Source organism: Burkholderia pseudomultivorans, assembly GCF_001718415.1.
In the GTDB taxonomy this organism is placed as follows: domain Bacteria; phylum Pseudomonadota; class Gammaproteobacteria; order Burkholderiales; family Burkholderiaceae; genus Burkholderia; species Burkholderia pseudomultivorans_A.
The window spans coordinates 861945-977287 of record NZ_CP013377.1 but is presented as its reverse complement, the minus strand read 5'-3'; the positions used below and the strand labels follow the sequence as shown (position 1 = coordinate 977287).

Here is a 115343-nt window from a genome sequence, read left to right as displayed (position 1 = left end):
GGCGCGGCCGGCACTGCCGGTGCGGCCTGCTGGTCGACTGCGGCCGGCGCCGCGTCCTTCGCCGGATCGGACACGGCCGGCATGTCGGCGGCCTGGGCCGCCGGTGCGGGCGCGGGTTCGGCTGCAACCGGCGTGTCGGCAGCGGGCGGCGCGGCTTCCGGCGCCGGTGCGGCTGCGGCCTGCGCGGCAGGCTCCGCCATCGGCTGCGCGGGTTCCGCCGCCTTCGCGTCGACGACAGGCGCGGGCGCGGCGGCTTCGGCAGCCGGCGGGGCGACGTCGGCCGGCGCTTGCGCGGCTTCCGGCAGCTTCGCTTCGACGGCCGGCACGGCGACGACCGGTGCGGCCGGCATCGTGTCGGCCATTGCCGGCGCGGCCTCCGGCAGCTTCGTGTCGACGGCCGGCGCGGCAGCGGCTTGCGCGGCGGTGTCGGTCTTGGCCGGTGCGGGCTCCGGCGTCTTCGCGTCGGCGACCGGGGCGGCGGGCTCCGGCGTCTTCGCATCGGCGACCGGGGCGGCGGGCTCGGGCGTCTTCGCGTCGGCGACCGGGGCGGCAGGCTCAGGCGTCTTCGCATCGGCGACCGGGGCGGCAGGCTCCGGCGTCTTCGCATCGGCGACCGGGGCGGCAGGCTCCGGCGTCTTCGCATCGGCGACCGGTGCGGCGGGCGTCGGCGTCGCCTTGTCGATCACGGCCGGTGCGGCCACGACCGCGGCGGCGGGCAACGCGCTGACCGCGGTCTGCGCGGCGGACGGCGCGGCAGCCGCGACCGGCGCAGCAGCAGCCGGGATCGCGGCGGCAGCCTGCGCAACCTTCGCGACGGCGGCGGCCGGCGCAGGGCTGGCGGCAACCGGCGCGGCGACCGGCGCAGCGATGGGTGCGGCGACCGGCGTCGGCACCGGGACCGGGACCGGGACCGGCGCCGATATTGGCGCAGCCTGCACCGCGGTCGTCGCCACCGGGCGCGTCTGCACGGCGGCAGCCGGCGCGGCCGCGTCGAGCGGCGGCAGCCCCATGCGGCTGCGCACCAGCGGATCGCGATACTTCACGTCGTCGGCAACGGTCGCCTCGGCGGAGGGCGCCACGTTCGAACGTGCAAGCGGTGCGGTCGTGCCCGGGCACAGGTGCCCGGTCGCCTCGACCGCGCGCCGGTTCGCATCGCTCTGGCAGAGCAGCGCGAGCGCGACATCGGTCAGGCCCATCGCGCGGAATTCGCGCGCGTCGAGACGACGCACGCAGGCCTGGTCGACGAGCGTCGTGCCGCCCGTCGCGCCGAACCCCGGAAACGACACGCCGACGCTCACCGAGCCCATGCAGGTATCGGACAGCGTGGTCGTGAGGCCCGGCGCCTGGATGGCGGGGTTCGTCTTGATCGTCTGCGTGCCCGAATAATTGACGTTCTCGGCCGACTGGGTGTTGTACGGGCTGGTGCCGGGTGCGCCCGCCGCGAGCGTCCCGGTGCCTTGCGGTTGAACGTTCGAGCCACCGCTCGTGGAAGACGGCATCGTCACGTTGACCTGCACGCTCGAATTGCCGCTGCCGCGGACCCCGCTGCTGCTGGTGGCATTGCCGCCGCGCGAGCTGGTGGTGTTCGTATTCGTGTTCGAGCTCATGCTCGAGCCGCCACCCTGGCTGATTGCCGTCGACGAAGTCGACGACTGCGAGCTGGAGCTCGAGTCGGCGGTTTGCGCGTGGGCACCGATGGTGGTCATCGCGAACATCGCCGCGCACGCCACCCTGATCTTGTTGCTGTTCATTTCACTCTCCGGACGAGGTTTGACCTCCCACCCAGGCAACCGTACTAATTCCCCTGAATTCCTTCAGCTTTTCCTGCTTCCCCGAACTGCTTCCAGCCGCTGCCCAGCTGGGACCACGAGTTGTCCGACACGCCCTGCCACCACTGCAGGGAATCCGGTGCGCCGATGGCACTGCCCGAAGAAAGCGTTTGTTGTTGTGACGGTTTGGTTGTCTGGTCAGGGTTGTTTGACGTCTGCATATTCGATTGCACGTCGTCGGCAGCACGGTCAGCGCCATACGCCGTCAGGGACGCGAGCATCAGAGCGGCGGCAATCAGTTTCTGCTTCATGCCAACTCCTTACGTGACAACAATGCGGGGAAAGAGACCAGCGTCGCTGGGAAACTGGCCCCTCCCACGCCTGCTAATGACTGCTTCCGGTTGCGTTGGAACTGCTCTGGCTTGCGCCCGATGCGGACGGCGAGCCAGCGGAACCGGTACTCCATGCGGTCGACGAATTGGTGTGGTTCGAACCCGCGATTGCGCCCGAGCCGCCGCTGCCCGACCAGCCGGCCGCACCCGCATTGGCATTTCCCTGGTCGTTCGCGCTCGTGGCCGTGTAGTGGTTCGCGCCGAGTACGATCGTGGCACTTACCCCTCCCGACAAAGCATTCGCGTTCTCGCTCGTGTTGCTGTTTCCGCCGTACGAACCTGCGGCACCGATACCGCCGCCTGCTGCAAACGCGCCTCCGTTCGTGCCCGAACCGCTGGCCGTCGAAGTCGTGTTGTGAGAGGCGGACGCCGTACCGACGGAACCAGACGGTGTCACAGTGCTTCCCGCACTCGCACCCGCTGTCGAAGTCGAATTGCTCGTATAGCTGCCGGAACCGACCAGCACCGAGCCAGACACGCCTGCGGCAACAGATTGAGTCTGGTTGGTGGTCGAACCGGCTGCCCATACGACCGACGAAATGGCGGTGAGCGCTGTCGCAAAAATGATGTTGGCTTTCATAGCAATTCCTTGCTGTGAGGAAGTTCGGCGGGAGCGGGCCGGTTCCGCCCGTATCGGGCGGAACCGGCATCCGTACCCCGCCAGCCAATGACGAACGCTACGCGCCGTGGCTTAGTGGTGCGACGTCGTCCAGCCGATCGAGCCGGCATCCGCACCGCTTTCGCCACCGGCCTTCGAACCGCCGAAGCCGAAGCCACCCACCGTCGACGTGTTGGTATGGCTCGTGTACGAGACCGAGCTGCTGCTGCCCTTGCCGGCGGTTGCGCCAGCTGCGCCGAGTGCCGCGCCGGAATCGGTGGCGGTGAAGACGCCGAACCCGACGACGCCAGCCGACGTACCGCCACCGCTCGACGAGCTGCTCGACGACACCGTGCCGCTGCCGGCGAACGCTGCACCCGACACCGCCAGAACTGCTGCTGCAATCAGAAGCTTCTTCATGGTCGACTCCAAAACGGCGTGGACGGAATAAGCAGGGAAGATCGCACGCCAACAATCTTCCTGCTTCGAGCAATCCCTTTTGTTAGGATCACTACTTTAAAAAACGACATCCTGATTCTTTAAATCTGCTCATGCAATTTTGGTCAGCCGAAGTGTAGTTTTGTGTTTTTCAGTTGTCCAAATTTTCTTCCTAGGTGTTTTCTATTACTTTTATGAACATTTACCATTCCACATAAATTCCTTAATTCACGCATCTGAATCGATTCGATCAATCGCTCCGGCATCGATATACGACGCTTACCACGGCGGCATGCCAATAATCGACACCCACGCGACAGAAAGTAAAATGCGCGAATATATTGCTCACTGCGAATGCGAAACCGGAGTCAATACTCGATTCGATCCGGCGATGACGGCTCCGCATTGCAGTCAGGTGGCATGGCGTCTCCCTGAGCTATCGATGAAAGGTCTTCCAGGTAATTCCGGCGACGGGATTCGATCTACTCCGGCCGGCGCCGGCAACGGCCCGACGCGATCGAAACCGCTCTGCACTGTCGAAGACGAATCGGTGTCAGGCTGCACGGCATGAACAGCCCGACCCATCCGGGTGAACAGAATGAAAACTGGCGCAACCGGCGCCCGATTGCCGCATCGAGCGACAACCGCCCCGGGACGCGGAACCCGTGAGACCCGCAAGGAGAGACCCGCGAGGCTGGCACCGCATCGCGAGACACACCCCGATCTTTCGGACTTCCCCACCGCTGCGCAAATATCGCGCGGATCAAGCCACTGCCTTTGGTTTTCATCGCCGTTTCCCCGACTGGCTTATTGACGAGCTGGTCGCCCCACTCTTTATCGCGTCGCATCGACCGCTCGCCGGTGCGTCCAGTACCGCAAACGGCGTGCCATGCGTTATTCCACCGGGCGCTGGACGCCGTCTGCCGCCGTCGGGCCGGGCCACCTCGCCTCAAATGTTATTTTTTGTTTCAGGAATGTATCGCAATAGCGGCCGGGTCCCCGCGCCCATCGTTGAGCGCCGCGAAACAATGCCATCAAAGGCCTGAGAAATCCGGATACGGGCCTGCGCCGGCCGCTCGCTTGAACAAGTGTTTCAAACTTGAGATGCGGGCCTCGGCAGGTACGCGCCGGCGCCCGCGGTTCGATCGGCGAACCGCCCGCTGCGGCACGGGCGACGGGCGGCCGACGCCCGAACCCTTCGGTCCCGTCCGGCACGACGCCGGATTGCGGAAAGCCGCCGCGCCGGCATCGATACGTTTACGATACCCGCGCATTTCGACGGTCCGCACGCAATTGATTCATTCGTGAAAATACGACTCGATCACTCGACGATCGCTGTCGTCGTAAATGCACGAAACCGGAAAATCAACGCATCGGCCAACACGCTTTCATCCGACGCGCACCGTCCTTCCTGAACGACGACGTCGAACTTCAAGGATCCGGCGCATCGGCATTGCGATCCATCCGCGGCTCGCTGGACTCGCGTATTCGGTGCCTTTCACTGCCCGGATTCCTTGCGCATGCATCGACGCCCGATACAACGCAGAAACATTTTTCAGGCCGATAACGAAAAAATTCTCAAACCTGAAACATCCGTATTCGATGCTTTTCGCTCGCTGCATAATCCGCCCCGCCTTGAATGGCCGCGCATTGCATCGCCTCGATTCGCGCGCATTCGCGATTCGGCCGTCGGGCTCGTCTGTCCCCACGATACACGCATGAAACACCGGCCCGCATGGTCTTCTGCACATCGCATGCACGCTGTCGCGATCGCGCACGGCCGCAGCGGGACTGCGAGGTCGCTGGCATGCCGATTGCCTTATGTCCGGTTCAAGCGAACGGCAAGCCACGATGCGAAGAAGACGGGTGGCGACCGTTCGTCCATAAGCCAGTCGGGGAAGCGGCGATGAAAGCCATCAGCGATCGAGCGACGTTCGCGTCGTTCAAGCATCAACGGGGAAGTCAGCGCAACCGGAGTGCCTGTCGGGGCGCTTCGTCGACATCAGCACAGGTGGACCGGCGCGTGCCGAAACGATGCCCTTGCAGCGGGATGGCCGTCGTTCGCGCGCTCGTCGAGCAACTCGATATCGGATTCCTGACGATGTGCGACGAAGGAGAAGACCATGAATGACAGGGTTGCGATCGAGACACGCGCCGGCCAGCGCATGCTCGTGACAGGCGGTGCAGGGTTTCTCGGCAGCTACGTATGTGAACGTCTCGTGATGGAGGGCGCGCATGTCGTCTGCGTCGACAACCTGCTCACGGGCCGCAAGCTCAACGTCGCCGACCTCAAGGCGTCGGGCCGCTTCGAGTTCCTGAAGGCCGACGTATCGCTCGGGCTGCCGCAGATCCAGGTAGACGAGATCTGGAACCTGGCGTGCGCGGCCTCGCCGCCCACCTACCAGATCGATCCCGTCCACACGATGATGACCAACGTGCTCGGGATGAACCACTGCCTTGCGCTCGCGCGCAAGACCGGCGCGCGCGTGTTCCAGGCGTCGACCAGCGAGATCTACGGCGACCCGGGCGTGCATCCGCAGATGGAAACCTACCGCGGCAATGTCAGCACGATCGGCCCGCGCGCGTGCTACGACGAGGGCAAGCGCGCCGCCGAAACGCTCTGCTACGACTACTACCGCGCGCACGGCATCGACGTGCGGGTCGCGCGCATCTTCAATACCTACGGGCCGCGAATGTCGCCGCGCGACGGTCGCGTGATATCGAACTTCATCGTCGGCGCACTGAACGGCGAACCGCTCGAGGTCTACGGCGACGGCCGGCAGACGCGCTCGTTCTGCTACGTCACCGACCTGATCGACGGATTCTTCTGCCTGATGGGCGCCGCGCGCAATGTCGGCACGCCGGTCAATATCGGCAACCCGGTCGAATTCACGATGCTCGAGCTCGCGCAGAAGATCATCGCGATGACGGAATCGAAATCGGAGATCGTGTTCCGGCCGCTGCCGATCGACGATCCGCACCAGCGCCGGCCCGACATCTCGATCGCCGCGACCGAGCTCGGCTGGCGGCCGTACATCGATCTCGACGAAGGCCTGCGGCGCACCGCCGACTATTTCAGCCGCGAGCTGTGGATTGCGCCGGCACTGCAGACGACCGGAGCGAGCGCATGAAAGTATTCGTCACGGGCGGAGCCGGCTATATCGGCAGCCATACATGCAAGGCGCTCGCCGCCGCGGGGCACGAGCCGATCGCGTACGACAACCTGTCGACCGGCCACCGCGACGCGGTCCGATGGGGGCCGCTCGTCGTCGCCGACATTCTCGACGGCGACGCGCTCGCCGGTGCGCTGGCCGCGCACCGGCCCGACGTCGTGATCCATTTCGCGGCGCTCGCCTATGTGGGCGAATCGGTGCTCGTGCCGGACCGGTATTACACGGTCAACGTGACGGGCACCTGCACGCTGCTGAATGCGATGCGCGAGGCCGGCGTCGGGCGGATCGTGATGTCGTCGTCGTGCGCGACCTACGGGATTCCGGACGCGCTGCCGATCTCCGAGCGCACGCCGCAGCAGCCGATCAACCCGTACGGCTTCACGAAGTATGCGATGGAGCGGATGGCCGCGGATTTCGAGCGCGCGTACGGGCTCAAGTGGGTCGCGCTGCGCTACTTCAACGCGGCGGGCGCCGACCCGGACGGCGAGATCGGCGAGCATCACGAGCCTGAGACGCACGCGCTGCCGCTCGCGATTCGCGCAGCGCTCGGCACGGGCCACGCGTTCCAGGTGATGGGCATCGACTATCCGACGCCGGACGGCTCGGCCATTCGCGACTACGTGCACGTCAGCGATCTCGCCGACGCGCACGTGAGGGCGACCGCCTACCTGAACCGCGGCGGCAACAGCGTCGCGCTGAATCTCGGCACCGGCAACGGCACGTCGGTGCTCGAAGCGATACGCGCAGTCGAAACCGTGACCGGCCGACGCGTGCCGACCGTGACGGCGACACGTCGCCCCGGCGACCCGCCCGCGCTGTACGCGGACGCGACCAAGGCCGAGCTCGTACTCGGCTGGCAGCCGCGCTTCACCGCGATCGAGCGGATGGTCGAACACGCCGCAACATGGTTCCGGAAAGAACTGCAACTCGCATCGATTCAGTAAACGCGCAAGCGTCGTTGAAATTCGTCAAGGGGGTAACCATGAATGTGCGGATCGCCATCGTCGGCACGGGCTACGTCGGGCTGGTCAGCGGCGCGTGCTTCGCGGATCTCGGGCACGACGTCGTCTGCATCGACAATAATCGCAGCAAGATCGCTGCGTTGAACGACGGCTGCATGCCGATCTACGAGCCGGGCCTCGACCTCGTCGTCGCGCGCAACGTCAAGCGCGGCACGCTGCGCTTCAGCAGCGACCTGGCATCGAGCGTGCGCGATCGCGACGCGGTGTTCATCGCGGTCGGCACGCCGACGCTGCCGGGCACCGATCGCGCCGATCTGCAGTACGTCGAGGCGGCCGCACGGGAAATCGCATCGAACCTGAACGGCTTTACGGTCGTCGTCACCAAGTCGACGGTGCCGGTCGGCACCAACCGCATCGTCAAGCGCATCGTCGAGCGCTGCGCGCCGGCCGGCCTCGACACCGCGATCGCGTCGAATCCGGAATTCCTGCGCGAAGGCTCGGCAATCGACGATTTCATGCATCCTGACCGCGTCGTGTTCGGCGCCGAGCATCCGCGCGCGATCGAGATCATGAACGCGATCTACGCTCCGCTCGCGGCCGCAGGGCATCTCGTGCTCGCGACCGAGATCGAGACGGCGGAGCTGGTCAAGTACGCGGCCAATGCGTTCCTCGCCGTGAAGATCAGCTACATCAACGAGATCTCCGATCTGTGCGAGGCGGTCGGCGCCGACGTCGAGCTGGTCGCGAACGGCATGGGCCTCGACCGGCGCATCGGCGCGTCGTTCCTGAAAGCCGGCCCGGGCTGGGGCGGCTCGTGCTTTCCGAAGGACACGCGCGCGCTGAAGGCGACGGCTTCCGAATACGCGGTGCCGCTGCGCATCGTCAGCGCGGCGATCGAATCGAATGCGCGGCGCAAGGAGCAGATCCTCCATCGCATCGAGAATGCATGCGGCGGCTCGATCAAGGGCAAGCGCATCGCCGTGCTCGGGCTGACGTTCAAGGGGCAGACCGACGACGTGCGCGAAAGCCCGAGCATCGACGTGATCCAGCTGCTGGTGGGCGCCGGCGCGCATGTTCGCGCGTACGATCCCGCGCGCCCGCACGAGGCGACGCGCCTGCTGCCGCAGGTGTTCATGGAAGGCTCGGCGGTCGATGCGGTGCGCAGCGCGGACGCCGTGGTCGTGATGACCGAATGGAAAACCTTCGAGGCGCTCGACCTCGCCGACCTCGCGGATCACATGGCCGATCCGGTCATGCTCGACATGCGCAACCTGTTCGACGAACGGCATGCGGTCGACAGCGGCTTTCGCCGCTACGAACGCGTGGGCCGCTCGTGCGGCGAACGCGCACAAGCCCAACCCGTTTCCGACGACCTTCCGGCTGCGCCGCAGCCTGCTTCAAAGCTGATGATCGACTCGCACTGATTGTTGAGGAGAGCACCATGAAGAAGCTGGTTGCATCGCTCGCCGGCGGCCCCGAGGCCGAGACCGGCGACGCCGGGGCCGCGCCCGCCGACACGCTGCGGCGGGAAGCCCCGCTGCTGGTCCCGCTGATGGACAGCGGCACCAAGGTCATCTTTCAGATCCTGGCGCTGTGCTGGTTCGTGGCGCTGGGGATCTTCTGGCGATGGTGGCTGCGCGACGAACACTATGTCGATGCGTTCCGCTTCGGCGTCAACGGCTTTGTGCTGTTCTGGACGACCTTCATTCCCGGCTACTTCATCTTCATCATCCGCTCGGCGGTGGTCCCGAATCCCGAGATCGCCGTGCCGCGCGACTGGCGCGTCGCGATGGTCGTCACCAAGGCGCCGTCGGAGCCGTTTGCGATCGTGCGCACGACGCTGCTCGCCATGCTCGACCAGACCTACCCGCACGACACCTGGCTCGCCGACGAAGACCCGACGCCCGAAACCCTCGAATGGTGCCGGCAGCACGGCGTGCGCGTGTCGACGCGGCGCGGCGTCGCCGATTACCACCGCACGAGCTGGCCGCGCCGGACGCGATGCAAGGAAGGCAATCTCGCGTATTTCTACGACATGTACGGCTACGACAACTACGACTTCGTGTCGCAGCTCGACGCCGATCACGTGCCGACCCGCACGTATCTCGAGGAGATGCTGCGGCCGTTCGTCGATCCGGCCGTCGGCTACGTGTCGGCGCCGAGCATCTGCGACAGCAATGCCGCCGAAAGCTGGAGCGCGCGCGGCCGCGTGAACGTCGAGGGGCCGCTGCACGGCACGATGCAGGCGGGCTACGCGGGCGGGCTCGCGCCGCTGTGCATCGGCTCGCACTATGCGGTGCGCTGCCGCGCGCTGCGTGAAATCGGCGGCCTCGGCCCCGAACTCGCCGAGGATCACTCGACCACGATGATCTTCAACGCGAAGGGCTGGCGCGGCATGCACGCGCTGAATGCGATCGCGAACGGCGAAGGACCGCGCACCTTCGCCGATCTCGCGACGCAGGAATTCCAGTGGTCGAAAAGCGTGATGATCATCATGCTGCGTTACACGCGGCACTATTTCGGCGGGCTGCCGCTGAAGCTGAAGGCGCAGTTCCTGTTCTGCCAGCTCTGGTATCCGCTGTGCGCGCTCGCGATGGCCGGCAGCGTCGTGATCCCGGTCGTCGCGCTGCTGACCGGCCGCGTGTGGGCGCATGTCGACTACCTGTCGTACCTGACGTATGCGCTGCCGCTCGCCGTGCTGATCCTGTGCGTCGTCACCTGGGCGACGCACGCGACGCAGTCGTGTCGCCCGCTGAATACGAAGCTGCTGTCGTGGGAAGGACTGTCGTTCGTGTTCGCCCGCTGGCCGTGGGTCGTGCTCGGCTGCGCGTCGGCGATCGTCGACTGCCTGCGCGGCAAGGAATTCGCGTTCAAGGTCACGCCGAAAGGCGGCGCGATCGAGCAGGACGCGCCGCTGCGCGTGGTCGCGCCGTATCTGCTGATCTCGATGTTCTGCAGCGTGCCGGTGGTCGCGGTCGAGAATGCGCACAACGCTGCCGGGTTCTATCTGTTCTCGACGCTGACGAGCATCCTGTACCTGGTGATCGCGGCCGTCGTCGCGGTCAATCACGGCAAGGAGCAGGGCCTTGCCGCTTCGACGCTCGCGCAGATGTTCTTCAGCCGTCTGCCGGTACGCAATGCGCTGTTCGTGTTTGCGCTCGCGATGCTGCTCGCCGGCATCGGCCTGCGCGCGCCGCAAGGCTGGCGGGCCGTGACGTGGCGCTCCGACGTGCCCGAGCTGCTCGCGCCCGCGCCGGGACAGCGGGTCAAGCAGCCGGCGCTCGGCGCATACGATCCCGACAGCACGTTCTCGGCGGACGCGAACCTGGCCTTCGATCATGTGTTCGTGTCGTGGAATGCGCCCGACCTCGACACGCAGATCGATCGCGCGTACCGCGACGCGCAGGCCCGCCACCGCTCGCTGATGGTGACGGTCGAGCCGTGGGCGCTCGACGGCAGCCGCAAGGGTGCGCTGCTCGACGATATCGCGCAGGGCCGCTACGACGCGCGCATCGCGGCGACCTGCTCGGCGCTCGCCGCGTTGCAGGCGCCGGTGTTCGTGCGCTGGGGCCACGAGATGGAGACCGATACCGGGCGCTATCCGTGGGCGATCGGCGACGCGTCGGGCTATGTCGATGCATACCGGCGCGTCGTGACGGCCTGCCGTGCGATGACCGACAAGCTGCGCTTCGTCTGGTCGCCTGCGGGCAACCGGAACCTCGACGACTACTTCCCGGGCCGCGGCTATGCGGACGTGATCGGCCTGTCGGTGTTCGATTGCCCGCGCTGCGCGGTCTGGCCGGCCGGCGGCCGCTCGTCCGCCGCGAGCGTGCTGCGGGTCAAGTACGCGCGCGTGGCCGACTACGGGCTGCCGGTGATGGTGACGGAACTCGGCGTCGACGGCTCGGACGCGCGCAAGCGCGACGAACTCGACGAATTCCAGCGATCGCTGTGGCGCTATCCGCTGCTGAAGGCGGTGCTCTATTTCAACGCGGTCGATACGCCCGGTGCGTGGCCCGCGCACTACGTGCCGGACTGGCGGATCGAGCCGGCGTTTTTGCCGGCGGAGGTGGTCGCGAAATAGACGACGGGGCCGCAGCACGCGGCCCCTTCCGCTAGGTGTTTACACGTAAGCGTATTGTCAGAGCATTATCGATATGCTGATAATGTTCTCATGGATGTGAAAACCGCAGTGCGCGTCTTCGACGTGATCAACCTCTTTGCCGAAGTCCGGCAGCCAATGATCTACAGCGAGATTGCGCGTCGAACCGAGATCCCGCTATCGAGCTGCCATGCGCTGCTGCAGACGATGGTGGCCAAGGGCTATCTCTACGCACCGGGCGTCAAGGCCGGCTATTACCCGACCCAGCGCCTGCTGCATGTCGCGCGGGACATCTGCAGCGAGGATCCGCTGACGCTGATGTTCCAGCCGCTGCTTTGCGCGCTGCGCGACGCGACCGGCGAAACGGCCGCGCTCGCCACGCTGGCGGGCAATCGCGTCGTCTATCTCGATGTCGTGGAATCGCGCCAGAAAATCCGCTACAGCGACGAGCCAGGCGGCTTCATGTCCGTCGCGAGCGCGGCCGGCAAGGCGCTGCTCGGCGCACTTGCGCCCGCCGCGCGGCGCAGGCTGCTCGACAGCTGCGAACCGCTGACGGTTGCGCCCGGCGGCTCGTTCGTGAATCGCGAGACGTTCGAACGCGACATCGAGCAGGGCGTGATCGACGGCTGGCACCGCTCGACCGGGGAAAGCGTCGAGGATGTGGCCGGCCTCGCGCGCGGCTTCCTGATTCATGGCGAGGCCTTCGCGCTCGTCATCGGCGCGCCCAAGGCGCGCCTTCTGAAGCACGAGCAGCAAGCGGTGCAGGCGCTGCTCGACGTTTATGCACAAATCCCGCCGTCGTTGCTGGCAGCCTGACGGCGCGCGCAACGTTCGTCGGGAGCGATCCAGATCGGCACGGCGGGTACGGCAGCGGCAGCATGGCTGAACGGTAACGGGACTCATGCTGCACGTTGTCCGCGCCGGATATCGAGGGACTGCGCATGCGTTGGAAGAATCGGCCGGAAGGCTCGAACTGGGGCGACTTCGGCCCTGACGATCAGTTGGGCCGCCCGAACCTCATCGGCGCGGAACAGGTGCTCAAGGGCGCGCGCGAAATCCGTGCGGGCCTGAGCTTCACGCTGTCGCTGCCGCTCGACTTCCCCGGCGACAGCAAGCTCAACGTGCGCCGCCATCCGCCGGTGCTGCGCCCGACGATGCGCGACGGCCTGCCCTATGTGAACTTCCCGTTCGCGCGCAACGTGCCGGGCGCCACCGATGTGGTGAGCGACGACCAGGTGCTGCTGTCGCTGCAATACTCGACGCAATGGGACTCGCTGGCGCACGTGGGCGCCCGCTTCGATGCCGACGGCGACGGGCTGGCCGAAAGCGTCTACTACAACGGCTATCGCGCAGACCACGACATCGTCGGGCCGATGCAGTACCGGGCGGAAAGCGGCTTCGCGCCGCACGCCTGCGGTAGCGAGCACAGCCGCGCGAGCGCACTCGGCATCGAAAATCTCGCGGTAAAAGGAATGCAGGGCCGTGGCGTGCTGATCGACTTCGTCGCGCATTTCGGGCGCGAATGCCGCACGATCGGCTACGACGATCTGATGCAGGTCATGCATGCGGACAACGTCATCGTCGAGCCCGGCGACATGCTCGTGCTGCGCACGGGCTTCGCCGAAATGGTCCTGGAGATGAATCGCGAGCCCGACGAAGCCGTGCTCGCGAGCCATTGCAGCGCACTCGACGGCCGCGATGCGCGGCTGCTGCAGTGGATTACCGATTCGGGCATCGCCGCGCTTGCCGCGGACAACTATGCGGTCGAACGCTACCCGGCGCGCGAGCCGGACACGCCGGGCGAGCATCCGCTGTTGCCGCTGCATCACCACTGCCTGTTCAAGCTGGGCTTGCCGCTCGGCGAGCTGTGGTATCTGCGCGAACTCGCCGCATGGATGCGCGCACACGGGCGGTCGCGCTTCATGCTGACCGCCCCGCCGCTGCGGCTGCCGGGCGCGATGGGCTCTCCCGTTACGCCGGTCGCGACCGTGTGAGCGCGGTCCGCACACGGTCACTTTCAGGTCTTTCCATCAGGATTCCAGACATGATCAAAGAACGTGTCCTGATCACCGGCGGCCATGCCGGCATCGGCGCGGCGTGCGCCGCACGCTGCGAGGCGGACGGTTATGAAGCGGTCGTCATCGATCGCGACGGCGACGGCATCGTCGCCGATCTCTCCGACCCGCGGGCGACGGCGGCAGCGCTCGAGCGCGCACTTGCCGGCGGCCCGATCACGCGCCTCATCAATAATGTGGGCGTCGTCTGCCCTGCTGACGCCGAGCACCAGACGCTCGACGAGCTCGAACACGCATGGGCGCTCAACGTGCGCTGCGCGCAGCAGTGCATGCAGGCGCTGCTGCCGGGCATGAAGGCCGCGGGCTTCGGGCGCATCGTCAACATGTCGTCGCGCGCGGCGCTCGGCAAGGAGCTGCGCACCGCATACTCGGCCACCAAGGCGGCGCTCATCGGCATGACGCGCGTATGGGCGCTGGAGCTGGGCCCGTTCGGCGTGACCGCGAACGCAATCGGCCCCGGTCCCATCCGCACCGCGCTGTTCGATCGCGCCAATCCGCCCGACGCACCGCGCACGCGGGCCATCATCGATGCGGTGCCCGTCAAACGCGTCGGCACGCCGGACGACATCGCGCACGCCGCGTCATATCTGCTCGATGCGCGCAGCGGCTTCGTCACGGGTCAGGTGCTGTATGTGTGCGGCGGGTTGACCGTCGGCGTCGCGGGTATCTGACGATGCCGCCCGTCGATCGTCCAGAAGCCGGCCCGGATGACCGTCCTCGCGCCGGCATCGTCGGTGCAGGAAGCATCGGCATCGCGTTCGCGCTGGTGTTTGCGCGCGCCGGCTGGCGCGTACGGCTGTTCGACCCCGATCCGGCGCGACGCGCGGCGGCGTCGGCCGAAATCGCGTCGCGCCTGGCCGACCTCGCGCACTTCGCGCTGCTCGACGAAAGCGCGGACTGCATCGCCGCGCGTATCGCGCTCGTCGACTCGCTCGAAGCCGCCGCAGCCGATGCCGATCTCGTACAGGAATGCGCGCCCGAACGCGTCGAACTCAAGCGCGCCCTCTTCGCGCAGCTCGACCGTACCGCGCCTGCGCACGCGATCCTCGCGAGCGCATCGTCGTTTCTCTGCGTGTCGGCGTTCGTCGACGAAACCGTCGCGGGCCGCGCGCGCTGCGTCGTCGCGCACCCGGGCAATCCGCCCTACCTGATACCCGTGATCGAGATCGTGCCCGCCGCCTTCACGGCCGAGCACGCCACCGCACGCGCGATTGCGCTTTACGAAGCAGCGGGGCTGACGCCCGTTCGCGTGAAGAAGGAAATCGCCGGCTTTATCTTCAACCGGCTGCAGGGCGCAGTGTTGCGCGAAGCGTATTGCCTCGTGCGCGACGGCGTCGCGTCGATCGACGATATCGACACGGTGATGCGCGACGGGCTCGCGCCGCGCTGGTCGGTGACCGGCCCGTTCGAGACGGTCGACCTGAACACGCGCGGCGGGATCGCATCGCATGCGCAGAAGATGGGGCCGTCCTACGAGCGCATGGGTGCCGAGCGCGGCCAGTCCGATCCATGGACGCCCGACCTCGTCGCACGCGTGACCGCCGCGCGGCGCGCGGCGCTACCGCTCGATCAATGGGACGTGCGCGTCGCCTGGCGCGACCGTCGGCTCATGCATCTCGCGCGGCATCGCAAGGCCGCCGCATCCGACGACGACTGATCGACCGGTACGCCATCGGGGAATCCCAGAACAATCACGACACAACGGAGACAAAGCCATGCAGAGATTGACCGCCTTCTTCACCGAGCTGATGCGCCGGTACTTGCCCGACCCGTTCGTGTTCGCGATCGGCCTTACGCTGCTGACGATGGTGCTGGCCGTGGTCGTGCAAGGCCAGGCCGTGACCGCGCTCGCGACGAGCTGGGGCAAGGGCTTCTGGACGCTGCTCGCGTTCACGACGCAGATGGCCGTGATTCTCGCGATGGGCTACGTGCTCGCAACCGCGCCGCTCGTCGACCGCTTCCTGGATCGCATCGTCTCGCACGTGAATTCGCCACGCATGGCCATCGTCGTCGCGACGCTGGTGGGCGGCATCGGCAGCTGGCTGAACTGGGGATTCGGACTCGTGGTGGGCGGCATCGTCGCGCGCAAGCTCGCGCTGCGCGTGCGAGGCGTGCACCATCCGCTCATCATCGCGTCGGCATACAGCGGCTTCACGCTCTATGGCCTCGGCCTTTCCGCAAGCATTCCCGTGCTGATCTCGACGAAGGGCCATCCGCTCGAAGCGCAGATGGGCGTCATTCCGCTGTCCGAAACGATTTTCTCGCCTGCGATGCTGATGACGAGCCTCGCGACCATCGTCACGCTGCCGTTGCTGAATGCGTGGCTGCATCCGAAGCCGGGCCAGCCGGTGAAGGAAATCGACCGCACGCGCGAAGCCGCGCCCGCGGAAGCCGCGCCCGCGCTCGACCTCGACGAGGGCGACACGCTCGCCAACCGCCTGAATCACAGCCGCGTGCTGAGCTACCTGATCGGCGCGATCGGCATGGGCTACGTGGCGCTGCACTTCGTGCAGGGCGGCTCGATCGACCTGAATCTCATCAACTTCTTCATCCTGTTCCTCGGCATTCTGCTGCTCGGCACGCCGATCCGCTATGTCGAGAAGCTCAACGAGGGCATCCGCACGATCGGCGGCATCATCCTGCAGTATCCGTTCTATGCCGGCATCATGGCGATCATGGCGTCGTCGGGACTCGTCGAGACGCTGTCCGCCGCATTCGTCAAGATCGCGACGCCCGACACGCTGCCGTTCTGGGGGCTGGTCAGCTCGTTCGTGATCAACTTCTTCGCACCGTCGGCAGGCGGCCACTGGGTCATCCAGGGGCCGTTCATGATCGAAGCAGCCAAGACGATCGGCGCGTCCGTCGGCCATACCTCCACCGCCGTCATGCTCGGCAATGCATGGAACGATCTCGTGCAGCCGTTCTGGATCCTGCCGGCACTCGCGCTGTCGAAACTCAAGCTCAAGGACATCATGGGCTATACGGTCATCATGATGTTCTGGGTCGGCATCGTCTATTCGGTGGCGATCCTCGCATGGCGCTGAGCGCGGCGCATCACGTCGCGCCGCGCGCGCCCGGACAAATCACCGAACGAGGCATGCAATGCCGTTTCTGATCGAAACTTTCGACAAGCCCGATCATGGCCATGTCCGCGCGCGCGAACGCGACGCGCACCTTGCTTTTCTCGCGCGGCACCGCGCGCTGCTGCTTGCCTGCGGCGCCAAGCTCGACGACGACGGGGCCGCGGCGAGCGGCGGCATCTATATCGTCGACGTGGACACACGGGAAGCGGCGGAACGCTTCATTGCCGCAGACCCGTTCTCGCTCGCGGGACTGTTCGAGCGCGTCGCCATCGTGCGCTGGCGCAAGGCGTATCTGAACGGTGTCTGCCATCTCTGAGCGCGGCCGCGCAACCGCGCGTCAGCCCAGCAGCTCCTTGCGCCGCAAATGCCCGACATCGCGCATCGGCGGCGCGCCGAACAACCGGCTGTATTCGCGGCTGAACTGCGACGCGCTCTCGTAGCCGACGGTCGCCGCGACCGACCCTACGTCCCCGCCCTGGTGCAGCAGCAGCCGGCGCGCCTCGTGCAGCCGCAGCTGCTTCTGGTACTGCAGCGGGCTCAGCGTCGTCACGTGCTTGAAGTGATGATGCAGCGACGACACGCTCATATTGACCGCGTGCGCGAGCGTCTCGACCCGCATCGGCTCCGCAAAGTGATCGCGGATCCATTCGATTGCGCGCGAGATCCGGTGCGTCTGGCTGCCCGCGACGCCCATATGCCGCAGCCGCGTGCCCTGCCCGCTCGTCATCAGCCGGTACAGCACTTCCTTTTCGATCAGCGGCGCGATCACCGGGATATCGGCCGGCGTATCGAGCAGCCGCAGCAGCCGCAGCGCGGCGTCGAGCAGCGGCGGCGTCAGCTCGGCGAGCGCGATCCCCTCGCCTTCCGGGCCCGCGTCGGGCTCCGGCAGCCGCATCTCGGCCGACAGCTCGACGATCCGCTGCGGATCGAGCGTCAGCGACAGGCACAGGTAAGGTTCGGCGACCGACGCGCGCGTCACGCGCGACAGGATCGGCAAGTCGATCGAGGTAATCAGGCAGTTCTGTGCATCGTATTCGTACGCGTTGCCGGCGACGATCACGCGCTTCGCGCCCTGCGCGGCGATCACCAGCGCCGCCCTCGACACGGCGCAGCCGAGATCGACCGGACGCGTATGCTTGTGCAGCAGCAGGCCCGGGATGGCGGTCGGGTGGGAGCCGTCCACCGGCGCAAAGCGGCCGATCAGCGAAGCCAGTTCGCGCCGCCCGGATTCGCGCGACGCGGCGATATCGGTCATGTCCATCACACCTTCCTCGATTCGATTCCTCTTGTCGCGGGAGCATAGCGAAACGCGCCGCGCAATGCCGGGGATTTGCAGGATTGTTCAAGAAATTTGCAGGATTGTGTAGACGCAAAACCGGCGCGTTCGCGCACACTGCCCCCTAACCTGGCCCCAGCCGGGTTTTCCCCATGGAGACATCCAATGCCCACCACGTTTGTCCTGAACGGCAAGAGCGTCACGCTCGATGCCGATCCGTCGATGCCCGTCCTCTGGGCGATCCGCGAACACGCGGGGCTGACCGGCACGAAGTTCGGCTGCGGCATGGCGCAGTGCGGCGCCTGCACGGTCCATCTCGAAGGCCAGGCCGTGCGCTCGTGCGTGCTGCCGCTCGCCGGCATCGCCGGCAAGCACGTCACGACGATCGAAGGCCTGCAGAGCAAGCCCGCGCAGGCCGTGCAGGCCGCCTGGGTCAAGCTGCAGGTGCCGCAATGCGGCTACTGCCAGTCCGGCCAGATCATGTCCGCCACCGCGCTGCTGGAACAGAATCCGAAGCCGACCGACGCCGACATCGACGCCGCGATGAACGGCAACCTGTGCCGCTGTGCGACCTACGCCCGCATCCGGGCCGCGATCCACGACGCGGCCGCGACGCTGGGAGCCTGACCATGACGATCGAACTCGACAACCGCGGTTCGGTGCAACCGTCGCGCCGCACGTTTCTGAAAGCCGCGGGCGCGGCGGCGGCCGTCAGCCTGACGATCGGCTTCGAATGGGCCGGCCTCGGCCGGCGCGCGCTCGCCGCGACGGCTCCCGCCGCCGATTTCGCGCCGAACGCGTTCCTGCGGATCACGCCGGACGGCGCCGTCACGGTAATCGCGAAGCACGTCGAACTCGGCCAGGGCGCCTACACGGGCATCGCGACGATCGTCGCCGAGGAGCTCGATGCCGACTGGTCGAGCGTGCGCGTCGAAAGCGCGCCGGCCGACGCGAAGCGCTACGCGAACCTCGCATTCGGCACGATGCAGGGCACGGGCGGCAGCTCGGCGATGTCGAACTCGTGGCAGCAGCTGCGCGAAGCGGGCGGCAAGGCGCGCGCAATGCTGGTGTCGGCCGCCGCCGCGCGCTGGAAGGTGCCGGCCGGCGAGCTGACGACCGCCAACGGCGTCGTCACGCATGCGAAGAGCGGCAACACGGCCGCCTACGGCACGCTCGTCGCCGACGCGTCGAAGCTGCCGGTACCGGACAAGGTCGTGCTGAAGCAGCCGGCCGACTTCAAGCTGATCGGCCATCGCATTCCGCGCGTCGACGCGTCGGCGAAATCGAACGGCACCGCGCATTTCACGCTCGACACGACGTTCCCCGGCATGCGCGTCGCGCTGCTGCAGCGCCCGCCGCGCTTCGGCGCGACGGTCAAGTCGTTCGACGCGACGGCCGCGAAGGCCGTGCCGGGCGTGGTGTCGGTCGTGCAGGTGCCGGCCGGCATCGCGGTCGTCGGAACCGGCTTCTGGGCCGCGAAACAAGGCCGCGACGCGCTGAAGGTCGAATGGGACGAAACGAACGCCGAAAAGCGCGGCTCGGACGAGATCATGCGCGAATACCGGCAGCTGGCCGCCAAGCCCGGCGTGTCGGCGCGCAAGGACGGCGATGCCGACGCGGCGATCGCGGGCGCCGCGCGCAAGATCAGCGCGAGCTACGAGTTCCCGTACCTCGCGCACGCGCCGATGGAACCGCTCGACGCGGTCGTCAGGCTGACCAGGGACAGCTGCGAGATCTGGGCCGGCGACCAGTTCCAGACGGTCGACCAGGGCAACGCGGCCAAGGTCGCGGGCCTGAAGCCCGAGCAGGTGCAGATCCATACGCTGTATGCCGGCGGCAGCTTCGGCCGGCGCGCGAATGCGTGGTCGGACTACGTCGTCGAGGCCGTGTCGATCGCGAAGGCGCTCGGCGCGGACGGCAAGCCGGTCAAGCTGCAGTGGACGCGCGAGGACGACATCCAGGGCGGCTTCTATCGCCCGATGTACTTCCACAAGCTCGACGCGGGGCTGACCGCCGACGGCCGGCTGGTCGGCTGGCGTCACCGGATCGTCGGCCAGTCGATCCTCGCCGGCACGCCGTTCGAAGCGTTCATGGTCAAGAACGGGATCGACGCGACCTCGGTCGAGGGCGCGGCGAACCTGCCGTACGCGGTGCCGAACGTATCGGTCGAACTGACGACCACCAAGGTCGGCCTGCCCGTGCTGTGGTGGCGCGTGGTCGGCAGCTCGCACACGGCCTATGCGGTCGAGGCCTTTATCGACGAAGCCGCGCACGCGGCCGGCAAGGATCCGTACCTGTTCCGCCGCGACCTCCTGGCCAAGGAGCCGCGTATGCGGGCGGTGCTGGAGCTGGCCGCGCAGAAGGCCGGCTGGGATCCGGCGAAGCCGCTGCCGAAGGGCCGCGGACGCGGGATCGCGGTGGCCGAGGCGTTCAAGAGCTATGTCGCGCAGGTCGCCGAGGTATCGGTCGACGCGGACGGCAAGGTGAAGGTCGAGCGCGTGGTCTGCGCGGTCGATTGCGGGATCGCGATCAACCCCGACATCGTCGCCGCGCAGATGGAAGGCGGTATCGGCTTCGGGCTCGGCGCGGTCATGCACAGCGCGATCACGCTGAAGGACGGGCGGGTCGAGCAGCGCAACTTCGACGGCTACCACGTGCTGCGCATCTCGGAGATGCCGAAGGTCGACGTGCATATCGTGCCGTCGGCCGAGGCGCCGACCGGCGTCGGCGAGCCGGGGGTCGCGCCGATCGGGCCGGCCGTCGCGAACGCGATCTTCGCGGCGACCGGCAAGCGGCATTACGTGCTGCCGTTCGATTCGGGCGATAGCGCGAAGGCGTGATGCCGGATGCGCCGGCTGCGGGGCGGGGGTGCCTTGCGGCCGGCGTCATGCGCAATGGCATGCCCGCTCATCCCCTTCACTCCTGTTCGACTTCCGGCCACAGTTTCGGAAACAGAAATCGGAGGCTGGCCAGCGGCAATCCCAACGACAGCTCGCCTCGATGCGAAGGCGAAGTCAGCAACCCGAAATCGAGCAACGACCGAACGATTCGACGCGCCAGCACGTCGCTCACCCCGAGCATCTGCGCGAATTGCGCGCGCGTCACGGTTCGGCGCAGGGCGACAAACTCCATGGCGAGCGCCGTGGCTTCCGGTTTGATGACCGATTTTTCCGATCGAATGGTCCACGGATTGGCTTCCAGGTATCGCAACAGATCGAGCAAACGTCCTGCCACGCCGTCGAACTCGGTCATATGGATCATGAAGCTGACCTGATCCAGACAGCAGTCGAGAAAAAAACGCGCGAACTGCACCAGGCCTTCCTGGGACAGATTGCCCCGACCATCCAGATCGTTGCGCCGCGTCTGATCGGCTTCGCTCAACCTCGCATAATATTGCTCATGCTCGCGGGCAAGACCGCGGAGCGGCGACCAGAGCCCGTGGGTCAGGTCGGCCGCGCGCAATCCGAGATGTGAATGCAGTCGCGCAACCCTGCCATTGCCGTCCATGAAAGGATGAACCCACGCCAGACGATGATGCGAACAGGCAATCGCGATCAGTTGATATTCCTTGGCCCGGATGCGGCCATAACGAACCGCCCACGCATTGAGCAACGGTTCGATCATCTCCGGCTCCGGCGCCAGATGCCGTCCAACTGTCACGTCCGCTCGACGAATCTCGCCCGGAACAATGACCGCGCCATCCCCGGTCAATCGCTCGTCTTCAGGCAGGCAGGAGAAAAAGCGCTCATGGATGGCCGAAATGCGCGCCGGATCGAATAGCGCGGCCACCGGCAGCGTCCCCCACTCCTTCTCCAGCATCGTTTCCGTCGCGATATGCGCGACCGCGAAGCGCTGCTTCTTGCGCTCGACGGCATCCGCGGAATAATCGCGATGAAGCGCAGCCTCGATCTTGGCGGGCGTCGTGTGCTGACCTTCGATCTTGTTCGTGTAATACGAATTCATCGCGCGCAGCTGCGGCACGAGCGCGCTGGCGAGCGGAGTGTCGCGCACGGCAAGCAGCTGCCGCGACGTGTCGACGAGCTGGGCAGCCCGTTCGAGCAGCGGATCGAGTACGCGATCCTCGGGAAACAGCGGTTCGAAGGTAACGACGCTTGTCATGCTTCCGTGTCGGGTTCCATGTAGGGTTCAATGTCGGCAATTATAGTCTCTTATCCTTCTGATTTACCTGCGTTTTTCGCATATCCAGGTAGAGTTCCATGTAGGGTTCCGAGTAGGGTTTCGCCGGCCGTTTTCACGCAACGCGACTGCCGCAGGCACCGGGCCTCATCACACGTTACGTCAGCCGTAACGCCCGTAACGTCCGCGTGCGATGCTACGTAACAATCCTTCACTTCCGCTCCGACCCTTTCGCCTTCCACCTGCCCCCGGCGTTAAAAATTCTTTGAGATTCAAGGCCGGCGGCGTCGCCCGCTCCGCCATCGTCAACCCACATCATCCTGGCCCGAAAGTTGCAGTATCTGACTCGCAACACTCCTTTAAGGACATGCGAGGGCCACCATGGATTGCAAATATCTGTATATCGACGACATAAAAATCAACTTCGTGCGCCGCACGATCGAAATCGCCAATAAACCCGTCGACGTCACGCCGCGCGAATTCGACGTCGTCGAATTCCTGCTCGACAACATGAACAAGATCGTGCCGCGGCAGGCGATCCAGGAAGCGGTCTGGGGCCGCGAGCTCGGCGTGTCTTCGCGCACGCTCGACACGCATATCTCGCGCATCCGTTCGAAGCTGCAGCTCGATCACGACAAGAACCTGCGGATCATCCCGATCTATGCGGTCGGCTATCGCCTGGTGCTGTTCGGCGCAGCGATGACGCACGTCGAACGCCACGAAGCCGCGCCGATCCTGCGCGCCGCGCCGCAGCCCGCGATGGCCGCCGATTACGCGTAACGATTCGTTCGTGCGCCGCGCTGCCCGCGGCGCGCCGAAGCCCGTTCCCCCCGCCGCGCCGCGCGCCTGACGCGCAGCGCGTCGCGGCCCGGCTCCGACCGCGGCACGCCAGCCGCCGTCCACGCGCCGCGACACGACCGCCGCCCCAGGGCGGCGGTCGCATTTGGACGCACCGCTGCGCACACGGCGGCGCAGCACACCTCGTAAAACCGCGCCCGCCACGCCGCCGCCCGCGACACGCGACTACGGATTCCGGCGCGGCACGCGCGCATCGCCGTCCCTACAATCGACGCAGCAGCCGCGCGCCCTTCTCGCGCCGTCGGCCAGAACAATCCGTCGAACCAACGCCGAATCCGCCTCGATCCCGCCGTGCCTGCGCTGTTCCTGACGAATGCCGACACCGGCGACGCCGCGAATCGGGCCGCCCCCGCCGCGCCACCGGCGACAGGCGCGCTCGACGCGTCGCCGTACCTGCCGCGCCTGTCCGCCGCCGCCGCGCGCGGGCTGTCGCATGCGTACTGCGCGAGCGACGCCGTCCCGGTCACGCTCGGCGAGCACGCCTACCAGGTGCGCTGGCGCGTCGATGCCGAACCGGCCGCCGATGCGCATGCATACCGCTTCGTCGTCGGCCCGGCGGCCGGCACGCTGTGGATCGACCCGCTCGCGGAAACCGAATGGCTCGGCGATGCCGCCGACCCGGCCGTGCCGGCCGTGATTCGGGCGGCGCTGCTCGCCGACCTGTGCGCCCCGCTCACGGCAGCGCTGCAGGCCGCGACGCGACAGCGCGTCGAGCTGCTGCCGCCAACTGCCGCGTCGCCCGCCTGGCAGGCATCGCCGGCCGCACTGCGTTTCGAGCTGCGCCGCGCCGACGGTGCATGGCGCTGCCACGGCGCCCTGTCGTTCGACGCGCCGGACGCGCTCGCGGTGTTCTTCGCCGCCGCGCCGGCTGCGCCGCCCGACGCGCGCGCCGCGTACGCGACCCTGCCGGTGCCGCTCGTGTTCGAGATCGGCCGCACCGAACTGACGATGGCCGAGCTGGCCGACGTCGTCGGCGGCGACATCATCGCGATCGAACGCTGGCATGCGCAGGAGCAGAACCTGCTGTGCGTCGCGCGGCTGCCGGCCGTGCCGGCGTGGGAGATCACCGGACGGCCGTCCGGCAACCGGCTGACCGTCCAACGAATCAGGGAGATGCCTTTGGAACCGACCCGCACCGACACCTCGCATACCGGCGCGCCCGATGTGTCGGGCGCCGCTGCGTCGACCGGCGACACGTCGCGCCCGCTCGACGGCCTCGCGGTGGACCTGCGCTTCGAGCTGCCGCCGACCTCGATGCCGCTCGGCGAACTGAGCGCGCTGCAGCCGGGCGCGGTCATCGAGCTGCAGCAGGGCATCAACCAGAGCGTGATCCATCTGGTCGCGAACGGCATGCTGATCGGCACCGGCCAGCTGATCGCGGTCGGCCAGAAGCTCGGCGTGCGCGTCGTCACGCTCACGCAGCCGGCGCCGCGCGAGCGCTGAGCGATGGGCAACCTGCCGAATCCGGTCGCGCTGATCGCGGTCATCGCCGCGCTCGGCATCGCGCCGTTCGCCGCGCTGATGGTGACCAGCTATACGAAGCTGGTGGTCGTGCTGGGGCTGCTGCGCTCGGCGCTCGGCATCCAGCAGGTGCCGCCGAACCTCGTGCTGAACGGCATCGCGCTGATCCTGTCGCTGTTCATCATGGCGCCGGTCGGAATGTCGATTCGCGACGCGCTGCAGGCGCGCCACTTCGATGCGTCCGGACAGCTGTCGACCGCCGACGTGGGCGCGCTCGCCGACGCCGCGCTGCCGCCGATCAAGGATTTCCTGGTATCGCACACGCGGCAGCGCGATCGCGAATTCTTCGTGCGCACCGCGACGTCGGTCTGGCCGAAGAACCGCGCGGACGGCATCAGGGACGACGACCTGCTGGTGCTGGTGCCGAGCTTCACGCTCGCCGAGCTGACGAAGGCATTCCAGATCGGTTTCGTGATCTATATCGTGTTCATCGTCGTCGATCTGCTGGTCGCGAATATCCTGCTCGCGCTCGGCATGCAGATGATCTCGCCGACGACGATCTCGGTGCCGTTCAAGCTGCTGCTGTTCGTTGCGCTCGACGGCTGGTCGCTGCTGGTGCACGGGCTCGTGCTGTCGTATCGCGTGGCGGGGGCGGGATGAGCGCGCGCGGCCGGCGTGGCATCGCCGCGTGGCTGTGCACAGCCGCCGCGCTGGTATTCGCATGTGCGTTCGGCCAGCCGCCCCGCGCGCACGCGGCACGCGACGGCGCGGGCTTCGCGCAGCTCGCGCGCGCCTGCGCACCGAACGTCGATCCCGAAACGCTGGCCGCGCTGGTACGCACCGAATCGGGCTTCAATCCGTACGCGATCGGCGTGGTCGGCGGCCATTTGACGCGCCAGCCCGCGTCGCTCGACGAAGCGCGCGCCACGGCGCGCGAGCTCGCGGCGCGCGGCTTCAGCTACAGCGTCGGGCTTGCGCAGGTCAACGAGCGCAATTTCGCGAGATACGGGCTCGACGAAGCGACGATGTTCGAACCGTGCCGCAACCTGCGCGCCGGCGGCGCGATCCTGACCGAATGCTTCGCGCGCTCGTCCGGCACCGGGCGCGCCGTGCAGGCCGCGTTGCGCGCGGCGCTGTCCTGCTACTACAGCGGCAATTTCACGACCGGATTCTCGAGCGGCTATGTGAGCCGCGTCGTCGCGAGCGCGCAAAGCAATGCCCGCGAGGGCGGCGTCGCGCCGATCCCGATCGTGCGCGATGCGCCGCCGCCCGCGCGCCAGCGACGCATGGACGCGGCCGCGACCACGCCGCCCGAACGCGCCCGACGGCAGGCATCGCCGGCGGCATCCGCCGACGCGCCGTCGTGCCATGCGCGCCCCGTCGTGATGATGTGCCGCGGGCTGCCGGCCAGCCAGGCGAAGCGGCTGTGCGTGCGCTGCCTCGACGAGTGACCCGGCGCGCAGCTTCAGAGCGCGGCGCGCTGCGCATCGAGCCACGCCTGGAACATCAGCACCGTCCATAGCTGGTGCTGCCAGTTCATCCGGCCGGTCTGGTGCTGGCGCCACAGACGCTCGACCGCGGCGGCGTCGAAAAAACCCTCGTCGCGCAGCCGGGACGGCTGCAGCAGCGCATCGGCCCAGTCGCGCAGCGCGCCGCGCAGCCAGTGATCGACCGGCGCGCAAAAGCCCTGTTTCGGCCGGTCGATCAGCGACGACGGCACATAGCGATCGAGCAGCCGGCGCAGCATCGCTTTCGACTGCCCTTCCGGCAGGCGTATCGACGCCGGCAGGCGCCACGCGAATTCCACGACGTGATGATCGAGAAACGGCATGCGTGTTTCGAGACTGACCGCCATCGCCGCGCGATCGACCTTCGCGAGGATGTCGGTGGGCAGATAGGTGAGCGTGTCGATCGCCATCGCCTGCTCGGCGAAGCTCAGGTGCGCGGGCCAGGCGGCGGCCGTATCGAGCGGCGTCGGCGGCTCCTGTCCGGCGAGCGCGATGCGCTCGGGGTGATGCACCGACGACATCAGCAGCCGGTACAGGCCGATGCGGCTCTCCGCCGTCATCACGTGGCCGAGCTTGTGCAGGCGATCGCCGATCCGCGACGCGGTGTCGCGCGCCTCCACGCCGCCCCATGCGCCCTGCGCGACCGCCGCGAGCTGGTCCGCATGATCGGGCCGCAGCGCGTGCAGCGCGGCGGCGATCCGCGCCCGCACGGCCGCCGGCACGCGATGCAGCTTGCGCCACAGGCGCGGCGTCAGAAAGTAGCGCGTATAGCCGCCGAACAGCTCGTCGCCGCCGTCGCCGGACAGGCTCACCTTCACGTGCCGTCGCGTCAGCTCCGCGACCAGGAAGGTCGGAATCTGCGAGGCGTCGGAAAACGGCTCGTCGTAGATCGACGGCAGCTTCGGCACCACCTCGAGCGCATGGTCGGCCGTCACGTAGAGTTCGGTATGCCGCGTGCCGAGATGGCGCGCGACGGCCTTCGCATAGCCCGCCTCGTCGTAGCCGGCTTCGTGGAAACCGATCGTGAACGTATCGACCGGCGTCGTCGACTGCGCCTGCATCAGCGCGACGATCGCCGACGAATCGATGCCGCCCGACAGGAACGCGCCGAGCGGCACGTCGGCTTCCATCTGTCGTGCAACGGCGCGGCGCAGGATCGCATCGAGCCGGCCGACCGCATCGTCCGCATCGCCCTCGAACGGCTGTTCGCGGCCGGCCGCGATCGCCTGCTCGAGCGTCCAGTACGCGCGCGGCCGCGGCGTGTCGCGCGCATGCTCGAACTGGATCCAGGTGCCCGGCGGCAGCTTGCTGATGCCGCGATAGATCGTGTAAGGCGCCGGCACGCTCGACTGACGCAGGTACAGGCACAGCGCGTCGCGATCGATCTCGCCGCCGAAACCCGGATACGCGCGCAGCGCCTTCAGTTCCGACGCGAACACCAGCGCGTCGCCGACCCGGCCGTAATAGAGCGGCTTCTCGCCGATCCGGTCGCGCGCGAGCGTCAGCACGCGCGACGCGCGATTCCACAGCGCGAACGCGAACATGCCGGTCGCGCGCCGCAGCGTCGCCTCGACGCCCCATGCGGCGATCGCCGCGATCAGCACTTCGCTGTCCGAATGGCCGCGCCACGCAGGGGCGCGCCCCGCACGCTCCAGCTCCGCGCGCAGCTCGCGATGGTTGTAGATTTCGCCGTTGAAGACCAAGACGTAACGGCCGCACGCGGACGCCATCGGCTGCCGGCCGTGCACCGACAGATCGACGATCGCGAGCCGCCGGTGGCCGAGCGCGATGCCGGCCTCCGGATCGACCCACAAACCCTGCCCGTCCGGCCCGCGATGCGCGAGGCTCGCCGTCATGCGCGCGAGGGTGCCGCGCGCTGTCTCCTCATCGAAGGCGACGCTATTCAGAAAGCCGTCGATTCCGCACATGTAATCTGTCCGCCCTGTTGACTTGCCCGCCATGCAGGGCCGACCTTGCGGCCCGCCGTCCGGCATGACGGTCGGGCCATATTACGAAGAAATAATTCAGCAATAATTCGCGGACGAATGCCGGCAGGCACCGGAAAAAAAACCGCGTCAAGCGCAACGTGCGCGCGCGGTGAAAGGGCCGCATCGAAACCGCGTTCGCGCATTGATCGGACGAATCATTCAGATCGCGCCGGTCGCCCACTTCAGCAGTTGCGCCACCTCGCGGAAATGCTGCTGCTGGATCGTGCCGTTCTCGGGCGTCGTGTCGTACAGCGACTGCGCGAGCCCGGCGTTCGCGAGCGTCGGGCGCAGCGCGTCGCGCGCGAGCCGCACGATCCGCTCGGCCGCCTCGCCTTCGCCGCGCGCGAGCACCCACGGCAGCGTGCCGACGCCGCCGTAATAGAGCGCCACGGCGACGCGCGGCGAATAGACGACCACCGATGCAAAGCCGATCCGGTCGGGCAGCGCCGCGAACTGCGCTTCGCGCGCAAGCTGCCGGCGCTTCGCCTCGATATGCGGATCGCCTTCGTCCTCCTTGTGCTCGCGCCGCACTTCGTCGATCGACATTTTCATTTTCTGATTGAATTCGCGCCGCTGGTGCACGATGTCGATCAACGCCATCACGATATAGATCAGCGCGGCCCAGCCGAACAGCAGCATCAGCAGCTTCACGATCAGCGCGAGAATCGATATCGGCCGCGTAAAGCCCGACTGCACCGCGGCATCCAGCGACTCGACGATCACCCAGCCGAGCGTCGCGACGAGCAGCGTCGTCTTCAGCAGCATCTTCGCGAGATTGACGAGGTTGCGCAGCGACCACAGGTTCTTCAGCCCTTCTGCAGGATTGAGCCGCGACAACTGCGGCATCAGGCGGCCCCACGCCATCACGCCGCCGACCTGCACGAAACCCGCAAGCACGCCGAGCAGCAGTCCGGCCGCGACGATCTGCGCGGACAGCGTCGCCCAGTCGCGCGCGGCGCCGTCGATCAGCACCGCGATCCGTGCGGACGGATCGGCCGCGCCGGCCGCGTCGAACACGAGCCGGAGCAGCGCCTGCAACCGCGCGAACAGCGCGCCGATGCCGACCGCCAGCGCGATGCACACGCCGGCGAAGCATGCCGACGAGATCGTCTCGGCGCTCTTCGGCACATCGCCTTTTTCGCGCGCCTCGCGCAGGCGTTTCGCGGTCGGCTGCTGGTTCTTTTCGGCCATGTGCGCGCCCCGGTGCCCTGACGTGCGGTCACGCGCCGCCGTGCGCGGCGAACAGCGCGCGCAGCAACGCGACCAGCCCGCTGTCGGGGCTCAGCAGCGCATGCAGCGACGCATACACGACCGGCAGGAACAGCGCCATCATCAGCACCGCGAGCGCGCTTTTCACCGGCTGCGCGAACACGAAGATATTGAGCTGCGGCACCGCGCGCCCGACCAGCCCGATCCCGAGTTCGACGAGCACCAGCACGATCGTCACCGGCGCCGCGAGCTTCACCATCCATTCGAAGATCGTGTCGGTCTGACGCACGATGAAGGTTTGCAGCATCGACGAGAAATCGGGGCCGAGCGAGCCGATCGGCCACCATGCGTACGACTGCGCGAACAGCTGCACCAGCACCTGCAGGCCGCCCGCCGTGACGAACAGCGCGATCGCGACGAAATTGAGAAAGCCCGACGTCGGGCCGCCTTCGTGCCCGCCCATCGGATCGAAGAACGCGGCGCTGCCGCTGCCGGTCTGGAAATCGATCAGGTAGCCGACGCCCTGGATCGCGAACAGCACGGCGCTGAACGCGCCGGCCAGCAGCATCCCGACCACGGCCTCCTTCGCGACCAGCACGCACCACATCAGGAACGGCAGCGCGGCCACCTGCGCGGCATCGATCGCCGGTGCGACGAACGCGGCGATCACGACCGCGATGCCGTTGCGCACGAGGCCGGTGACGATCTGCTCGTTGAATACCGGCACGACGAACATGATCGGCAGCAGACGCGGCATCACGTAGAGCAGCGGGCGCAGCATGCCCGCGATGTCGTTGAAGCCCGAGGCGTGATCTAGCATCGGCGCTCCGAGGCGTCGGGCGGCGTGGCAGGCCGCGGTCCGTCGGCCGTCGCGCCGGTTTCTGCGCCTGCGGGATGCGCGCCCATCTGCGCATCGAACGCGGCGGTCGCTTCCGGCTGCGCGCCCGCATGGCCTGCCGCATGAGCAGCCGCATCGACGCCTGCATCGCCTGCCCAGCCGCCGGCAGTCGCAAAGCGCCGCACCGCATACCCGTCCGCGACTTCGTCGGCGGCGCGTTCGAGCCGCGCCGCGCGCGCATGCAGCGCCTTCTCGCCGGCCCTGTCGAGCTTGTCCTCGGCGGCCTTCGCCTTGCGCGCGGCGCGCTGCAGGTCCGCCAGCGTCGCCTCGTGGCCGCGATGCACGTGCGCGGCCTCGCTGACCGACGCGCTCGCGCTGCCGATCCGCCGATCGAAGGTGCGCGTATCGGCCGCCGCGTCCTGCAGCGCGCGCGCCTCGCGCACGTCGCCGGCGAGCCGCGTCTGGATCGCGGCCTTCGCGGCAAGCTGCTGTGCGAGCTGCGCATGCGCGTCGTCGAGCGCGCGGCGGCTCTGCGCGGCGACGCGCTGCTGCCGCGCGGCCGCGACGCGCGCGATCTGGCTGCGCATCTCGCGCACGCGCCTGAGCCGCGCGAGCGTCGCGAGCACGAGACGGTCGTCGGCTTCAGACATGATCGTTCGCCAGCCGTGTCAGCTGCGCGAGCAGTGCATCGAAGCGCACGTCCTCGTGCGACGCCTGCGCGCAGAACGCGGCAATCGCGTCGCGCGCGCGCAGCGCGAGATCGCCGAGCCGGTCGCTGCCTTCCCGATACTCGCCGATCTGCACGAGCAGCTCGATCTCCTGGTACTTCGCGATCAGCTCGCGCACGCGCGCGGCCGCCTGCTGATGCCCGCGGCCCGCAACGAGCGGCATCACGCGCGACAGGCTCGCGAGCACGTCGATCGCCGGATAGCGGTTCGCGAGCGCGATCTTGCGCGACAGCACGATATGTCCGTCGAGAATCGAGCGCACTTCCTCGGCGATCGGATCGGACTCCTCGTCGCCCTCGACGAGCACCGTATACAACGCGGTGATCGATCCCTGCGCGCCCTGCCCCGCGCGTTCGAGCAGGCGCGGCAGCACCGCGAAGGTCGACGGCGGGAAGCTGCGCCGCGTCGGCGGCTCGCCGCTCGCGAGGCCGACCTCGCGCTGCGCGCGCGCGAAGCGCGTCAGCGAATCGACCAGCAGCAGCACGCGCCGGCCCGCGTCGCGGAAATGCTCGGCGATCGCGGTCGCGACCAGCGCCGATTTCACGCGCTCCATCGCGGGCCGGTCGGACGTCGACACGACGACGATCGAACGCGCGCGCACCTCGGGCGACAGACTGTGCTCGATGAATTCGCGCACCTCGCGGCCGCGCTCGCCGACCAGCGCGATCACGTTGACGTCGGCCTGCGCGCCGCGCGCGATCATCCCGAGCAGCGTGCTCTTGCCGACGCCCGACGGCGCAAAGATGCCGACCCGCTGCCCGACGCCGAGCGTCATCAGCCCGTCGATCACGCGCACGCCGGTCGGGAATGGCGTGTCGATCATCTTGCGCGCGAGCGGATTCGGCGGATCCTGCTGCGTCGACACCCACGCCGCGCCGGTCACGGGCCCGCGATCGTCGAGCGGCCGGCCGAGCCCATCAAGCACGCGGCCGAACAGGCCGTCGCCGACCGGAAACACATGCTCGCGCCCCGACGGCACGACGGTCGTCTCGGGCGACAGACCGGCCACGTCGCCAAGCGGCGTCAGCAGCGTCGTCTGCCGCGAGAAGCCGACCACTTCGGCCAGCAGCGTCGGCTGGTTCGGCGTGCGCAGCTCGCAGATCTCGCCGAGCCGCGCGCGGATGCCGGTCGCGTTGAGGATCTGCCCGACCGCGTGATTGACGCGGCCCTGCACCGACACCGGCGAAAAGAACGCGAGCCCCGCATCGAGATCGCCGACCAGCCGGCCGCGATCGAGCGGGACGTCGTCGTCGCCGGCGAACGGCTGCGTGTCGTCGAGCGGCGCGTTCATCGCGCGGCGCCCTTCAGCGCATCGCGGCGAATCGCCTGGCGCAGCGCGTCGATCTGCAGGTCGAGGCTCGCGTCGATACGCCCGGACGGCGTCTCGACCGTGCAGGCATGACGTTCGAGCTGCGCGTCCTCGACGATGCGCAGCTTCTGCCGGTTCGTCTGCCCGGCGAACGCGCTGTCGAGCGCCTCGCGCATTTCGTCATGACGGCCGGGCGCGACGCGCACGGTCACGAACGCTTCGTCGCGCACGAGCGGCGCGATCCGCGCCAGCGCCGCCTCGTACAGCTTCTGCGTGCTCATCTCGCCGACGATCGCGCGCACCGCCTTGACGACGATCTCGGCCATCGCGTCCTTCATCGATTCCATCGTGCGCGCGGCGGCGAGCGCCTGCGTATAGGTCTGCGCCGCATGCTCGCGCTGCGCGCGGCGCATGCCTTCGTCGTAGCCGGCCGCCTGGCGCCGGTCGAATTCGCGCTGCGCATCGGCGACGATGCGCTCGGCTTCTTCGCGCGCGGTCGCGATCACCGCGGAGGCGTCGAGCAGCGCCGCATATTCGCGCTCCTTGAGCACCTTGCGCTCGGAAAGCAGCTGCAGGTTGTCGCTCGTGATCAGAAAAGCCAGTCCCATGACGCAAGCCTCTCGGGAATCAGAAACAGGAACAGCAGCTCGCCGAACTGGTCGCGCTGCGCGCGGTTCAGCCAGTAAGGCGCTTCGTCGTCGATCGCGCGATTGAACTTCAGCCGCACGCGCCGCGCGACCGCCTCGCCGGCCGCGCCGATGAAATCCGCGAGCAGCCGTCCGCCGCGCGCGCGGATCACGACCGGCAGCGCGGCCGGATCCGCGCGCCACGGTTCGAGCGTATCCGCGAGCATGCCGAATTCGGGCGCACGTTCGAGCGCCAGCGCCAGCGCGTCGGCGCCGAGCTTCGCGGCGACTTCCGCACGAATGCGCCGCGCCGCGAGCGCATCGCGCAGCCAGCCGCGATGCAGCAGCAGCCCCGCATACGACGCGAGCTGTTCGAGCGCCGCGCCCGGCAGCAGCGCAAGCCGCGCGCTCGGCGTCGCCACGTCGAAGTCGTGCCGCTCGGCCACGCCGTGCGCGTCGAGCAGGTGTCGCGCGATCAGCTTGCGGCCGGCCGCGCCGAACGCGTCCGGCGAACGGTAGCGAGCGGGCCAGTCGGACGGCACGCGCGTCACGTGCAGATAGCGGTCGGGCCGCAAATTGAAATCGCAGACCAGCGCATGAAACGCGCCGCGCCGCGCGGCTGGCGGCGGCGCAAGCGGCTGCAGCCACGGCAGCGGCGCGGCGGCGTCGGGCGCATCGCCGGGCGACGGTGCGTGCGGCTCGCTCATGCGCCGTCGCGCGCGCCGTCCGGCGTGCCGAGTCCGCCGTTCGGGCCCGCCGCCGCACCCGTGCCGCGCGTCGCGCCGAGCAGGCCCGCGAGCCGCGCGCCGAACATCCCGCGCCGCGCCGCAGACAGCGCGATCACCGCGCAGGTCAGCAGGATCAGCGCGAACACCAGCCAGCCAAGCGGCGAGCGCAGCCGCACGATATCGGTCAGCGCGCTGCCGACGCCGTCCACGCGCGTGGTGCGCGCAGCGGCCGGCTGCAGGAACAGCGACACGTTGTCGTACTGCAACCCTTCGATGCTGTGCGCGACCAGGTCCTTGACCATCGGCGCCATCGCGCGCAGGTCCACGCCGGGTCGGTAGCGGATATAGACGGCGGCCGACGAGGGCTTGATCTTGTCCGCGAGCGGATCGTTCTCCGGAATCACGACCTGCACGCGCGCGACCACCACGCCCTCGATGTCCTGCAGCGTGCGCGACAGGTCCTGCGACACGCCGTACAGGTAGCGCACGCGCTCCTCGGCCGGCGTCGACACGAGCCCCTGCTTCTGGAACAGCTCGCCGAGGCTCGCGTAGCTCGGCTTCGGCAGCCCGTTCGCCTGCAGCACGGTCAGCGCCGACTGCATGTCGCCGTCCGCGACGCTGACCTGCCACGCGTTGCGGTCGGACGTGTCGCGCGCATCGTTGTCCTTCGACGCGCTGATGCCTGCGTCGCCGAGCACCGCGACCATCTGGTTCGCGTCGCGCTCCGACAGGCCCGAGTAAAGCTCCTTCTGGCAGCCGGCCAGCAGCGCGAGCAGGCCCGCGAGCAGCACCCGCGCCGCCCGGCTGCGCCACGCGCACGCGCGCGGCGTCGAATCGATCGTCGTCATCGTTTGTCCGCTTCGTGGCACGCGCGGCTGTTGCGGGCCCGCGCACCGGCCTGCATCACTCCTGCGTCTTCAGCACGGTGTGCGTGAAGCCGTTCGCCGCCTGCGCGACCGACAGGCTCAACTGATATTCGGAAATCGTGGTGGTCGCCGTCCACTGGAAATCCATCGCCTTCACCATCGTCATCATCGGATCGCTGCGGCTGTCCGCCATCGACGTCAGCATCTCGGTGCGATGCTTGTCGATGCTCGCGTACCGTGCGTCGAGATCGTTGCCGTACGTGCGCAACCGCTCGACGAGCGATGATGCATTCGCCTGCGCCGGCGTCATCTGCACGGCCGGCGCTGCGTCCGCGCTCGCGCGCGACACCGCCATGCCCGACGACGACGCCGTCTGCGCCGGCGACGCGCCCGGCTGCATCAGCGCGTCGAACTGGCGCACCTGCGCCGGATCGGACGCGGCGCCCGTCTGTTGCGCGGCGCCCGCGAGCGCGGCTGCGCCCGGCGCCGCCGCGCCTACGCCTGTCACTGACATCGCTTGCCCTCCTTGGCTAACGGATCGGAACCGGCCGGCCGGCACGCGCGCAGGCTGCGCCGGGTTCGCCCCGACGTGCGATGCGACGCGGCCGCGCCGGCTTCCGGCGTCATGCGCGGCCGGCGGAACTCAGATGTTGCGCGACCTGGGCATTCGCCGTCCCCTCCTGCGCGGTCACTGCGTTGCTGGTTTCGAACGTCGCCGTCGACTGCTGCACCTGGAAGTTGATCTTGGTCAGCTCCAGCTGCGTCTTGGTCAGATCGTTCGCCTGCTGCTGAACGTCGTTCGTGTTGGTCGCACCAGTTGTGGCCGAGGCACCCATGTTTCGCTCCTTTGCGTGAAGTTCATCCACCTTGCGGCAGCGGCCCCATGCCGCTGCCCGCCACGTGACGCGCCGCCCGTCGGCGACGCGTCGCGTCATGCGCGCACCGCGCGATACGCGATGCGCCCGATTCATCGCGGCGCTAATGCGCCGCCGCCTTCGATGCATCCGCCGTCGCCGCGGCCGGTGCATCCGGCAACAGCGTCGGCCCCGGCACCGGCTGCGCGACACCGGCGGCCGCGCCGCTGGCGAGCGGCGCCACCGGCGGCGCCGGCGCCGGCGCCTGCTCCGGCGCACGCGCCGACGGTGCGCCGAGCGGCATCGTGATGCGCTGGCCGTTGCGTTCGAACACCACCTCGTCCGGGCCGATCGATACGACGGTCGGCCCCTCCTTCAGCCGCGCGCCTTCGAAATAGCGGCTGCCGTCGGCCGTCTCGATATAGCGCTGGTCGCCGTCGCCCGCGAACACGGTCGTGATCTCCGGAATGCCGGCGACGCCGCCGAGCGTCGTCGTCGTGCGCGGCGCGGCCGCCTCCGCATCGCTCACGTGATCGACGACTTCGAGCGCCGGGCGCGCGTCCTTCATGTAGTTGCGGATCCGCGGCTCGATCTGCGCGCGCGCGGCCGCGCCGGTCAGCTCGATGCGGCCGCGGCCGAGATAGGTGACCGTCAGTGCGGTATCGCTGAAATAAGTCTGCGCGGTCGCGACGAGATCGCTGACCACGTAGAGGTTGCCGAGCGCCGCGTTGTCGACGCCCGACACGATCTGCGCGACGCGTTCGCGCGCGGCCGGATCGCTGACGTAGCCGGACACGATCACGCCGTCGTCGCGCGGCGCGACCGTGAGCTCCGGATACGCGTGCAACAGCTGCTGCAGCCGGTGCGTGCGCGCCAGCACCGATTCGTGCTGCCACGGCAGGCGCCCCGACCACGCGACGAACCCGTAGCCGAGCGCGCCGAGCAGCACGCCGACCCATAGCGCGACGAGCGCGATCACGAGCCGCCGGCTGCCGAGGCGGCGCAAGCCGCCCGTCAGCCAGCCGAGCCACGGTGCGGTCCGCTCGGCGTCCGGCGTGCCGGTCTCGTCGGGCACCGCGACGCTCGCCTGCGCGTGCCGCGCGATGCCGAGCTTGATCGAGCCGATCGTCACGACGTCCTGCGGCGTCATCGAGCGGCGGCCCGCGCCGATCGGCTCGTCGTTGAACAGCACGGGCGCGCCCGCGTCGCCGCCGTGGTTCTGCACCGTGACGGCCAGCGCGCCGACCTGCAGGCACACCTGCTTCGCGCCGATCTCGCGATCGGGCAGGATCACCTCGCAGTCGGCCGCGGTGCCGACCCAGTTCGCGCCGCGCGCGAGCGACATCGTGCGGCCGTACATCGGGCCGCTCAGGAAGCAGAGATTCCACGGCGACGCGAGCGCGGCGGCGCCGCCCGCCGCGCCGCCGCCGGGCAATGCGCCGTCGCCGTGCGGTTCAATGATGCTCGTCGACATGGACAGGCGCTCCTGCGGTCGTCGCCGCGGGCTGCGATGCCGCATCCTTCGGCGGCGGCAGCGCGGGCGGGCCGAACTTCGTGCCGGGCAGCGGCTGCGGCGTCAGCGGCACCGCGATGTCGTTGTCCGGCGGGCGATACATCGACACGCCGCTCGCATCGGCCGGCGCATCGACGCCCGGGTTCACCGGCGAGCCGTCCGGCGCATACATCGACGCGGTCGACACCACGCGCGGCGTCAGCAGATAGAAGCGCTCCATGTGATTGCCCGACTTGTCGGTGTACTTGAACAGGTTGCCGATCAGCGGGATGTCGGACAGCCAGGGCACGCCGCTCTTGTTGAGATGCACCTCGTCATCGTTGAAGCCCGCGATCAGCAGGCTCCGGCCTTCGTCGATCATCGTCTTGGTGACGATGTTGCGCTGCTGGATCACCGGCACGTTCGACACGGCCTGCCCCGGCACGATGTTGCCGTCCTGGATGTCGATCGACATCATCACGCTCTGCGGATTGCTCGCCGGACTGCCGGACACCGCGGCCGCATTGCGGATCGCGTCGTCGACGATCATCGGCGTCACCTTGATGCTCGTGCCGGTCGTCACGCTGTACAGCGACGAATCCTGGTAGCCCTGCACCTGCACGTAGAACTGCGTGAGGTTCTCGAGGATCGCCTCGGTGTTGTCGAGCGCGAGCACCTTCGGCTTCGAATGCAGCTGCGCCTGCCCCTTCTGCGCGAGCGCGTTCACGCGCGTGAGCAGATAGTTGCGCAGCGAGCCGCCGATCGATGCGGTCAGCGCGATGCCGGTCGGCATGAACGTGCCGGTCTGCCCGGTCTCGCTGGTGCCGATGCCGAACGTCAGCGGCGGGTTGCCCGAGCCGTTGTACTGCGTGTTGCCGTTCAGCGGGCTCGAGCCGTTGCCGATCTGCACGTCGCCGTGCGTCGTGTGCAGGCGCCAGTCGATCCCGAGGCTGTCGAGCGAGTCCTCGTTGATGTCGATGATCGTCACGTTGATCTCGACGATGCGCGGCCGCTCGTCGAGCTGGCTGATCAGCGACTGGTAGCGGTACATGTTCTCCGGCAGGTCGCGCACGATCACCGCGTTGATGGCCGGATCGGCCTCGATCTGCGGCAGCGAATCGCCGCCGCCGCTGCCCGCGAACGGCGAGAACGCGCTGCCTGCGCTGCTGTCGCCGCCATAGCCGGCCGAACGCGGGCCGCCGGAGATATCGGGGAAGTCGAGGCGCGGCACCGCGATCGTCAGGCCCGAGCCGAGCTTCACCTGTCGCGCGGCCTGGCCGAGCGGCGCGCTCGACGGCGACGGCCCCGTGCCGCCGCCCTTGCCGAACAGCCGGCGCAGGATCGTCGCGACGCCCGGCACCGTGACTTCCTTGCCCGAGCGATTGATCGTGAAATCCGAGGCCCAGCCGTATTTGAGCCGGAACGCGCGGATATCCGCATGCTGGCCGTTCGCCGACGGATCGCCGACCGTGCCAACCGCCTGTCGCACGAGTTCGACGTAGCGGCGCGGGCCGGCCACGTACACGCTGTTCGCGCGATCGTTGATCACGAGCGTGTAGCGCTTGTCAGGAATCTGCATCGCCTGCAGCGCTCGGCCGATTTCGCCCGCCGCGTTCGGCGGGATCGGGATCATCTGCGTCTGCGACTGGTCGGCCGGATCGACGTAGAGGAACGAGCCGTCGTAGTACCACGTGAGCCCGTAGGTCGAGCAGATCGTGTCGAGCGTCTGCTGCGGCGTGCCCGAGAAGCGGCCGCTGATCACGCCGTCGACCTTCGGGTCGACCACGGCCGTCACGCCCTGCGACGACGCGAGTTCGCGAATGAAGTCGCCGATCTTCTTGCCGTTCGCGACGATCGTAAACGGCTTGTTGCGCCAGCGCAGATCCGCGGCGCGCGCGGGTTGCGCCGGCGACAGGCACAGCGACGCCGTGAGCAGCGCGGTGGCGCACATGGCGAGCGCGGCCCGTTGCAGGCTGCGCGATGGAAGGCGGATCGAGGCGACGCGTCGACGCATCAAAAAACTCCCGTGGAAGAAACGAACATGCGCTCCAGCGCCTGCTGCGCGAAGCGCAGCACTTCGCCGCCCAGCCAGCCCGACAGCAGCACCAGCGCGACCATCACGGCGATCAGCCGCACCGCAATGCCGATGTTCGCGTCCTGCACCTGCGTGACGGCCTGCAGGATCGCGACGACGAGCCCCGTCACCGTCGCGATCAGCACGATCGGCAGCGACAGCAGCAGCACCAGCATCAGCGCCTGACGCGTCAGGTCGAGAATCGTCGAGCTCGTCATTGCGCGACTCCCGGCGCGCGCACTTCGGCGCCCGCGCCGACCGTGCCGTCGTCGGGCGGGTTCTTCACCCAGCCGACCGTATGCAGCTGCACGTCCTCCTCGATCTCCTGGTACGACAGCACCGCGAGGTCGGGCAGCACCGGCTGCAGGATCGTCTTCACGTAGCGGCGCGCGCCGAGCGCGACCATCACCGCGAGCCGCGCCGCGCCCTGCGCATTGCCCTGGCCCGCCTGCGCAGCCTGGACGATCGCCCGCACCTGCTCGCCGATGTCCTGCTTGACCGCGCTCGACAGCGCGAGGAAATTGCCCTGCTTGGTGCGAATCACCGCGCTCTCGATGCGCTCCTGCAGGTTCTGCTCGAACAGCACCACGCGCAGCTGGCGCGCCGCGCCTGCATGGCGGTCGGTGATCATCCGGCGCAGGTCGACGCGCACCAGCTCGACGAGCGCGATCACGTCGTCGGGTTCGTTCGGCGCCCACGTGATCAGGCTTTCGAAGATCACGCGCAGGTTGCGGATCGGCACCTGCTCGGCGAGCAGCCGGCGCAGCACCTCGGTCACGCGCTGCAGCGGCACGAGCCGCGTCAGCTCGCCGACGAGTTCCGGGTGATCGCGGCGCACCAGGTGCACGAGCGCCTGCGTCTCCTGGATGCCGATCAGCTCATCGGCATGCTGACGCACGATCTGCTCGACGTGCGCGGCCAGCGCGGCTTCGCTCGTCAGCCACTTGCCGTCCGGCGCCGCGCCGTCGGGCTTGATCCACAGCGCGGTCGCAAACGGTCCGAACGCCTCGGCCGGCTGGCGCTCCGCATGCTCGGGCAACGGCGCGACGCCGTCCCACAGCAGCCAGCCCGGCTTCAGCGCGCCGTGCGCGGCAAGCACGTCCTGCAGATAGATCCGGTAGCTGCCGGCCGGCGCGCCTTCGTCATCGTTCAGCGTGATGCGCGGGAACACCGTGCCGATGTCCGCGTCGACGCGCGCCTTCGCGCCCGACAGCGCGGCCTGCAGCTGCGCGAGATTCAGCGTGGTGCGCAGGTCGTCGGACAGCGATACCGCGATCAGCGACGTGACGCCCGCCGCATGCGATACCTTCGCGGGCTGGCCGTCGTCGAGCGCGCCGACGCGCCCGGCGATATGGATCAGGTTGAAGCTCGGCGCGGCCGTCTTGCGCTTGAGCTGCGAGAACGCGAACGCGCCGAGCGCGAGCGCGATCAGCGCGAACGACCATTTCGGGAAGCCCGGCACGGCGAGGAAGCCGGCCAGCACCAGTGCGGCGATCAGCAGCGCACGCGGATGCGCGCCGAGCTGTTCGCCCAGCTGTTCGCCGAGCTGGCGCTGGCGCGCGTCGCGCGTCGCGACACGCGTCGTCACGATGCCGGCCGCGATCGAGACCAGCAGCGACGGAATCTGCGACGCCATCCCGTCGCCGACCGTCAGGATCGCGTAACGCTGCAGCGCCTGCGCGATGTCCATCCCGTGCATCAGCGTGCCGACCGCGATCCCCGCGACGATGTTGATGAACGCGATCACGAGGCCCGCGATCGCGTCGCCCTTCACGAACTTCATCGCACCGTCCATCGCGCCGTGCATCTGCGATTCCTGCTCGAGCTTCTCGCGGCGCTCGCGCGCCTCGTCGGCGCTGATGATGCCGGCGCGCAGGTCCGCGTCGATGCTCATCTGCTTGCCCGGCATCGCGTCGAGCGAGAAACGCGCGCCGACCTCCGCAACGCGCTCCGAGCCTTTCGCGATCACGATGAACTGCACGACGGCGATCACGAGAAACACCACGCCGCCGACCACGACGTTGTTGCCGACTACCAGCCGCCCGAACGCGTCGATCACGTGACCGGCATTCGCATGCAGCAGGATCAGCTTGCACGACGCGATGTTCAGCGCGAGGCGGAACAGCGTCGTAAACAGCAGCAGCGCGGGAAACGACGAGAAGCTGACCGCCGAGGGCACGTAGGTCGACACCGTCAGCAGCACGACGCTCGCGGCGAGGTTCAGCGAGATCATCCCGTCGAGCGCGGCCTGCGGCAGCGGCAGGATGAACAGCGCGACGACCGCGACGATGAACGCGGCGAGGAACAGGTCGGCGCGCGGCGACGCGCCGAGACGCCGCCCGGACACGCCGCGGCCGGCGGAAAACATCCGCTGCCAGTCGCGGGAAAGCGCCTTCGGTTCTGCCATCGTGCCGTCGTCCTGTCGTTGTCGCCGGCGGGCGCGGGCAATCGATGCCCGCGCGCCGCGCGGTGCTGGAATGGGACGAGTGTAGCGACGCGAAACCGCGTAAAAACCGATCCGCCTCGTAGCGCGAAAGCGCGTTTCCCGGCGGCATTCGGATCGGACTACGAAACCCGGCGAGGCATCCGGCCCCGCCTCCACGGAACCGCTTCCATGGCGAACCGGCCCGCGCGCCGGGCTGCGGGCCGGGCCGCGGAAAGCCGCGTCAGGACGGCAGCCGGCGCGCGGCGAGATACGCGAGTTGCGCGCGATTCTGCACGTTGAACAGCTTTTCGAGCGAGCGGATGTGATGGCCGACCTTGTGCAGCGAGGTGCGCAGCGCGCTCGCGATTTCCTGGTCGGACAGCCCGTGCACGAGGCGTTCGAGCACCTGCTGCTGCTCGTCGCCGAGCGAGAAGCCGCGCAGGCGCGCGATGCGCGCCTCGAGGAACGGCAGCGCGACGCGATGCACCGCCAGGCTCACCGACAGCGCGCCGCCGATCACGCGGTCGTCGATCCATTCGGTGCCGTGCGCCTCCGACGACACGTTCACCGCGACGCGCAGGTCGAGCCGCGGCGCGGACAGGCTGAAGATCACGCCGCTGTTCATCGCATGCGCGCGCAGATGGCCCGCGAGCGCGAGCACCTTGCGGTCGCCGTCGCGCTGCGCGGCCGCCTCGATCTCGTCGAGCCGCCACGCGACCGGAAACCCGCTTTGCCGCACCTGTGCGAAACGCGGATCGCTCTCGTACAGCATGCCCTCGATGTACGGCTGCATGAAGGTCGCCGGCGCGAGATCGCGCAGCAGATGCGCGCACAGAATGCGCCGCCCGATCATTTCATAGGCGCCATATCCGAGCGTGCTGAATCCGATTTGCCTCAAGCGCTCGTGGCATTGCGCGAAATCGACCGAACCCAGGTCGGATTTACCGGACGCAATTTGAATCGCGGTAAAAACGTCGCGATCGATTGCCTGAATTTCATTCGAATAAGCGGCAGCCGCCGCGATATCGGCTTGCGAAAACCATTCGACGCGTGGCGCGCCGTCAGCGTATGTCATGAGGAGCCCACCCCTTCCCAATATGTGAACAAGCCCCGTCACATCATGGTCTTTTCTTTATGCTTTTCTGGTAATCGTCATTGCCGGGCGAACATGAAACTTTCGCCGCGATTAGTATTACGGCATATTACGCGCACGCCGGCATTTTTGTACAATGCCCCCGCGTTTCGTCAGGATCACGACCGGCGCATATCAATACGATGCTTCGATCGCACCGTCGCCCGCCGTGCACGACACGGCGGCCATCGCGCGGCGTGGCGCGTCGATTCCGAGGGATGGGTCATGTCCGATATTGCCTTGCATGAAGCAGCCGTCGCCCCAGCCGTTCCCTGCCCGCCGCGCGGACCGGGCGCACTGCGCGAGCGCCCGGTGCAGGTCGTCTGGTGCGACGACGTCAAACGCAACGAGATCGCACAGCCGCACGCGCCGAAGCTCGGCGTCGCGGACACGCTCGCGCATGCGCAAAGCACGGCCGAGCGCAACCGCATCGTGTCGGGCCTGCTGCATCTGACGGGTTTCTCGACGTTCGCGTACTTTGCGCTCGAATTCGCGCACGAACGCGTCGAGAGCCTTTACCTGCACGAAGCGTTTACGCCGGCCACCTATCGCGGCGACTATGTGCGGCACAACCACCACGACGTCGATCCGCGCACGCTCGGCGCGCGCGTGTGCAACATGCCGATCGTGTGGGACCTGCAGCAGTTGCGCCGCGAGCATCGCCAGCGCGACGACGGGTGCGTGACGCCCGCGTCGCTCGACGGCTTCCTGCAGACCATGCAGGACGACGGCATGTGCAGCGGCATCATGTATTCGATGGCCGTGCCCGGCACGCGACTGCATGCGTTCATGAGTTTCACCGCACCGCGCCGCACGCGCGAATGGATCACGCCCGCGACCGTCGAGCAGGCGCTGTCGATCGGGCTGTCGGTGCACAAGTTCGCATCGCCGCAGCTGATCGCGACGTCGCGCGAGCGCGCGGTCAACGGGCTCACGCCGTTCGAGCAGGAACTGCTGCTCGGCATCGCCGAAGGCGCGTCGGACAAGGAAATCGGTCGCCGCCTCGATACCAGCGCGCACAACGTCGACTATCACCTGCGCAAGCTGCGCAAGCGCTTCGGCGTCGCGAACCGGATTCAGCTCACCTACCTGACGTCGAAGCTCGAACTGATCTGACGGCGGCGCGAGCGCCGCACGCGTCAACGCAGATGCCGGCCCCGCGGGCCGGCATCGACGGGTGGCGGCGCGGCACCGCGTGCGGCGCCGCTGCATCGCGCGCGCTATTTCAGCAGCGTCATCTGCACGACCTTGACGATCACGAGACCGACCGCGATCACGAGATAGCCGCGCAGCACGGCCATCCAGATGCGCGTGGACAGCGTCATGTTCTGCGGCGCGAGCGTGTCGAGCGGCGGCATGCGCCACGTGTCGCGCTGCGTGCGGTCGATGCCCGGTTCGATGACGCGCCCGTTGCGGCGGATCAGCACCGTCGCGAGATAGCCGGCGATCGCGAGCACCGTGCCGCCCACCAGCACGTCGAGAATCGCTTCGCCGCTGATGTCCGGATACATCACCGACGCGGTCAGGACGATCGACAGCAGCACGAGCACCCAGACGACTGCGCCCGTGAACACGTTGAGCTTCATCGAGTTGACCCACGGGCCGAGCACCTGGCGGTCGTTGCACAGCACCAGCAGGAACACGGTCGCACTCGGCAGCAGCACGCCCGCGAGCGTCTGCACGGCTTCGGTCAGCAGGCCGAGCGGGCTGCCCGGGATCAGCACCAGCGTGGCCGCGGCCGCGACGATGCCGAAATACACGAGATAGAAGCCCTTCGCGTCGCCCACGCCGCGATGCAGCGAGTGGCGGATCTTGAACACGTCGCCGATCGCATAGGCCGTCGACAGCGACACGGCCGCCGCACCGATGATGCATGCGTCGAGCAGCGCGACCGCGAACAGCGTCGCGCTGGTACGCCCCGCATACTTCTCGAGGCCCGCGATGATGCCGCCTGCGTCGGTGAAATTGCCGGCTTCCGGATGTCCGCTGAACAGCGCGGCGCTGAAGCCGATCATCGCGACCGAGCCGATCAGCACGAATGCGATGCCGATCCACAGATCGACTTTTTCATACTTGATGAAGCGCGGCGTGATGCGCTTGTCGATCACGTAGCTCTGCTGGAAGAACAATTGCCACGGCGCGACCGTCGTGCCGACGATGCCGATCACCAGCAGCATCACGTCCGACAGCTTCGCGTGCGCGGGCCAGTTCGGCACGAGGAAATCGCTCGTCATCTGCGCGACGGGCGGATGGATCGACACGAGCACCGGCACGAGCAGCAGGCTCAGCACGCAGAGCACGACCGCGAAGCGCTCGAAGCGCCTGAAATCCCCGGTACTGACCGCCGCCATCGTCAACGCGGCGGCCACGCATACGCCGGCCACCTTCGGCAGACCGAAGAAGTCGAGCACGAACGTGATGCCGATGAACTCGGTGACGATCGTCAACGCATTGAGCAGGAACAGGTCGATCACGCTGAACGCGCCCCAGAACTTGCCGAAGCGTTCGAAGATCAGGCGCGCATGGCCGACGCCCGTGACCGCGCCGAGGCGCAGCACCATTTCCTGGTTCACGTACAGCACGGGCACGAGCAGCAGCAGCGTCCACAGCAGCGTCGTGCCGTAGTTCTGGCCGGCCTGCGTATAGGTGCCGAACGCGCCGGCGTCGTTGTCGCCGACCATCACGATCAGGCCGGGGCCGATGATCGCGAGCAGCGTGCGCAGGCGGGCGCGCCACGTGCCGCGCGGCGCGGTGTCGTGATGCGCGATCGTGCCGAGCGCGCCGCGGATGTCGCCCAGATGGGCGTCGTCGAGCACGGCGCTGCGTTCGACGGCGATCGGCGGAGAGACGTTGGATGGCGTGGACATGATGGCTTCCGTACGACTGGGGTTGTCTGACAGCGTGTGACCTTGGCATGCGCACGCGGCGCCGCGGCTCGCGGCCGCGCGCGCATGCCGAGGCGCGCGCGGCGTTTCAGCGGATCAAGGATTTCAACTGGTTCAGCAGACGGGAAAACACGCGCGGACGCGCGTCGAGCGTGAGCATCCCGTCGTAGTGGGCGCGCGATTCCGCGACGTGCGGGAGATTCGACAGCAGAAGGCCGAAGTTCATGGTCTGGCTCCGTGCGGCGACGGCAAGACGTGCCGGCCGCGTCGTGGGTGCGGGGCCAGTCCGGCGCCTGTTCGGAATCAGGCTAGTCGGCCGGAGTGTCCCTGCGACCCGGGTTCAAAAGGGTCTGGCGGTATGCATGGCATAAGGGACAACTGTCACTGTCGTTCATGGCGGCTCCTGTACGGTGTTCCGGGGAACACGGTTGGGCGCCGTCCGGCACGGTGACCGGATCCGCGCGCCCTGGCAAGGCATGCGCGAACGCGGCCGCGGCCCGGCGGCGGCGAAACCGGACGGCGCATGCGCGAACGCATCACGCTAACCGGCGCGAATCAGGGTGCACGTAGGAAGTGTTGCTGCGGAGTACTGCTGCGCGCACCGTTTGCCTGGGTGACAAACGGCGGCTTGAAGAGGCGCGGACGTCGGTCGCTCAGGCGGAAATTTCGTTCGAAGATCGACTACTGCAAGCGTCCAAGACGGCTGCCCCAAAAGTGAAGATGCCGGATTCTATGGACCGGCCGAAAGCGAAGTCAACCCCTTGAAACCCTTTTCCGGAAATAAAATTTCGCGGCCGCGACGCTGAAAGTTTTGCCCTCGAAAACACGCGACGAAACCTTTCACGCCGGGCGTCGCGCGCGATGCGCGCACGCAACGGCCGGACCGTGCGCGGGATCGGTTCCACCTCGCGCCGGCGCGGCCCGACCCGGTCGCGGCGACGATTCTTGATGCGTTTTTTACTTGCACTGCAGCAAATCGGCCGTCTACAATCCGCCGCAGTTCAACACAGGAGTCCCTTCGTGGACACATGCTCCAGTTGCAGTTCGATGCCGGTCCAGGCCGGCCAAACCATCGCGAGATAGCAGCCAGCATGCCTGCCGCCGCTAGCTCGCATTCGCCGGGTTAGCGCGCTTCCTCCGGGCCGGCCATCGCCGGTTCGTCCGTCGCACGCTCCGTTACGTTTCAACCGCCGATCGCAGGGCGCGCCGCGCGCCCGGCGCTCGATCACGTCGTCCGGCGCTCGCCGGACCGGACGGAGGCCACGTCATGTTCATTCCATCGTTCGCGGTCAGACTCAGGCGCATCGTGCCCGGTGCGGGTCTGTCGCCGCTTGCCCCCGGGCCCGGCAACCGGCGCGCGTTCGCCCATCTGCCGTCCCCGCCCCGGCTGCTCGACTGCGCACTGGTCGGTGCAATGACCGCCGCCATCGCGCTCACCGCGCTACTGTGCGTCGCCGCATCGCGCGTCGGCTTCGCGGCAGCCGGACGTGTCGGCGGCTGGCTGCCATAGCCGCACGCGACCTGCCACGCGCGCCCGCGCACCGAACCGCACCTTCCCTTCTTCAGCCTGACTAATCGAATCGTCAACGGGATCCACATGAAGCACCACTTCGCACCCGCCCTGCACACGCCACGCCTGCACGCACTGGCCACCCTGCTGCTGTCGCTCGCCGCCGCACCCGCGTTCGCGCAGTCCGCACCGCCGGCCGCGCCGGAAGCCGCCGCCGGCGCCAGCGGCGCCGCACCGGCACCGTCGGCCGACACTGCCGCGCCCGCCGGCCTCTTCGAGCGCTCGAACCTGCTCGGCAACATGGGCGGCCTGCGCGACGTGCTCGGCGCTCATGGCGTCACGCTGAACCTGCAGGAAACCAGCGAGTACCTGTACAACGCGGCCGGCGGCACCGGACGCGGCGGCGCATACCAGGGGCTCACGCAGTTCGGCTTCAGCGTCGATACGGAAAAGGCGATCGGCCTGCCGGGCGGTACGTTCAACGTGTCGGGCCTGCAGATTCACGGGTCGAACCTCACCCAGCGCTATCTGCAGACGCTGCAGACCGCGACCGGCATCGAGGCGAACTCGACCACGCGACTGTGGGAGCTGTGGTACCAGCAGGCGTTCCTCGGCGACAAGCTCGACGTGAAGGTCGGCCAGCAAAGTCTCGACCAGGAATTCATGGTGAGCCAGTACGCGGCGTCGTTCATGAACGCGACGTTCGGCTGGCCCGTGCTGCCGTCGGCGGACCTGCCGTCGGGCGGCCCCGCGTATCCGCTATCGTCGCTCGGCGTGCGGCTGCGCGTGAAGCCGTCCGATGCGTGGACCGTGCTCGCCGGCGTGTTCGACGGCAACCCGGCCGGCCGCCTCGACGGCGATCCGCAGCAACTCAATGCACACGGCACGAATTTCAACCTGCGCAGCGGCGCGCTGCTGATCGGCGAAGTCCAGTATGCGCTGAACGCGCCGCCTGCCGATCCGAAGGCACCGCAGCCGGCCGGCCTGCCGGGCACGTACAAGCTCGGCGTCTGGTATCAGTCGCAGCATGCGAACGATCTGCGCACGGGCGCCGACGGGCTGTCGCTCGCGAATCCGGCGAGCAACGGCGTGGCGGCGACCCATCGCGGCAACTACGGGTTCTATGCGGTCGCCGACCAGATGGTATGGCGGCCGGCCGCCGACAGCCCGCGCTCGGTCGGCGTGTTCGCGCGCGTGATGGGCGCGCCGGGCGACCGCAACGTCGTCGATTTCGCCGCCAACGCGGGCGTGACGCTGAAGGCGCCGTTCGCCGGACGCGACGACGACGTCGCGGGCATCGCGATCGGCTACGCGAAGATCGGCTCGCATGCGCGCGCGCTCGACGGCGACGTCGGCGCCTACACGACGCCCGGCTATCCGGTGCGCCGCGCGGAGACGGTGATCGAGGCGACCTACCAGTACCAGGTCGCGCCGTGGTGGCAGTTGCAGGCCGACCTGCAGCACTTCTTCCGTCCGGGCGGCGGCATCCCGGACGCGACGGGCGCGCGCATCGGCGACGAAACGGTGATCGGCGTGCGCACGACGATCACGTTCTGACGCGCGCGATACGCCTGCGCGGGCAGCACGCGCCGGCCCGCGTTGCGCCGCTGCGCGGCGCATGCCGCGCAGCGTGTGCGCACATCACTCGCCGTACAGCCCGAGCAGCTTCAGCGTGACGCCGTTGGTCCAGCCGAAGCCGTCCTGCAGCGGATATTCGCCGCCGCCCCCGCCGCCCTCGCCGGCCCCCTCGACCACGTATTTCTCGACGAGCTTGCCCTCGGTCGCGTACACGTGCTTCACGTCGGTCAGGAAACGCGTGCCGATGTCCTTCGCGAGCGCCGGCTCGCCATAGCGGCGCAGCCCTTCGATCGCGATCCATTGCAGCGGCGCCCAGCCGTTCGGCGCGTCCCACTGCTGCCCGGTGTTCTCGGTCGTCGTCGCGAGCCCGCCCGGCTGCAGCAGCGTGCGGCGCACTTCGCGCGCGGTCGCTTTCGCGCGCTCGGGCCATGCGACGCCGGTAAACAGCGGATACAGCGTGGCCGCGCTCACGCCGTCGCGCGGCTTGCGCAGCTGCCAGTCGTAATCGCCGTAATAGCCGCGACGATTCCACAGATAGTGATTGATCGCCGCCGCGCGCCGCGTCGCGCGCGCCGAAAAGTCGGTCACGCACGCGACGTCGTGCGTGATCGTGCAGCCCCTCACGATCGTCCGCTCGAGATGGAACATCAGGCTGTTCAGGTCGACCGGCACGATCGACGTCGTGCGGATCGTCGCGAGCGTGCGGCCGTCGCCGAGCCAGCGCGAGCTGTAGTCCCAGCCGCTCTCGGCGCCCGCACGCAGGTCGCGGTAGACCTCGTTCGCGGGGCGGCCCGGCACGGCCTTCGCGGTCGTCACGTCCTCGAGATACGACTCGTCGCGCGGCGTGTCGCTCGCATCCCAGTAGCGGTTCAGCACCGCGCCGTCCGGCATCGCGACCACGTGGCGCGCGGCCTGCCCGCGCGGCGTCGACGTCTCGCCCTGCATCCAGTACGCGTACTCCTTGCGCAGCGCGGGCAGATACTTCTGGTACACCTTGTCGCCCTCCGCCTGCGCGGCCAGCGTGACCATGTACGCGAAGAACGGCGGTTGCGAGCGGCTCGCATAATACGTGCGGTTGCCGTTCGGGATATGCCCGACCGTGTCGATCAGGTGCGCGAAGTTGTCGAGCATGTCGTCGACGAGATCCTCGCGCCCCGACACCTGCAGGCCGAGCATCGTGAAATAGGTGTCCCAGTAATAGCCTTCGCGGAAACGGCCGCCCGGCACGACGTACGGCTTCGGCATCGGAATCAGCGAGCTGTACGGCGGCACGCTCGTGCTCGTGCGCGTGAGTTGCGGCCACAGCCAGTCGATATGCTCGCGCAGCGTCTGGTTCGGCGGCGGCGTCACGCCGCCCGCGGGCGGCGGCGTGAAGTGCTGGTCGACGAACGCCTTCAGCGAGAAGCCCGGCTGCGACTTCTGTTGCTGATACAACTGCACGATCGTCGCGGGATCGGTATCGGGCGTCGCGTCGACGAAGGTCTTCTGGTCGGGATAGAGCTGCGCGGTCTGCACCGCGACGAACAGGTCGCCGTAGAGCTGGCTCGGCGGTGGCAGCAGCGCGCTCGAAGCGGGCGTCGCGACGGCGGCGGACGATGCGGCCGCCTGCACGGCGGCCTGGTTCGCGCTGTCGGCCTGTGCGGCACAGCCGGCGACGGCGAGATAGGCGACCGCCAGCGCGGCGGCCCAACGGATGCGCGGTGCGGCCGGCGCGGGATGCGATGCGGTCGATGCGGCACGACGTGACGTCATGGCGTGTCCCCTCCTTTCGATGGTGAGTGGATCGGCAAGGGTCTCCGCACGCGTGCGCTCGTCTCGATGGCCGTCGATCGATGCGCATGATGATGTGTTTCGCGAGGATTCGACTGTCGCACGAAACGCGCGCGGCGCGCAAGCTTCGCGGCCCGCATTCGCGGCCGGTGTCATGTGTCACGTCATGCGCCGCGGTCCCGCGCAGTCGTCTCTTGTTGCCGGCCGCGCAACAGGAACGACTGTTGCAACATGCGGAACACGCGCGGCCATGCGTGACGCAGCGACCACAATGTGGGCATAATGGCGTCTTTACCGCGCGCCCAGCCCATGTCGCCCGTCTTCCTAGCACCGCTCATCGTTGCCTGTGCGTTGTTCATGGAAAGCGTCGACGCAAACATCATCGTCACCGCGCTGCCGGCGATGGCAAGGGACTTCGGGCACAGCCCCGTCACGCTGAACATCGCGATCACGGCCTACGTGGTCGGCCTCGGCGTGTTCATCCCGATCTGCGGCTGGCTCGCCGACCGCTTCGGCGCCCGCTCCGTGTTCCGCACCGCGATCGGCATCTTCGTCGCCGGCTCGCTGCTGTGCGCCGCATCCAATTCGCTCGGCCTGCTCACGTTCGCGCGCTTCGTGCAGGGCGTCGGCGGCGCGATGATGGTGCCCGTCGGCCGCATCATCATCTTCCGCGCGGTGCCGCGCTCCGATCTCGTGCGCGCGATGAACTACCTCGCGATTCCCGCGCTGTTCGGGCCTACGGTCGGGCCGCTCGTCGGCGGCTTCATCACGACCTACCTGCACTGGCGGATGATCTTCTTCATCAACGTGCCGATCGGCCTGTACGGCATCTATCTCGCCAGCAAGCACATCGCGAACACGCACGAGCCCGATCCGGGCCCGCTCGACTGGTTCGGCTTCCTGCTGTCCGCCAGCGGCGCGGCGCTGCTGCTGATGGGTCTCACGCTGATCGACGGCGCGCTCACCACGCGCGCGAATGCGCTGACGATGTGCGTGGCCGGCGCGGTGCTGCTCGTGCTCTACGTGCCGTACGCGCGCCGCAAGGAGCGGCCGGTGCTCGACCTCAGCTTCCTGAAGATTCCGACCTACCATGCGAGCGTGGTCGGCGGCTCGCTGTTTCGCATCGGGCTCGGCGCGGTGCCGTTCCTGCTGCCGCTCGCGCTGCAGGAAGGACTCGGCATGACCGCGTTCCACTCCGGGCTGATCACCTGCGCGTCCGCGCTCGGCGGCGCGGTGAGCCGCTCGACGGCCACCCATACGCTGCGCCGCTTCGGCTTTCGCACGGTGCTGATGTACAACGCGGCATTCGCGGGCCTGGCGATCGCCGCGTACGGCGTGTTCCATCCGGGCATGGCGACCTGGGCGATCTGGCTGATCGTGCTGGTCGGCGGGATCTTTCCCGCGCTGCAGTTCACGAGCCTCAATTCGATGATTTACGCGGACATTTCGCCGCGCGATGCGGGGCGCGCGACGAGCCTCGGCAGCGTCGTGCAGCAGATGTCGCTCGGGCTCGGCGTGACGGTCGCGGGCCTCGTGCTGCACATCTCGCACTGGCTGCAAGGCCATCAGACGATGGTGTGGTCGGATTTCTGGCCCGCGTTCGTGGTGGTCGGGCTGTGCTCGTTCGCGTCGATTCCGATCACGCGCAAGCTGCCGCCCGGCGCCGGCGACGAAGTCGCGCGCGGCAAGCGGGCCTGAAGCGGGCCTGAAAGCGCTGCATCGATCGGCAGCGCGGAAAACAAAAAAAATCAGCGGACATCCACACGGGGCCGGTGCACAGCCGCATGGATGTCCGCTCAGGGCTCCGGGTCTCCCGTTGGGGGTTGAGAATCCCGGATTCGCTTCCTGCGTGCCATGGACATATCGTGCGTCGGAAGCGGAATCGTTGTGCGCGCATGTCGTCGCGCCATGAGTGCACTATAGGGAATCTTGCGTCGGGCATCTGTCAACCATTGTCAGATGCGTGGCGTGCGCACGTCGCACGCGCGCGCCGCTTTCGCGCTAAAGTGGTGCCCGACCGCCACCCTTTTCCGCCGTTCCGATGCCGACGCTCTCGCCCGCCGCCGCCCGCGCGCTGCATCTCGCCGCGCAGGGCCTGCTGACACCGCCGCGCCGCAAGGCGACCAAGGCCGACGTGCTCGACACGATCCGCCGCATGGCGCAGTTACAAATCGATACGATTCACGTCGTCGCGCGCAGCCCGTACCTGGTGCTGTTCAGCCGGCTCGGCGATTTTTCCCCGCACTGGCTCGACGAGCATCTGGCCGAGGCGCGCCTGTTCGAATACTGGTCGCACGAGGCGTGCTTCCTGCCCATCGAGCAGTTCGGCCTGATGCGCTACAAGATGCTCGATCCCTCCGGCATGGGCTGGCAATACGCGGCCGACTGGCATGCGCAAAAACGCGACGAGATCGAACGGCTGCTCGCGCGGATCCGCCGCGAAGGCCCGGTGCGCTCGGCCGACTTCGTTCGCGAGGACGGCGCGAAAGGCAACGGCTGGTGGGACCGCAAGCCCGAGAAGCGTCATCTCGAAGTGCTGTTCACGACCGGCGAGCTGATGGTGTCGGAGCGCCGCAATTTCCAGCGCGTGTACGACCTGCGCGAGCGCGTGCTGCCCGACTGGGACGATGCGCGCGACCTGCCGCCGCGCGAGGCGGTGCTGCCCGCGCTGCTCGACTACACGTGCCGCGCGCTCGGCATCGTGCGTGCGGACTGGGTCGCCGATTACTACCGGCTGCCGCGCCGCTCGTACAAGCCGGAACTCGAACGGCTCGCGGAAGCCGGCGAGTTGATTCCGGTGCAGGTCGGCGACTGGAAGGAGCCCGCTTACGTACACCGCTCGCTCGAAGCGCTGCTGCCCGCCGCCGAAGCCGACACGCTGCGCTCGACGGTCACGACGCTGCTGTCGCCATTCGATCCGGTGGTATGGGACCGCCGGCGCGCGTCGACGCTGTTCGGCTTCGACTACACGATCGAGTGCTACACCCCCGCACACAAGCGGCGCTACGGCTATTTCTGCCTGCCCGTGCTGCATCGCGGCCGGCTGATCGGCCGCGTCGATGCGAAAGCGCATCGCATGCTCGGCACGTTCGAACTGAAGTCCGTGCATGTCGAGCCCGGCGTGCGCATCGGCGCGGGCGTCGCGGCCGACGTCGCGAAGGCCGTGAAAAAGCTCGCGGCGTGGCACGGCACGCCGGAGATCCGGATCGGCAACGCGCCGCCGGCTTTCGCGCAGGCGTTCGCCAGCGCCGCCTGAGCCAGACCACGCCCGCCGGTTGCAGCGCTAACGCTGCGCAGCGATCCAGCGCGCAATCTCCGGCCATACCGCCTTCAGCGTGCGCGAGCCCATGAACAGCCCGATATGGCCGCCCGGCACCAGCCGGCTCGTCACCTGCGCGGCCGGGGTGCCGACACAGTCGCGCGCATTGAACACCTGCTCGGGCGTCGTGATGTCGTCGGCCTCGCCGGCGAGCAGATAGACAGGACACCGCATGTTTTTCAGATCGAGCGTGCGGCCGAGCGCGACGAACGCGCCCTTCGCGAGCCGGTTCTCCTTGAAGATCTGCTCGATCGCCTGCAGATACCAGCGCCCCGGCAGGTCGATCGGGTTTTCGTACCAGCTCGCGAACACCTCGCGCTTGCGCAGGTAGTCGGGCTCGTCGAGATGCGCGTACAGGTCGACGTGCTCGGACAGGTAGTGCTCGTCGGGATGCATGTTCTTCCAGCCGCGCAGCATGAAGCGCCCGCGCATCAGGCCGCCGCCCATCGCGACGAGTTCCTCGTAGAACGACAGCGGATACGCGTGCGCCATGCGCCTGATCGGGCCGTCGCCCGCGTCCGTGTCGATCGGCGCGCCCGCGAGCACGAGGCTCGCGACCTTGTGCGGAAAGCGCGCGGCATACATCGCCGACATCCAGCCGCCCTGACACAGCCCGACGAGGTTCACGCGGCCGCCGAGCTCGTCGACGCACGCGTTCAGCTCGGCCAGATACTGGTCGATTTCGAAATCCTTCATGTCGTCGGTCGCGGAGCGCCAGTCGGTCAGGTACAGGCGCGTCACGCCGTTGCCGCGCAGCGTCTCCATCAGGCTCTGCCCCGGCTGGTAGTCGGCGATCATCGCACTGTGCCCCGCGTACGGCGCGTCGACGATCGTCGGCAGGCCTTGCCCCGGCACGATCGAGTAGTCGCGAAACGTCATCGTGCGCAATTCGAGCAAGGGCCGGCTCGGCGATGCCAGCGCCGGATGCAGCTCGAAATGCAGTTTCTCCTCTTCCGCGAGAAAACGGAGATTGCGCGCGGCAATCCCGGAGCCGGCCTGCAGCATCGTCATCGCGGCCATCGGCCAGAACATCGGCAACGCAGGCGCCGGGGCCGGTCGGGCCGCGAGATCGTCGGTTCGGTTCATCGTATTCCCGGCTGAATGCATGCTCATGACGGCCCCTTCCTCGATCGCGACACCGCATTCTGGAGCGATCGGCGCGACACAAGCTTGACGGCCGTCAATGGTTTCGGGTGAAGTCCCGATAGCATGGATCTGCACAACGACTTCCGGATCGCCATGCCGCCGCGGGCGATGCGCGCACCTTTGCCCGACGCCGCCATGCACATTCACGAAATCCGTTCGAAGATCGCCAGCACGACGTCGACCCGCAAGATCACGCGGGCGATGGAAATGATGGCGCGCACCCGGATGGCGAGCGCGCAGAAGCGCGCACGCGAATTCCGGCCGTACGCGTCCCGCATCCGTTCGATGGCCGAGCGCGTGCTGCGCGACCGGCCCGATTACGCGTCGGCGCTGATCGCGCGACGCGCGAACGTGCGCCGTGTCGGCCTGATCGTCGTCAGCACGGATCGCGGACTGTGCGGCCCGCTCAACGCGCGTCTGCTGGTGCGATGCATCGATGCGATCGAAACCTGGCAGAACGCCGGCATCGCGTGCGAGCTGAGCGTGATCGGCGCGCGCGGCATCGCGCCGCTCGCGCGCCACGGCGCGACCATCGTGGCGCGCGCCGCCAACCTCGCGGCCGAGCCGCACTTCGACACCTTGCTCGGCGCGCTGCTGGTGCCGCTGACCGCCTTCGTCGACGGCGAGCTCGACGAAGTGCACGTCGGCTACAACCGGCTGACGAGCCCGCTGACCTACGAACCGCGTATCGACGCGATCCTGCCGGTCGCGGGGCTCGACACCGCCGCGCCGACCGACGGCGCGCGCGCTGCCGATTACCTGTACGAGCCCGCGCCGAAACCGGCGCTCGACACGCTGCTGCTGCGCTACGTCGAGGCGATGCTGTACCAGGCCGTCGTCGAGAACTACGCGTGCGAGCAATGCGCGCGGATGTTCAGCATGCAGACCGCGACGGACAACGCCGACCGCGTGCTGCGCGAGTTGCGGCAGCTTTATCAGAAAACGCGGCAGGCGCTGATCACCACCGAACTGTGCGAGATCGTCGCGGGCGCGGCGGCCGTCTGACATGGTCAGTGCGATGAAACTCGACATCCTGAGCGCGGAGGGTGCGCTGTATGCCGGCGAGGCGCACTTCGTCGCCGTTCCGGGCGAAAGCGGCGAACTCGGCATCTAGCCGCACCATGCACCGCTGCTCACGCGTCTCAAGCCGGGCGTCGTGACGCTCGTCGATGCGCGCAGCGGCGAGCGTCGCCGGCTGCCCGTGGCCGGCGGCGTGCTGGAAGTCAGCCGCGAAGGCGTGACGCTGATCGCCGACCATGCCTTGCGCACGCCGGAACTCGATGCATTGCGCGCCCGCGACGCGCGCAGCGCAGCGAACGACTGGCGGCGGCGCTATGCGCAGGAAAGCCGGCGCGCATTCGATTTCGCGGGCGCGCGCATGGAACTGCTGGACGAGATCCGCCGCTTTTTTGCGCTGGCGATGCGGCAGGATGGGATGGGCGTAGTACCGGACGAAACCGGCGCCGGTTCCCGTTCGTGACGGAACCGGCCGGCCGCCGGATCGTCTTGATGGCTCAGTCGCGCAGCTTGCGAAAACGCGGCGTGCCGTCCGGCAGGTTTTCGTTGAACATCGCTTCGGGTCGTACCCATAGTCCGCGCGCGTGCGGCCACAGATGCTCGTAGACGACCACCGCTTCCTCGGTTTCGGAATGGCGGGCCACGCCGATATAGCGATAGAGTCCGCCCTTGTAATGGCGGTGCGTCGCGAGCTGTTCGGCTTCCTGTTCGGTCATGATGCACGTCCCTTCGGCAAATCGGAAAGCGCGTATTGTATGCGCTGCGCCGCGCCCAGGCGTTTCAGCGTTTCGTGTAGATGTCGGGGCGGCGAATCTCCATCAGCCGCTCGGGATTCGCGGACGGCCCGAAGCCGACCGGCCGATACAGTTCGTGCGCGTCGCTCGTCACGAGCATGATGCGGCGCAGGCCCTGCACCATCGGCTGCGCGAACACGTGGTCGATCAGCGCGCGGCCGTAGCCGCGACCGCGCTCGGCCGGCAGCACGAACACGTCGCACAGGTACGCGAACGTCGCGTGATCGGTGACGAGCCGCGCGAACCCGACGAAGCGCTCGCCGACATACGCGCCGAAGCACAGCGAGCCGTCGATCGCACGCTCGACCACGTCGCGCGGGATGCCCTTCGACCAGTACGCTTCGCGATGCAGGAAGTCGAAGATCGCGTCGACGTCGAGTTCGCGCTTGTCGGTGGAAAATCTCAGCGTGGCGGGAGTGGCAGCGGGCACGGCGGCCTCCGGGGCGAGGAAGGGGGAAGCGTGGACGATACCGCGATGCGGGGGGCGAGACAAGCGCGGTCGCGCGGCCGGCATATCGCGTCGTCTTTCATGTCGTGCCCGGGTTGCCGCTTTCCCCTCAAGTTCGGGAGGCGACGTCCGTTAACTACGAGTGGATTATCAAGATCAAAAAATCTTTTTCGCATCCTCTCAAAGCTTAGCATCAACTACCCCGTCAACATGAAACGCATTATAACGCTCGCTTCTTTCGCACTCGCCGTCCTCGGATCTTTTCTTTCCCCTGCCACAGCAATGGCCGATATGGCGCAGAACGCGGACGACGGCTGGATGCTAATAGCGCTCAGTAAAAGTGGTGACAAGTGGTACGCCAAGCGAAATTCCGGCCAACTTGGAACGCTGGATGGAAAATACAAGGATGTCGTGATCACCTACAAGAGAACGTCGCCTTCGACAGATCACATTGAACTCGGCGAGCTTTTCGCCAAGGTCAGCGATTGTGAGCGCGGTGAGGGACTGATTTATTACGCCAATATGGACGGAAAAGCGACTGCGCATGACGACTTTGTCGTGTACGGGGGCACGATTGCGAGCGCCTTGGCGGAATCCGTCTGTGCCACGCTGGACCAGATTGCGGGGACCACTACCGTCCGCCAGGTGGCGCCCGAGTCGATGTGGATTAATGTAGTTGAAACGAACAATAGCACCTTCTATATCAAGAAGGGCAGCGCAAAAATATACAGGGAAAACGGCGTTCGATATATGGGCGCCACGCTCAAGAGCGTTAATACCAACGAAAATCGAACGACTTTCGGAAAAGCCTCCATTTCCGAGCGCAGCTGCAAAAACGAGCAGGGCGAAGTCTTCTATTTCAACATAAACTATGCCGACAAGGAGTCGAGCAATTTCGTGAAAGATGGCGGAAACGGAACCAGCGGTATCGGCGAGGCGCTTTGTGCCCTGTTCGGCAAAAAAAGCTAACGACTCGCGGACGTGTAACGTTCGGCATTTCCGTCGCCAGTGGCCGACGTGTTGACCGGAGAGATCGACCTCAAGAGAAGCTGCCGTTCGAATTGCCGTCGTCGATAGCGAAAATCGCGCTGGCCTCGCGCCGGCGCTTCCGCTAACTTACGCACGGTGTACCCGACGGCGCCACGCCTGCAGTCGCCATGCGTCGCAGGTACGGCAAGGACAACACGACCGGAGAAAACCGATGCAGGAACACACCGCCCTTCGCACCGGCGAACGCAAAGCGGCTGCTCGACTATCTCGCGTCGCCGCATGCCACCCGGCTCGCCCCCACGCCCGCTTCGCATGATCAATGACGCCGCACGACACGGCACGATGACGTGCCGGCTCGTCGCATTCGACTTCGACGGCACGCTCGCCGATTCGCTCGACTGCTTTCTCGCGGCGCTGTCGGAAGCGTCGCGCCTGCACGGGTTTCGCGATGCCGATCCGGCCATGCGCCCGGCGCTGCGCGGCATGTCTGCGCGCGACATCATCCGCGCGCTCGAGGTGCCGATGTGGAAGGTGCCGCGCGTGACGGCCGACATGCGACGCCTGATGCAGCCGCGCATCGCGCACATCGCGCTGTTTCCCGGCGTCGAACCGACCTTCGACGCGCTCGCCGCACGCGGCATCCGCATCGCGATCGCAAGCTCCAATACCGAGGCCGTCGTGCGCGACCGGCTCGGTGCGCATGCGAGCCGTCGCGTTGCCTACTTCGCATGCGGGATCTCGCTGTTCGGCAAGGCGCGACGACTGCGCGCACTCGCACGCGAAGCCGGCGTGCGCCCCGGCGAGATGCTGTATGTCGGCGACGAGATTCGCGATGCCGACGCGGCTCGCCGCGCGGGCGTCGCCTTTCAGGGCGTCGCGTGGGGCTACACCGCGCCCGACGCATTGCAGTCGCATTGCGCGACACCGTTGCTGCCGACGCTCGACGCATTGCTCGATCGCCTCTAGCCCGCTGCGCGACATCGCCGCCCCCACATCACCACGATGAACTGCGTGTGACAGGCGCGTTCATCGCGACGGCCTTCCGCTCGCAAAAATTGCCGGCGTCATGACGCACGCCGGTATGCCCTACCTGAACGCGAGCTTGCATCCCGATTCGTCTTACTAACCGTTACACAAGCCACAGCACCGTTGCACCTGCTACCCGATCGCGCTTCTAGAATCAGTCGGGCCGGAACTCGCTTCGACCGGCGCCGCGGCAGAGCGGCGGTCGAATCCGGTCCGGGCGCGCGCCCGGTCTCTCTCGCACAGCTACGGATCACGCGATCCGTCTTTCAACCAGAGCCCCGATCGAAAGGAGGTCCCATGAACCGCTTTCCCCAAGTCTCGCGCCTTGCCCTGTCTGCCGCTGGCCTGCTTCTCGTCGCCGTGACGGCGACCGCGAACGCGCAAACCGCCCAACCGTCGCCGTCCGCGCCGGCCGCCGCGACCGCGCGCATCCACGAAGCCGACCAGACCTTCATCACCGACGGCACGAAGACCGTGTCGACGCAGCACGACGCGGCGCGCATCGCCGATTCGCGCACGTCGGACAGCCAGGTCAAGGCCTTCGCGCAACGCGTGTCGACCGACGACGAGAAGATCATCCAGGCGATGCGCGCGGCCAGCCCGCGCGGCGTCGACGTACCGGCCAACGATCCGGACACGACCGTGCTGGACGGCATCAAGAACCTGCGCGGCGCGGAGTTCGACAAGGCGTATATCGAACAGGTCGCGCTGGCCGGCCAGCAGAAGGCGATCTCGGCGTTCCAGGCTGAAATCGCGTCGGGCCGCGACGCGAAGCTGAAGGAAGTCGCCCGTCAGTCGCTGCCGATGCTGCAGGCCCACTACGCGGAAGCGCAGAAGCTCGCGCAGCGTCACCACCTCGCATCGGCGCAGTAACGCGATGCCCCGCCGCGCATCGCGCGCGGCACCTCCGTTCCCCGCTCGCGCCGCCGCTCCCCTGCCGGCGGCGCGATGCACAGCGGCTCTCCCGCACGCCCTTCGCGCAGATCACGCGCGCGTCGCAAGCCTCGCGCGCAAGCGCGCATCCACGTCGGGCCATTCGTCGTCGATGATGCTGAAGCGCACCGAGTTGCGCTTGCGGCCGTCGGGCATGATCCGCTCGTGACGCACGATCCCTTCCTGCTTCGCGCCGAGCCGCAGAATCGCCGCGCGCGATTTCTCGTTCAGTTCGTCGGTCGTGAACTGCACGCGCACGCATCGCAGCGTGTCGAATGCATACGCGAGCAGCAGCCATTTCGCCTCGGTGTTCACGCGCGTGCGCTGCGCCGATTCACTGAGCCATGTATGACCGATCTCGAGCTTGCGGTTGTCGCGGTCGATCTTCCAGAAGCGCGTGCTGCCGACCACGCGCCCCGACCCGCGATCGACGATCGCATAAGGCATCACGGTGCCGGCCGCGCGCCCGCGCAATGCCGTGTCGATATACGCATCGACCGTGTCGGCGTTCGGCACGATCGTCACCTTCAGGTTCCACAGCTGGCCGTCCGCGGCCGCATCCAGCAGCGCCTGCCGGTGGGCCGGTTCGAGCGGACGCAGTTCGACGCGCTCGCCGGTCAGGGTCGGTTGTTCCGGTAATGATGCAGCGTCGGTCATGACGGATTCCGTTGAAGTAAGGGCACGCACGGCAAAGCGTCCATCATACGGCCCGTGCGCGCGAACCGCGTCACGACGATCGCGCGCGCTGGCCAAGCAGCGCCGCGAGCCGGCTGCGAATCGCCTTTGCCTCGTCGCGCAGCGCGTCGGCGAATGCATCGACGAGCAGGTTCTTCGGCCGGTGCTCCGGCACGATCACGCTGACGCGGTACGGAAACGACTGCCCGAGCGGCCGCACGTGCAGATCGCGGCCGACGAAATCGAGCGCGGTCAACGGATTGACGATCGCCGCGCCGAGACCCTGCCGCACGAACGCGCACACCGACACCGCCGACGGCGTCTCGACCACCGAACGCGGCGCGACGCCGAGCTGCGCGAACGCGTCGTCGATCATGATCCGGTACGGATCGTTCAGCGACAAGCTCACGAACGGGCGATCGGCGAGATCCGCGAGCGCGATCGCATCCTTCGCGAGCAGCGGATGGCCGTCCGGCAGCACGCATACTTCGTCGACTTCGAGCAGCGGCGCGAGCACGGTGCCGGGCGGCGCGACGTCATGCTCGGTCAGCCCGAGATCGTAGCGCTGCGCGGTCAGCCACTCCTCGAGCACCGGCGATTCCTGCGTCGCGACCGACACGCTGACGCCCGCATGCGCGTCGTGGAAACGCCGGCATGCGCCCGGCAGGATCGCATGCGAGAACGCCGGCAGCGCGATCACCGACAACTGCCCGTCGCGAAACTCGCGCAGCCGCGCGGCGGTCGCCGACACGCGTTCGAGCCCCACATAGGCGAGCCGCACGTCGTCGAACAGGGTGAGCGCGGCCATCGTCGGGCGCAGCCGGCCGTGCGTGCGCTCGAACAGCGCGAAGCCGACCACCTGCTCCATCCGCGCCAGCTCGCGGCTGATCGTCGGCTGCGACGTATACAGCATCTCGGCCGCGCGCGTCGTGTTGCCCGTGACCATCAGCGCGCGAAACACCTCGATGTGGCGGTGCGTAAGCGTAGCCATCTATATCAGGAATGAATCGAATCTCGATAAATCGGCATTTTACTGTATAGCCGATCGCGCGCATCATGACGACTGTCCGTCCATTCGACCCGATCGATCCGCCATGTCCCTCGATTCCCGCCAGCTCGCTGCGCTCGCGCAGCAATACGGCACCCCGCTGTGGGTGTACGACGCCGACGTCATCCGCGACCGCATCGCGCAACTGCGCCAGTTCGACGTGATCCGCTATGCGCAGAAGGCGAACTCGAACCTGCATATCCTGAAGCTGATGCGCGAGGCAGGCGCGTGCGTCGACGCGGTGTCGCTCGGCGAGATCGAGCGCAGTCTCGCGGCCGGGTTCAGCCCCGCCGGCGAACCGGAAGGCGTCGTGTTTACGGCCGACCTGATCGACCGCCCGACGCTCGCGGCCGTGCTGAAGCACGGCGTGACCGTCAACGCAGGCTCGCTCGACATGCTGGCGCGCGTCGGCGAGCAGGCGCCCGGCCATCGCGTATGGCTGCGCGTCAATCCCGGCTTCGGCCACGGCCACAGCAACAAGACCAACACCGGCGGCCCGCAAAGCAAGCACGGCATCTGGATCGACGACGTGCCGCGCGCGATCGAGATCGTGCGCCAGTACGGGCTGAAGCTCGTCGGCATCCACATGCATATCGGCTCGGGCGTCGATTACGGCCACCTGTCGCAGGTCTGCGATGCGATGGTCGATCTCGTCACGTCGCTCGGCCACGACATCGACGCGATCTCGGCCGGCGGCGGCCTGTCGATCCCCTATCGCGACGGCGAGCCGCGCGTCGACGTCGATCACTATTTCAAGCAATGGGATGCCGCGCGCAAACGGATCGAACGGCATCTCGGCCACGCGGTGCGCATCGAGATCGAACCGGGCCGCTTCCTGGTCGCCGAAGCGGGCACGCTCGTTACCGAGGTGCAGGCCGTGAATCGCCGGCCGAAACACGACTTCGTGCTGATCGACGCCGGCTTCAACGACCTGATGCGCCCGTCGATGTACGGCAGCTATCACGCGGTGTCCGTGCATGCGCACGACGGCGCGCTGCCCGAAGGCCGGCCGCTTGTCGACATCGCGATCGCGGGGCCGCTGTGCGAGTCGGGCGACGTGTTCACGCAGGACGCGGGCGGCGTGGTCACGCACCGCCGGCTCGCGCAGCCGCAGATCGGCGATCTGCTGTTCCTGCACGACGCGGGCGCGTATGGCGCGTCGATGTCGTCGAACTACAATAGCCGCCCGCTCGCGCCGGAAGTGCTGGTCGATCGCGGCACGCCGCGGTTGATTCGCCGCCGCCAGACGATCGACGAACTGCTCGCGCTGGAAACGTTCGAGTAACGCGCGCGACGATGAACGGCCACACTCGCCGAAACAGGCGAGCGTGGCCGTTTTGTTTTGCGGCGTGCGGTCGCGACGTCGACGTGCGCAACCCGCGATGCCGCGGCGTAGCAACCGATCCTTCACATCGTGCGCAACCGCAGCACAACGCACGTGCCGCCACCAAAACGCGAAAAATAATTTTCCCCACATCTCAAAAAGTGCGCGCGTTTTTGGAAACACTTTCCCTTTTGACAAAACTAAGATTGCCGTCAGTCGTTCAGCATTTGTGAGCGCCGGGCACGCGCCGATGCGTACCGGTCTACACCACTGACAAGCCGCACGGGCAATCATGAATATCCTGCTTGAACTCCTCGCCGCGCACCGACCCGCGTTCAGCATGAAGCTCGCGCAGTCCTTCACGCGCTTCGCGGTGCACGCGCCTTAACGCGCCTGTCGGCGGGCGGCACGTGCCGCCGTCCGCCGCCCCGCTTCTCCCGCCGCATCACCGCGGCCCGCTTCCCGCCCACGGCGACGCCGCCCGTCGCCGCGGACGTGCACACCCTGAAAGTTTCGACGACAACCAAGGAGACAACCATGAAGCGCCTCACCCCGACGTTCACGCGAGCCTGTGCCGCCGCCCTGCTGTGCGTCGCCGCCACGGCATCCCACGCAGCGGATCTGCTCGATACGGTCAAGCAGGCCGGCGTGCTGAAGATCGCGCTCGAAGGCACCTATCCGCCGTTCGACTATCGCAACGCCGACGGCCAGCTCGAAGGCTTCGACGTCGATGTCGCCAAGGCGGTCGCCTCGCGCCTCGGCGTGAAGCCGCAATTCGTCACGACCGAATGGAGCGGCATCCTCGCCGGGCTGCAGGCCGGCAAGTTCGACGTGATCGTCAACCAGGTCGCAATCACGCCGTCGCGCAGGCAGGCGCTCGATTTCAGCCAGCCGTACGTGTATTCGTCCGCGCAGCTGCTGCAGCGGCAAAACGATGCGCGCGCATTCCGCTCGCTCGACGAACTGAAGGGCAAGAAGGTCGGCGTGACGATGGGCAGCAACTATGTCGATCTCGTGAAGCGCGTGCCTGCGATCGATCTGCAGGTCTATCCGGGCACGCCGGAAAATCTGCGCGATCTCGCGGCGGGCCGCATCGACGCGGCGGTCAACGATCGCCTGATGCTGAACTACCTGATCAAGAACTCGCACCTGCCGCTGCGCCCCGGTTCGGTGCTGGCGGACGGCGCGGACGAGATGGGCATTCCGTTCCGCAAGGGCAACCCGAAGTTCGCGAAAGCGCTCGACGATGCGATCGCGTCGCTGCAGCAGGACGGCACGCTGAAGAAGATCTCGATGCAGTGGTTCGGCAGCGACACCACGAAGCCCGTCACGCAGTAAGCCGGCTCACCGGTGCGAGGCCGCGCGCAACGATGCGCGGCCCCTATGCATAAACAGTCTGGAGACATGCGATGGAAGCACTCGATCTCGTCATTCATACGCTCCCCGTCATGGTGCAAGGCGCGGCGCTCACGCTGAAGTTCGCGGTGTCGTCGATGATGCTCGGCCTGCTCGCGGGGCTCGCGATCGCCGTCGTGCGCATCGGCGGCAACCGCTTCGCGGCCGGCATCGCGCAAGGCTATGTCAGCGTGATGCGCGGCACGCCGCTGCTCGTGCAGATGTTCGTCGTCTACTACGGCCTGCCCGACCTCGGCATCACGCTCGATCCGACCACCGCCGGCATCTTCACGCTGACGCTCAACGCGGCCGCGTATCTGTCCGAAAGCATGCGCGGCGCGATTCTCGGCATCGGTCGCGGGCAATGGGCGGCCGCGCACAGCCTCGGCCTCACGCACGTGCAGACGCTGCGCTACGTGATCTGCCCGCAGGCGCTGCGCCTCGCGGTGCCGAGCCTCGGCAACACGCTGATCAGCCTGATCAAGGATACCTCGCTGGTGTCGGTGATCACCGTGACCGAACTGCTGCGCTCGACGCAGGAAGTGATCGCCGCGACGTTCCAGCCGCTGCCGCTGTACCTGGCGGCCGCGGCGATCTACTGGGTGCTGAGCACGCTGCTGTCGCGACTGCAAGGGCGCGTCGAATCGCGCCTCGCGCTGCCGGCCGCGCATTGAGCGCGCCCGCCACCCAACCCGACATCGACAACGGACAGAACATGATTACGCTCGACAACGTATCGAAGTGGTATGGCAGGCATCAGGTGCTCGCGGATTGCAGCGCCGCGGTGTCGAAAGGCGAAGTGGTCGTCGTGTGCGGGCCGTCCGGCTCCGGCAAGTCGACGCTGATCAAGACGATCAACGGCCTCGAGCCGTTCCAGAAAGGCAGCATCACCGTCGACGGGATGCGGCTCGGCGATCCGGCCGCGAAGCTCGCGCAGCTGCGTGCGCGCGTCGGCATGGTGTTCCAGCACTTCGAGCTGTTTCCGCATCTGTCGATCATCGACAACCTGACGCTCGCGCAGCGCAAGGTGCTCGGCCGCGACAGGGACGAGGCGATCGACACCGGCCGCAAGCTGCTCGACCGCGTCGGTCTCGCCGCCCATGCGAACAAGTATCCGGGGCAACTGTCGGGCGGCCAGCAGCAGCGCGTCGCGATTGCTCGCGCGCTGTCGATGAACCCGGTCGCGATGCTGTTCGACGAGCCGACCTCCGCGCTCGACCCCGAGATGATCAACGAGGTGCTCGACGTGATGGTCGAGCTCGCACGCGAGGGCATGACGATGGTGTGCGTCACGCACGAGATGGGATTCGCACGCAAGGTCGCGCATCGCGTGATCTTCATGGACCAGGGCGCGGTGGTCGAGGACGCGGCCAGCGACACGTTCTTCGCCGCGCCGCGCTCCGAACGCGCGCGCGACTTCCTCGACAAGATCCTGCATTGAGCACGCGCACCGGCATGCCGAAGCTCCCGACCGATCCCCACCCCGACCACAGGACGATATCTTGACCCAGCCCCTTTCACCCGACACGGTCCTCGCCCATGAAGGCCGTTCTCACGGCCAGCCCGGTTCGCCGGTCAACCCGCCCGTGTACCGGCAGTCGACGCTGCTCTTTCACGATACCGATGCGCTCGACACGGTGCGCGGCACGCCGCTTGCCTACGGCCGCCACGGCAGCCCGACCACGCGCGCCCTCGAAAAGGCGCTCGCGCGCCTCGAGGGCGCACATGCGGCGCTGCTGACGCCGAGCGGGCTCAGCGCGATCACGACCGCGCTGCTCGCAGTGCTGAACCCGGGCGACCATCTGCTGATGACCGATTCCGCGTACGACCCGACCCGTTCGTTCTGCGACGAGACGCTCGCGCGACTCGGCATCGACACGACGTACTACGATCCGTCGCTCGGCGCGGACATCGCGTCGCTGATGCGGCCGAACACGCGTGCGGTGTTCACCGAGTCGCCCGGCTCGCTGACCTTCGAGGTGCAGGACATCCCGGCGATCGCTCGCGTCGCGCACCGGCACGGCGCGGTCGTGCTGCTCGACAACACGTGGGGCACGCCGCTGAATTTCCGCTCGTTCGCGCACGGTGTCGACGTGTCGATCCACGCGGCGACCAAATACATCGCCGGCCATTCCGACGTGCTGATGGGCGCGATCCTGACGACCGAAGCGCTCGCGCCGAAAGTCACGCGCTGCTACCGGCAGCTCGGCATGACCGTCAGCGGCGACGACGCCTATCTCGCGCTGCGCGGCCTGCGCACGCTGTCGGTGCGTCTCGAGCGGCACCAGCGCAACGCACGGGTGCTGACCGACTGGCTCGCGACGCAGCCCGAGGTCGCGCGAATCCTCTATCCGGCGCGCGCCGGCGATCCCGGTCATGCGATCTGGCAGCGCGATTTCACGGGCGCATGCGGATTGTTCGGCGTGGCGCTCTATCCGCAGTCCGACGATGCGCTGCGTGCGCTGCTCGACGGGCTGACCTGCTTCGGCATGGGCTATAGCTGGGGCGGCTTCGAAAGCCTGATCATTCCGGCCAATCCGTCGCGCCATCGCACGGCGACGCGCTGGGCGACGACCGGGCCGCTGCTGCGCATCCACGCCGGCCTCGAAGACCCGGGCGACATGATCGCCGACCTCGAGGCCGGCTTCGCGAGAATGCGCGCCGCCGCGCTCGCGACGGCCTGATGCATCGGCCGCCCGTCATTACGTTTTCCTCAACGCACGACCTCAACCTTCCAGCGAGACATATATGAAAGACACCCTGTTCATCCTGCGCCCGGGCTTTTTCAAGGACAGCGACGGTCCGTTCTACTGCGGCGATTCGGTTGCCGTCGAAGGGCTGCTGAGTTTCTATCCGCAACTGCGCGACGCAGTCGACGTCGAGTATGTCGATGCCCCGCGGCCGCGCCAGCTGATCGTCGCGCTGATCGGCGCGGACAACCAGTCGGCGCCGGTCCTGGTGCTCGGCCGCGACCGGACACCCGCCGACGACACGATCGCGACGCGCGAGCACAACGGCCGGCGCTTCATCGACTCGCCGGCCGACATCCGAAGATATCTGTCGTCGCAATATGGCGTTGCGCACGTCGCATAAACGCGTTATGCCCGCTGCCTGACGCACGCAGCAACGCGTGCCGTGGATCGCTCGATCCATGGCACGCGTCGAACCGCACGCGCGTACGTGTGCGTCACCCCGCGCGCCGCATCGGCACCGCCTTCGAAAAATACTTTGCGCCCGCCACGCACCCGACGACGACGACCGTCACGATCACCATCGAACCCGGCACGGCTTCATGCAGCAGTCCGGCCGCGAGCAGCAGCCCGAAGAACGGCTGCAGCAGCTGCAACTGGCCGACGCCCGCGATCCCGCCGAGCGCGAGCCCGCGATACCAGAACACGAAGCCAATCAGCATGCTGAACAGCGACACGTACGCGAGCCCCCACAACGCGCTCGCATCGACGCCGTCGAACGACGCAGGCCGCGTGATCCACGCGAGCGGCAGCATCAGCGGCAGCGACAGCACGAGCGCCCACGAGATCACCTGCCAGCCGCCGAGGTCGCGCGACAGGCGCGCCCCTTCCGCATAGCCGAGCCCGCACGCGACGATCGCGGCCAGCATCAGCGCATCGCCGAGTACCGACGCGTGAGCGCCGTTGCGCAGCGCGAATAGCGCAACCGCGCCGCTGCCGACCAGCGAAAACACCCAGAACGGCGCGCGCGGACGCTCGCCGCCGCGCCACACGCCGAACAGCGCGGTCGCCAGCGGCAGCAGCCCGACGAACACGATCGCATGCGCGGACGTCACGTGCCGCAGCGCGAGCGCGGTCAGCAGCGGAAAGCCGACCACGACGCCCAGCGCGACGATCAGCAGCGAGACGGCTTCGCTGCGCGTCGGCCGCTTCTGCTTCAGCATCGCGAGCAGCAGCAGACCGAGCGCGCCGGCGATCGTCGCGCGCGCGAACGTGAGGAACAGCGGGTCGAGGCCCTGCACCGCGACCCGCGTCGCAGGCAGCGAGCCGCTGAAAATGATGACGCCCAGCAGGCCGCTGAGCCATCCGTCGGTCGTCTTTTGCACGGGAAATCCTGAACGGGTAATAGGTGGATGACCGATGATCCGCCGCCCGCCAAAAGCGCGTAAGCTACACCCCAATACAATTTCGACAAACTGTACTGGACCAACGACCGTACAGTTCATCGCTCGCCATGGCCCGTTCCGCCCCTACCCCGACTCCGCCCGCCGCGTCGCGCACGCGCGTGGAAACCGTGATGGACACGCTGCGCGCGCGGATCGCGAGCCGCGCGCTGATGCCCGGCGCGCGCGTCTCGTCGATCCGGATGATGGCCGATGCGCTGCATGTGTCGAAGTCGACGGTCGTCGACGCGTACGAACGGCTCGCGAGCGAAGGCGTGCTGGTCGCGCGGCGCGGATCGGGCTTCTACGTGTCCGGGCACGCACCGCCGCTCGCGCTCGCGGATCTCGGCCCGCGCCTCGATCGCGAACTCGATCCGCTGTGGCTCACGCGCCAGTCGCTCGAATCGGCGCCGACCGCCGTCAAGCCCGGCTGCGGCTGGCTGCCCGCGTCGTGGCTGCCCGACGAGAGCCTGCGCCGCGCGCTGCGCGCCGCATCGCGCGACGAGCCCGACGCACTCACCGACTACGCGACGCCGTCCGGCCTGCCCGCGCTGCGCCAGCAACTCGCATGGCGGCTCGCGCAGCACGGCGTCCATGCCGAGCCTGCGCAGATCATGCTGACCGACAGCGGCACGCAGGCACTCGACCTCGTGTGCCGCCTGCTGCTGGAGCCGGGCGACACGGTGGTGCTCGACGATCCGTGCTACTTCAACTTCCACGCGCTGCTGCGCGCGCATCGTGCGCGGATCGTCAGCGTCCCGTACACGCCGAACGGGCCCGATCTCGCGCGCTTCGAACAGACGCTCGTCGAGCATCGACCGCGCCTTTACATCACCAACGCGGCGCTGCACAACCCGACCGGCGCGACGCTCGCGCCGCCCGTCGCGCATCGGCTGCTGACGCTCGCGGCCGAGCACGGACTGCTGATCGTCGAGGACGACATCTTCGCGGATTTCGAAACCACGCCTGCGCCGCGGCTCGCGGCCTTCGACGGGCTGTCGCGCGTCGTGTCGATCGGCAGCTTCTCGAAGACGCTGTCGGCCGCCATCCGCTGCGGTTATGTCGCCGCGCGCCCCGAGTGGATCGACGCACTCGTCGACCTGAAGCTCGCGACGTCGTTCGGCCATGCGCAGATCGGCGCAAGCGTCGTGCATCGGCTGCTCGTCGACGGCACCTACCGGCGCCATCTCGACAGCCTGCGCGCGCGCCTCGCGGACGCGATGGGCGAAACGATCCGGCGGCTCGCACGCGCGGGGCTCGCAATCTGGACCGAGCCGCGCGGCGGGCTGTTCGTGTGGGCGGAACTGCCGGATGGGCTCGACGCCGCGCGCGTCGCGCGGCATGCGCTCGACCACGATGTCGTGCTCGCGCCCGGCAACGTGTTCAGCGCGTCGCGCGGCGCGACGTCGTACCTGCGCTTCAACGTGTCGCGCTGCAAGGGGCCGGCCGTGTTCGATGCGCTGGCACGCGCGATGGATGCGACGCGCGGGCCAGGTGCGTCAGGTCAATCGACGTCGGCGGCCGATTCGGGCAGGATCGGCCGGTCGGGCACGCTGGCCTGTGATCCGCGCGATACGGCGTAGTACAGCAGGGCCGGCACGATCAGGCCGACGATCCACGACACATCCACGCCGCCCAATGCATCGACCCACGCCCCGGTGTAGAAGCCGGTCGCGACGAACGGCATCTGCACGAGCACGCCGAGCGCATACACGACGATACCGGCGACGTTCCAGCGGCCGTAGCGGCCGTCGGGTTCGAACAGCGCCGGCACGTCGTAGCGTTCGCGCGTCACGCAGTAGTAGTCGACCAGGTTGATCGCGCTCCACGGCGTGAAGAACACGAGCAGGAACAGCAGGAACGACGAGAACGCCTTCAGGAAATCGTGCTGTCCGGCGAGTGCGATGCTGCTCGACGCGGCCACGGTCAGCAGCACGAACGCGATGCGCGTGCGCGGCGAGATTTCGCGTCGGCCGCCGAAGCCGGTCAGGATCGCCGCAACCGACATCACGCTGCCGTACGCGTTGAGCGTCGTGATCGTCAGCTTGCCCAGCGCGATCGTCAGATAGAGCACCGCGGCGATCGCGCCCGTCGCGCCGAGGCCGACGATGAACGACACCTCGTGGCCGGAGAAGCGGTCGCCGGCCAGCGCGGCAGCCAGCACGCCGAACGTCATCGACACCTGCGCACCGATCACCGTGCCGCAGAACACCGCCGCGAAGGTCTTGCCGGGCGGCGTCGATCGCGGCAGGTAGCGCGAATAGTCGGCGACATACGGCCCGTATGCGATCTGCCACGACGCGGACAGCGATACTGCGAGCAGGAACGATGCAACGGTGAAATGGCGATTCGCGAGCAGTACGCCGAACGCGTGCCCGTGCAGCAGGCTCGCGAACAGGTACAGGAATGCGAGCGAACCGACGATGCTCGACACGCGGCCCATCGCATGGATCGTCCGGTAGCCGAGGCCGGTGAGCAACACGACGAGCGCCGAGAAGATCAGGATCGCGGCCGGCCGGCCGACGTCCAGCAGCTCGGCGATCGCCTGCCCGGCCAGCACGGTCCCGCCCGCCGAGAAGCCGACATACATCACGCAGACGAGCGCGAGCGGTACGATCGCGCCGTACACGCCGAACTGCACGCGACTCGAGATCATCTGCGGCAACCCGAGCTGCGGACCCTGCGCACCGTGCAGCGCCATCACCGCGCCGCCGAGCAACTGCCCCGCCAGCAGGCCGATCAACGACCAGAATACGTCGCCGCCCAGCACGACCGCGAGCGCGCCGACGACGACCGCCGTGACCTGCAGGTTCGCGCCGAACCACAGGGTGAATTGACTGAAGAGACTGCCGTGGCGCTCGGCTTCGGGAATATAGTCGATCGAGCGGCGCTCGATCAGCGACGGATTGGCGACGGATGAAGCGGTACGTTCCATGCTCGGCTCCTGACCGGTGGAAAACTGCGCTTGAGGTTCGCTCGGTGCTCGTGCCGCGCCACCGGCGATTCGTCGTCGGCGCAGACGCTGCCCCTCGCGTGGTTCGCGCGTCGGCCGCAACGATGCAGCCGCGCGCGCAGGATCGACCGATCCTGAACGGGTGTGGAAATCAGAGCGACGCGGTCAGCGCCGGGACCATCTCGTGCAGATCGCCGACCAGACCATAGTCGGCCACGCTGAAGATCGGTGCTTCGGGATCCTTGTTGATCGCGACGATCACCTTCGAATCCTTCATGCCGGCCAGGTGCTGGATCGCACCTGAGATGCCGACCGCGATGTACAGCTGCGGTGCGACGATCTTGCCGGTCTGGCCGACCTGGTAGTCGTTCGGCACGTAGCCCGCGTCCACTGCCGCGCGCGAAGCACCGAGTGCGGCCGACAGCTTGTCCGCCAGCGGCTCCAGCACCTTCGTGTAGTTCTCGCCGCTGCCCAGGCCACGACCGCCCGAGACGATGGTGCTCGCCGAGGTCAGTTCCGGACGATCCAGCTTCGTCACTTCACGGCTCACGAACTGCGACTTGCCTGCATCTGCCGCCGCTTCGATCTTCTCGACCGGCGCGCTGCCGCCTTCAGCCGCAACCGGATCGAAACCCGTCGCACGCACCGTGATCACCTTGATCGGATCGCTCGACTGCACCGTCGCGATCGCGTTGCCGGCGTAGATCGGGCGCTCGAACGTGTCGGCCGAATCGACCGCCGTGATGTCCGAGATCTGCGCGACGTCGAGCTTCGCGGCGATACGCGGTGCGATGTTCTTGCCGTACGCAGTCGCCGGCGCGAGGATGTGCGAATAGTCCTTCGCGATGTTCAGCGCGGTCGCTTCGACGTTTTCCGCGAGGCCCGCTTCGAGCTGCGGCGCATCGGCCAGCAGCACCTTCGCCACGCCGGCGATCTTCGCGGCCGCATCGGCTGCGCCCTGCGCGTTGTGACCGGCGACCAGCACGTGAATGTCGCCGCCGATCTTCTGCGCCGCTGCCACCGTGTTCAGCGTCGCGGCCTTGATCGACGCGTTGTCGTGTTCTGCAATTACCAGAATCGTCATTTCTATCCGCTCCCTTTACAGCACCTTGGCTTCGGTCTTCAGCTTCTCGACCAGCGTCTTCACGTCCGGCACCTTCACGCCGGCTGCGCGCTTCGGCGGCTCGGCCACCTTCAGCGTCTTCAGACGCGGCGCGACGTCCACGCCGAGGTCTTCGGGCTTCACCGTTTCCAGCGGCTTCTTCTTCGCCTTCATGATGTTCGGCAGCGTCACGTAGCGCGGCTCGTTCAGGCGCAAATCCGTGGTGACGACTGCGGGCAGTTGAAGCGACAGCGTTTCCGCGCCGCCGTCCACTTCGCGTGCAACCGTCGCCTTGCCGTCGGCAATCGTCACCTTCGAGGCGAACGTCGCCTGCGGCAGCCCTGCCAGCGCGGCGAGCATCTGACCGGTCTGGTTCGAATCGTCGTCGATCGCCTGCTTGCCGAGGATCACGAGCTGCGGCTGCTCCTTGTCGACCAGCGCCTTCAGTATCTTCGCCACAGCCAGCGGCTCGACGCCGTCGTTCGACTCGACGAGGATCGCGCGATCCGCGCCGATCGCCAGCGCCGTGCGCAGCGTTTCCTGCGCTTGCGCCACACCGACCGACACGGCCACCACTTCGGTCGCGACGCCTGCTTCCTTCAGGCGCACCGCTTCTTCAACAGCGATCTCGTCGAACGGGTTCATCGACATCTTCACGTTCGCGATATCGACGCCCGTGTTGTCCGACTTCACGCGGACCTTCACGTTGTAATCGACCACTCTTTTCACTGGCACCAGAATCTTCACCATTCGTCTCCTCGCCTTGTCTCGTTTCGTTCGCCGTCACGCCAGCATCGTGCGTGCGATCACCGTGCGCTGGATCTCCGACGAGCCTTCGTAGATCCGCAGGATCCGCGCATCGCGCACGAGGCGCTCGATCCGCATTTCGCGCGTGAAGCCATACCCGCCGTGGACCTGCAAGGCGGCGTCGGTCACGAACGCGACCATTTCCGACGCATACAGCTTCGCCATCGACGCCAGGTCGGTGAACGGCTCGCCGGCCGCACGCCGTGCGGCGGCCTGCAACGTGAGCAGCCATGCGGCTTCGAGCTGCGTCTTCATGTCGGCGAATCGCCACTGCAGGCCCTGCTTGTTCGCCAGCGGCTCGCCGCCGACGTGGCGCTGCTTCGCCCAGTCGATCGCATCGCCGAGCGCCGCTTCGGCGATCCCGAGGCTCGTCGCCGCGACATCGAGGCGGCTGTTGTCGAGCACCTTCATTGCGGTGCGAAAGCCGCTGCCCTCTTCGCCGAGCCGGTTCGACGCCGGCACCACGCAATCGAACGCGACTTCGTGGGCAGGCGCGCCGTGAATGCCCATCAGTTTCTCCGGCGCGGACACCGACACGCCCGGCGTGTCGCGATCGACGACGAATGCGCTGATCCCGCGTGTGCCGAGTTCCGGCGCGGTTTTCGCATAGACGACGATGAATTGCGCAGCATCCGCGTTCGAAATGAAATGCTTGACGCCGTGAATGCGATAGCCGTCGCCGTCGCGCACCGCCTGCGTGGTCATGCCGGCCGGGTTCGAGCCGGCCTGCGGTTCGGTCAGCGCGAATGCGCCGAGCTTCGCACCGGTCGCCGCGTCCGACAGATAGCGCGCACGCAATGCGTCGTCGCCGCCGATCAGCACCGAGTCGGTCGCCAGATAGTGCGCGCCGATCATCGACGACGTCGCCGCGCAGGCCTGCGCGATCTCGGCCAGCGCGAGGATGATCGCGGCCGGCGATGCGCCGGTGCCGCCCCATCGTTCCGGCAGGTTCATCCCCATCACCCCGAGTTCGGCGAGTGCCGGCACGTAGCGCGTCGTCGACGTTTCGTCGCGATCGACCTGCGCCGCATGCGGCGCAAGTTCGGCTCGTGCAAAGCGACGGATCGCATCGGCAATTTCGAGGTCGGCATCGCCGACGCCCAGTCGTTTAAGCATCGTTCATCTCCTGGTGGGTGTTGGTCCGGCGCGACGTCGCGGCAGGCGTGTGGATCGCGCCGGCCTGCGCCAGCGCGGCGATCGCGGCCTCATCGAGGCCTAGCACGCGTTCGAGCACTGCGCGCGTGTGTTCGCCGAGTTGCGGCGCGCGTGTCGTGCGCGTGTCGGGATAGGCGGAAAACTTCAGCGGCTGCGCAGGCAACCGGATCGTCGAACCGTCGGCTGCGGCCGTCTCGACGAGCACGCGCCGCACGCGCGCGTGGTCGCTCTCGAGCGCCTGCTGCACGCTGCGGATCGGCGCGACCGGAATGCCCGCCGCACCGAGTTCCTCATTGACGTCCGCGACCGAGCGCGTGGCGGCCCACTGCTCGATGCACACGCGCAACGCAGCCTCATGCGCGCAGCGCGACGCATCGGATGCGAAACGCGGATCGTCGATCAGCGCCGGATGACCGATCGTCTCGGCCAGCAGGCCGAACAGCTTGTTGTTGAGCACGGCAACGACGAAGTGCCCGTCGACCGCGCGATACGCGCCGAACGGCGCGGAAGTCGGATGGCGATTGCCGACGCGCGGCTGCGCGACGCCGGTGGTCGCATAGCGCGCGACCAGCGCCGCGGTCAGGTTCAGCGTCGCGTCGAACATCGACACGTCGACATGCGTGCCGGCGCCGGTGCGATCGCGCGCGACGAGCGCGGCCAGCACGCCCCATGACGCGAAGATCCCGCTGATCACGTCGGATACCGAATCGCCGACCAGCGTCGGCTCGCCGTCCGGTGCGCCGGTCGCATCCATCAGTCCGCACATCGCCTGCAGGATGATGTCGTACGCGGGCCGGCGCGATTCCGGCCCGGTCTGCCCAAACCCCGACACGCTCGCGTAGATCAGCCGCGGATGGCGCGCCGACAGCGCCGCATAGCCGATTCCGAGCCGCTCGGCGACGCCGGGCCGGAAATTCTCGACGACGACATCGGCCTGCGCGCACAGCGCTTGCGCGAGCGCCTGCCCGTCGTCGGTCTTCAGGTCGATCACGACGCTGCGCTTGTTGCGGTTCATTGCGCCGAACAGTCCGCTCTCGCCGTTCGCGAACGGCCCGATCGCACGATAGTCGTCGCCCGCCGGCGGCTCGATCTTGATCACCTCGGCGCCGAGGTCGCCGAGCAGCGCCGAACACAACGGCCCCGCCAGTACCCGGGAAAAATCGATCACGCGTATGCCGTCGAGCGGCAGCCTGGACACAGTCACGGCATCTTTCTCCTGAAGGTCGGGCCAAGTTGGCCGATGCGGTGATTCTGGTCGAGCGGGGCAATCAGATAAAATACTGGAATAAATTAACGCCTATAAGTTTTTCGTATGGGTTCGACATGGCGCTATCGCTGAGACTGTTACGCTATTTCGTCGCGGCCGCCGAAGCCGGCAGCACGACCGCGGCCGCAACCCGGCTCAACGTGTCGCAGCCGTCGATTTCGGTGGCGATCCGCGAGCTCGAGGCGCTGTTCGACGATCCGCTGTTCACGCGCGGCGCCGGCACGCGGATGACGCTTACCCATTTCGGCGAACGCAAGCTTGCCGAAGCGCGCCAGTTGCTCGCGTCGGCGTCCGCGTTCGCGACCGACGACGTCGGCGACGAACCGGGCGGCGTCGTGCAGATCGGCGTGTTCAGCACCATCGCACCCGTGTATCTGCCGCGCGTGCTGGAACTCGCGCAACAGCGCCATCCGCGGCTCGCGATCCGGTTCATCGAAGGTGATCTCGCCCAGCTCGACGTCGCCCTGCACAAGCAGCAGATCGATTTCGCGCTGATGTATGACGTGGGCCTGCCCGAAGATATCGAACGCGAATGTCTGGCCGAATTGCGGCCGTACGCGCTCGTGCCGGCGAATTCCGCGCTCGCGAAGCGCAAGCGCGCGATTTCGCTGCGCGATCTCGCGGCACAGCCGTTCATCCTGATCGACCTGCCGCACAGCCGCGATTTTCTGATGGCGCCGTTCTGGCAGTGCGGGCTGTCGCCGAACGTCCGCTATCGGGCTGTATCGATCGAACTCGTGCGTGCGATGGTCGCGAGCGGGCTCGGCGTGTCGCTGCTGATCACGCAAAGCCCGGCCGTCACGCGCTCGCCGCTCGTCGTCGAATGTCCGATCCGTGAATCGACGGTGATCCAGCCGCTGGTGATCGCGCGGCTCGCGCGCGCCGCACGCACGCGCGCATCGGAAATCGCGGCGGCCTGCGTGCGCGACGCGGTCGCCGAAGCGATGCGCACGCGCATTCGATCGGTCGGGCGTCAAGCTGTATCTTGACGTCCGACGCAGCACAAAGCGCCATCGCGCACCCCGTAGCCCGGCTTATGCTTCGCCCGCGTGCGCCCTCGCCCGCACCTCGGCGAACGATGCGTCGACCAGCAGCCGTCCCGTATCGAACACCGTTTCGAGCGCCTCGGCCCACTCGCCTTCCACCGCGCGATCGTCCCATGCGACGGGCAGCGTCGCAGTCCGGTACTCGCCGGTGCGGCGATGACGCAGCAACGTGAGCCGCCCTTTCTTCGAGCGCTTGCCCTGGTCGGTGACCGGATCCTTGCACACGTCGTGCCACACGCCGCCACGCCGGATCGCCGAGCACTTCATCGCGAAACGCTGCGTGTCGCGATTGACTTGCTGCAAGAGCGCGCCGCCCATCCCGAACACGACGTTGCCGGCCGCATAGCCCGCATCATCGAGCGCGGACAGAATCGCGCCGATCGACTGCTCGTCGACCCCGTCGCCCTGGATCACGCGCACGTGATTCAGCACGCGCCGCCCCTTGCCGTTCAACGTCGATCCGAACGACGCATCGAGCGCGCGCACCGTCTGCAGCACGATCGACACCGGTTCGCCCGAATCGGGTCGCACGACCAGCGTCGCCCCCGAGTCGATCACCGCCTGGCGCAGCTCGCCGCCCCACATGTCGAGCGCGGCAAACAAATCGTAGGAATCCGACACGACCGACACGATCGCACCCGGCAGGCCGAACCGCGCGATCATGTTCCGGTACGCATCGACCTCGGCTTCGCGCCCCCACGACGTGATCGTGCTGTGCTCGGCGGCCGGCACCGAATAAGCGGCCATCGGTTCGCGATAGAAGCGGTTCGCGGCCAGCACGCCCAGCACCGTATCCGAACCCATGAAGCTGACCAGGTGCGCGGCCCCGCCGATCGCGGCCGACTCCGCGCTCGACACGCCGCGCGCGCCGAAATCGTGCAGCTTGAACGGCAGTTGCGCGAGATCGTCGTCGGTCTTTTCGAGGAAGCGGCGGATCGTCTGCCGCAGGTGCCAGCTCTGCGTCGCGACCGTCACCGGATACCACACGCGCAGCAGCATCGTCTCGAGATACGACGCGAGCCAGAACACGGCGGGATCGTCGCATTCGACGGTCATCAGCACGTTGTGCACCGGCACGATCGAGCCTTCGGGCACCGCGCGGATCTTCACGGGCAGCCAGCCGTCGTAACGCTCGACGATGTAGCGCCAGCCCGCCTCGTTGAACGGCTCGCCGTGCACCGCGAAGAAGTCGCGCGCCTCGTCGACCATCGCGTGCGTGACCGGCTTGCACAGATATTCCTTCAGCAGCATCTGCAGGCCGAAGAACAGCGTGCGGTCGTAGCGTCCGCCGCGCGATTCGACGTACGAGAACATCGCCGTCGCGTCGGGCGGATATTGCAGGAAGTGGGAAGCCTTGTACGAATCCGTGTTGAGAATCGGATTGGCGAGAACCGCGGCAAAGCCGCCGAGATCATTTTGCATGGCTAGAGCTCCTCTAGGCCGTTGGAATGCCGCCGCGTCTGTCGCGGCGGACGGGAATGCGGGGAATCAGCGGATCACAGCTTCCCCAGAAAGTGATACGCGATGTCGAAGTGATCCTCGAACATCACGTTGCGCATCTGCGCGAATTCGTTGAGCGGCACCCAGCGCGCCTTGTCGGCGTCGTCGCTGCCCTTCACGCGCGGCAGCTCACCGGTCGGGAAATTGAACAGGCACGCGTGCGTGATCGTGCGGCCGCGCAGCGAGCGCGTCGGATGATCGAACACCTGGCGATCCTTGATCGAGCCGCGCAGCACCGGTTCCGGCAGCTTCAGGCCGGTCTCCTCGCGCAGTTCGCGAATGCAGGCCGCATCGAGCCGCTCGTCCTGGTTCACGAACCCGCCCGGCAGCGCCCACAGGCCGCGGCCCGGTTCGCTGCGCCGGCGCACCAGCAGGATGTGGCCCGAGTGCACGACCACCGCATCGACGGTCACGAACGTGACCGGATAAGGCGCGGCGGCCCATGCCTTGCGATAGGCGGCGATGAACTCGGCCTCGGCCTTCAGCTGCGCGAACTCCGGCTGCGTGCGAAAGCGTTCGAGCCAGCCGAACACCGGCTCGGGCACGGCCCACTGCACGAAGCTGTTGGTGCGTTCGGCGAAATACTGGTCGCGGATCTCGGTCGCGGAAATGTCTTCGGTTGCATCGACGTCGACCAGTTCCCATTGCGGAAACATCCGCAGGTAATACGAGGTGGCGTCCTTCTCGTGGCCGATCAGCCCGACCTTGCGCTGCGCGACATCGCCAAGCGCGGACGCGACGGCATCCTGCACCCAGCGCACCCAGTCGCCGTCGTTGTATGTCGAATCCTGCACGGGCGCGATCGTCACGCGCTCGCGTTCGGCTGCGTCGAGCAGCGAAGCCAGCATCTGCCGGCGCTCGTCGAACGAAAACGGATCCTTGATGGTACGAGGCTTGTCGGTCGACCCGATCAGCACGCAGACGCGCTCGGCGCGGCTCAATGCCGATTTCAACACGTTCAGGTGACCACGATGCGGAGGCTGGAAACGACCGATGAAAACGAGCGCGTCGAAGCGCCGGTTCTGTTGCGTACTCATGAGGCTCCCTCAAGAGATGGAAACGCTTCGGGTCTGTCCCGAAGGCATGACGCGTATCGTAGGATTATTTTCGAGATGCGTCAATCGAGCGGCGATTCGACTTGACGAAGTCTGAAGAAGTATCCGGTACGGCCGCGTTACACTCGATTGCATCCACCACCCGCGCGAAGGCGCCCGCCATCATGAGGATCTCAGTCAGCCGGATCGTCGGCGTCGATCGCCGCCGCCTGTTCACGTGGTCGCAAGACTACGGGCGGCGGCTCGTGTGGGACAGCTTCCTCGCCGACGCGTACCTGCTCGACGGCACGGCCGCCGATGTCGGCGTCGATGCATTCTGTCGCAGCAACTCGGGCGCGACGATGGTGTCACGCTACATCTCGTACCGGCCGCCGCAGGTCGCGGCCGTCGAAATGGTCGACGGCCCGAAGGTGCTCGCGCGCTTCAGCGGCAGCTGGAACTTCACCGAGCGCGCGCCGGGCTCGACCGAAGTCAAGTTCACCTACCACTTTCGCGCGCGGCCCGGCTGGCTGCGCTGGCTGCTCGAACCGCTGATCGGCGCGTTCTACCTGATGCAGACGCGCCGGCGTCTCGACTCGTTCAAGCGCTGGGCCGAAGCCGAAGCGCCGCCGCGCTGACGGGCGAGGCGGCGCGATGCCGTCATTGCGCCGCAGCCGGCACCCGCTATAATCGCGCGACATTCCGACTGCGCAAGCAGGCCGACGATGCCGCGCCCTTCGACGCGGCTGTGTGCCCGCCTCGACAACAACAATGACGAACCGAACCCTCCGACGCCTTCGCCCGCTCGCGCGGGCCGCCGCGCACCTGCTGACCTGCGTGCCGCTGCTCGGCGCATCGCCGGCGCTGCACGCGGCGGATGCCGTGACGCCCGCTACCCCGCAGCGCTATATCGTCGTCGATACCGGACACACGCCGGCCCACCCCGGCGCGACAGGCGCGAGCGGACGCGTCGAGTACCTGTACAACCTCGACCTGTCCGCCGCGGTCGCCGAGAAACTCGCCGCGCACGGCGATCGCGTGCTGCGCACGTCGGCCGACGGCCGCGAGATCGCGCTCGACCAGCGTTCGACACAGGCGCCCGACGCGAACCTGTTCATATCGATCCATCACGATTCGATCCAGCAGCAGTTCATCGACGCGGGCCGGCAGCGCGAATTCCGCGGCTTCGCGGTGTTCGTGTCGGCGCGCAATCCGCACTATGCGGAAAGCCTGCGTTGCGCGAAGGCGATCGCCGAACGGCTGGTCGCGGCCGGCGAACGGCCGTCGCTGTATCACGCGCAGCCGATTCGCGGCGAGAATCGCCCGCTGGTCGATCCGCAACTCGGCATCCATCGCTTCGACGATCTCGTCGTGCTGCGCACCGCGCCGATTCCGGCCGTGCTCGTCGAAGCGGGCGTGATCGTCAATCCCGACGAGGAGGCGCGGCTCGCGCGGCGCGAAACGATCCAGCGCCTGTCCACCGCGATCGCGGGCGGGATCGACGCGTGCACGGCGTCGATGTGACGATGCCGCCATCGGCTTCAACGGTTTTCACCCAGTCAGGAGCATCACCATGAAGAAGAAGAATCTGCTCGCATCCTGCGCGCTGCTCGCGCTCGCCGTTCCGTTCGCCGCGCACGCGGCAGGCTGCGCGAAACCGCACAGCGCATTCGACCAGGTCTATTGCAGCAGCACGCAGTTTTCGCAGAGCGACCGCGAGCTCAACGACGAATACGGCCGCCTGCGCAAGCAACTGAGCGGCGATCAGCAGGCGGCGCTGAAGGCCGGCCAGCTTGCGTGGCTGAAGCAGCGCGACGCGCAGTGCAGCGAGACCCGCAACAACGGCTACCTCGTGGATCTCCAGTGCGCGACCGACATGACGCAGTCGCGGCTGTCGTTCCTGCGTGAGCGCGAACGCGAATGCGCGAGCACCGGCTGTGTCGCGTCGAAGCTCGGCGAGTAAGTTCGTCGCGCATGCCGTGCCGCGAGCTGTCGTCCGGCACGGCGCTTTATCTGCGCCACGGGCCGGCGATGCGACGAGCATCCGTTGAACTGCCCGTCGCAGGCCGCCCGTGCCGGCATCATGCCGGCCTCGTCGCGTCGCGACTCACAGAAACCACCGATACTCGCGCGCGCCGATCTCGTTGCGAAAATCCAGTTCCTCCTGCCGCTTGTTCTCGCAATAGACCATCACGAACTCGCTGCCGAGACCGTCGCGCACGGCGGCGTGATCCTGCATCGCCGCAACCGCCGACAGCATCTCCTTCGGGAAATCGATCCCGCTGCCGCGATCGTCGTTGAGCGGCGCGATCGGCTCGATGCGCGCCTCGAGCCCGTGCTCCATGCCGCTCAGGATCGCGGCGAGCACCAGATACGGATTCGCGTCGGCGCTCGCAAGACGATGCTCGATCCGCAGGTTGCGCGCGTCGGACTCCGGAATCCGGATGCACGCGTCGCGATCCTCGAAACCCCAGCTCGCGCGGCTCGCGGCATTCACCATCGATCCATAGCGCCGGAACGCGTTGTGGTTCGGCGCGAACACCGGCATGCAGTGCGGCAGCAGCGCGAGGCATCCGCCCACCGCGTGCCGCAGCGGCCGCTGCCCGTCCGCGGCGAGCAGGTTGCGCCCCGCATCGTCGTACAGGCTCACGTGCACGTGCATGCCGCTGCCCGGCGCATGCAGGTAGGGCTTGCCCATGAAGCTCGCGCGATAGCCGTGCCGCAGCGCGACGCCGCGCGTGCTGCGGCAGAACAGCGCCGACCAGTCGGCCGCGCGCAATCCGTCGTCGGTATGACCGAAGTTGATCTCGAACTGGCCGGGCCCGAGTTCCGCGGTGATCACCGTCGCATCGACACCCTGCTCGCACGCGGCCTCGACCATCTCGTGCAGCACGTCGGAAAAGCGCGACAGGCGCTCGATATGCATGTTCGGCTGGTCATCGCGGTCGTCGCTCAGGCGGTCGCGCGGATACTGCGGCATCCCGTCCGCAAGCTGCGCGGCGAACAGGTAGAACTCGAGCTCGAACGCGACGACCGGCCGGATGCCGCGCGCCGCGAACCGTCGCAGCACGCGCGCGAGCACTTCGCGCGGTTCGAACTCGATCGGCGCATCGGTGCCGTCTGAGCTGATCAGCATCTGCGCGAGCGGCTGCCGCTCCCAGCGCACCGGCTTCAGCGTGCCGGGAATCAGCCGGCGCGGCGCATCGGGGTCGCCGTCGTTGAAACAGTAGTCGCCGATCTTGTAGAGGCCGCCCTGCGTGCCGAGCAGCACGCAGTTCTGCGGCAGCTTCAGCAGCGAGCCCGCGGCGACCTTCTCGAGCGCATCGATCGGATAGCGCTTGCCGTAGAAGTGGCCGGGCAGGTCGAGGCAGATCAGGTCGACGTAACGGATCTCGGGGTGCGCCTGCCGGAATGCGCGGACTTCATCGATCAGCGCGGGAACGACGTCTGCCATGTCTCATCCTTTCCATTTGTATGACGGTGCCGCGCAGCGACACCGAAGTCGTGCGGCATGCACTGCGCCGCACGTCCCACCTCGATCAGTACTGCAGACTTCTGCTTCGAGACGGCGGCCGGTCCGGCCGCCCGAATTACGCGATGTTCAGGTGAATACCCAGATCACGCGCGCCGGCCGGTCGCCGAGGTTCGCATAGCGAAACCGCTTGTGCGCGGGAAGCTGGAAGGCGTCGTTCGGCCCGAGCGTGACGGGCGTGTCGTCGCCGTCGATCCAGATCGTCAGCTCGCCTTCGAGTACGAAGCCGCCCTGCTCGTCGCTGTCGTCGACCGGCCGCTCGCCGCTGCTCGCGCCCGGCGCGAGATGGCTCTCGAGGATCGAAAAGCGTGCGCGCATGTTCGGCGACACGAGGATGTCCGTAATGCCGGCCGCGTAATACACGGTGCGCCGCTCGTCGGGCCGCGTGACCCACGGCACGCTGCGCGGCTTGCTCAGGCTGTAGAAATACGTGGTCGGCACGCCGAGCGCCTCGCCGATCGCGGTGAGATCCGCGACGGTCGGGCGCGACAGGCCGCGCTCGACCTGCGACAGAAAGCCGACCGAGCGGCCGATCCGCTCCGCGAGGTCGTTGAGCGTGACCTTGCGATGCTTGCGCAGGTCGCGGATCAGGATCGCCAGACTTTCTATCTCTTCCTGTTCGTTCATGATGGTTTCCGGTGCGGTCAGACGGTATCGCGCAAACGGTACCAAACCTTGCCGAGCGCTTCCAGCGGCGCGGCGAGCCGGTCGCCGCCGGGAAAGCGCGGGTTGCGGATGCGCGCGTACTGCGCAAGCAGGCGATCGTCGCCGAGCACCGCGTCGGCGACCGCGCGCGCACCGGCCAGCGTCGGCAATACGCCATGCCCGGAAAATCCCTGCAGCCAGAAGCGCTGGCCGTGACGCCCGATGTCGGGCGTGCGGCGCATGCTGATGTCGATATGGCCGCCCCAGGCGAACTCGAGCTTCACGCCGCGCAACTGCGGAAATGCCCGTTCGAGCGGCCGGCGCGTCGCTTCCGCGATATCGGCCGGAATGCCGCCGAGATACGTGCAGCCGCCGCCGAACAACAGCCGGTTGTCGGGGCTCAGGCGGAAGTAGTCGGGTACGAACTGGTTGTCGATCACGCAGCTGTTCTGCGGCAGCAACGATCGCGCGAGGTCGGGCGCGAGCGGCACGGTCGCGACCTGGTAGGTGCCGACCGGCAGCATCCGGCGCGACAGTTCCGAATCGAGCCGGTCGACGTACGCATTGCACGCGAGCACCAGCACGTCCGCGCGCACCTCCCCGGTGGCCGTGCGCGCCACGTAGCCGCTGTCCGTCTCGCGATAGTCGAGCACGCGGCTCTGTTCGAAGATGCGGCCGCCTGCCTGCTCGATCGCCTGCGCGAGGCCGAGCGCGAGCTTCAAAGGGTTCAGGTGCCCGGCCTCCGGGTCGTACAGCGCCGCGAGATAGCGCGGGCTGCCGATCCATTCGGGCATCTCGTCGCGCCCGATCACGCGCAGCCGGTCGTAGCCCCAGCGCTCGGCCGCCTCGTCGCGCGCCTGCGCGAGCATCGCGACGCGGCGCGGCCGCACCGCCGCCCACAGGCTGCCAGGGCGGTAGTCGATGTCGAAACCGTGCCGCTGCGGCAGTTCGCGCACTTCGGCCGCGGCCCAGCGCATGCTGTCCCACAATGCACGCGCGCCGTCGCGGCCGAGCGCCGCCTCGATCGGCGGCATGTCGCACGACCAGCCGAGCAGCGCCTGTCCGCCGTTGCGGCCCGACGCGGCCCATGCGACGCGGCTCGCCTCGAGCACGACCACGCGCCTGCCCGCCAGCGCGAGACGCAGCGCCGTGTGCAGCCCGCTGAAGCCTGCGCCCACGACCAGCACGTCGGCGTCGAGGCGTTCGTCCAGTGCCGCCCGATGCGGAATCGGCGCCGGGTAGGTGCCGGCGTAGTAGCTTGCGACGTGACGGTCGGACTGCATGAACATGCGGGCTCCCGTGAAATTTTCGCCAATTAATTTCATGAAAAATTAGCACGGCAATTTCACGGATGCAAGTGAGGGGATGTGCGAGGGGTTGTCCCGGAGTCCGACGAACTAAAGTTGCGCTCTTTTCAGGCGGTTTTGGTGCGATTTAACATTTCGCACTATTGGAGCAACTTGGGCTGTCAAACTCGACCGCGCAAGAAAAGCTAGATTGGCGGCGCACCGTCCTGGCTATGCGGTTGGCGCAAGTAATCAGATCAAGGCACGATTCACACGCCGTTGCGGCGGCTATGTGCGATGCGATAAGTCTAAGTACCGAGAGGCGACAGCAGTAAAGAATACGACGGACGCTGGCACAGCGGTCGAAAATCAAGGTCCATTCGTCATACCGCCGTTGGAACTAAAGTTACGCGCTTCCTGCTCGAAAGGAACTAAAATTGCACCAATTCTGCGTGCGGCGGCAGGCACAAGCCTCAAATTCGCTCGCTTCCCTGCTAGACCCGCCCTTCCTGACATTAAGGCAGGAACGCTCCGGATAACGCGTGCTACCGTGGAAGGTCACATACGGCCCTTGGCGACGGTATTTTCCGCAAAACTACAGCCTGGCTAGCGTCTGCACACTGACGCCAGGCCAGTGGAGAAATTCGCGATGTCATTGCACCTCTTTGTGGACACCGAGTTCACGGATTTTCTGAACTGTGACCTCATCAGCATTGCACTCGTGGCCACAGACGGCCGTGAATTCTATGGGGAGCGGTCGGATTTCGATCGGGGAAGCTGCAGCGAATTTGTACGGGCAGCGATCCTGCCTCAGCTTGGACAGTACCCGGGCAGGGTGTTTACACGCGAGGGATTGCGTGCCGCATTGCTATCCTGGTTAGATCAGTTTGCCATCGAGAGCGAACCGCGAATGCTGTGTTTCGACTATGGCGGCGACTGGGAATTGATGGTCGATTTGCTCGGTGACGTACCGTCGGGCTGGCAGGCGTGCTATCTCGGTAGCGACACATTGGACCAGCAACAAATGGAGGTCTATTTCAACGAGCATGGTGGCCGGCATCACGCGCTGCATGATGCGCGTGCAAATTGTCACGCGGCGCGTCATCGAATCTAACGCCCCTCTCCCAAGGATGCTAGCGACTTCGATTGCGAGTTCAACCGTGGATGATCCAGCATCATGTCCCAGTCGGTTAGTGTTAAAGGCAACGGGCAAGACCAGCCCGGTCGCCTATGATTCCAAGGCGTCTCACGAACTAATCCCCCTCAGAGTCTGCGTCGGAATGCGCGAACAGACTACCGCTTGAAAGCCGCTGCGCTGAACGCCTGATCGAACTGGCGGGCCCGCTGCACCTCGTCACTATGCAGATAGGTTGATGTCGTCGAGATGGACGCGTGGCGCAGGTTATCGCGGACCATGAGCAACTCGGCCCCACGTGCCAGCGCGTGCGACGCGTGCGTGTGCCGCATCCAATGGGGGCTCGCGCGGCGCAACTTGTCGGCCGTCGCCGGGCGCTCGTCTTGGATCGCGTCGGCCACCAGCACGAAGAACCTGCGCAGCACACGCCAAAGCCGTGTACTTTCGATGCCGGCCCCGTCCTCGTCGAGGCTACCCACGAGCGGCGTCCCCGGATTCCAGCGACTCGGCGTGACCGGCAGCCCGCGCTGAATGAGATATTGGTCAAGCGCGGTCCGGGCGAGCGATGGTAACGCCACCTTGCCTAGCTTGCCGCCCTTGCCGAGCACATGCAGCCAGTGATCGCCGTGCTCGTCGCGACGGACGTCTCCGAGCGTTGCACTGACCAATTCGCTCGCGCGTAGACCGGTGGCATAGCCAAAGTCCAACAAGAACCGCAGACGCTGAGCGGCCGGTATGCTCCAGCCGTATGACCACTCGAGGCCGTCAGCGAGCGTGCGGATCAGCAGCCACTCGCCTTCCGAGAAGCCGCGGGACACATCCAATCCTGTACGCTGCGCTTGACTCTTGACCTTGACGCCAGCGAACGGATTCGCGAGCACGTAGCGCTGTTCGACCAGCCAGCGAAAAAGCGCCGACAGGACGTTCAGTGCGTATGCCGCTGAGCGCGCCGAGAGCGGACCGGTGAACGGCCGCCATTCGATACTGTGTCGTTGCCGAGACAGGCCGACCCAACGCTCGTGCGGCGTCGGCTTTCGCAAGAAGCCCCGGTAGGCAATCGCATCGTCAGTGTTGAGCGACGATAGCGCGCGGCCGCGCTCGACGATGGCCCAAAGGATCAGGCGTTCCGCCTCCTTACGATAGGCACGCTGGGTGGCGACCGATTCATGCAACGCTAGCCAGGACCGGATCGCCTCGTAGTCGTTCGACGCGTTCAACAGGCAGGCCGCCTGCGGTGCCCGGAAGTGGCCATGTGAGCCGTCGACCTCGTTTGGCACGCGCAGTTGCTCCCACGGCACGATATTGCCCGTCGGCGCCACGACAATCAGCGCCCGCGCGCGTTCGGTCAGCGCCGGATGGGCGGCGAAGAACGCCTCGATGCGGCGCGCGCTGGCAATGCCGAGTCCGGTGATGGCGGCCCACCAGCGCCGTCGCCGCGGAATCCGCACAGTCAGGTCGGCCAGGGTCCGGATGTCATGGGCCTGCAGCGCCGCGACGATGCGCGGCGGGAACCAGGCTTCGAGCGTATCGGTGATCACCGGGGTCGGCACGAGTAGATTGCGCAGCGTTTCAATCGCACGGGCTACCCCGTCGGCCGACGCTTTCGACGGGCGGTCGATGAAGACGGCAGCCAGGTCCTCGCGGTGACGTTGCACGGCGAACGCGACGAGTTGCCGGCGGATACGGCCGAGGATACCGCGCGACGACACACCGGCTTGCCGGCGGTCGCCCAGGTAGCGGGCAACGGCAGTCCGTGCGTCCAGGCCGGCGTACCAGCCGCGCAATGCGGCGAGTTCCGCTTCGTTCGGGAACTCAGGGCCCGTGCCGTCGACGGGAAGAGCCTCACGCGTTTTCATGATTGCCAGTTTAGAGCAAAAATGATGATGGACCGATAATAATATTTATCTGCCCGCCTATCGGGCCCGAACCCGACAATTTCCTTTCAGTCGTTTGATCATGTGTCAGATGGGCGGCGAGCCCATGCCCGCCGTGATGTATTGCTGCCGCAACTGCTTTCCCATCAGAGGACTTCTGTAAATCTCTGCGGCGGCCTGTTCCAGCAAGTGAAGCGTGCGGAGCGCAGTAGGCCGTTTGCCGGCGCATCTGAACTAGAGAAATGGTGCCGTGAAGTTATAGGAGACAGGCGACGTCGCGCCGGTCGATTCGCGTACAACGCGTCTGAGACGGATCGAGGGCAATCCAGAAATACCGCGACAGGACCCGTGTCTATCGCGGGCGTGAATTAGCGCCTCATCCCCCGCGCTTCTTCACCATTACGGCTCGGATATCCTTCTCACTGACCTTGCCCGTCTTGTCGCGCATCTCCTTCAGCGTTGCATTCGGCCCGAAACCCGGGATGGGGTTGCCCAGGTTTTTGTTCATCGTGTTGCCGTGCTTGAGATCGATTTTTCATCCTTGTCACGATGGCGACCATCAAGTCCTGGTTGTTTCATAGTAGCGCTCCTTGTGGCATTTACATGAGAACTGCTCTGCAACACCTGAAACCCCGATCTCGTACGGAGCATCGCGCACGAACTGCCAATGACGTCAGTCGACACCCCGAATGGCGCTCATACAGCCCATGCGCTCACCTGTATGCGGAACCTGCTGCCTATGCAGCCTTCGCCGCCTCCACTATGCAATCCTTCGCCAACTTATATGGCTCCCCGTTCAGCGCCGCTCTCAACAAGTCGACACATGCCTGCGAATACTTGTTCGTGCTGCTGGATTTCCCAGTGCGCATTGTGATGTGGTATGTGTTATCGGAAGACTTGAGGTCGAAGCCCGTCTGTTCCTCCACGAGCTCTATAAGGCGATGCGCAGCATTCCAGCCTTTAAATCCGAGTTGCTCGGCGACCTCGGTCAGCGTGAACGGAAAATGAAGGTTGACCTTCGCTGGGTCCCCGATTGCGGTAATGCCGAGCAATGTTGCAACACCGTCGCCCTGTTGTAGCTTGTGCTCAAGCGTCTGGAAGTCGATTTCCACCTTCTTTGTCGGCACGTCCTTGCGGACCAGGTCAACCGTGCGAGCGAGCAGTGACCGAAGTAACTTCATATTCACCTTCTCAAGCGCTCCACCGCTACTAAATGCCTCGTAGACCCACTCAAACGACGTCGCCGAGATGCTCTTAATCCGAATCTCTCGGTTCTCGCCGACGGCGAGCACCCTATCCCGCGCGGGATACGAGTTCTCGTCAATCGCAGGGTCCCATTCGAGGATGTAGATGTTCGGGATGAGTGCGAAATCTGCTCGAATCATGCGATCAACGTCGTACAGCACGCTACGGATGTTTGGGTCATTGGCCCCGTAGCCAATGAAGAGGAGTGGATGCTCTGCGAAGTAAGTCAGTAGCTTCGCACTCAGGTACTTCTTGTCCGTCTCGAATGCGTCGTAATCCTCTTGCGTCAGCACGAGCGAAAGGGGATCCGAAACCGAGCCGTGAATCTTGAAGATTTCGCCGATGGAGAGGTACGGCTGCTTCAGAATGGTTTGTCCGACGACTGCTTCGTACTGGGGAAAGAGCGGATCCAGCAACTCATCGTAATTCGTGGTTACGATAGCGTGCGGGTTAATCGCCTGCAGCGCCTTGAGCTCCGCCTTAAGACCAGGGTGCGCCGGCTTCAGGTTGTGAAGCATAGCGGCCGTCGCATGCTTCAGGAACACCTCCGTCGGGAACGCCTCATCGAAATATTCCGGCGGGAAGTTCGCGCGCCCTTCGCTCCACGCCCACTCTCGATACGCCTGCGCAAACATGCTCGCGATACGCGGCTGGTCCCGGAATTTCTGCTTGTAGTACGCGTACGGATGGTCTATTTTTGGACAATTCTCGGCCAGTTTCTTCAGGAGCTCGTCCCAGTTCGGCGCATCAGCGTACCGCCGCGAAAACCCGGACCCGATAAATAGAATCGGCTGGCAGCCTGCAAGTTTCAGCACGTTGGCAATATCTGCTTTTACCTCTTCCTGATACTGCGCGTAGTCCATGGGCATGGTGGTCTCTTATAATAATCGCGGCGTTCTTGATTGGTAGCTCGATATTCATATTTCCAATACCGCTACTATTTCGACCTCACGCGAATTCATCTGAATATTCCGTGTAGCACTCCATCATCTCACGCAACGCCCCGTCGATTTTCAAAAATTTTTGCCAGGCGCACCGTCAAACATCGAGATGTTGTGCCGATTTACATACCGGCAGGACGAAACCACAACATACGGTAAATTTATCCAATCCGCAATGCAGAAATCCAGTTGCAATCATCGCGTACCTTATCGCCCTCACGCGGTGGAGTTTTGGGCACGCCAAGGAAAGCTTACGGGCGCGCACGTTGCAAGCAGCAAGCCGCGTTGTGGTCAGGATCCGCACTCGCGGCGGGGCTATGGGCTGCATTTGCTGCAGCAAGCCCCCCCCCCGCATTTTTCATTCATTTCGTTGTATTCGACGTGACTTCGACTCGGCACTTGAACGCCACAAGCGGAACAATTTGACCGCGTCCCGTACCTCCACCTTCGACTAATTTGAGTCGCCCTGGGCGAACCCGGTAGTAAGACCGAAAGCGTCGAGGATCGTCACTGATGTGTTGGCCATTCGCTTCGCCATCGCCTCTGGATTCTGGCGCGCGGGACCCTGGCGAAGCCAGTGCACCGCCGTCCAGACCAAGCCACCGCCCAACACGGTCAGGCAATCCCCTTCCGCTTCCGTTCGGATTCCTTCATAGGGCGGGAGGATGCGACCTGCGACGAACGTAACGAGGTCATCGAAAAACGTCGATGTCGCTGCGTCGTTGAATACGGTCAGATAGAAAGATTCATGGGCCAGCAAATGCTGAAGGATCAGCGCCGTTTCCACTTCCATCGACTTGACAAACGCGACGTTCGACGGATTCAGCAGCTTGCCCTGCTCCTCGACGAACGTGAATGCACTCTCGAGCCTCGCCAACGCCGCCCGCTGAGCAGCAACCTGAAGGTCGGGAAAGTGCTGATAGAAGGTGGGACGAGCGATACCTGCACGCTGCACCAGTTGAGCAATGCTGAGCTTGCTCAGGGGCGCCTCGTCGAGCAGTTCCGTCACGGCACGGACGAGGGAATCGTAACTTCTCTGAAAGCGTGGATCGGCGGGATTAGGGCTTACATCAGGTGGCATAAAAAGCTCTGGACACGTCTTTTTGTCTATTTTACATTCGTTCAATAGATTGAGATGCGACGCCTCGACATGTCCTCGTGAAAGGTTATTGAAATGAAATCCTCCGCCCTCGTTCCGCAGCCGCCTCTGAAGCCCATCATCGGCCATCTGATGGAGGTCCTCGGGCCATCGCCGCTCGCAAAGATGATGGATCTCGCACGAACCTACGGGCCGGTCTACTGGTTCGAGGTATTCGGGCAAGGTTACTACGTTGTCAGCGGACAAGCACTCGTCGATGAGGTGTGCGACGAAAGCAGGTTTCAGAAATCTGTACACCAATCTCTGCTTGAACTGAGACCGGCCATCGGGGATGGCCTATTCACGGCATTCAGCGACGAACCGAACTGGGCAAAAGCGCATCGTGTATTGATGCAGTCGTTTGGCCCACTCAGCATTTGGTCCATGTTCGACAAGATGGTCGACATCGCCGACCAGATGTTTCTCTATTGGGAACGATTCGGCCCGGAGACGGCTGTCGATGTCTCCGACCACATGACTCGCCTGACGCTCGACACGATCGCCTTATGTGCGTTCGACTGTCGCTTCAATAGCTTCTACCGTGAAGATCAGCATCCGTTCGTGGATGCGATGGTCAATACCCTCAGCGAGGCGGGAAAGCGCGAGTTGCGGCCGAAACTGGTGTCGAAGCTGATGCTCAACCGGAGTCGCAAGTTCGACGCGGACATCGAGCTCATGCGATCGCTCGCGACCAAAATGATCGAAGACAGGCGGAAGAACCCGCACGACAACGAAGAAGCGATGGACCTGCTGGACCGAATGCTGAACGGTGTCGATCCGGTGACGGGCGAGAAGCTCGATGACGAGAATATCGTCTTCCAGATGATTACGTTCCTCATCGCCGGGCATGAAACGACGAGCGGGCTCTTGTCCTTTGCCACCTATTTCCTCCTCAAGAACCCGGACGTTCTGCAACGAGCACGGGACATGGTCGACGAGGTCGTCGGCAACGACACGCCACGGATCGAGCATCTGGCGCGACTGCGCTACATCGAACAAATCCTGATGGAAACGTTGCGGATCTGGCCGACGGCTCCGGCTTTCGCCGTCACCCCACTCGCCGACACCACGTTCGGCGGGAAGTATCCCGTGTCTCCCAACGACATCATCATGATCCTGACGCCCATGTTGCATCGCGACGTAAGCGTCTGGGGCGAGGACGTCGAGGCGTTTCGTCCCGAGCGATTCGAACCGGAGAATGCGGAAAAACTTCCGCCGAATTCGTGGAAACCCTTCGGCAATGGCGCACGCGCATGTATCGGCCGACCGTTCGCAATGCAGGAAGCGCACCTCGTCCTGATCATGCTGCTTCAGCGATTCGATTTTTCCTTCGCCGATCCGAACTACGAGCTGCAAGTCGCCGAAACCCTTACGCTCAAGCCCACCGGCCTGCGTATCAACGTGCGGCCACGGGCGCGAGGTGTGCGCAAGGTATCGAACGACAACCTTCGCGTGCGTGCGAGCATCGAAACGCCGAACGTCGATCAGGCTCCGGCGGTCTCCGACAAGGACGCGTCGAAGATGCTGGTCCTGTTTGGCGGGAACACGGGTTCGTCGGAATCTTTCGCTCGCCGCATTGCAGGCGACGCCGGTCGCCACGGATTTCATGCCACCTGTGCTCCTCTGGACGCGTTCGCAGGAAAGATCGACGGATTTCCTGCGATCGTAGTCGTCACTGCTTCCTACGAAGGCCAGCCGCCCGACAATGCAATCGCATTTCTTCCCTATATCGAGGCGATGAGCGAAGGGGCACTGGACGGAGTCAAATTTTCTGTTCTTGGATGCGGCAACAAGCAGTGGGCAAGAACGTATCAGGCGATCCCCAAGCGCGTCGACGCAGCCTTCGAAAAAGCCGGCGCCACGCGCGTTCACGCCAGAGGCGAGCTGGATTCCGGTGGTGACTTCTTTGGCGAGTTTGATCGATGGTATGCCGGGTTCTGGAATCGCTTTGCAATCAGCTTCGGGAAGGACACGTCGGTTGCGCAAAGTAGCAATTCCGCACTCAACGTCAGCTTCCTGAATAACGTTCGCGAGAAATTGCTCAGCGTTGACGATATGACGCACGCGACGGTGATCGACAATAGAGAGCTCGTCGATATTAGTGTGCCGGGAAGCCGGTCGAAGAAGCACATGGAACTGAAGTTACCGGAGACGATGACCTATCGCTCCGGCGACTACCTGGCCGTTCTGCCTCGCAATTCCAAACGGAACGTCGATCGCGTCTTGCGCCGGTTTCGCCTGAGCTGGGACACGCAAGTGGTCATCGACGGGACATCGAGCAATCCGCGCCTTCCGCTCGGCCAGGCAATCAGTTGCGGCGAGCTGCTTTCGAGCTACGTTGAACTTGCCGTTCCGGCCACTCGATCGCAAGTCTCCATCCTTGCCGCGGCCACTCGCTGTCCGCCCGAGAAGGTCGAGCTCGAGCGCCTGAGCACCGGCGACTTCGAATACGAGATTCTGGAAAAACGAACCACCGTCATGGATCTGCTCGAACGCTTCGGCTCCGTCGATTTGTCGTTCGACAAGTTCCTCGACATGCTCCCCGCGTTGAAAGCACGCCAGTACTCGATCTCGTCGTCTCCACTCTGGAAAGCAGATCACGTGACACTGACGGTCGCCGTAGTCGATGCACCGGCACTCTCCGGCAACGGCCGTCACGAAGGGGTGGCGTCGTCGTATCTCGCGCGGCTCGACGCGGGTGACAGTGTGTCCGTTTCGGTCAGGCCGTCGAATGCACGCTTTCGTCCGCCAGTCGAATCGAACCTTCCGATGATCTTGATTTGCGCGGGTTCCGGTATTGCCCCGTTCCGCGGCTTTCTGCAAGAGCGTGCAATACAGAAACAGCGGGGAGAAAACGTCGGCCCGTCGTTGCTTTTCTTCGGAATCGATGACCCCGACGTCGACTTTCTCTATCGCGATGAGCTCGAAGAGTGGGCGAACTTGGGGGTGGTCGAAGTGATGCCCGCCTATTCCAACCGCCCGGAGGAAGGCGCTCGCTTCGTCCAGGACAAAGTATGGCTCGAGCGGGAAAAAATCGCCGCGCTGTTTGCGCAAGGCGCCACCGTTTATGTATGCGGGGATGGCAAGAACATGGCGCCCGCCGTACGTGCCACGCTCGGTCGGATTTACCAGGACTCAACCGGCGCGAATGATGAAAGCGCTCACGCGTGGATCGACACGATGGAGCGCGAGCATGGCAGGTATGTTGCCGATGTGTTCGCATGACGGTGACGACGGTCATGCAGATTGCAATTTGTTGAGAAGAGCAATCGCGCATTTGAACGACCTCACTACCGCTCTCCCGCACTCGAGCGACTAGCTTCTCGATTCCGGCCGGCACTGTTTGCCGTCGCCTCCTCCCATCGGGCTCCGGTCGATCTTTGACCGGGGCCGGATGAGAAATTTTGTCTTTCCATTCGAAACGACACCGCCACACGCCCAACATCCGTCACCGGATCCGCACGCTGCTTCACGTTCAGCGAACAACTCATTTCCCACGTACACGCTGGCGCTGCTCGATATCACTCAATGAAAAATCATTCGGAAAGCGAACGGGTTAACCATGATCGACCCTGGATGCGCACAGTGATAATTTTCAAGTCATGTGACTTGATCGTTTGATCATATTTCCGGGAACACACCGCATCACCGGATACTCCCCGACCAGATTCCACGTGTGTCATGTCCGGCATCGAGCCGTAGCCTTCGAGTTCTCGAAACATGGGTGTGACGAGCATGCACTCCGTTACCTATCGCGTACCGCCTCGAGGAACGAATGAGCAAAAATATTCTGAACAATCTGAACTCTCTCCCCATCGTCCCAAAGACGACTAGTGCCCAAGAGATCGTATCGCTGATGAATCAGTACGGCGGAGTTCGAATCAAGGCTTACCTGTCGCAAGAACAGGTCGCGAACATCAATCGCGAGGTCGATGGTCCGCTCGAGAGGCTTCGCGAAGGATCGTCACACGAAAATGAGTTGATCAAGGAATTCCACGGCGCGCATACAAAGCGCCTGACGAACATGATCACGCACAGCAAGACCTTTGGCAGCGTACTCGACGACGATCTCTTTCATGCACTCGGGGAGGTGCTATACCGAGAAGAGTCCGGCGACTGGTGGCTGTCGACCGCCCAGGTGATCGACATCGGCCCCGGGAACACCGCACAAATGCTGCATCGCGATGTCGGTAACTTCCCGCCTCTGTGCGCGCTCGGAGTCAACGGTCCCACGGTGTTTACCAACCTGATGATCGCCCTTACGCGCTTCACCGAGGAAAACGGCGCCACCCGAATTATTCCGGGGAGCCAAAACTGGGACGAGGACTACTTCAACAGCAAGGGCACGCCCGAAATGACCATCGCCGCCGAGATGGATGCCGGCGACGCTTTGTTGTTTAGCGGGAAGGTGATCCATGGCGGCGGTGCGAACGTGACGAAAAACGAGCGTCGACGCGGGCTCACGCTGCCGATGCAGCCGTCCTACCTGACCCCGGAGGAAGCGTATCCGTTCATCGTGGATATGGACATCGTGAGAGGCCTGTCGAAACGTGTCCAGCGAATCATCGGCTTCCGTTCTCAATATCCGGCTGGAACGCCGGGCCTGTGGCAAGTCGACTACGACGATATTGCAACGCACCTCGGCCTGTGAGCCACCAGCAGAAAACTTGCATCGGCGTGAGATCCAGCCATGCCGCTCCGGATTCCTCCACGCACATTCGCAAGCCACTACACAATCACCATCAACGAGACAACCCATGAAGATTGATCTGACGAACCGTGTTGCGATCGTGACCGGCGCCGGTGCAGGCCTCGGCCGCGAGCATGCACTGCTGCTTGCCCGACTGGGGGCAAAGGTCGTGGTCAACGACCTGGGCAGCGACGTGAACGGCAACGGCGGCTCTGCCACGGCCGCACAGCGGGTCGTCGACGAAATCGTCGCAGCCGGCGGTGAGGCCGTCGCGAACAGCGCATCGGTTACCGATTTCGAACAGGTCCAGTGCATGGTCGACCAAGCACTTTCGCAATGGGGCCGGGTCGACATCCTGGTGAACAATGCCGGCATCCTGCGCGACAAGAGCTTCAGCAAGATGACGCTCGACGACTTTCGTGCGGTGATCGAAGTGCACCTGATGGGTGCGGTCAATTGTTCAAAGGCCGTGTGGGAAACCATGCGGGAGCAACGGTATGGCCGCATCGTGATGACGACGTCGTCGTCCGGCTTGTACGGCAATTTCGGGCAATCGAACTACGGCGCCGCAAAGATGGCGCTCGTAGGCCTGATGCAGACACTGGCCATCGAAGGCGAGCGATACGACATTCGCGTGAACTGCCTTGCGCCAACGGCCGGGACACGCATGCTCGAAGGCCTGATGTCGGCGGACACTCTCGACACGCTGTCGCCTGCGTCGGTCAGCCCTGCGGTAGCGGTACTTGCCGCCGAAGACGCACCGAGTCGGATGATCTTGTGCGCGGGCGCAGGCAGCTTCGAGGCCGCACATATCACGCTGACACCCGGCATCCATCTCGGAACTGGCGACCAGATCGTTCACCAGCTCGCCCAGCGCCTTGACGAGGTCACGAGCCGGAACGGCGAGACTGTTCCTTCGTCCGGAGCGGCCCAGGGCGATCTCGAACTCACCAAGGCCCGCGTCACCTCGGCGAATGCACAGGAGCATTCGGCTGCATGACAAATCCCGGACAGCGCTCCGCAGCGGATCCCTCAGTTTATTGAAGAGATCCGGACGATTACGAAAGCAGCAGAAGCCAACTTACTCTATTCCATGACTAGCGAACTCACCCTCTCCCGTCGCGACGTGGAGTTCATTCTTTTCGACTGGCTGCAGGTCGAGTCTCTCGCTCGCCGGCAACGATATGCCGGGCAAGACCGAATCGACTACACATCCGTGCTCGATGTCTACGAATCGCTCGCCACGGATCTCTTCAAGCCGCATAACAAGAAGAACGACAGCAACGAACCCGCATTCGACGGAGAGCGCGTCACCATCAATCCGGAAGTCGGAATCGCCCTGCGCGCATTTTCGGACGCCGGCCTGATCAGCGCATCGTTCCCCGCCGAATGGAACGGCATGTGTCTGCCGAGCACCGTGGAGCGAGCCGGCATGGCTTATTTGCTTGCCGCCAATCCCGGCACCGCGGGCTATGCGTTTCTCACCATCGCCAATGCCAATCTGCTCATGGCCCACGGCGAACGGGAGCGCGTGGAGCATTACGTCAAGGCGATGTCGGAAGGCCGATGCTTCGGCACGATGTGCCTGTCCGAGCCGCAAGCCGGGTCGAGCCTGGCCGATATCCGCACGCGTGCGGTCCCGAGCAAGGACGGCCGCTACCGCCTGTTCGGCAACAAGATGTGGATTTCGGGCGGCGATCACGAGATTGCCGAGAATATCGTCCATCTGGTGCTGGCGAAGATTCCCGACGAGAACGGCCAGCTTCCGCCGGGAATCCAGGGCATCTCGCTCTTCACGGTTCCGCGCAAGTTGATCGGCCCCGACGGCCTGCCGGGCCCGCGAAACGATGTCGCGCTGGCGGGCATCAATCACAAGATGGGGTATCGCGGCACCGTGAACTGCCTGCTCAATTTCGGCGAGGGGCGCTACCGCCCTGAGGGCGAGGCCGGCGCAATCGGCGAGATCGTCGGCGAGCCCGGAAAAGGGCTGGCCTACATGTTCCACATGATGAACGAGGCACGTATCTCGGTCGGCCTCAGCGCGGCCTCGATCGGATACACGGGCTACCTGCACGCGCTCGATTACGCAAAGACCCGCACGCAGGGCCGGCCACGCGGCGACCGGTCGCCCACATCCGGGCAGATTCCCATCATCGGCCATGCCGACGTCCGGCGCATGTTGCTGGCGCAGAAGGCCTATGTCTCCGGCGCGCTGGCGTTGTGTCTGTACGCGGCCCGTCTGAGCGACGATATCCATTCTCTGGAAGACGCCGACGGCCGGGATGAAGCACATTGCCTGCTTGATCTGCTCACGCCCGTTGTCAAGAGCTGGCCATCGCAATGGGGCCTGGTCGCCAACGATCTCGCCATTCAGGTTCACGGCGGGTATGGGTACACGCGCGAATACAACGTCGAGCAGTTCTATCGCGACAACCGACTCAATCCGATACACGAAGGCACGTTCGGCATTCAGGCGCTCGACCTGCTGGGTCGAAAAACACGTTCAAACGGCGGTGTCGCCATGGCGACTCTCGACAGGAGAATCGCCGCAACGGTATCCAGGGTGCGGTCGACTCCGTCGCTCCAGCGTCACGCCAGCACGCTCGAAAGCGCGTGGGAGCACATCCGCGTCGTCACCGATACGTTGCACAAGCTCGACGACCCCGATGTCCAGTTGGCGAATGCGGCTGCCTATCTCGAAGCATTCGGGCATGTAGTGGTCGGCTGGCTTTGGCTCGATCAAGCAATTGTGGCCGGCACGCTCCAGAACGGCCCGACGGGAACCGACTTTCATCGCGGCAAACTCGCCGCGTGCGACTACTTCTTCGGATGGGAAATGCCCAAGGTGACCGCGTGGCTCGCCGTTCTCGATCCGGTGGAGACGACCCCGCTCACCATGCCCGAACACTGGTTCTAACCCGGACTCAACGTCTCTATTTCACCTCCATCTCCTCATCAATAAGGATGCCGTATGATTGATGCCGTCATCGTTTCCACCGCACGTACGCCCATCGGAAAGGCATATCGCGGTGCATTCAACCTCACGCACTCGCCTACCCTGCTCGGGCACGCAATCCGGCACGCGGTCCTGCGTGCCGGCATCGAGCCGGATCGCATCGAGGACGCCGTGATCGGTTCGGTACTCAACGCCGGGACCGCCGGCGGCAATATCGCCCGACACGGCGTGCTGGCAGCCGGATTGCCTGCCAGCGTCGCTGCGCAAACACTCGACCGGCAATGTGCGTCTGGCCTGATGGCGATCGCGACGGCTGCCAAGCAGATTATGTGCGACGGGATGCAGGTTGTTGTGGCGGGTGGCCAGGAAAACATCTCTGCGGTACAAACGCGCTACTTCGAGTGGACCCGCGCCGACGAGGACCCCAATGTGCTGGCCGCGCAACCCGCGGCCTACATGCCAATGCTCGAGACCGCCGAGTTCGTTTCCCGCAAGTACGGGATCTCTCGGGACGTCCAGGATCAGTACGCACTCGATTCCCAGCTCCGCACTGCCGCCGCACAGGCCGCCGGCCGCTTCTCGAGCGAAATCGTTCCGATCACGACACAGAAGCTGGTCGTCGACAAAACGACCGGCACGACGTCGAGGCATGAGGTCACGCTCACGCAGGACGAGGGAAATCGTCCCGGCACGACGCTCGAATCGCTGGCCACGCTCGCACCGGTAATCGACGGCGGCGTTGTGACGGCGGGTAACGCGAGCCAGCTTTCGGACGGTGCAAGCGCCTGCGTCCTGATGAACGGAAAAACCGCCGAGCAGATCGGGGCCACCCCTCTCGGTATCTATCGAGGCATGACCGTCGTCGGCAATGCGCCGGAGGAGATGGGCATCGGTCCCATCTACGCGATCCCCAAGCTTCTGGAGCTTCATGGCCTCAAAACTGACGATATCGGCTTATGGGAGCTCAATGAGGCGTTTGCCTGCCAGGCGCTGTACTGCCGTGAGAAGCTGGGAATTGATCCCGCGCGATACAACGTCAACGGCGGCAGCATTTCTATCGGCCATCCGTACGGGATGACCGGCGCGCGCATGGTCGGCCATGCCCTGATCGAAGGCAAAAGACGCGGTGCACGCTACGTCGTTGTTTCGATGTGTGTAGGCGGCGGAATGGGTGCGGCCGGCTTGTTCGAAGTCGCTTGAATCAATGCGTCTCATCCCGGGAACACGAACATGGCGTTGCGTTCCCGGGATGTTCGCAAAAAATGGCTTTCAAATTCAGCTCATCAAACACGGAGGCTGGTCATGGTGAAGCGCTTATTCATCGCAATCTCGCTTATCGCCGGGATATTTTTCGTATTGAGCCCGGGATTCATGGTTCTGTACCATATCGAGCATTACGACTCGACCCAATAAGGTTGGCCCGCAGGACATGTGCCTTCCGTCTTGTGCGTTTCGAACCCGAAGCCCTTCGACTCCGGGACGCCCCGGCCGGCAAACAGCCGGAGTCCCGCTCACTGTCCCACCATCACCGTGACGTCGGGCAACATCGCCCGGCATCACGTAGATCGAACTCGGCTCGCGACGTTCCTTCGCCTCTCCCTTTCCATTGCATAAGTGAATCAAGGCGTTTCGTCGGGCACGACAACTAGTTTGGATGTCGACGCATGGCACCAACAGCATAGCGTCGATTGAGCTTTATTTCATCCTCCTGGGCGCGCTCCAAAGCACAATAGGCGAAATACAGTGAGACGGACATGTACGACCAGGAGAACATGGCGAGTGTGTAGAAAATCATGTGGTCGCTATCTCCGGGTATGTGGTAGAAGTCGTAGATACTCGCGATGATCTGCGTGGATACCAGTGCCAGTGTCACGCTCGCAGCGTTCCGGTTCTCTCCCGCGTCTATCAACTTCTTGATGACGTAGACGAGGTAGAGCGAGAACAAGGACCACATCACCAGATAGAAATACGGCTTGGGTCCGATCATGAAATCCGCTGCCCACAAAACAACGGTTCCCGCCAGTGCGCCCACCACATACATCACGTCACCTAAAATCGATGGCTTGTATCGGTGCGTGACAGCCATCATCGCGGCAATGGTGATGACCGGCACACCGAATCCTCTGGAAAACGCGTCGCAAAAAATAGAAACTTCAAAAAAGGCGGGATTCCCAGTCAAAGCATTGATCATCAAATTCGTTGCGGAGAACGTCACGACCAGCGACTCGAACCCGAGCAGACCATTTCGCTTAACGAGATACTTCACTCCACATATCAGCGAAGTCACTATCAAGGTGAGATCGGCAAGACAATAAAGGTAAAATTTGATTTCCATGAAGAGATCCAGTGATAGTCGAGAATTTCATTAGTGCTTGAGCTCAACCGCGTTCGCGCCATTCCCTGCATCGCCTGCCGGCGCGAAATGGTCCGACCGATACCGGACGGTTCCGCACTGCCGTGTCAGGCAGCAGCCCCGCCGCGTGGTGCGGTCGCAGCGCCTGTCGATGGCTCCGCCTCACGCGTCACGCGACAGCAGCTTCGGAATGTCTCGACTTGAACTGTCGGATCGCAACGCTGGTCAGCAGAATCGGCACCACCAGCAACCCGACGGAAAGCCAGCCAACCGCGCGCAAACCGGCCACACTGAACACCGTTCCGGCAATCGCGGGGCCGACTGCCAGGCCCAAATTGATTGCCGACGCACAGGTCGCGGTGCTTCTGCCGCTGGAATCCATTTTTGAGAGCGCCGCCACCATATACGGCGCAACCAGCGTCGCACCGGCGCTGATCAGGGCCGTCGACACGAGAAACGCCCATTTACCGCCCACGCAATACATGCCCAGGCTGCATGCGATCAACACGATGAGCCCAAACACGATCGGCTTGAACAATCCGCAACGATCACCCAACCAGGAAACCGCTACGCCCACCGGCAATTGAGCGGCGGCATTGATCATGAACAGAATGCCCAGTTGCTGCGCCTCGACGCCACGGGTTGCCGCGACCTCCGCGGCGAACCCCATGAGGGCTGTCTGCGAAACGTAGATGAAGAATGCGCTGACCAGAATCCCGCGGACGTCGCTGGATCTGATCGCATCCTTCGCGACGCCTTCCTCGCTGGCGTTGACGGCGGGATGCATGAACGCGCCGAAAAACAGGGCTGCCACGACAATGGCGAGCTGGACGGCATCCACGCCGATGCTCCCCACCTTCGCATTCACGACCGGCACGACATACATCGCGACAGAAAATATGACGGCCATCGCCACAGCGACTTGAGCCGCGACCTTCTCCGGGTGCTTGACGTGCGCAATAACACCGTACGCACACACGCAACTCACACCCAAGGCGACGCCGAGAACCAGCCTGGCGGCGACAAATACATAGAAATTGTTCGAAAACATCGCGCAAGTTGACAAAACGGCAAGCGCCGCCGCAATCAGTGCGCCCGCTCTCTTGTTCAACGTCGCCATGCGCCGTCCAAAAATGACGATAGAAAGCGAAAGACAGAGAAGCACCGCGGACGCGAGCCATCCAGCGCTGCTTTCGGATAGTCCGAACCGGGCCATCGATTCCTCGATGTTGAACGGAAGCAGATAGGTTGGGGTCCATACCACGGCCCCCGTGTAAAGCAGGGCGATTTTACGGATCCCCTTGATTTCGTAACTCACGATGCGCTCCTTGCCGTTTGCACGAATGCGAGAGCGCGTCGAAGGATCTCGAACGCCCTGCTGCTCACACCCACACGTGGACTGTTTCGAAGATGGCTTCCACCGACCGATAAATCGCGATATCGAGCTCGTTCGCGCTTCGCCGACCGCCATATCGACGGCCAAGGCAATTCTCGAAACGGGTCAAACTCGATATCTACGAGGCAACAGGTAGCAGGACGTGCCCACCAGGCAGCATCCTGAATATGCAAGACCGGCAGCTCCAGCAGGTTTTAAGCGACGATTCGCTTGCGCTGAAGCCCCGATTTCGCCCCACCTACGCGCATCGCGCCGGCCCGCTCGCACATGATGCCGACCGACTACGATGCCTTCTGCGATGGGAACCGCCCAATTTCTACAGGGAAAAAGTGCGGTAATTCCAACGCTCATCAGGTCCGTCAGTCGAAGTGACCGACCTCGAGGAAATCCTTCATTTTCAGCAGATCGTTCGGGTCTGACATTTGTCCGTTACGCTCGACGAAGCCGGCAAACGTGGTGCCGTAGGTCCAGCCGAGCAATCGCTGCAGTTCCTCCGGAAAGCGCTTCACACGTTCGATCGGCAACGTGAGGTATTGGTTTTCTTCCTGACGGAGGATCGCCAGGTCATACGACATCGTCAGGCCCGTTCTCGGCGCATCGCTGACGTTCTTCCCGCCGCCGTGATAGGTCGAGCCGATGAAGAAAAGGGCATCGCCGGCGGACATCACCGCGGAAACCGCTTCCTCCTGCTTGGGCATGCGCTCGTCGTCCCACTTGTGACTGCCGGGAATGACGAGTGTGGCGCCGTTTTCCTCGGTGAAGTCCGATACCGCCACCATGACCTGGAACCGGGCTTCGCGACCGTAGTTCGGGTGTCGCCAGAGCCAGACAGAATCGTCGCGATGCAAGGGCTGCAGGCCTTGACCCGGTCGAATCTGAATGGCCTGCGTCACGCCCACCTGAATATCGGGTGCAATATCGACCTGGTTTTCGCCGCTCCAGATCTTGATCGGCGTCTGCAGAATGCTGCGCGCGGCGCCCAGGTAGAGCGGATGCAAAGCGACCTCGGCCATCCAGTCGGTGCGTGCGAAGAGCCGCGAAACTCGCCGCGTCTGTGTACCCGCGAAGTATTCGTCTACGCCGTTCGGAGCAGATTCGAGCGTGTCGAAAAGTGTCCGCTGGATACGTGCGAGCAGGTCGGAACCGACAAAGTTCTTGACGATCGCACCGCCATCCTGGCGAACCGCATTCGCCAGGTCTTCAGGACTGCTATCACTTGAAAGGCGTTGCAACGACATGGTGTTTCCTCCAACAAGTTGTCAATGATTGAAAAGAGCAGCGTATCCGCGGTCACCATCGCCTTCCGCAATGGATGACAGGATTCGCTCGCGTAACGCCTTCAGGATTCGCGGCGGCAGCCCCGCGTCCTCCTGCGCCTGCTGGAACAGCGCGACTGCTCGCGCGTATACGTCCAGGTTAGCGCCCCGAGGTTGATAGTCGGAAGCCGCCACGGATTCGAACAGGCCTTCGATAAAGCGCGCCTGACCAGCGATATAAGTGGGAATCAAGCCACGAATCTCGTCGATCGACATGCCCGAATTCACGATGAACCGGAGACCTTCCAGGAAGGCTGCGCCAGCACCAAACACGAAGGTTCCCGTCAACCCGGCATCGAGCACGTTCGGTACATCGGGGCGTGCACCGACGTAGACGGATTGCGGCGCGATCTTTCTCACGAAGGGCTCGACTTCGTTCCAGACATTCACCTCGGCGCCAAAAAGGATGGTTGCGCTTTCTCTGCCGATATCGGGCGGAAAGCACTGGATGGTCCCGCTGATGAATTTCGCGCCGACGCGGCTCACGAGCCGATCCAGCGCCTGGACCTCGGATGGACGCCCCGTTGCCAGATTGACGATCGTTTTTCCTTGCAAGCCCTCGCCCAGTTCCTCGAAGTCGCTCGCGACGTCGGTCGGTGTCGCGGTCACGACGACGATGACATCCGCCTGCGCACAGGCATCCGTCACACTGTCGGCCACTCGGGCGCCGAGCTCGGACACACGTTGAGCCTTTCCTGAGCTCCTGTTCCAGACGACGACTTTCTCGCCATGCTCAATCAGAGAGACGGCGATCGCGGATCCCATCGCGCCCAGACCCAAGACAGCAATCAAGTTGCTCATTCGTACACCCTCTCGTGTCGTCTACCACGTTGCAGCAAGACAATCATCATTCACATCGATCAATACAGTCAAACGACTTGGTCGTATGACCATACAGCAAGACACGTACCAAGTATTCACGTGCTCGCGGTCCCTGCGTTGCGCTTGCATGACCTGCAGCGGCACACACGCCCCGGAGCCGCGCACTCGCCGCACCACGTAACGACTCAAGCCACGCTAGCGGTGCAGAGTGACTGACTTGATCAAATGACCATGTATCTACAGGCACGAGTCTTATGCGCCGAATTGACATTTGGAATACGGGGTTTCCACTAGCCGCGACATGAAAGCGCGGCCCCGAACTCACACGATCACGCCTGCCCCCCCCCCCCAAAGAGTGACCTGCATCTGCATCGACACCGGCTCGCAGCCGACCATCTGCGGGATGGAATCGCATGCCGACCGATTGCCGTGTGGCGCACCGCCCCGCTCCCCGGCATGCGGCACCAAGGTCACATCGGGCATGCGTCGGGGGCGTCACGTTTCCCACGCAGCGCCACGCACATCACATCCGTGCGCAGCAACGCCTTACGAGGCTCGCGGAATAGCGCTCATCGTCATGCTAATATCCAGCGATTCGACTACCCGGCGTGGGTAGCACCTTAGGACGAAGACATCAAACGGAGCACTGGCCTATGCAGAGAGTACGGGCTGAAGTCCGCCGCCAGGACCTCGTAGCGGCGACTGTCGCGGTTATTGCAGAGCACGGTGTAAAGGGCGCCACGACCCGTCGCATCGCCGAAGCTGCGGGTTGCCCGCTTGCTTCGCTGCACTACGTCTTTCACTCGAAGGACGAACTGTTGTTCGCGGTCTATGAGTCCTTGATCGACTTGATCCGCACGGATAGCCCGGAAGCGCCCGAGCATGGCACCCTGTCTGACCTCGCGGAATTCAATTTGCGCTCGGTGATGGCCTGGTTCGAAGCAAACCCGGCATACGCAAAAACCCAGTCGGAACTCTATACATGGGCACTGCGACATCAGCCCGAAGTGGCCGTGGGGGCCCTTCGTATCTCGTTGGAAGGCGCGCGTGGCTATCTTTCCGCCGCCGAGCCGCGTCCCAGTGCAAAAGCGCTGGATGCCGTCGCGCGGCTGACCGTTGTCCTGGTGGACGGGCTACTTTTTTCCTGGTTTGCTCAAGAAGACTCGAAACGCCTGGCGGCTGACGTCGACCATGCGAGCAAGATGCTGGCCGCCTATGCGGCAACGCTTTCGGACGCTGGTCCGCCCGCGAAGACCGCTCGCAAGTCAGCACGGAAGCCGTAAGCAGTTTCTGCCCCCTAGACACCGGGTTGCATCGGCCTCGCCGCGGCGAGGTTCGCATCACCTCTTTGCGAATGCCTGCTCGGCTCGTAACGCATCACGTTGATGGCTTCGTCGCGTGCGGTGCTACTCGGTGCGCATACCCTGTTCGAACGCCCGTTACGGAAACGCGACGCTCGCCCCTACCGCAACAAGCGCGACGCGGTAATCAGCACCTCAGAGAATCCACTGGCGCCACTTCCGGCATTCCAGTTCAATTCCCATGCGAGCGCGACTCACCAGACGCCCTCTGGGCCGACGTCACGCCCCTCGTCCCCACGGGTTTACCTCCATCGACATCAAATCTTCGGCTGCTTACTTTTCCGAAAGGTCAAGTGACCAAGTCAATCGAACACCTTTCTCGTCCATGACTCAACTTGGCAAGCGAGGCATCCGGGAAACCATTGGTCAGCGCTTCCATGGACAAACTTTCAAGAAGCCGACATAATTCACGACCGTTGTGGTCAATTGACCATGTAATGCGAATGAACGCTACACACCCACAAGACGTGAACGAACGAGGATTTTCGGGTACCGGAGTTTATCAATGACACGAGTTCGCGCTGCGATGCGGCGACAGGATTTTGTTGACGCTGCCGTGGAAGTCATCGCCGCGCATGGCGTCGCTGGCGCCACGACGAGACGCATCGCGCAAGCCGCATGCTGCCCTCTCGCGTCGCTCCATTATGTATTTCGGACTAAGGACGATCTGTTCGACGCAGTTTACGAATCCCTGTTCGATCTTCTCGCAACGGACATTCCAGCTCATGGTGAATTTCACTCGCTGGGCGAACTCGCCGGATGGCAGTTGCGCGAGACCGTCGAATGGCTCGTACGGAATCCGTCGTACGCCCGCGCGCAGTCCGAGCTGATCCAGTGGGCGGAGCGTCATCGTCCGGATTTCGCGTTGAAAACCTACATTCAGACTGTCGAGCGAACGATCGCTTACTTCGGCAAGCATGTGCCCAAAGTGAGCTACGACATGCTCGAGCCTGTCGCACGAATGAGCATTATCCTGATCGATGGTTTGCTGAACAGTTGGCAGAACGAAACCGACCTCGACGGGCTCGAGGCCAATCTGGATAGTGCGAGCTCGGCGTTGGAGGCGTTTGCCGATTCGATCTCGAACTCGACCACACACGCTTGAGAATCGACGCAGTGCTACGTTGTGCCGAAGGCCAACGACCTGACAGGGCCGATGCGATGCCGATCTGCGCCACATCGCGCTTGAACGCGCGTCGCGATATCGTCGCCGCTCCGTCGACGGACGACGACTGACAGCGGGGCGCCCACCCGAGATGAGCGCCCGTCGTCGGTTCCACTCAGCTGACGGCACCCGGGGTCGCACCGAACATGGACTTCGTCTCGAGGAATTCCTCGATGCCGGCGTAGCCCCATTCGCGCCCATTTCCTGACTGCTTGTAACCGCCGAACGGCGCTGCGATATCGGCTGCAGCACCGTTCAAATGTACCATCCCGGTCCGCAGTTTTCTTGCAACCCGCTCTGCCTGCTCGATCGATTCTCCATAGACGTATCCCGACAAACCGTACGGCGAGTCGTTGGCGATGGCAACAGCGTCGGATTCGTCCCGATAGGGAATGATCACCAGTACCGGACCGAAAATCTCCTCCGTCGCAATCCTCATCTGATTGTTCACGCGGCTGAAGACGGTCGGCTTGACGTAGTAACCTCTTTCGAGCCCGGGAGGACTGCCGAGTCCGCCCGACAGGAGCAGCGCGCCCTCGTCGATTCCTGCCTGGATCATCTCCTGCACCTTCCGATGCTGGCGCTGGTTCGCCATCGGGCCCATCGTCGTGCTCGGATCGCGCGGATCGCCGACGACGACCTGCGCGCACGCGGCCGCGGCGATTTTTTCCGCCTCGTCGAGGCGATGCGCCGGCACCAGCATTCGCGACGGCGCGGTACATGTCTGACCGGAATTGACCATCATCTGCAGCACGCCGTGCGTCACGGCCTGTTGAAAGTTTTCGCCGTCCAGAATGATGTTCGCCGATTTCCCCCCGAGCTCCAGCGTCACCCGCTTGATCGTCGTTGCCGCGGCCTGGGCAACCTCCACGCCAGCGCTCGTCGACCCCGTCAGCGACACCATGTCGAAGAGCGGACTGGAAGCGATCGCCCGCCCCAGGCGTTGCCCCGAGCCCTGCACGAGATTGAATACACCCGGCGGCACGCCTGCCTGTTCGAGGATCTCGGCGAGAACGATGGCCGAATAGGGGGCATTCTGACTGGGCTTCAACACAATCGTGCAACCCGTCACCAGCGCCGGTGCGACCTTGCACATGACCTGGTTCATCGGCCAGTTCCACGGGGTAATCAACCCGCACACGCCCACTGGCTCCTTCACGATCCGCGATGTGCCCTGGATTCGCTCGAACGGGTATTGCTTGGCGACTTCCAGCGTCGTGTGAAGGTGCCAGAGTCCCAGCGCTGCCTGGAGCGGACGGGAAATGGCTTCCATCGGCGCGCCCATCTCGAGCGTGATGGCGTCCGCCATATCCTGCAACCGCTCGGTGTATACGGCGATCACGGCCTCGAGTATTTTGAGCCGCTCGACCAGCGGCGTGTTCGAGAACGTTGCGAAGGCATCGCTCGCCGCCTTCGCCGCCAGGTCCACATCCGCCTCGTCGGAGAACAGCAAGACTCCGGAGCCCTCCCCCGTCGCCGGATCGACAATTTCCTGTTCAATGCCACCGTTCACCGGCTCCACCCATCGCCCGCCGATGAACGCCCGGCGGAGATGATCTGCTTCAAAAATCGGCATCAGCTCGCTCCATGTCAGTTGGTCTCGGGGCACGTCATCAGTCATCGAAATCGCCCTGGACGATCCATACTAGCGTCTTTTTTGATCATTTGTCCAAGTCACACGACTACGTAATAATCAGCATTGCCATGAGCGAGACAAAGTAAGACGCTCGAAGGAACGGTCCACAGTTCGGGCCCCGTCAAGGTCTACCGAAACTGCGGCCTGAAGGCAATGATTGCGAGACGCCACGGGGCTTTCCGGCGAAATGGGAACACACCGCAGTCGCTTTTCCCACGAAGACCGGCGTGGCTCGCCGACCCAACGGCGGGTTCACATCCGCTCGGCGGCCGAGTCTCTGGCGAACATCACAGAGGGTTAACCTTCATCGACATGGACTTTTTCGAGCAATACTTTCTACTACACGGTCAATTGATCAAGTCATGTGGCAGACTTTCTGCCGGATAGCCAGGAAGTAAGCAATCCGCAAAGTAGCGCACCGCGATCCGGTCGCTTTCTGACATCAACACCAAACGGCAACTCTCCCCTGGGAGCGAAAGGTAATTACCATGGCAATCATCCAAGTACAGCAGATCATGCATGAGAACCCGTTGCATGCTCGTGCTCCGCATGAACCCCGCTACGAAGATGGCAGCGCTTTCTGCGACGGCAACTATGTCCCCATCACCGAAGCGACCGTCCCGCTCGTCGACGCGGGGTTCCTGCACGCCGACGCGGCCTACGATGTCGTCACCGTCTCGCGCGGCAATTTCTTCCGGCTCGATGATCACCTCACCCGCATGGAGGAGTCGTCGGCGAAGTTCTTCCTCGAGAATCCGTTCAATCGCGACCAGGTCAAGGAGATTCTCCACAACCTCGTGCGAAACGCAGGCCTGAAGGACGCGTACGTCTGGTGGTGCGTCACCCGCGGCCCGCTGAGTGTCGACCGCCGCGACCGCAGCGCGATGAAGAACGCCATGTTTGCATTTGCCGTGCCGTTCTTCTTCCAGGCCGACGATGAGGTTCGCACGCGAGGCTCGAACCTGCTGATCAGCAAGCGGTACAACCGCATCTCCGCGAAAGCGGTCGATCCCACGGCCAAGAACTTCCACTGGATGGACATGAAGCTCGCACTGTTCGAAGCCGCCGAGCGGAAAAAGGACTGGGCGATTCTCGTCGACGAGCAAGACAACCTCACCGAAGCAGCCGGCGCGAACGTCTTTTTCATCAAGAACGGCGAGCTCTACACGCCCGCTGAAGGCTGCCTGTTGGGTATTACGCGCCAAAGTGTGTTCGACATCGCCGCCGAGCTCGGCCTCAAGGTGAACATCGGCAAATACACCGCGACCCAGTTGCGCGAAGCCGATGAAGCATTCACGTCGTCGTCGGCAGGCGGGATCATGCCCATCAGCTCCGTCGACGATCAGCCGCTCGGCAATCGCAACGGCCCCGGCCCGATCTCCGAGAAGATTCACAACCTATATTGGGAAAAGCGTTGGGCCGGATGGCACGCGCAGCCGGCCGAGTACTTCTCGTCGATCCCGGCATAAGCCAAGCCATTCGGAGGCGGCACGCGTAAGGAGCCGCTCCTGCCGAACAGAGCGCATCCGGCTTCGGTGAGTGAAGATCGGCTGCATGTAGTACGCACAGTCCGGCACACCATCAGGTGTGCCGGACGACCCGATCATCAACGCAACAATGATGAACGGGGCAGTTGATTCACGCAAATTACAGCAAAACGCAGATTTATAAACTTCGCATTACGAATCAATTGCGGCGACGATCATTCGTTCGCATGCGTTCGCTTATACCCAACCCTTTTGGGCGGATTCACGTTACCTGGTCAAGGTCAAGGAGATTGATGTGGTCAAGATGCCTTCTTTCAAGAAATACCCTTCCCTCGTTCGATCGGCAGCGAAATCGTCACTTCTCGCTTCCGCGGTCGCGATGACTTTGACCAGCACGTTTGCCGAAGGTTTGGATTCGTCTCATACACCGTCCGGGGCGGAGGTCGCCGGCACCGCAAACGGGATTCCCGCATGGGCACCTGTTGGAAACGTAGGTTCGGGCTGGACTTACGGCAAGCGCCGCGCGGATTTCTTCAAGTACAAGTCCGACAAGCCGCTGTACACGATCGATGCGAGCAATGTCGACAAGTACGCGGACAAGCTCAACCCTGGCCAGATTGCGCTGTTGAAGAACCTGAAGGGCTTCACGATGCCGGTCTATCCGTCCCGGCGCACGTGCGGCGTCCCCGATTTCGTCGCAGAGAACACGAAGAACAACGTGGGTTTCGCCAAGATGACCGCGGACGGATCGGAGCTCGCCGATGCTCACCTGCCCGGCTACCCGTTCCCTGCGCCCAAGACCGGCGCGGAAGTGATGTGGAACGCGAAGGTGCACTACCGCGGCGCCGGCGTCGAGATGCGCGACATCATCACCGTCGTCTCCCCGCGCAAGGGCGCGTCCGACTGGATCAAGAACGTGTCCGACGCGTGGATCTACCAGCCTTGGGGTGACAAGGCCGGCACGACGTTCGCGAAGGTCAATCAGGTCGAAGGCAACGCCTACTACGCGTACAAGTCGCCGGCGGCCATTGCCGGCCAGGCCGCGATCTTTACCACCTATGCCGGCAAGCCGACCGAAGTCTTCTACTACTTCCCGGGGCAGCGCCGCACCCGTCGCATGCCGTCGTATGCCTACGATGCGCCCCAGATCGGCTTCGACAACCAGTACAACATGGACGAAGCGCTGGTCTTCTCCGGACAGACGGACCGGTTCTCCTGGAAGCTGCTCGGCAAGAAGGAAATGATCGTTACCTATAACGACCTGGGCATGTACGACTTCTCTGACAAATTTGAAGATGCCTACGGCCCCGACTTCGTGAACCCGGCGAAGCGTCGCTACGAACTCCACCGCGTGTGGGTCGTGGAAGCCACGGTCAAGCAGGGGATGCGCCATACCGCTCCGAAGCGCCTCTTCTATGTCGACGAAGACAGCTGGAGCTACCTCGGCGCGGTGGACTACGACGCGCAGGGCAACATCTCGAAGGTTCGCGAGGGTTACATCATTCCGGTGTACGAGACGGGGAGCTGCGACACGCTCGCATTCGCTCAATACAACCTCGTTGACGGCCGGTACCTCGTGGACGGTTCGATGCTTGCGGCCGGACGGGACGCGAAGTGGTCGGTCGACTCGTCGGCGGACCAACACTACAAGCCGAGCTTCTACAACGCCGATAATCTGCGCGCGTTGAGCGAGCGTTGACAAGGGCCGAAACAAAATGGCTACCACCTCCTCATTACAGCCCCGCTCCAGCGTGGTGTTCGTGCGCACGGCGATCGCGGCGCTTGTCGCCGTCGGGTGCGGCAGCGCGCACGCCTTCACGTTCACGATCGGAAACGTCGAAGGCAGTTTCGATTCGACGATATCGGCGGGCGTCGGCATTCGAACCGCGTCGCCGAGCAGCAATCTCGTCTCGCCGACCTACAACGTGGCCACCGGTGCTCAGACAGGTGGCGGCCGACTCGGTCAGTTGAGCGGCCTCTCCGATCAGGGCGACATCAACTACGGCAAGGGAGATCCGTTCACGAGCTATCTCAAGGGCAACCACGAGCTGGTCCTGAAGATGCCGTCGCAAGGGCTCACGTTCATGGCACGGGGCACCTGGCAATACGACTACTCCGGTACCCGCACGACAGGCGCAACCAGCGGACAGGACCTGTTCTACAACCCTTCGCCCAACCTGAGCGGCGGGCTCCCGTCCGATGCCGAGAAGAACATCCGCTTCAAGCCGCGCCTGCTCGACCTGTGGGTCAGCAAGCAGTTCAACGTAGGCGACCAGATTGCGCGCGTTCGTGTGGGTAACCAGGTCATCAGCTGGGGCGAAAGCATCTGGGAAATCGGCGGGGTCAATGCGACGAATGCGATCGACGTGAATCGCGCGTCCCAGCCCGGGGCGCAGGTCAAGGAGATCATCCTGCCCGCGCCGATCGTGAGTGTCGCATCCGGCGTGGGTCACGGCGTGAACGTCGAAGGGTACTTCCAGAGCAACTGGAACCAGAATTACCTTCCGCCGGTTGGCAGCTATTGGTCGAATCAGATCGTCGGGCCCGGCAACAACACGTATGGCGTCTCGACCATCCACCCGAAGAACGGCGGGCAGTATGGTTTTTCCATTCGCTACCAGCCGGCGGGAACGGACCTGAATCTCGGTTTCTACACGATCGCGTACCACGACAAGTTCCCGCAAGTCTCGCTGAGCTCGACGGGCGGGACGGTCTTCCGGTTTCCGGAAGACCGTCACATGATCGGTGTCAGCGCCAACTTCCCCGTGGGCGACTGGGCGATCGGCACCGAACTCTCGTACCGTCCGCGAGACGCCGTTCCGCTGAATCCGGCCAGTGGATGCGTCGCGCAAGGAGGAAACTGCTGGGTCGACGAGAAGCGATTCCAGTGGCACCTGACGACCCTCTACTCGCTCCAGCCCGGCAATTCCGCAGCGTTCCTGAAGTTGCTCGGCGCCCAGACCGCCACGCTGACGACAGAGACGGTGATCATTGCGTATCCGGGGCTTCACAAGAGCTACGGCGGGTCGCCGATTTCGCCTGGCGCGCTTCTGTGGGGGAACGAATTCAACGACTTGTTCGCGACCGGCGCACTCAACACGCCGGGTAGTGCCCAGGGAACGAAATACTCCGGCGGGATCGACGTCGATTTCAACTGGGTTTACGACGGCACCGTCATTCCCGGGTGGCAGGTCAATCCGGGGATATTCGTCCGATACGGCCTCTTCGGCAATACGCCGAACGTGAATGCCCAGTTCATGCGCGGCGTGACGGCCATGAACCTGTATGTGAACTTCATACAGAACCCGGCGAACTGGCAGGTCGGATTGAACTACACCCGTTTCATGGGCCCGACCAACCCGCTGGCCAACCCGCTACGTGACAGGGACTTCGTGGCAATCGTCGCTTCTCGAAATTTCTGAGGTCAATATGAATCAAACGCCTGTTTCCGACGCAGCCCGACCCAGCAAGCTGCTAAGAATTCTTCATTCGCTGGAAAATGCGCTGTTCGGTCACAGGCGTCTCGTGCTGGGGCTCCTGGTTATCTTCACCGTCGTCATGGCCTGCTTCGCCGTGAAGCTGCGCATGGATGCCGGGTTCGAGAAGCAGCTTCCGCTGGGCCACGAATATACCCAGACGTTCAACGAGTACCGCGGTGACCTGCTCGGCGCCAACCGCCTGATCGTCGTCGTCAAAGCCCGCAAGGGCAGCATCTGGACGCCGGCTGCGTTGAAGCGCCTGTACGAAGTCACCCAAGCGGTCACCTTCCTGCCGAACGTGTCTCGCAGCAGCGTTCAATCCCTCTGGACCCCCAATTCATTCGTCAACGAGATCACCGAAGACGGGTTCCGCGCAGACCCGCTCATTCCCGGCACCGTGACGCCCGATCAGCTCGACAGCAACACGGTCGGCGCCATTTCGCGCTCGACTGCCCAGGGCGGCTTCGTCGGCAGCCTCGTGTCGCGCGACCAGAGCAGCGCAATGGTCACCGCCGATCTCAACGAGCTGGATGCCAAAGGCGAGCGGGTCGACTATGTGGAATTCGACAAGGCGCTCGAATCGCAATTGCGCGCCAAGTTCGAGGATTCGAACTATGAAATCCAGATCATCGGTTTCGCGAAGCAGATTGGTGATATTGCAAACGGCGCGTCGTCCGTCCTGAAGTTCTGCGCGATCGCCCTGCTCCTCACCGCGTTGGCCGTCTACTGGTACTGCCGATCCGTTCGCCTGACGATCCTGCCGCTGACCTGCTCGCTGGTTTCGCTCGTCTGGCAGTTCGGCACGCTGCATCTTCTCGGCTACGGGCTCGACCCGTTGGGCGTGCTGGTTCCGTTCCTGGTGTTCGCGATCGGCGTTTCGCACGGCGTCCAGCAGATCAATTTCATCGTGCGCGAGATCTCCCACGGGAAGTCGGTGGAGCAAGCCGCTCGATCCAGCTTCAGCGGGCTGCTGATTCCCGGCACGCTCGCCCTCGTGACCGCTTTCGTGTCCTTCGTCACGCTGATCCTGATTCCGATCCCGATGGTGCGCGAGCTTGCGATCACCGCTTCGCTCGGCGTGGCGTACAAGATCGTCACGAATCTGGTGATGCTTCCGCTGGCAGCGTCGTTGCTCAAGGTCGACGGCAATTACGCAAAGAATGCGGAACGGCATGCCGTTCGTCGTGGCCGCGTGCTCCGCGTGCTCGCAAAAGTCGCCATTCCGCGCAATGCAGCGATCGTCCTGCTGGCTGCCGTCGTGGTGTTCTGCGTGGCGGCCTGGGAAAGCCGGGACCGCGTGGTCGGCACGCTGCAGGCCGGCGCGCCCGAGCTTCGTGCCGATGCCCGTTTCAACAAGGATTCTGTTTCGATTGCGTCGAGCTACGACGTCGGCCTGGACTGGATTTCCATCGTCTTCGAAGCGCCGTCCCAGTCCTGCAACAATGTGGAGGTCGGCGCCTACCAGGATCGCTTCGTCTGGTCGATGCGTGCCGTCCCCGGCGTGTTGTCGGTCGTTTCGTTCTCGTCGTTGCTGCGGCAGTACAACGAGGGATACAACGAAGGCAATCCGAAGATGTCCGCGATCCCCATCGACCCCGACAACTATTCATCGCTGGCCGGCGAGGTGGCCCGCACGCCCGGCATCATGCGCAAGGACTGCAGCATGACCGCGGTGAACGTCTATCTGGCCGACCACAAGGCGACCACGATCACCCAGGTGATCAACGCCGCGAAGCATTTCCGCGATACGAACAAGCTGCCGGGCGTGAAGATCCGGCTCGCCTCCGGCAACGCCGGCGTGCTGGCTGCGGTCAACGACGAAATCGAGCGCAGCGAATTGCCGATGATGCTTTACGTCTATACCACCATCGTCCTGCTCGTCCTCGTCACGTACCGCGACCTGCGCGCGGTCCTCGCCTGCTGCTTGCCCC

The 115343-nt window shown here is 65.5% G+C and carries 99 protein-coding genes and 1 pseudogene (2 of these 100 cut by a window edge); 50 read left to right on the top strand and 50 right to left on the bottom strand.

Features of this window, described 5'->3' with window-relative positions; translation table 11 throughout:
- The 4 genes from WS57_RS04100 to WS57_RS04090 all read right to left on the bottom strand — a co-directional run.
- On the bottom strand, positions 1-1751 hold the 5' portion of the coding sequence (locus WS57_RS04100; RefSeq protein ID WP_059601255.1) for a hypothetical protein. 37 nt of this gene lie to the left of the window's left edge; 1751 of the gene's 1788 nt are visible here — the first part of the coding sequence; its start codon is at positions 1749-1751; its stop codon lies off the left edge, out of view.
- 44 nt (positions 1752-1795) lie between these two features.
- A complete protein-coding gene (locus WS57_RS04095) occupies positions 1796-2080 on the bottom strand; it encodes a hypothetical protein (RefSeq protein WP_009692983.1) in 285 nt (94 codons plus the stop codon).
- Between the two features lie 73 nt (positions 2081-2153).
- Positions 2154-2741 (bottom strand): hypothetical protein, encoded by a 588-nt coding sequence (locus WS57_RS35405; RefSeq protein WP_081056651.1) that lies wholly within the window; start codon positions 2739-2741, stop codon positions 2154-2156.
- 111 nt (positions 2742-2852) lie between these two features.
- Positions 2853-3179, bottom strand: a complete 327-nt coding sequence (locus WS57_RS04090; RefSeq protein ID WP_009692981.1) for a hypothetical protein — start codon at positions 3177-3179, stop codon at positions 2853-2855.
- 1924 nt (positions 3180-5103) lie between these two features.
- On the opposite strand from WS57_RS04090, the gene WS57_RS37910 reads away from it, so the two are divergent.
- The 11 genes from WS57_RS37910 (at position 5104) to WS57_RS04040 (ending at position 16908) form a co-directional block, all read left to right on the top strand.
- Positions 5104-5328 carry a hypothetical protein gene (locus WS57_RS37910; protein ID WP_155640399.1) on the top strand — a complete coding sequence of 75 codons (225 nt, stop codon included), beginning with the start codon at positions 5104-5106 and terminating at the stop codon, positions 5326-5328.
- The gene (locus tag WS57_RS04085) at positions 5321-6328 is read left to right on the top strand and encodes a UDP-glucuronic acid decarboxylase family protein (RefSeq protein ID WP_059601254.1); all 1008 of its coding nucleotides are present in this window, start codon (positions 5321-5323) and stop codon (positions 6326-6328) included. The genes WS57_RS37910 and WS57_RS04085 overlap by 8 nt, the downstream gene beginning before the upstream one ends.
- A complete protein-coding gene (gene galE, locus WS57_RS04080; protein WP_009692977.1) occupies positions 6325-7314 on the top strand; it encodes a UDP-glucose 4-epimerase GalE in 990 nt (329 codons plus the stop codon). The genes WS57_RS04085 and galE overlap by 4 nt, the downstream gene beginning before the upstream one ends.
- A 38-nt stretch (positions 7315-7352) precedes the next feature.
- Positions 7353-8756 carry a UDP-glucose dehydrogenase family protein gene (locus WS57_RS04075; protein WP_069243782.1) on the top strand — a complete coding sequence of 468 codons (1404 nt, stop codon included), beginning with the start codon at positions 7353-7355 and terminating at the stop codon, positions 8754-8756.
- A gap of 17 nt (positions 8757-8773) precedes the next feature.
- The gene (locus WS57_RS04070) at positions 8774-11416 is read left to right on the top strand and encodes a glycosyltransferase (RefSeq protein WP_069243781.1); all 2643 of its coding nucleotides are present in this window, start codon (positions 8774-8776) and stop codon (positions 11414-11416) included.
- A 90-nt stretch (positions 11417-11506) separates the two neighbouring features.
- On the top strand, positions 11507-12250 hold the full coding sequence (locus WS57_RS04065) for an IclR family transcriptional regulator (RefSeq protein ID WP_009692974.1): 744 nt from the start codon (positions 11507-11509) through the stop codon (positions 12248-12250).
- A 125-nt stretch (positions 12251-12375) separates the two neighbouring features.
- Positions 12376-13428 carry a cyclase family protein gene (locus tag WS57_RS04060; protein WP_009692973.1) on the top strand — a complete coding sequence of 351 codons (1053 nt, stop codon included), beginning with the start codon at positions 12376-12378 and terminating at the stop codon, positions 13426-13428.
- A 50-nt stretch (positions 13429-13478) separates the two neighbouring features.
- Positions 13479-14180: an SDR family oxidoreductase gene (locus WS57_RS04055; RefSeq protein WP_009692972.1), complete on the top strand. Its 702-nt coding sequence runs from the start codon at positions 13479-13481 to the stop codon at positions 14178-14180.
- Positions 14181-14182: 2 nt separating this feature from the next.
- Complete coding sequence (locus tag WS57_RS04050; protein ID WP_059601251.1) at positions 14183-15166, top strand: 3-hydroxyacyl-CoA dehydrogenase; 984 nt, start codon at positions 14183-14185, stop codon at positions 15164-15166.
- Positions 15167-15224: 58 nt separating this feature from the next.
- A complete protein-coding gene (locus tag WS57_RS04045; RefSeq protein WP_009692970.1) occupies positions 15225-16553 on the top strand; it encodes a short-chain fatty acid transporter in 1329 nt (442 codons plus the stop codon).
- A gap of 58 nt (positions 16554-16611) precedes the next feature.
- Positions 16612-16908, top strand: a complete 297-nt coding sequence (locus WS57_RS04040; protein ID WP_040131273.1) for a YciI family protein — start codon at positions 16612-16614, stop codon at positions 16906-16908.
- A 21-nt stretch (positions 16909-16929) separates the two neighbouring features.
- Here WS57_RS04040 and WS57_RS04035 read toward each other — a convergent pair whose 3' ends face one another.
- Entirely contained in the window at positions 16930-17853 is a 924-nt protein-coding gene (locus WS57_RS04035; RefSeq protein WP_059512492.1) for an AraC family transcriptional regulator, read from the bottom strand.
- Positions 17854-18033: 180 nt separating this feature from the next.
- Between WS57_RS04035 and WS57_RS04030 the strand changes: the two genes are divergently transcribed.
- Both WS57_RS04030 and WS57_RS04025 read left to right on the top strand, forming a co-directional pair.
- Complete coding sequence (locus WS57_RS04030) at positions 18034-18495, top strand: (2Fe-2S)-binding protein (RefSeq protein ID WP_009692967.1); 462 nt, start codon at positions 18034-18036, stop codon at positions 18493-18495.
- A gap of 2 nt (positions 18496-18497) precedes the next feature.
- Positions 18498-20708, top strand: a complete 2211-nt coding sequence (locus tag WS57_RS04025) for a xanthine dehydrogenase family protein molybdopterin-binding subunit (protein ID WP_069243780.1) — start codon at positions 18498-18500, stop codon at positions 20706-20708.
- Positions 20709-20784: 76 nt separating this feature from the next.
- Here WS57_RS04025 and WS57_RS04020 read toward each other — a convergent pair whose 3' ends face one another.
- The gene (locus WS57_RS04020; protein ID WP_009692964.1) at positions 20785-21987 is read right to left on the bottom strand and encodes a Fic family protein; all 1203 of its coding nucleotides are present in this window, start codon (positions 21985-21987) and stop codon (positions 20785-20787) included.
- Between the two features lie 399 nt (positions 21988-22386).
- On the opposite strand from WS57_RS04020, the gene WS57_RS04015 reads away from it, so the two are divergent.
- The 4 genes from WS57_RS04015 (at position 22387) to WS57_RS04000 (ending at position 25775) form a co-directional block, all read left to right on the top strand.
- Entirely contained in the window at positions 22387-22785 is a 399-nt protein-coding gene (locus tag WS57_RS04015) for a winged helix-turn-helix domain-containing protein (RefSeq protein WP_009692963.1), read from the top strand.
- Between the two features lie 369 nt (positions 22786-23154).
- On the top strand, positions 23155-24306 hold the full coding sequence (gene sctQ, locus WS57_RS04010) for a type III secretion system cytoplasmic ring protein SctQ (protein WP_069243779.1): 1152 nt from the start codon (positions 23155-23157) through the stop codon (positions 24304-24306).
- Positions 24307-24309: 3 nt separating this feature from the next.
- On the top strand, positions 24310-24984 hold the full coding sequence (gene sctR / locus WS57_RS04005; protein WP_009694437.1) for a type III secretion system export apparatus subunit SctR: 675 nt from the start codon (positions 24310-24312) through the stop codon (positions 24982-24984).
- Entirely contained in the window at positions 24981-25775 is a 795-nt protein-coding gene (locus tag WS57_RS04000) for a lytic transglycosylase domain-containing protein (RefSeq protein ID WP_069243778.1), read from the top strand. Before sctR ends, WS57_RS04000 begins: the two co-directional genes overlap by 4 nt.
- Positions 25776-25789: 14 nt before the next feature.
- Here the strand turns inward: WS57_RS04000 and asnB are convergent, their stop codons facing one another.
- From asnB to WS57_RS03925, 15 genes are all read right to left on the bottom strand, one after another.
- Positions 25790-27760: an asparagine synthase (glutamine-hydrolyzing) gene (asnB, locus tag WS57_RS03995; RefSeq protein ID WP_060335800.1), complete on the bottom strand. Its 1971-nt coding sequence runs from the start codon at positions 27758-27760 to the stop codon at positions 25790-25792.
- A gap of 219 nt (positions 27761-27979) precedes the next feature.
- Complete coding sequence (locus WS57_RS03990) at positions 27980-29011, bottom strand: EscU/YscU/HrcU family type III secretion system export apparatus switch protein (protein ID WP_069243777.1); 1032 nt, start codon at positions 29009-29011, stop codon at positions 27980-27982.
- Between the two features lie 28 nt (positions 29012-29039).
- Positions 29040-29849 carry a type III secretion system export apparatus subunit SctT gene (gene sctT, locus WS57_RS03985; protein WP_009688905.1) on the bottom strand — a complete coding sequence of 270 codons (810 nt, stop codon included), beginning with the start codon at positions 29847-29849 and terminating at the stop codon, positions 29040-29042.
- Positions 29843-30517 carry a hypothetical protein gene (locus WS57_RS03980; protein ID WP_059512484.1) on the bottom strand — a complete coding sequence of 225 codons (675 nt, stop codon included), beginning with the start codon at positions 30515-30517 and terminating at the stop codon, positions 29843-29845. The genes sctT and WS57_RS03980 overlap by 7 nt, the downstream gene beginning before the upstream one ends.
- Positions 30510-31886 (bottom strand): type III secretion system ATPase SctN, encoded by a 1377-nt coding sequence (gene sctN, locus WS57_RS03975; RefSeq protein WP_069243776.1) that lies wholly within the window; start codon positions 31884-31886, stop codon positions 30510-30512. The genes WS57_RS03980 and sctN overlap by 8 nt, the downstream gene beginning before the upstream one ends.
- On the bottom strand, positions 31883-32512 hold the full coding sequence (gene sctL, locus WS57_RS03970) for a type III secretion system stator protein SctL (RefSeq protein WP_009687190.1): 630 nt from the start codon (positions 32510-32512) through the stop codon (positions 31883-31885). The genes sctN and sctL overlap by 4 nt, the downstream gene beginning before the upstream one ends.
- A complete protein-coding gene (locus WS57_RS03965; protein ID WP_040131264.1) occupies positions 32494-33237 on the bottom strand; it encodes a SctK family type III secretion system sorting platform protein in 744 nt (247 codons plus the stop codon). The genes sctL and WS57_RS03965 overlap by 19 nt, the downstream gene beginning before the upstream one ends.
- On the bottom strand, positions 33234-34106 hold the full coding sequence (sctJ, locus tag WS57_RS03960; protein WP_059479803.1) for a type III secretion system inner membrane ring lipoprotein SctJ: 873 nt from the start codon (positions 34104-34106) through the stop codon (positions 33234-33236). Before sctJ ends, WS57_RS03965 begins: the two co-directional genes overlap by 4 nt.
- Before the next feature lie 55 nt (positions 34107-34161).
- Complete coding sequence (locus tag WS57_RS03955) at positions 34162-34638, bottom strand: hypothetical protein (protein WP_040131262.1); 477 nt, start codon at positions 34636-34638, stop codon at positions 34162-34164.
- A 109-nt stretch (positions 34639-34747) separates the two neighbouring features.
- Complete coding sequence (locus tag WS57_RS03950) at positions 34748-34960, bottom strand: hypothetical protein (protein ID WP_040132076.1); 213 nt, start codon at positions 34958-34960, stop codon at positions 34748-34750.
- A 142-nt stretch (positions 34961-35102) separates the two neighbouring features.
- Complete coding sequence (gene sctD / locus WS57_RS03945) at positions 35103-36452, bottom strand: type III secretion system inner membrane ring subunit SctD (RefSeq protein ID WP_069243775.1); 1350 nt, start codon at positions 36450-36452, stop codon at positions 35103-35105.
- Positions 36433-38484, bottom strand: coding sequence for a type III secretion system outer membrane ring subunit SctC (sctC, locus tag WS57_RS03940; protein WP_069243774.1), 2052 nt, complete (start codon positions 38482-38484; stop codon positions 36433-36435). The genes sctD and sctC overlap by 20 nt, the downstream gene beginning before the upstream one ends.
- The gene (sctS, locus tag WS57_RS03935; protein WP_009687668.1) at positions 38484-38762 is read right to left on the bottom strand and encodes a type III secretion system export apparatus subunit SctS; all 279 of its coding nucleotides are present in this window, start codon (positions 38760-38762) and stop codon (positions 38484-38486) included. The genes sctC and sctS overlap by 1 nt, the downstream gene beginning before the upstream one ends.
- On the bottom strand, positions 38759-40951 hold the full coding sequence (gene sctV, locus WS57_RS03930) for a type III secretion system export apparatus subunit SctV (RefSeq protein WP_069243773.1): 2193 nt from the start codon (positions 40949-40951) through the stop codon (positions 38759-38761). Before sctV ends, sctS begins: the two co-directional genes overlap by 4 nt.
- A 259-nt stretch (positions 40952-41210) precedes the next feature.
- Positions 41211-42044, bottom strand: a complete 834-nt coding sequence (locus tag WS57_RS03925) for a helix-turn-helix transcriptional regulator (RefSeq protein ID WP_009687670.1) — start codon at positions 42042-42044, stop codon at positions 41211-41213.
- Between the two features lie 282 nt (positions 42045-42326).
- On the opposite strand from WS57_RS03925, the gene WS57_RS03920 reads away from it, so the two are divergent.
- Positions 42327-43217, top strand: a complete 891-nt coding sequence (locus WS57_RS03920; RefSeq protein WP_040131258.1) for a helix-turn-helix transcriptional regulator — start codon at positions 42327-42329, stop codon at positions 43215-43217.
- A 104-nt stretch (positions 43218-43321) separates the two neighbouring features.
- On the opposite strand, the gene WS57_RS03915 is transcribed toward WS57_RS03920, so the two are convergent.
- Positions 43322-44968 (bottom strand): NRAMP family divalent metal transporter, encoded by a 1647-nt coding sequence (locus WS57_RS03915; protein ID WP_040131257.1) that lies wholly within the window; start codon positions 44966-44968, stop codon positions 43322-43324.
- 106 nt (positions 44969-45074) lie between these two features.
- Positions 45075-45212, bottom strand: coding sequence for a hypothetical protein (locus WS57_RS37535; protein ID WP_167361716.1), 138 nt, complete (start codon positions 45210-45212; stop codon positions 45075-45077).
- Positions 45213-46253: 1041 nt separating this feature from the next.
- Between WS57_RS37535 and WS57_RS03910 the strand changes: the two genes are divergently transcribed.
- Together WS57_RS03910 and WS57_RS03905 are read left to right on the top strand one after the other, a co-directional pair.
- The gene (locus WS57_RS03910) at positions 46254-46496 is read left to right on the top strand and encodes a hypothetical protein (RefSeq protein WP_059512470.1); all 243 of its coding nucleotides are present in this window, start codon (positions 46254-46256) and stop codon (positions 46494-46496) included.
- Between the two features lie 87 nt (positions 46497-46583).
- The gene (locus WS57_RS03905) at positions 46584-48053 is read left to right on the top strand and encodes a carbohydrate porin (RefSeq protein WP_059512468.1); all 1470 of its coding nucleotides are present in this window, start codon (positions 46584-46586) and stop codon (positions 48051-48053) included.
- Between the two features lie 84 nt (positions 48054-48137).
- On the opposite strand, the gene treA is transcribed toward WS57_RS03905, so the two are convergent.
- Together treA and WS57_RS37530 are read right to left on the bottom strand one after the other, a co-directional pair.
- Entirely contained in the window at positions 48138-49826 is a 1689-nt protein-coding gene (treA, locus tag WS57_RS03900) for an alpha,alpha-trehalase TreA (RefSeq protein ID WP_059601234.1), read from the bottom strand.
- 182 nt (positions 49827-50008) lie between these two features.
- Entirely contained in the window at positions 50009-50203 is a 195-nt protein-coding gene (locus tag WS57_RS37530; protein WP_167361705.1) for a hypothetical protein, read from the bottom strand.
- Between WS57_RS37530 and WS57_RS03895 the strand changes: the two genes are divergently transcribed.
- Positions 50154-51542 carry an MFS transporter gene (locus WS57_RS03895; protein ID WP_052102434.1) on the top strand — a complete coding sequence of 463 codons (1389 nt, stop codon included), beginning with the start codon at positions 50154-50156 and terminating at the stop codon, positions 51540-51542. The two genes, WS57_RS37530 and WS57_RS03895, sit on opposite strands and share 50 nt — an antisense overlap.
- Before the next feature lie 343 nt (positions 51543-51885).
- Positions 51886-53100, top strand: coding sequence for a winged helix-turn-helix domain-containing protein (locus tag WS57_RS03890; RefSeq protein WP_069243772.1), 1215 nt, complete (start codon positions 51886-51888; stop codon positions 53098-53100).
- A 27-nt stretch (positions 53101-53127) separates the two neighbouring features.
- Here WS57_RS03890 and WS57_RS03885 read toward each other — a convergent pair whose 3' ends face one another.
- Entirely contained in the window at positions 53128-54249 is a 1122-nt protein-coding gene (locus WS57_RS03885; RefSeq protein ID WP_069244334.1) for an alpha/beta fold hydrolase, read from the bottom strand.
- A gap of 195 nt (positions 54250-54444) precedes the next feature.
- On the opposite strand from WS57_RS03885, the gene atpG reads away from it, so the two are divergent.
- Complete coding sequence (gene atpG / locus WS57_RS03880; RefSeq protein ID WP_069244333.1) at positions 54445-55314, top strand: ATP synthase F1 subunit gamma; 870 nt, start codon at positions 54445-54447, stop codon at positions 55312-55314.
- 1 nt (position 55315) lies between these two features.
- A pseudogene (gene atpC / locus WS57_RS03875) lies at positions 55316-55789 on the top strand (ATP synthase F1 subunit epsilon).
- A gap of 34 nt (positions 55790-55823) precedes the next feature.
- Here the strand turns inward: atpC and WS57_RS03870 are convergent.
- Both WS57_RS03870 and WS57_RS03865 read right to left on the bottom strand, forming a co-directional pair.
- The gene (locus tag WS57_RS03870; RefSeq protein WP_009687837.1) at positions 55824-56042 is read right to left on the bottom strand and encodes a DUF1653 domain-containing protein; all 219 of its coding nucleotides are present in this window, start codon (positions 56040-56042) and stop codon (positions 55824-55826) included.
- Between the two features lie 64 nt (positions 56043-56106).
- Positions 56107-56550, bottom strand: a complete 444-nt coding sequence (locus WS57_RS03865; protein WP_009687838.1) for a GNAT family N-acetyltransferase — start codon at positions 56548-56550, stop codon at positions 56107-56109.
- Positions 56551-56580: 30 nt separating this feature from the next.
- On the opposite strand from WS57_RS03865, the gene WS57_RS03860 reads away from it, so the two are divergent.
- The 3 genes from WS57_RS03860 to WS57_RS03850 all read left to right on the top strand — a co-directional run bounded on the left by WS57_RS03860 (position 56581) and on the right by WS57_RS03850 (position 59457).
- The gene (locus tag WS57_RS03860) at positions 56581-57537 is read left to right on the top strand and encodes a hypothetical protein (RefSeq protein ID WP_155755005.1); all 957 of its coding nucleotides are present in this window, start codon (positions 56581-56583) and stop codon (positions 57535-57537) included.
- A gap of 363 nt (positions 57538-57900) precedes the next feature.
- Entirely contained in the window at positions 57901-58524 is a 624-nt protein-coding gene (locus tag WS57_RS03855; protein WP_040131248.1) for an HAD hydrolase-like protein, read from the top strand.
- A 357-nt stretch (positions 58525-58881) separates the two neighbouring features.
- Positions 58882-59457 carry a DUF4142 domain-containing protein gene (locus WS57_RS03850; protein ID WP_009687841.1) on the top strand — a complete coding sequence of 192 codons (576 nt, stop codon included), beginning with the start codon at positions 58882-58884 and terminating at the stop codon, positions 59455-59457.
- A gap of 111 nt (positions 59458-59568) precedes the next feature.
- Here the strand turns inward: WS57_RS03850 and WS57_RS03845 are convergent, their stop codons facing one another.
- Together WS57_RS03845 and WS57_RS03840 are read right to left on the bottom strand one after the other, a co-directional pair.
- On the bottom strand, positions 59569-60174 hold the full coding sequence (locus WS57_RS03845) for a GNAT family N-acetyltransferase (RefSeq protein ID WP_040131246.1): 606 nt from the start codon (positions 60172-60174) through the stop codon (positions 59569-59571).
- Between the two features lie 70 nt (positions 60175-60244).
- Positions 60245-61183, bottom strand: a complete 939-nt coding sequence (locus WS57_RS03840) for a LysR family transcriptional regulator (RefSeq protein WP_059601232.1) — start codon at positions 61181-61183, stop codon at positions 60245-60247.
- A gap of 103 nt (positions 61184-61286) precedes the next feature.
- On the opposite strand from WS57_RS03840, the gene lysA reads away from it, so the two are divergent.
- The 6 genes from lysA to WS57_RS03810 all read left to right on the top strand — a co-directional run bounded on the left by lysA (position 61287) and on the right by WS57_RS03810 (position 67052).
- Complete coding sequence (gene lysA, locus WS57_RS03835) at positions 61287-62525, top strand: diaminopimelate decarboxylase (protein WP_009687844.1); 1239 nt, start codon at positions 61287-61289, stop codon at positions 62523-62525.
- Positions 62526-63101: 576 nt separating this feature from the next.
- Complete coding sequence (locus WS57_RS03830; RefSeq protein ID WP_069243771.1) at positions 63102-63902, top strand: transporter substrate-binding domain-containing protein; 801 nt, start codon at positions 63102-63104, stop codon at positions 63900-63902.
- Between the two features lie 71 nt (positions 63903-63973).
- A complete protein-coding gene (locus WS57_RS03825) occupies positions 63974-64633 on the top strand; it encodes an amino acid ABC transporter permease (protein ID WP_009687847.1) in 660 nt (219 codons plus the stop codon).
- 41 nt (positions 64634-64674) lie between these two features.
- Positions 64675-65400 carry an amino acid ABC transporter ATP-binding protein gene (locus WS57_RS03820; RefSeq protein WP_009687848.1) on the top strand — a complete coding sequence of 242 codons (726 nt, stop codon included), beginning with the start codon at positions 64675-64677 and terminating at the stop codon, positions 65398-65400.
- 61 nt (positions 65401-65461) lie between these two features.
- Positions 65462-66643, top strand: a complete 1182-nt coding sequence (metC, locus tag WS57_RS03815; RefSeq protein WP_059512455.1) for a cystathionine beta-lyase — start codon at positions 65462-65464, stop codon at positions 66641-66643.
- Positions 66644-66707: 64 nt separating this feature from the next.
- The gene (locus WS57_RS03810; RefSeq protein WP_009687850.1) at positions 66708-67052 is read left to right on the top strand and encodes a DUF3088 domain-containing protein; all 345 of its coding nucleotides are present in this window, start codon (positions 66708-66710) and stop codon (positions 67050-67052) included.
- Positions 67053-67146: 94 nt separating this feature from the next.
- Here the strand turns inward: WS57_RS03810 and WS57_RS03805 are convergent, their stop codons facing one another.
- Complete coding sequence (locus WS57_RS03805; RefSeq protein ID WP_009687851.1) at positions 67147-68034, bottom strand: DMT family transporter; 888 nt, start codon at positions 68032-68034, stop codon at positions 67147-67149.
- Positions 68035-68162: 128 nt separating this feature from the next.
- On the opposite strand from WS57_RS03805, the gene WS57_RS03800 reads away from it, so the two are divergent.
- Positions 68163-69674, top strand: a complete 1512-nt coding sequence (locus WS57_RS03800) for a PLP-dependent aminotransferase family protein (protein ID WP_069243770.1) — start codon at positions 68163-68165, stop codon at positions 69672-69674.
- On the opposite strand, the gene WS57_RS03795 is transcribed toward WS57_RS03800, so the two are convergent.
- The 5 genes from WS57_RS03795 to WS57_RS03775 all read right to left on the bottom strand — a co-directional run bounded on the left by WS57_RS03795 (position 69596) and on the right by WS57_RS03775 (position 75312).
- Positions 69596-71026, bottom strand: coding sequence for a purine-cytosine permease family protein (locus tag WS57_RS03795; protein ID WP_069243769.1), 1431 nt, complete (start codon positions 71024-71026; stop codon positions 69596-69598). The genes WS57_RS03800 and WS57_RS03795 overlap by 79 nt on opposite strands.
- A 169-nt stretch (positions 71027-71195) precedes the next feature.
- Positions 71196-72128 (bottom strand): electron transfer flavoprotein subunit alpha/FixB family protein, encoded by a 933-nt coding sequence (locus WS57_RS03790; protein ID WP_069243768.1) that lies wholly within the window; start codon positions 72126-72128, stop codon positions 71196-71198.
- A gap of 15 nt (positions 72129-72143) precedes the next feature.
- Positions 72144-72893, bottom strand: coding sequence for an electron transfer flavoprotein subunit beta/FixA family protein (locus WS57_RS03785; protein ID WP_040126907.1), 750 nt, complete (start codon positions 72891-72893; stop codon positions 72144-72146).
- Between the two features lie 36 nt (positions 72894-72929).
- Positions 72930-74069, bottom strand: coding sequence for an acyl-CoA dehydrogenase family protein (locus WS57_RS03780; RefSeq protein ID WP_009688594.1), 1140 nt, complete (start codon positions 74067-74069; stop codon positions 72930-72932).
- Positions 74062-75312 (bottom strand): CaiB/BaiF CoA transferase family protein, encoded by a 1251-nt coding sequence (locus tag WS57_RS03775; RefSeq protein ID WP_059601515.1) that lies wholly within the window; start codon positions 75310-75312, stop codon positions 74062-74064. The genes WS57_RS03780 and WS57_RS03775 overlap by 8 nt, the downstream gene beginning before the upstream one ends.
- A 119-nt stretch (positions 75313-75431) precedes the next feature.
- Here WS57_RS03775 and WS57_RS03770 point away from each other — a divergent pair, with 119 nt between their 5' ends.
- Positions 75432-76364: a LysR family transcriptional regulator gene (locus WS57_RS03770; protein ID WP_059518792.1), complete on the top strand. Its 933-nt coding sequence runs from the start codon at positions 75432-75434 to the stop codon at positions 76362-76364.
- 45 nt (positions 76365-76409) lie between these two features.
- Here WS57_RS03770 and WS57_RS03765 read toward each other — a convergent pair whose 3' ends face one another.
- Positions 76410-77843, bottom strand: coding sequence for a nicotinate phosphoribosyltransferase (locus WS57_RS03765; RefSeq protein ID WP_059518794.1), 1434 nt, complete (start codon positions 77841-77843; stop codon positions 76410-76412).
- Positions 77844-77917: 74 nt separating this feature from the next.
- Complete coding sequence (locus WS57_RS03760) at positions 77918-78958, bottom strand: bifunctional nicotinamide-nucleotide adenylyltransferase/Nudix hydroxylase (protein ID WP_009688589.1); 1041 nt, start codon at positions 78956-78958, stop codon at positions 77918-77920.
- A 182-nt stretch (positions 78959-79140) separates the two neighbouring features.
- On the opposite strand from WS57_RS03760, the gene WS57_RS03755 reads away from it, so the two are divergent.
- The 3 genes from WS57_RS03755 to WS57_RS03745 all read left to right on the top strand — a co-directional run bounded on the left by WS57_RS03755 (position 79141) and on the right by WS57_RS03745 (position 80918).
- Complete coding sequence (locus WS57_RS03755; protein WP_069243767.1) at positions 79141-79593, top strand: type II toxin-antitoxin system RatA family toxin; 453 nt, start codon at positions 79141-79143, stop codon at positions 79591-79593.
- Between the two features lie 133 nt (positions 79594-79726).
- Positions 79727-80479: an N-acetylmuramoyl-L-alanine amidase family protein gene (locus tag WS57_RS03750; RefSeq protein ID WP_069243766.1), complete on the top strand. Its 753-nt coding sequence runs from the start codon at positions 79727-79729 to the stop codon at positions 80477-80479.
- A gap of 49 nt (positions 80480-80528) precedes the next feature.
- Positions 80529-80918, top strand: a complete 390-nt coding sequence (locus tag WS57_RS03745; protein ID WP_009688586.1) for a lysozyme inhibitor LprI family protein — start codon at positions 80529-80531, stop codon at positions 80916-80918.
- A 144-nt stretch (positions 80919-81062) separates the two neighbouring features.
- Here the strand turns inward: WS57_RS03745 and WS57_RS03740 are convergent, their stop codons facing one another.
- The 3 genes from WS57_RS03740 to WS57_RS03730 form a co-directional block, all read right to left on the bottom strand.
- Complete coding sequence (locus WS57_RS03740; protein ID WP_009688585.1) at positions 81063-82409, bottom strand: glutamine synthetase family protein; 1347 nt, start codon at positions 82407-82409, stop codon at positions 81063-81065.
- A 147-nt stretch (positions 82410-82556) separates the two neighbouring features.
- Complete coding sequence (locus WS57_RS03735) at positions 82557-83114, bottom strand: helix-turn-helix domain-containing protein (RefSeq protein ID WP_009688584.1); 558 nt, start codon at positions 83112-83114, stop codon at positions 82557-82559.
- Between the two features lie 17 nt (positions 83115-83131).
- Positions 83132-84421: an NAD(P)/FAD-dependent oxidoreductase gene (locus WS57_RS03730; RefSeq protein ID WP_069243765.1), complete on the bottom strand. Its 1290-nt coding sequence runs from the start codon at positions 84419-84421 to the stop codon at positions 83132-83134.
- Between the two features lie 646 nt (positions 84422-85067).
- On the opposite strand from WS57_RS03730, the gene WS57_RS03725 reads away from it, so the two are divergent.
- Positions 85068-85532, top strand: coding sequence for a 3'-5' exoribonuclease (locus WS57_RS03725; RefSeq protein ID WP_059468335.1), 465 nt, complete (start codon positions 85068-85070; stop codon positions 85530-85532).
- 179 nt (positions 85533-85711) lie between these two features.
- On the opposite strand, the gene WS57_RS03720 is transcribed toward WS57_RS03725, so the two are convergent.
- From WS57_RS03720 to WS57_RS03710, 4 genes are all read right to left on the bottom strand, one after another.
- On the bottom strand, positions 85712-87409 hold the full coding sequence (locus WS57_RS03720; protein WP_059468334.1) for a phage integrase family protein: 1698 nt from the start codon (positions 87407-87409) through the stop codon (positions 85712-85714).
- Positions 87410-87803: 394 nt separating this feature from the next.
- The gene (locus WS57_RS38165) at positions 87804-87935 is read right to left on the bottom strand and encodes a hypothetical protein (protein ID WP_257785788.1); all 132 of its coding nucleotides are present in this window, start codon (positions 87933-87935) and stop codon (positions 87804-87806) included.
- A gap of 229 nt (positions 87936-88164) precedes the next feature.
- Complete coding sequence (locus WS57_RS03715; RefSeq protein ID WP_059468333.1) at positions 88165-89541, bottom strand: SIR2 family protein; 1377 nt, start codon at positions 89539-89541, stop codon at positions 88165-88167.
- 523 nt (positions 89542-90064) lie between these two features.
- A complete protein-coding gene (locus WS57_RS03710; protein WP_059468332.1) occupies positions 90065-90622 on the bottom strand; it encodes a TetR/AcrR family transcriptional regulator in 558 nt (185 codons plus the stop codon).
- 165 nt (positions 90623-90787) lie between these two features.
- Between WS57_RS03710 and WS57_RS03705 the strand changes: the two genes are divergently transcribed.
- The 5 genes from WS57_RS03705 to WS57_RS03685 all read left to right on the top strand — a co-directional run bounded on the left by WS57_RS03705 (position 90788) and on the right by WS57_RS03685 (position 99597).
- A complete protein-coding gene (locus tag WS57_RS03705) occupies positions 90788-93976 on the top strand; it encodes a cytochrome P450 (RefSeq protein WP_059468331.1) in 3189 nt (1062 codons plus the stop codon).
- A 550-nt stretch (positions 93977-94526) separates the two neighbouring features.
- A complete protein-coding gene (locus tag WS57_RS03700; RefSeq protein ID WP_059468330.1) occupies positions 94527-95402 on the top strand; it encodes a phytanoyl-CoA dioxygenase family protein in 876 nt (291 codons plus the stop codon).
- 106 nt (positions 95403-95508) lie between these two features.
- On the top strand, positions 95509-96441 hold the full coding sequence (locus tag WS57_RS03695; protein WP_059468329.1) for an SDR family NAD(P)-dependent oxidoreductase: 933 nt from the start codon (positions 95509-95511) through the stop codon (positions 96439-96441).
- A gap of 93 nt (positions 96442-96534) precedes the next feature.
- The gene (locus WS57_RS03690; RefSeq protein WP_059468328.1) at positions 96535-98358 is read left to right on the top strand and encodes an acyl-CoA dehydrogenase; all 1824 of its coding nucleotides are present in this window, start codon (positions 96535-96537) and stop codon (positions 98356-98358) included.
- 54 nt (positions 98359-98412) lie between these two features.
- The gene (locus WS57_RS03685) at positions 98413-99597 is read left to right on the top strand and encodes an acetyl-CoA C-acyltransferase (RefSeq protein ID WP_059468327.1); all 1185 of its coding nucleotides are present in this window, start codon (positions 98413-98415) and stop codon (positions 99595-99597) included.
- Between the two features lie 445 nt (positions 99598-100042).
- Here the strand turns inward: WS57_RS03685 and WS57_RS03680 are convergent, their stop codons facing one another.
- The 4 genes from WS57_RS03680 to WS57_RS03665 form a co-directional block, all read right to left on the bottom strand.
- Complete coding sequence (locus tag WS57_RS03680) at positions 100043-100732, bottom strand: hypothetical protein (RefSeq protein ID WP_059468326.1); 690 nt, start codon at positions 100730-100732, stop codon at positions 100043-100045.
- A gap of 187 nt (positions 100733-100919) precedes the next feature.
- Positions 100920-102068 (bottom strand): MFS transporter, encoded by a 1149-nt coding sequence (locus tag WS57_RS03675; protein ID WP_059468325.1) that lies wholly within the window; start codon positions 102066-102068, stop codon positions 100920-100922.
- 437 nt (positions 102069-102505) lie between these two features.
- The gene (locus WS57_RS03670) at positions 102506-103384 is read right to left on the bottom strand and encodes a phytanoyl-CoA dioxygenase family protein (protein ID WP_006498951.1); all 879 of its coding nucleotides are present in this window, start codon (positions 103382-103384) and stop codon (positions 102506-102508) included.
- A gap of 21 nt (positions 103385-103405) precedes the next feature.
- Entirely contained in the window at positions 103406-104263 is an 858-nt protein-coding gene (locus tag WS57_RS03665; RefSeq protein WP_081051666.1) for an NAD(P)-dependent oxidoreductase, read from the bottom strand.
- A gap of 674 nt (positions 104264-104937) precedes the next feature.
- On the opposite strand from WS57_RS03665, the gene WS57_RS03660 reads away from it, so the two are divergent.
- Together WS57_RS03660 and WS57_RS03655 are read left to right on the top strand one after the other, a co-directional pair.
- Positions 104938-105567 carry a TetR/AcrR family transcriptional regulator gene (locus WS57_RS03660; RefSeq protein ID WP_034202087.1) on the top strand — a complete coding sequence of 210 codons (630 nt, stop codon included), beginning with the start codon at positions 104938-104940 and terminating at the stop codon, positions 105565-105567.
- Positions 105568-106150: 583 nt separating this feature from the next.
- Positions 106151-106750: a TetR/AcrR family transcriptional regulator gene (locus WS57_RS03655; RefSeq protein ID WP_034202086.1), complete on the top strand. Its 600-nt coding sequence runs from the start codon at positions 106151-106153 to the stop codon at positions 106748-106750.
- A 175-nt stretch (positions 106751-106925) separates the two neighbouring features.
- Here the strand turns inward: WS57_RS03655 and WS57_RS03650 are convergent, their stop codons facing one another.
- Entirely contained in the window at positions 106926-108386 is a 1461-nt protein-coding gene (locus WS57_RS03650; RefSeq protein ID WP_059468450.1) for an aldehyde dehydrogenase family protein, read from the bottom strand.
- Between the two features lie 548 nt (positions 108387-108934).
- Between WS57_RS03650 and WS57_RS03645 the strand changes: the two genes are divergently transcribed.
- From WS57_RS03645 to WS57_RS03630, 4 genes are all read left to right on the top strand, one after another.
- Positions 108935-109915 (top strand): aminotransferase class IV, encoded by a 981-nt coding sequence (locus tag WS57_RS03645; RefSeq protein ID WP_059468324.1) that lies wholly within the window; start codon positions 108935-108937, stop codon positions 109913-109915.
- Positions 109916-110237: 322 nt separating this feature from the next.
- Positions 110238-111632, top strand: coding sequence for a DUF1329 domain-containing protein (locus WS57_RS03640; protein WP_034203319.1), 1395 nt, complete (start codon positions 110238-110240; stop codon positions 111630-111632).
- A 16-nt stretch (positions 111633-111648) separates the two neighbouring features.
- Entirely contained in the window at positions 111649-113355 is a 1707-nt protein-coding gene (locus WS57_RS03635) for a DUF1302 domain-containing protein (protein WP_059468323.1), read from the top strand.
- A 7-nt stretch (positions 113356-113362) separates the two neighbouring features.
- Positions 113363-115343: the 5' portion of an efflux RND transporter permease subunit gene (locus tag WS57_RS03630; protein ID WP_059468322.1), read on the top strand. 419 nt of this gene lie beyond the right edge of the window; 1981 of the gene's 2400 nt are visible here — the first part of the coding sequence; its start codon is at positions 113363-113365; the stop codon falls past the right edge of the window.

Excerpts from the sequence above, each read along its gene's own strand:
- WS57_RS03715 (WP_059468333.1), bottom strand. The coding sequence starts at position 89,541 with ATGCCCATGGACTACGCGCAGTATCAGGAAGAGGTAAAAGCAGATATT.
- WS57_RS03645 (WP_059468324.1), top strand. The coding sequence starts at position 108,935 with ATGGCAATCATCCAAGTACAGCAGATCATGCATGAGAACCCGTTGCAT.
- WS57_RS03870 (WP_009687837.1), bottom strand. The coding sequence starts at position 56,042 with ATGACCGAACAGGAAGCCGAACAGCTCGCGACGCACCGCCATTACAAG.
- WS57_RS03680 (WP_059468326.1), bottom strand. The coding sequence starts at position 100,732 with ATGGAAATCAAATTTTACCTTTATTGTCTTGCCGATCTCACCTTGATA.
- WS57_RS03795 (WP_069243769.1), bottom strand. The coding sequence starts at position 71,026 with ATGGAACGTACCGCTTCATCCGTCGCCAATCCGTCGCTGATCGAGCGC.
- WS57_RS38165 (WP_257785788.1), bottom strand. The coding sequence starts at position 87,935 with ATGAACAAAAACCTGGGCAACCCCATCCCGGGTTTCGGGCCGAATGCA.
- WS57_RS03885 (WP_069244334.1), bottom strand. The coding sequence starts at position 54,249 with ATGAACCGAACCGACGATCTCGCGGCCCGACCGGCCCCGGCGCCTGCG.
- WS57_RS03895 (WP_052102434.1), top strand. The coding sequence starts at position 50,154 with ATGTCGCCCGTCTTCCTAGCACCGCTCATCGTTGCCTGTGCGTTGTTC.
- WS57_RS35405 (WP_081056651.1), bottom strand. The coding sequence starts at position 2,741 with ATGAAAGCCAACATCATTTTTGCGACAGCGCTCACCGCCATTTCGTCG.
- WS57_RS03635 (WP_059468323.1), top strand. The coding sequence starts at position 111,649 with ATGGCTACCACCTCCTCATTACAGCCCCGCTCCAGCGTGGTGTTCGTG.
- sctT (WP_009688905.1), bottom strand. The coding sequence starts at position 29,849 with ATGCTAGATCACGCCTCGGGCTTCAACGACATCGCGGGCATGCTGCGC.
- galE (WP_009692977.1), top strand. The coding sequence starts at position 6,325 with ATGAAAGTATTCGTCACGGGCGGAGCCGGCTATATCGGCAGCCATACA.
- WS57_RS03690 (WP_059468328.1), top strand. The coding sequence starts at position 96,535 with ATGACTAGCGAACTCACCCTCTCCCGTCGCGACGTGGAGTTCATTCTT.
- sctR (WP_009694437.1), top strand. The coding sequence starts at position 24,310 with ATGGGCAACCTGCCGAATCCGGTCGCGCTGATCGCGGTCATCGCCGCG.
- sctV (WP_069243773.1), bottom strand. The coding sequence starts at position 40,951 with ATGGCAGAACCGAAGGCGCTTTCCCGCGACTGGCAGCGGATGTTTTCC.
- asnB (WP_060335800.1), bottom strand. The coding sequence starts at position 27,760 with ATGTGCGGAATCGACGGCTTTCTGAATAGCGTCGCCTTCGATGAGGAG.
- WS57_RS03905 (WP_059512468.1), top strand. The coding sequence starts at position 46,584 with ATGAAGCACCACTTCGCACCCGCCCTGCACACGCCACGCCTGCACGCA.
- WS57_RS03790 (WP_069243768.1), bottom strand. The coding sequence starts at position 72,128 with ATGACGATTCTGGTAATTGCAGAACACGACAACGCGTCGATCAAGGCC.
- WS57_RS03845 (WP_040131246.1), bottom strand. The coding sequence starts at position 60,174 with ATGACCGACGCTGCATCATTACCGGAACAACCGACCCTGACCGGCGAG.
- WS57_RS03725 (WP_059468335.1), top strand. The coding sequence starts at position 85,068 with ATGTCATTGCACCTCTTTGTGGACACCGAGTTCACGGATTTTCTGAAC.
- WS57_RS03705 (WP_059468331.1), top strand. The coding sequence starts at position 90,788 with ATGAAATCCTCCGCCCTCGTTCCGCAGCCGCCTCTGAAGCCCATCATC.
- WS57_RS03980 (WP_059512484.1), bottom strand. The coding sequence starts at position 30,517 with ATGTCTGAAGCCGACGACCGTCTCGTGCTCGCGACGCTCGCGCGGCTC.
- WS57_RS04050 (WP_059601251.1), top strand. The coding sequence starts at position 14,183 with ATGCCGCCCGTCGATCGTCCAGAAGCCGGCCCGGATGACCGTCCTCGC.
- sctD (WP_069243775.1), bottom strand. The coding sequence starts at position 36,452 with ATGTCGACGAGCATCATTGAACCGCACGGCGACGGCGCATTGCCCGGC.
- atpG (WP_069244333.1), top strand. The coding sequence starts at position 54,445 with ATGCACATTCACGAAATCCGTTCGAAGATCGCCAGCACGACGTCGACC.
- WS57_RS03765 (WP_059518794.1), bottom strand. The coding sequence starts at position 77,843 with ATGCAAAATGATCTCGGCGGCTTTGCCGCGGTTCTCGCCAATCCGATT.
- WS57_RS04055 (WP_009692972.1), top strand. The coding sequence starts at position 13,479 with ATGATCAAAGAACGTGTCCTGATCACCGGCGGCCATGCCGGCATCGGC.
- WS57_RS37535 (WP_167361716.1), bottom strand. The coding sequence starts at position 45,212 with ATGAACTTCGGCCTTCTGCTGTCGAATCTCCCGCACGTCGCGGAATCG.
- WS57_RS04000 (WP_069243778.1), top strand. The coding sequence starts at position 24,981 with ATGAGCGCGCGCGGCCGGCGTGGCATCGCCGCGTGGCTGTGCACAGCC.
- WS57_RS03740 (WP_009688585.1), bottom strand. The coding sequence starts at position 82,409 with ATGGCAGACGTCGTTCCCGCGCTGATCGATGAAGTCCGCGCATTCCGG.
- WS57_RS04030 (WP_009692967.1), top strand. The coding sequence starts at position 18,034 with ATGCCCACCACGTTTGTCCTGAACGGCAAGAGCGTCACGCTCGATGCC.
- sctJ (WP_059479803.1), bottom strand. The coding sequence starts at position 34,106 with ATGACGACGATCGATTCGACGCCGCGCGCGTGCGCGTGGCGCAGCCGG.
- lysA (WP_009687844.1), top strand. The coding sequence starts at position 61,287 with ATGTCCCTCGATTCCCGCCAGCTCGCTGCGCTCGCGCAGCAATACGGC.
- WS57_RS03800 (WP_069243770.1), top strand. The coding sequence starts at position 68,163 with ATGGCCCGTTCCGCCCCTACCCCGACTCCGCCCGCCGCGTCGCGCACG.
- WS57_RS04035 (WP_059512492.1), bottom strand. The coding sequence starts at position 17,853 with ATGGACATGACCGATATCGCCGCGTCGCGCGAATCCGGGCGGCGCGAA.
- sctN (WP_069243776.1), bottom strand. The coding sequence starts at position 31,886 with ATGAACGCGCCGCTCGACGACACGCAGCCGTTCGCCGGCGACGACGAC.
- WS57_RS04070 (WP_069243781.1), top strand. The coding sequence starts at position 8,774 with ATGAAGAAGCTGGTTGCATCGCTCGCCGGCGGCCCCGAGGCCGAGACC.
- WS57_RS03990 (WP_069243777.1), bottom strand. The coding sequence starts at position 29,011 with ATGGCCGAAAAGAACCAGCAGCCGACCGCGAAACGCCTGCGCGAGGCG.
- WS57_RS03750 (WP_069243766.1), top strand. The coding sequence starts at position 79,727 with ATGACGAACCGAACCCTCCGACGCCTTCGCCCGCTCGCGCGGGCCGCC.
- WS57_RS03910 (WP_059512470.1), top strand. The coding sequence starts at position 46,254 with ATGTTCATTCCATCGTTCGCGGTCAGACTCAGGCGCATCGTGCCCGGT.
- WS57_RS03735 (WP_009688584.1), bottom strand. The coding sequence starts at position 83,114 with ATGAACGAACAGGAAGAGATAGAAAGTCTGGCGATCCTGATCCGCGAC.
- WS57_RS03700 (WP_059468330.1), top strand. The coding sequence starts at position 94,527 with ATGAGCAAAAATATTCTGAACAATCTGAACTCTCTCCCCATCGTCCCA.
- WS57_RS03745 (WP_009688586.1), top strand. The coding sequence starts at position 80,529 with ATGAAGAAGAAGAATCTGCTCGCATCCTGCGCGCTGCTCGCGCTCGCC.
- WS57_RS03850 (WP_009687841.1), top strand. The coding sequence starts at position 58,882 with ATGAACCGCTTTCCCCAAGTCTCGCGCCTTGCCCTGTCTGCCGCTGGC.
- WS57_RS04020 (WP_009692964.1), bottom strand. The coding sequence starts at position 21,987 with ATGACAAGCGTCGTTACCTTCGAACCGCTGTTTCCCGAGGATCGCGTA.
- WS57_RS04065 (WP_009692974.1), top strand. The coding sequence starts at position 11,507 with ATGGATGTGAAAACCGCAGTGCGCGTCTTCGACGTGATCAACCTCTTT.
- sctC (WP_069243774.1), bottom strand. The coding sequence starts at position 38,484 with ATGCGTCGACGCGTCGCCTCGATCCGCCTTCCATCGCGCAGCCTGCAA.
- WS57_RS03665 (WP_081051666.1), bottom strand. The coding sequence starts at position 104,263 with ATGAGCAACTTGATTGCTGTCTTGGGTCTGGGCGCGATGGGATCCGCG.
- WS57_RS03660 (WP_034202087.1), top strand. The coding sequence starts at position 104,938 with ATGCAGAGAGTACGGGCTGAAGTCCGCCGCCAGGACCTCGTAGCGGCG.
- WS57_RS03810 (WP_009687850.1), top strand. The coding sequence starts at position 66,708 with ATGAAAGACACCCTGTTCATCCTGCGCCCGGGCTTTTTCAAGGACAGC.
- WS57_RS03840 (WP_059601232.1), bottom strand. The coding sequence starts at position 61,183 with ATGGCTACGCTTACGCACCGCCACATCGAGGTGTTTCGCGCGCTGATG.
- WS57_RS03755 (WP_069243767.1), top strand. The coding sequence starts at position 79,141 with ATGAGGATCTCAGTCAGCCGGATCGTCGGCGTCGATCGCCGCCGCCTG.
- WS57_RS03955 (WP_040131262.1), bottom strand. The coding sequence starts at position 34,638 with ATGTCAGTGACAGGCGTAGGCGCGGCGGCGCCGGGCGCAGCCGCGCTC.
- WS57_RS03855 (WP_040131248.1), top strand. The coding sequence starts at position 57,901 with ATGACGTGCCGGCTCGTCGCATTCGACTTCGACGGCACGCTCGCCGAT.
- WS57_RS03890 (WP_069243772.1), top strand. The coding sequence starts at position 51,886 with ATGCCGACGCTCTCGCCCGCCGCCGCCCGCGCGCTGCATCTCGCCGCG.
- WS57_RS04025 (WP_069243780.1), top strand. The coding sequence starts at position 18,498 with ATGACGATCGAACTCGACAACCGCGGTTCGGTGCAACCGTCGCGCCGC.
- WS57_RS37910 (WP_155640399.1), top strand. The coding sequence starts at position 5,104 with ATGAAAGCCATCAGCGATCGAGCGACGTTCGCGTCGTTCAAGCATCAA.
- WS57_RS03925 (WP_009687670.1), bottom strand. The coding sequence starts at position 42,044 with ATGACATACGCTGACGGCGCGCCACGCGTCGAATGGTTTTCGCAAGCC.
- WS57_RS03650 (WP_059468450.1), bottom strand. The coding sequence starts at position 108,386 with ATGCCGATTTTTGAAGCAGATCATCTCCGCCGGGCGTTCATCGGCGGG.
- WS57_RS03655 (WP_034202086.1), top strand. The coding sequence starts at position 106,151 with ATGACACGAGTTCGCGCTGCGATGCGGCGACAGGATTTTGTTGACGCT.
- WS57_RS03685 (WP_059468327.1), top strand. The coding sequence starts at position 98,413 with ATGATTGATGCCGTCATCGTTTCCACCGCACGTACGCCCATCGGAAAG.
- WS57_RS03770 (WP_059518792.1), top strand. The coding sequence starts at position 75,432 with ATGGCGCTATCGCTGAGACTGTTACGCTATTTCGTCGCGGCCGCCGAA.
- WS57_RS03730 (WP_069243765.1), bottom strand. The coding sequence starts at position 84,421 with ATGTTCATGCAGTCCGACCGTCACGTCGCAAGCTACTACGCCGGCACC.
- WS57_RS04060 (WP_009692973.1), top strand. The coding sequence starts at position 12,376 with ATGCGTTGGAAGAATCGGCCGGAAGGCTCGAACTGGGGCGACTTCGGC.
- WS57_RS03965 (WP_040131264.1), bottom strand. The coding sequence starts at position 33,237 with ATGAGCGAGCCGCACGCACCGTCGCCCGGCGATGCGCCCGACGCCGCC.
- WS57_RS03950 (WP_040132076.1), bottom strand. The coding sequence starts at position 34,960 with ATGGGTGCCTCGGCCACAACTGGTGCGACCAACACGAACGACGTTCAG.
- WS57_RS04075 (WP_069243782.1), top strand. The coding sequence starts at position 7,353 with ATGAATGTGCGGATCGCCATCGTCGGCACGGGCTACGTCGGGCTGGTC.
- WS57_RS04095 (WP_009692983.1), bottom strand. The coding sequence starts at position 2,080 with ATGAAGCAGAAACTGATTGCCGCCGCTCTGATGCTCGCGTCCCTGACG.
- sctL (WP_009687190.1), bottom strand. The coding sequence starts at position 32,512 with ATGGGACTGGCTTTTCTGATCACGAGCGACAACCTGCAGCTGCTTTCC.
- sctS (WP_009687668.1), bottom strand. The coding sequence starts at position 38,762 with ATGACGAGCTCGACGATTCTCGACCTGACGCGTCAGGCGCTGATGCTG.
- WS57_RS04085 (WP_059601254.1), top strand. The coding sequence starts at position 5,321 with ATGAATGACAGGGTTGCGATCGAGACACGCGCCGGCCAGCGCATGCTC.
- WS57_RS03640 (WP_034203319.1), top strand. The coding sequence starts at position 110,238 with ATGCCTTCTTTCAAGAAATACCCTTCCCTCGTTCGATCGGCAGCGAAA.
- WS57_RS03760 (WP_009688589.1), bottom strand. The coding sequence starts at position 78,958 with ATGAGTACGCAACAGAACCGGCGCTTCGACGCGCTCGTTTTCATCGGT.
- WS57_RS03920 (WP_040131258.1), top strand. The coding sequence starts at position 42,327 with ATGTCCGATATTGCCTTGCATGAAGCAGCCGTCGCCCCAGCCGTTCCC.
- WS57_RS03820 (WP_009687848.1), top strand. The coding sequence starts at position 64,675 with ATGATTACGCTCGACAACGTATCGAAGTGGTATGGCAGGCATCAGGTG.
- WS57_RS04045 (WP_009692970.1), top strand. The coding sequence starts at position 15,225 with ATGCAGAGATTGACCGCCTTCTTCACCGAGCTGATGCGCCGGTACTTG.
- WS57_RS37530 (WP_167361705.1), bottom strand. The coding sequence starts at position 50,203 with ATGAACAACGCACAGGCAACGATGAGCGGTGCTAGGAAGACGGGCGAC.
- WS57_RS03780 (WP_009688594.1), bottom strand. The coding sequence starts at position 74,069 with ATGCTTAAACGACTGGGCGTCGGCGATGCCGACCTCGAAATTGCCGAT.
- WS57_RS04040 (WP_040131273.1), top strand. The coding sequence starts at position 16,612 with ATGCCGTTTCTGATCGAAACTTTCGACAAGCCCGATCATGGCCATGTC.
- WS57_RS03825 (WP_009687847.1), top strand. The coding sequence starts at position 63,974 with ATGGAAGCACTCGATCTCGTCATTCATACGCTCCCCGTCATGGTGCAA.
- WS57_RS04015 (WP_009692963.1), top strand. The coding sequence starts at position 22,387 with ATGGATTGCAAATATCTGTATATCGACGACATAAAAATCAACTTCGTG.
- WS57_RS03915 (WP_040131257.1), bottom strand. The coding sequence starts at position 44,968 with ATGTCCACGCCATCCAACGTCTCTCCGCCGATCGCCGTCGAACGCAGC.
- WS57_RS03830 (WP_069243771.1), top strand. The coding sequence starts at position 63,102 with ATGAAGCGCCTCACCCCGACGTTCACGCGAGCCTGTGCCGCCGCCCTG.
- treA (WP_059601234.1), bottom strand. The coding sequence starts at position 49,826 with ATGACGTCACGTCGTGCCGCATCGACCGCATCGCATCCCGCGCCGGCC.
- WS57_RS03670 (WP_006498951.1), bottom strand. The coding sequence starts at position 103,384 with ATGTCGTTGCAACGCCTTTCAAGTGATAGCAGTCCTGAAGACCTGGCG.
- WS57_RS04090 (WP_009692981.1), bottom strand. The coding sequence starts at position 3,179 with ATGAAGAAGCTTCTGATTGCAGCAGCAGTTCTGGCGGTGTCGGGTGCA.
- WS57_RS03720 (WP_059468334.1), bottom strand. The coding sequence starts at position 87,409 with ATGAAAACGCGTGAGGCTCTTCCCGTCGACGGCACGGGCCCTGAGTTC.
- WS57_RS03695 (WP_059468329.1), top strand. The coding sequence starts at position 95,509 with ATGAAGATTGATCTGACGAACCGTGTTGCGATCGTGACCGGCGCCGGT.